Genomic DNA, 115,343 nt, shown 5'->3' with positions numbered 1-115,343 from the left:
AATATTATAGATAAAGAGGTAATTAAAATAATATCCTCAGCTCTTACTTTTGAAGGTAAACTATAAAGAAAATAAATAGCTGCCTCGAAAATTTTAGTACCGGTTATACGCTCCAAATAATTCTTGATAGTTTGAATATTATAAGAAAAGGTAACACCAAGGATTACACCTAGTGTTGTGCCAAGTAATCCTATAAACATTCCATTATAGATAAAAATAAGCATTATTTGCTTAGTGCTTGCTCCCATAGTTCTAAGAATTGCAATGTCTGAAGTTTTATCTTTAACAAGCATAAATAAGCTTGAAATAATATTAAATGCGGCAACCGTAATAATTAAAGATAGAATAGTAAACATAGCCGTACGCTCAACAGCAAGAGCACTTAAAAATTGTGAATTTAAGGTTTGCCAATTAAATACATATAGGGTTGGACCTAAGAGTGATTGTATTTTATGTGAATATGTGAGAGCTTTATCGGGATCTAGACTATTAATTTCGATTAAATTAATATCGTTGCCGAGAGATAAGAAATTTTGTGCTGCGGTAAGCGGCATTAATATCGTTGTCAAATCATAATCATACATACCGCTATTGAAAATTGCTATAACTTTAAATTCTTTTGATCTTGGCATACTGCCAAAGGTGGTAGAAACTGAATTCGGTGAAATTAATCTAATCTTATCCCCAACGGTTACGCCTAAATTGCTTGCTAATTGTTCTCCGAGTGCTATTACGTTTTTGCCGTGAAAATTATCAAAACTACCAAAATTTACATTTTTAAAAATTTCATTTCTTACACTTAGATCCTTTAATTTCATACCTTTAACAAGCACACCGCTATTATTACTTTTACCAAGAGCCAAAGCTTGACCGTGCGCAATGAATGTTACATGTTTTATATAATCTTGTTTTAGGAGTTTGGCTTTAATCTCTTCATAGTTATCAATACTACCACCTTGCCGATTTATCACTATATCCCCATTTAAGCCGATAATATTTTTAGTAAGCTCTATATGAAAACCGTTCATAACGGACATGACTACTATCAATGCTGCAACGCCGATCATGACGCCCACTAAAGAAAAGGCAGAAATAATAGAAACAAACTTTTCGTTTTTCTTAGCTCTAAAATATCTGAAAGCTATCTTGAAGATAAAATTGTTATTGATCATTTGTTTATTTTTTCTTACATCCGTTTCTAGGTTATTCCTGTGTGAATTAGCTTTTTTGTCATTGTGAACAGCCGTAGGCTGTGTGGCAATCTTATGAAATAATAACAAATGCCTGAGATTGTTTCGTCAACACTTACAGTTTTTCCTCGCAATGACGACACAATTGATGACATAAAGACATCTACACGTTACTAGAAATCTCAAAGACTTTAGCATACTTAAATAATTTAGGTAATGTTACTAACCCAAATAGTGTAACACTGGATATAGTAATGCCAAGAGGAGTAAAAGTACCGTTATATAAAAATCCTACTAATTGCAGCCCAAATGCCGTTAAAATCAATCTAGCCACAGTGAAAATAGCCGTCATACGAGCTTCACCGTCCGGAATAGCTTCTAAAAGCAATGGCCATAATATGTTAATCGGATATATCACGCCAAGAGATAATAATAAAGTAACTATTGTTATGGTTAAAGGATTATTAATATTATATACAACTAATATGCTATTGCCTAGTAGGAATAGTATTATAAATATAACTCCAAAATATAAGCAATTTTTAATACCGAATTTTTTAAAGCAATAACTGCTTGAAAAGCTCATAATTGAGAATAGAGCTGCCATTGCTCCTTGATAAAATCCGAAATATTCTAAAGTTACACCTAAATCTTGCATATATAAAATAGGAGCAATCCCAATAAATATCCAATATCCTTGTGCAAGAAATATCATTGTAAGTATATAATATATAGCTTTTGGCGATTTGAAGATAGGTATATATTCTTTTAAAGAAGTACGTATTTTTTTATTAACTTCTCTTTTTGGCATAAATAATATACCAAGAATTAGGCTGATCAAACCTACTATAAGCAACAAAACAAAATTGCCACGCCAGCCCCAAAATAAATTGACATAGCTACCTACAACTGGTGCTATTGCCATAGAAAGGGCAATAGTGCCGTTTAAAATGCCCATGAATCTTTGCTGTTCTTGTACCGAATAAATATCGGCAAGAACAATATATACTAGTACTGCAACCGATGATATCCCGCATCCTTGCAAAAATCTTCCAAATAATATCGCTGCACAATTATTTGCAAATATACAAAATAAAATACCAAGATTAAAAATCAGTAAACCGAGTATAATAATCGGTCTGCGTCCGTACCTATCTCCTAAATTACCGACTATAAGCGAAGTAATACAATAAGCAGTTAGATTAACACCAAGTAGTAACTCTGTCATAAAAGTTGAAAGGTTGAATGTATCTTGTATTTCAGGAAGACTTGGAATTAATAAATCTATTTCCGCTCCAGCGAGTATTCCATGATGATTACGGTAATAATTAATTGTTAGTTTGAGGTTATTTTAGCAAAGTATTATTGAAGCCGAAAGCCTTGCGCGATGTCATCCCTGCGAGGCATTGTTGCATAGATACCAAGTCGTCATTGCGAGCGAACGTTAGTGAGCATGGCAATCTCAGGAATTCTTCCCATTGTAAATTTTCTCGCAATGATGGAAAAACCGATCCACGCAACAACATTTTTGCGGGAATGACATAAATAAGGACGCAGGAATGGCAGCAAAGCCACACAACAAGTTAGCTTTCTATATTCTTATAGCTTACAATAATTAGTGTATTGTTTTACTAAAGAAAGAATAAATGAATAATTATGCTCGTCTAGCAATTTTTATTTATCAGGAGTATATACATGATACGATAACAGGAAGACTGAAAGGAAGTGCAAGCAGAAACTTTTAGTAATATATGTTAATAATAATGATTTCTAAGATGTGGGACTATTAACAAAATAAATTTTAAAGCTAATTAAATTTATTTTTACTGCAAATTATAAGGCTTTTTTAAAATAAGATTAACTATTCCTTCAAAACTCTTATTAATTTTCGCTAAAAATTCTTTTTAATTATCAATTAAAATTATTTTGTTCCCAGTCCCCTATCAATTTTAAAAATTAATTAAAATATTACTGATTAATTCCTAAAGCTTGTTTTTGAGTATCGGTAGTATTCTCCATTACCCACTTTTGAACATCAGGACTTAACATATTATACTGATCTGCTGTTAAACTAGCAACCCAAGCTTGTTGATCGTCAGTACTCATAGCTTGTATTTGGGTTGTTGTAACTGAAGTTGGGGCAGGCATTTGCATTGATGAAGCAAATACTGAGCTCGCGAAAGTTAGAATTAATAAAATCTTTAATAAATTTTTCATTTTGTAAACCTTTTTTGTTTTGTAATTACGATTATAACAAAGCTACGGCAGCTTTCAAGCTAAATTATATTAAACATTTAAATTTTTTATACTAAGGAACTTTTATTGTAATAAATATATCAATTATATACTTTATTGTCATTCCCGCGAAAGCGGGAATCTAGTAAAAAGCGTTCAGTCTCATATCGTGGCTTGACCATGGGAGCTTGTGTCACAGATTATGCCCTAAGATACCACGCTCAAGTCGTGGTATGACATTAAGGTTGACTGGATTCCTGCTTTCGCAGGAATGACATACCCCTTTATATTGTTAACTGCTCTCTGCAAATATTTCGATAAATTTCTGAGTTTTTAGATAAATCATTATGTGATCCTTCAGCGACTACTTCTCCTTTATCTATGACTAAAATATAATCAGCTGATTCTATACTACTAATGCGATGGGCAATTGATATAATAATGTTCCCTCTCATTATTTTTTTTATAGACTCTAGTAATTTCTGTTCACTCATCGTATCTAAAGCACTCATTGCCTCATCAAGAAGCAAAATTTGCGGCATGCGTAGTAATGCTCTAGCAATAGCTATTCTTTGTTTCTGTCCTCCTGATAATCTAACCCCTCTTTCACCGATTTTAGCATTTATACCGTCATGAAGTTTAGCAGCAAATTCTTCTATTCCTGTAATTTTTATTATCTCATTTATTTCGTCGTCGCTTGCTTCATTATTACCAAATATAATATTTGATTTTATAGTGCCGGAAAAAATGCTAGCCTCTTGAGGAACATAGGCAATTAACTTACGAATTTCAGCAGGATTTAAAAGAGTGATATCTTGATTGTTAATAAGGATAGTGCCGTTTTCTTGCCGGTAAAAACGCAGCAGTAACTGCATCACAGTACTTTTGCCTGAACCTGATCTACCTACAATACCAAGAAACTTATTGGCATTTATCTTCAAAGACATATTATTAATAATCCTTAAATTAGGTCTTGAATGATAGGTAAAATCAACATTTTTGAATTCTATCGAGATTGGATCGGAATTATTTAATTCTAAATAATTATTATATGCTATAGGTGTCTTATCTATAATTGTAATTATTCTCTCAAGGGCTGTAACAGGTAAATGCATTTCGCTTAGTAGCTCAAAAATACCGCCACAGCTAACTCCGGCGATAATCGCATAATAAATAAACGAGATAATTTGTCCCGCAGATAAATGACCTTTCACTATATCTGAAGCTCCGATCCAAACGACTAAAGTAATCGCAAGAAATATAACGGCTATTGAAATCGCAAAGAATAAAGCACGAATTTTTAAACGGGTTTTGCAGTATATTAAATAGTTTTGTAATTTAGTGTCAAAATCGGCAATTTTGTTTATTTGATGGTTAAAAGCATAAATAGCTCTAATATTATTAAAAGTTTCATCAATATCCGATGCTAAAAGTGACTTAGATTCTAGAGCTTTTTTAGATAAAACCTTAACATGCTTGCCGAATTTAATTAAAGGAATTAATAAGATAGGAATGGTAATAATTACTATAGAAGCGAGTTTAAAGCTTTCAAAAAACATTAATGTAATGCCGCCAATTAGCATCACCGAATTGCGAATAAAAAAAGATAAGAAATTAACGATGAGAGTAGATATTTGATCTATATCATTTGTTAGGCGTGAAATTATATCGCCGATTTTTAGTTCTTCAAACTCTTCAATTTCATAATTAATTAAATTACTATAAGCTTCTTTTCTTATTTGATTAACTGCCTTTTCAGCAACATTATTGATAAAATATGAACGAAAAAAACTAGCAATACTTAAGATGATAATTAATAAACAAATATATAATATAGATTTATCAACCGATAAAATATGGTCTTTGCTCAAGCCTTTATCAACTAAATTTCTAAAAACACTACCGATTAGTAATAATGAAGCTGATACGCTAAGTAAAGAGATCATAACGATGATCAAATCTTTTTTATAGAACCTTAGATATTTAGCTAGTCTATATAAAAGTTTGATATCCATAAGAAAAAAATGTCATTGCGAGCGACTGTAGGCGTTGTTGCATGGATGTCAAATCGTCATTGCAAGGAGCGAAGCGACATGGCAATCCAGAAAAATAACAAAAAAGTACTAATTTTAGCATTTTTTACTGGATTGCGTCGTCAATTACTTTGTAATTTTCTTTGCAATGATGATTTGGTAACCACACAACAATTCCACAATATGGGGCGAGTGACGGGATTCGAACCCGCGACCCTCAGAACCACAACCTGATGCTCTAACCAACTGAGCTACACCCGCCATAAATTAACAACATAAATTTAGATTATCAGAAGGAGTTAGTCAAGAATATTTATTGTATTAACATATATTATTTGACTTATATATTATAACTATATATAGTTACAACATGAATGAGTATATAAAACAAAGAAAGCTAAACAAAATCCTAAAGGATTCAGTTTCTCTGATTCATACTTTAATGACTAAGTGCGGTTGGGTTAAAGATAGGCAAAAAGGTAGCCATCAGATTTGGTACTTGCCCAAAGGAAATAGGTTATCTATTCACACTTTTGGAAATATGGAAAAAGAATATCAAGTTTGACCATTTTTAAACTTTGCAAAAGGAAATGAAGATGAAAACAAATGATACATTTGATGGGTTTACTATAGAACTTTTTAAAGATACGGATGGAGATTGGCTAGCAAGGTTTGAAGAGCTACCGAATGTATCAGCTTTTGGTAATTCGCCTGAAAAAGCACTGCAAGAATTACAACAAGCTTGGACTTTAATGAAAGAAAGTTATATAAGTCATAATCAATCTATCCCCTTAGCTCCGTCTAGGAAAGAGTATAGCGGACAGTTTAATGTTAGAGTAGATAAACGTGTGCATCGAGCTTTAGTACTTGAAGCACTTAGAGCAAAAATTAGTTTAAATGCTTTAGTATCTCAAAAATTAACTTTATCGGTAAAACAATGAAAAAAAAAGCAGTGATTTTATTAAGCGGTGGACCTGATTCTACTACGGTTCTTGAGATAGTTAGCAAAACGGATTATGAAATTTATGCTCTAAGTTTTAATTATCATAGACGCAATAGTCTGGAAGTCCAAAAAATCCAAGGATTAATTAAAGATTATAATGTAAAACAACATAGGGTTATTAATATTGATTTGCAGTCATTTATCGGTTCTGCATTAACTGATGATAATATAGATGTACCAAAATTTAAAAACACAGATCAATTACCAAGTGACATACCGGTTACTTATGTACCGGCACGTAATACAATATTTTTAAGCTACGCACTAGGAGTTGCTGAGGTTATAGGAGCTAGAGATATTTTTATTGGGGTACACACTAATGATTATACTAACTATCCTGATTGTCGTCCTGAATATATAAAATCTTTTGAAGCAATGGCAAATTTAGCAACTAGGGTAGGAGTAAATGGAGAAAAAATTACTATCCATGCTCCTTTAATAAATATGACCAAAGAGCAAATAATTAAAAAAGGGCTTGAGCTTGGAGTAGATTATAGTAAAACAATATCATGTTATGATCCAACAGAAGACGGTTTATCTTGTGGTCAATGTCTATCATGCATTGTACGACTTGATGCTTTTAAAAAGAATAATGTACAAGACCCGATTCAGTATGTATAATTATAGATATATACTCATAAATAAAATTAATAATAAAATAATATGAAGTAAATTTGTATACAAGGTGGAAACCGTTGTTCACCTTGTATACTCATTATTTAAAAATCTTCTGTATAATATAAATATTGCATATTCATATTATACAGAAAAATAGTGAGTATATATGATAAATAGAGGACATTTATATGCCCCTTTTCCTGTGCTTGATTTAAACGATATAGTTTTACGAGAGTTAGTCGCGGAGGATGCACAAGATTATTTTAATTATATGAGTAAGCCGGAAATGGCTATTTATATAACTGATAGCAATAGGCCTAAAGATGTAGAAGAAGCCGTAGAGGAAATACGTTATTGGTCTAGTTTATATAAAAATCATAGAAGTTTTTATTGGGGAATTGCCATTAAAGACGATAATAAATTAATAGGTACTGCCGGTTTTAATATAATAAATCTAGAGCATCATAGAGCAGAAATAAGTTATGATCTAGATCCTAATTTTTGGGGTCAAGGTATGATGTTAAAATCTATAAAGAATATTTTAAAATTTGCTGATTATATTGGTATTATAAGAGTACAAGCAACAGTAATTACTGATAATTTTCGTTCAATTAATCTTCTTGAGAGATGCGGTTTTGCTAGGGAAGGAATTCTTAAAAAATACGAAATAGTTGCAAATGAGCATAAAGATTATTATATATACGCAAGAGTACTATAGTAAGAATTGTTAAAATAAACATAAAAAAGAAAGTTAATGGTAGTAGAAGCTGATAAAAAAGCATTGATTTGTTCGTTTTGTAGTAAAAAACAACATGAAGTAAAAAAACTGATCGCAGGTCCTGCAGTATTTATTTGTGATGAATGTATAGATTTATGTACAGATATTATGAAAGAAGAAAATAAAGTTGCTTTAAAGCAAATTACTTCTTCAATTCCAACGCCGCAAAAAATATGTGGCATTCTAAATGATTATGTAGTTGGGCAAGATCAAGCGAAAAAGATTTTAGCAGTAGCGGTTTATAACCATTATAAGAGGCTTGAATATATACAATCCGGCAATAATGACGTTGAGCTTAATAAGTCGAATATCTTACTGATCGGTCCTACCGGTTCAGGAAAAACTGTACTTGCTCAAACGCTTGCTAAAATTTTAGACGTACCTTTTACTATGGCGGATGCTACTTCCTTAACGGAAGCCGGGTATGTCGGTGAAGATGTTGAGAATATATTACTACGTTTATTGATAGCATCTGAGTTTAATATAGCAAAAGCACAAAAAGGTATAATTTATATTGACGAGGTTGATAAAATTGCCCGTAAATCGGAGAATCCTTCTATTACACGGGATGTATCGGGTGAAGGAGTACAGCAGGCATTACTTAAAATTATGGAAGGAACAGTTGCTTCCGTGCCTCCTCAAGGCGGTAGGAAACACCCACAACAAGATTTCGTACAGTTAGATACTTCAAATATCTTATTTATTTGTGGTGGTGCTTTTATGGGGATTGATAGCATTATAACCTCAAGAACTAATCATAGTTCTATAGGCTTTGCAGCTAACGTAAATATAGATAAAGAGAAAAATAATAGTGAGATTCTTAAATCCCTAGAGATTGAGGATTTAACTAAATTCGGTTTAATTCCTGAATTTATCGGTAGATTACCTATCGTTACTACTTTAGATGAGTTAGACAAAGAAGCTTTAATTACAATTTTAACTAAGCCTAAGAATGCCATAGTAAAGCAATATCAGAAACAATTTGAGCTTGATGATGCTGAGCTTGTAATTGATGATTCAGCCTTAGAAACTATTGCCGAAAAAGCTCTAGCTAAAAAGACGGGAGCAAGAGGACTGCGTTCAATACTTGAGCATCTTTTGCTTGATAGTATGTATAAAGTTGCCGAGCTCAAAAAACAGCGTGTTACTATTACAAAAGAGGTAGTTAACGGCTTAGTCGAACCGATAATGACCTCTCTCATTTCTACAAAATCAAACAAAAAACAACCGATTATTGCAGATATACCGGCGTAAATATTATTTCTGCTCTATGTCATTCGCGCGTAGGCGGGAATCCAGAAAAATAACTTCAATATTGATGTAAGAAGTGACACATGTGATAAAGTAAACCTATACAACACAAGTTTTTTATATGTTTTACTGGATTCCCGCCTATGCGGGAATTACATAAACAAGCCTGCAACAAGACCTACGACTGCTCACAATGATGGGTGGGTATCCCCACACAACAACGCTGGCTTGACCACAGGACAATACTAATTTAGTATAAAATTTATCCTAAACTAGTATTATAGCGGTTTAAATACCATTAAGAAAAAAATAATACTCAAACTGATAAATACCGGCCAGCCTAGGTAGAATCATAATTTAAATAATTTATAATATTTTTCCGGTAGGGGAATTCACGGTTTTAATGCTTCAAGTGCCATATTGCGTAGTGGAATTTGAATCCATACCACCAGAAGCCAACAACTACCGGCGATTATGTATCCGCTATAAGTTAAGGTAAGTCATAAATCAAAATAATTATAGCCAAGCATATTTACTAATATTATGCCGCTAACCGGTTGAATTATCACAGTTGGAGTAGTAAAAAGAAGATCAGCTATTGTAGTGCGAGTTGCATATGCCGTTGCATTCAAATCACCGGTTTTATTTGCCACCACATAAAAACGGCAGTACCAATTCCAGTACCAAATAAAGTGGTAGAGCTAATAATATGAATAGTTTTTATAAAAAGATAATCCATTATTTATCTCGTTCTATTGCCATGAATACTAAAGTAAGTAATATTACTGGAATATTTTTAAATATCGGCCAAGCGGATCTAGCCACAATATTGGCTTAAGATATGTTAATAGTAGAGTATAAGCTAGTATTAATAAAATTTGTAAACTACATATCCTATTTATTTTATTTTTGATAATTAATAGAATGCTAAGAATAATATCTGTAAAGCAGCTTCCATATAATATGTAAGGTGCTATTTGTTTATCAAATCCTAGTGATATTATAATTTGCATACTAGCATCATAAACAAAAATGCTTGAAATAATTCCTGTCATTATCCAAAATAGTCCTAAGACAATTTTTATTATAGGTTTTAAAAAATAAAGCCTAGCGTGTCATATGGATTGTACGGTTAAAGTTTCGGTTGCAAAACCTTGTTGCAAGTTTCTAGGGATTATAGAAGTAAAATCGATAAAATCTTTTTTATCAGCAATATTAGGTTGAAGTAACATATTATACGCAGTAGAATTAATGGGTCCTATTTTTAGACAATCCCCTAATTTAGCTGCTATTTTAATGAATATTAAAGAAATTTTTATTAGTCTTCCATGACTCAAAGCCATCTTCTGCATCCAAGCAAGATATCCTTCATGTTCATTATGTCTGGTCCAACTATTTTTAATAATGTGTGGATTTTTCCTTCCCTTTCTATACAGTGAATAATTACTTTCGTTAAATCATCAATATGAATAGGTTGAAATTGTTGTAAATCATCACCTATTAAAGGAATAAAATACGGTAATGTTGCAAGAGCCCTAAATAGCGAGGTACCACCATAACAACCGCTTACAAGAGACGGTTGTAAAATTATCCAGTCTATATTTCTAATTTTTGTACATATTCTTCAGCTGCTTTTTTAGTTAAAGCATAAGCAGTGTTTTTTTCATCATCTATTCCAAGAGCTGAAATATGAATAATTCTTTGTACGTTAGTAAGGGTGCAAGCCTTAAATAGAGCCTTTTGATCATTGACATGAACATTGCCAATATTATTGCATGACTAGACGTTAACACACCTGATACATTAATAACTATATCTATGTTATTTAATCTATTTATCCAGCTTTGTGGTGTTAGGTCTATATTAAAATCACAGTATATCACTTCTGCAGTAGGGAATTTTTCCTGGTCGATTCAACATCTCTAACACAGCATATTACTTTATAATTATTCTTTAATCATTCAGTTGTAATATATGATCCAATCAAGCCGTTAGCTCCTGTTACTAGTATTCTCATTATATATATAAACGATTCAGGTACTGACATTTTTTATATCATTAATCAGATCCTATTGCCAATAGAAGATAAAAAAGGATATGTTATGTCCACAACTATTGTTTTTTTTGTTAAAAACTTTTATAACCCAATCCTCTTCTCTCTTATCATACACTGGGGTTGCTCATGTGTGACTTTAATGTTAAAATAATTAAAGATTATAAATGATTATATATAAAAGATTTGCATAAATATTAAGAGATGTTTATATTCTTAATATTTATTTAATTGAAATTATGAGTAATAAACTAGAAGTAATAATACAATATTATAATGATATAAAATTTAGGCGTAAGATTATGGAAAACTACTACAGCACTTGCTAGTTTTAATTTAGGTGAGTAGAAAACAAGAATATCATTGATGCTATGCTAGATGATATAGGGGATATAAATTCATTAGATTTTAGTACCCTAGTTACTAAAGTCCAAGTGTTTTTAAAAAATAATTTAGATCAATCTGAACACTTGATTAAAGCAGCCAAAGAAATCGATGCTATGGCATATCCTCTGACGAGAGAATATTTTTCGCTATATAGCTAAAGCAATATTACTTACAAATACTTTAAATGCGCCTTCCTCGTATGAAAACAAGTTTAATATAGTAAAAAAAGCTCATTTAAATTTTGCAAATTATCTTAATTCATTAGAGCAAAGTCTTACTAGAATAGAAAAAGCTAGTGATAAGTATAATGAAGATCACAAAATTGCTTCTTGGTTAACCGAAAAATCAGCTTTAGTTAGTAATCATTCAGGCAAAATAGCAATTACTTATGTTTCTCTTATAGTGGGTGTAATTGCTTTACGTTCATATGTAATTGACGAAAAGGATCCTTGGTATGAATTATGTGCTTTACCGACCACTAACCTTGCGATGCTACAAATTTTATTATCTTTCCCGGTACGGTCTTATCAAATAGACAAACTAAAGAGATGAATAATAATATGTTTCAAGCATTAGAAAATAACAATGACAATGCTGAAGATGTTAAATTTTTATTTGATCATACTCCAAGCTTTGCTAATGATGCTGTAAATACAACTGCGATTTGTTTTAGATATGCTGCTAATTTAGGGTTATTGATTTATTAAATAATTATACTATTAATCGTATAATTGTATATAGGGTTTTACGATGGTATACAGTTGCAGGAGTAGTAGAAGAACAAAGTAAAGTTACAAATTTTATGCAAAATAAATTAATTAAATTTTTGCATGATAAAATTGTACCGGCTTTAATTGAGCATAAGCAATTTACAGCTGAAGAAATTAAACCATATTTTCAGTTACTATATAAACATTCCAAAACAGATAAGAATACGCAAATAAAACTTCAGGCAATATATAATAAACTTACCAATCAAGATATAGATTTTAACAATATTGAATCAGACATTAGTATCTATCATGGATGGAAGAGTACTGCTATATGTTCGGCAATAGCCACACTGATTTTGGATTATATCTGTTTTTATTTTCGTAATCCAGCCAACATATTACGGCAATAAAGTTATAGAAAATATCACCAACAAAACATTAACTAATGATGTGTTTTTGCAAAAGTTTTACTATAATGATGCGGCAAGATTGACCGTAGCGATAGTACCTTTAATAATGTTTGAGTCTATTAAAGATTTAAAATTCTTAAGTCTTGCAACTTTAATAGATGTTTTAACAACTGTTATATCGGATTTCAATGTCGGCAAGGCAATTAGTAGTGCAGGCAAGAATATTGCCGAGAAAACCGCTACTACCCTTACTTGGCTTAATAAGGTTACCTCAGGCACAAACGATGATACAGTTATTGATATTGATATTACAGAAGAAGTACCATGCTTAGAGGTTTTGTGGACACTGCTAATTGATTTGCTATTGTGCAGCAAAAAATAGCCAAAATTAAATCTTTTTAGAAATGTCCACAAAACCTCGATTAAGGTTGTAAAATTTACGTTATTTAATGTGCTCTTCCCATTTCAAATATAATTGAATCTTCAGAATTAAGTGTTGCATATATTAAAAAAGGCGAGGTGACATAGGACTGCACTGCGCTATGCATAAAAGCTTGGTACATTATCAATCTCTAAAGTAAAGTTTTTGCTATATTCAAGAAGTTTTTGAGCAGCTTTTAAGTGTATCAAATAACCTGTAGTTGTATTAAAGTAACCACCATGACCTATCTTCTTTAAATACGGATTATTGTAAATATTATAAAATATTTTGTTTTTAGAATGAAAAATTTATTACGGAAATCGTCATTTAGTATAGCATCATCTTCTATTATTAGGGCATAAGGTATATTGTCTTTAACCATTTTAAGTCAAATTTCTCTATGGTTACAATAACAACCGAGTTCACCTGCCGTTAAAGTATGATTTAATATTTTGCTATCGGAATAATAATTTATATTTTCCGAAGGACAAAGTACAGTATAACCGTTATTAAGGGATAAAAGAGTAGGGTTATTTTTTACATCTAATCCGGTAAATCTTTTTCCCCCTGAATCTGTTATAGATAAATTATAACCGTCTACTGCACTAAACCTTTCATAGAATAAATTATTATTGTCGAATTGTTGACTAATATTGTTATATCTATCAGTGCTGCGTAGGTTTACTATAAAAATTTTAATATCTTTTTCTTCAAGTGGAGCAAGAACCTATTTGATAAGTTTTTAATAAAAAGTAATGATAAACAAATAATTATAATTGATATTATAAAAATAGTTTTTAATTTGTATTTAATAAAGGTAATTTTTTCTTAATTATTAAATACAAATTAAAAACTTTTCTTTTACTGCGATGTAATTATTTTCTGAAGCCGGTATATATATCTTATAATATTTTTCATCATCTTTATCAACAGAAATAATATAATTATATAAATCTTCTTCTGAATAATCTTTAGCAAATATTACTGAATTAGGGTTTACATCCCGCTTACTACTTTTTTATACAGCGACAATTTATGAAAAAATCGATTTTTCTTGCTATGCAGCCGTCGTTCTCAGGATCTTCTATACCGTTAGAGACTAAGAAACAAGCAAAATACGTTTTGTTCGGATTGTATTGTGAGCGTTTATTCAAGTACTGATGTCATTAGTACAATACATATAATATAAAGGTATTCTTATATAATTTGGATGATCTATATAATCAAAACCTATAGATATATAATAATTTTCTAGCTTTGGTCTAACCGATTCACCGGTAAAAAATATCTTTATTACTATCTTTATTACTAATAGTTCTTTGAGCAAAAACACTATCAATAATAAGGTCATAATTGTTATGATCTATAACAATTGTTCGTCCGTTTTCTTCAATGATTTCTTTTATCATCGGTAGCTCGTCTATTGTAAAGCCCGGCCACATATTAATAAAACGCACCCTTATAGCATGTTTGTTTTCTTTTTTAGGAGCTTTAATCTTATATGCTTACACATAGTAACAATATGGTTATACACATTATGGAAAGTTTTTTTAACATTTAAATTACCTATTACGAGAAAAATTTATTTATAATTTTTCTGCTATTTTTGGTGGATTTTCTGCTTCCACTTCAATAATCTCAGATTTAGAGGAAACGATTTGATAACGCTCTAAGGTAGCCGGCATGGCTTTATTCCCTGAATCAATACCGAGTTTTTGAATATTCTTTACTCTTGACATAAAATTACGATTAAACGAGGCAGCAAATTTATCGTAATTAGTAACCATGTTATGCAGGTTATTACCGATCTTTTGAGAATAATCTGCCATAGTACCGATGGAGCTTAATAGCTTTCTCACTTCTTCAATGATTACCTTATAATTTTCTGAGCGGCGATGATCGGTAATTTGAAATTTTGCAAATGATAGCATATTCATAAGTCCGCTAGGTCCTACCGGAAAGATATTACAGCCCCAAGCTTTTTGTAAAAATTCAGGGTCGGCTGCAATAACTTTCTCAACCGCTTGTTCAGTCGGCAAAAACATTAAAGTAATAACATTGTTAAAGCTCTGATCCTTTTTGTTTAGATTAGTTAAAATATTTGCGGCATATTCTTTATTCGCCAAAGATTTTAAATGGTAATTCATAGTTTTATTAAGACTCATGTTATTATCTTGCTCGTCTACAAGAAACTTTGAAGCTTTAGAATCAATAACCATTAAATTACCGGAAGGAAGAAAAATGAGCGCATCAGGTCTTAGCTTTCCGCTATCTAATGTAGTTAGACCGTATTGCATAATGAAATCTAAATTAGGACGTAAGCCCGAAGATTTTAAGATATTCTCAAGGGTAATCTCAGCAAGTAGCCCCGCCCCGATCGGAGAAAGTAGAGACTGTTTTATCAAATCAACCGTACCTTTTGATTGCTCTATATCTTTATTTAATGCTCCCACCATCGTAATTAACCGTTCAAACTCACTATTAAATTTTCCTGAAGCAGTAGCGATATTTTTCTCGGCTAGCTCTCTTGCAGCCGTGTTTTCCATTTTATGTATCGCTATTAATTGTTTAGACAAATCTTGACCTAAATCAAATAACGCAGCTTTAGCCGATGAAAATGACTCTTCTCGTATTTTTTCTGAATCCTTAATAGTCTGTGCTTGATATTCTATTTTACACTGCAATTGCTCAATTTTCTGTAAATATCCTATCTTTTCTTGATTTAATAATTGGTTGTTATTGCTAATTTCTAGATTCTGCTCTGATAAAAATTGTAGCTGTGTCCTTAAGGTTTGAGTTTTTACATAAAACCAAATTATTAGTGCTAATAAAATAAGTAGCGTAGTTATAATAGTGGGTAATAAATAAGGCATAGAATGAAGCAAAGTTTAATGTTAAATAATACTAAAGTACCGCATAATTTGTACTAATTATTTTGGCATTGCCTAGAAAAGGTTGATATAGTCATTGTGAGTTACTGCAGGTGTTGTTGCATTGCTCGTTTTATGTCATGCCTGCGTAGGTCTTGTTGTGTGGACCGAAAAACCCGTTCGGTGTTATACCGTGGCTTGACCACGATATCCAAAAACACAACTTAAAATACTAAAATTTTAATGTTTTAAACTGGATCCCGTGATCAAGTCGCGGGATGACAACTAGGAAACTGGTCCACGCAACAAAGCATTCCCGCTTTCGTGGGAATGACATCGGAAGGCTAAACTATAAAACAACTTTTTCTAGGCAATGCTCAATTTCAATACTACAAGTAAGACTATTTCGATATTAGCCTATAATATTTTTATAAACTTATAGAGATATTATAATGGATAGGTTATATAAAAAGCAAGTTGAAGAATATCTAACAAATTATGGTAAGCTTGTATTTATAAGCGGAGCAAGGTACGTAGGAAAAACTATATCAAAACAAGTGATTAAGCCTAATCCTAATTCAATTTACCTAAATTGGGATTATCTAGAAGATAGAAATAAAATCTTAAACAAACACACCGAACTTTTTAAAAATCTACTTTCTACTATATCCGATAAGAAACCGTGCTTAATATTAGATGAAATTCATAAATATAAAGATTGGAAAAATCTTGTAAAAGGATTTTATGATAAATTCGGAGAAAATATTGAATTTATTATAACAGGTAGTGCCAAATTAAATATATATAAAAAAGGCGGTGATAGCCTAATGGGACGTTATATAAGTTTAACCGTGCATCCGTTATCGGTATCTGAAATAGCTAAAAATTTTGATAATGACATTGATTATATAAAAAGCCCCAAAAATATCACTATAGATGAATTTGAAGCTTTAATAAATTTTGGAGGATTTGCAGAAAGTTATTTAAAAGCAACTGCTAAGTTTCATAGAATATGGAGTAATCAAAGATTCGAGCAATTATTTAGAGAAGATGTAAGAAATACTGAAGATATCAACAATATTTGTGCGTTAGAATTACTTGCTAGCATTATAAATGAGCAAGCCGGCTCATTTTAATAAGCTATACAAACCTTGCTAACAAAGTTAGAGTTTCAGACCAAACAATAAGAAGATGGCTCTCTTTGCTAGAAAAGCATTATTATTGTTTTGCTATCAAACCTTGGTCTAAAAATGTTGTAAAAAGTTTGATAAAAGAGCCCCAAATTTACCTTTGGGATTGATCGCAAATAAAAGATATAGGAACGAGATTTGAAAATCTTGTAGCTTCTCACCTTTTAAAAGCCGTATATTTTTGGAACGAAACAGGGCTTGGTGATTTTGGTTTATACTATCTGCGTGATAAACAAAAACGTACAGTCGATTTAGTAATAACAAAAGATAACCAACCGTGGATTTTAGTGGAAGCAAAAGTAAGTGACTCAACCGTTTCTTCAAGCTTAAAATATTTTCATGCATTACTTAACCCTGAGTTTAGTTTTCAAGTAATTCAAAATAAACAAGCTATTTCAGACTCTTGCTTTGATACACCGGGTTTATGGATAGTACCGGCTATTACTTTCTTATCTCAACTTGTTTGATATGAATTTTTGCAAAAAAGGTAATCTAGGCAAATGTAAATCATATGACTATTGCGTTGCTTATATCGAAATAGTCATTACCAATTCGACATTTAATGATAAGCTGTATCCTCGCACATACCACTAAATGTAGCTGAATTGACTATATGCACTTTATCTTCTAGCGGTCCGAGTGGCTGAGCCGGTTTTAACAATTCCGGTGTTAATATAAATTTAGTTTTTTTCTCGATATTCGATAAAAAAGGTAAATGTAAGCTATGAGGGCTGTATATTATTGCATATTTATCCCATTCTGGATATTGCCTATTCAAATTCTCTTTATATTCAGATGGCCCATATACTTCTATACTACCAAATTTATATTTTTTTAAAGGATATAGCTCATAATCATAAAAAAAATCATTTGGATATTTATTACGCATACTTTGATTAAAATGAACAAATTTATCATTTTCTTTATGAAATACGAAAATATCTAAGCATCTTTCTCCGCAAATTACATAAATTTTATTATGTTTAACACGATATCCTAATTGTTCAAATTGTGGTAATATTTGTTGCAAACGTATTTCGTCTTCATGCATAATGCCGATATCTAAATCATCGTCAAAAGGAATGATGCCTTGATGTCTAACGGCTCCAAGCAGAGTGCCGCCGTCTATCCAATAATTAATATTATTCTTACCAAGTAGCTCATGAGTGTCTTTCATTAACTGATAAAGGGCAATAGCTTTTTTCTCGCTAATCCTGTATTTTTTTACTTGTTCATCACTTAAGGTTACATATCGCCAATTATGTTCTAGTAGATAAGCATAACACAATATACCGACGAAAATAGTAAGGATTGAGCGTAAAATATTTTTAAAGGATAATATTGACTTTAATTTTATCACCTTGAATCTTAAATTACATTAATCTATATAAAACAACCGGTTATGACTTTTTTATCTCAATTTGTTTAAAAGTTTATTCTATCCTCTAAAGGACTAAAAGGCTGAGCCGGTTTTAACAATTCCGGCGTTAATATAAATTTAGTTTTTTTCTCGATATTCGATAAAAAAGGTAAATGTAAGCTATGAGGGCTGTATATTATTGCATATTTATCCCATTCTGGATATTGCCTATTTAGATTTCCTATAGGATCAGCGGGACCGTAAACCTCTATACTACCGAATTTATATTTTTTTAAAGGATATAATTCATTATCATAAAATACACTCTTCGGATACTTATTTCGCACCGCTAAATTAGTATATATAAATTTGTTTTGTTCTTTATGAAAAATGAAAATATCTAAACAAGCCTTTTTGCATATATTATAAGCTCTCTTATAGGAAACAGTATAACCAAGTTGTTCAAATTGCGGTAATATTTGTTGCAAACGTATTTCGTCTTCATACATAATGCCGATATCTAAATCATCGTCAAAAGGAATTATGCCTTGATGTCTAACGGCTCCAAGCAGAGTGCCGCTGTCTATCCAATAATTAATATTATTCTTACCAAGTAGCTCATGAGTGTCTTTCATTAACTGATAAAGGGCAATAGCTTTTTTCTCGCTAATCCTGTATTTTTTTACTTGTTCATCACTTAAGGTTACATATCGCCAGTCATGTTCTAATATATAAACATAAAAAAATATCCCGGCAAATATAATTAATATTAAACCTATAATATTTTTAAAGGATAATATTGACTTTAATTTTATCATCTTTCATCTCAAATTGTATTTCGTCTGCCGATGTGACGTTTTTTAAATCTTCTGCTAATTCTGCAGATAATACTATACCGCTAACTTCAAGCAATTTTATTGGAGCTTTTATAGATAGATTCTTCTCAGCTTTGAATTTTCTGACGATATCTAGTATTTCAAGCAGCCCTTCTGCTCCTTTTGCATTGATTTCATAATTTAAGTCACTGTAATTAACCCAGCTACCTTTAACATGAATAGAATTTTCACTATATAATATTTGGTATAATTCTTCGGTAATATGCGGCATGAAAGGTGCAAATAGTTTCAGTAACGTTTGCATAACATGATATAAAGTTAATATGCTACTATATTGTCCTTGTGGATTTTTGTGTTCCTCATCATAGCTTCTTGTTTTGCTTATTTCTAAATAATTATCACAAAATACCACCCAAAAGAATTTTTCCGTCAGATGCATAGCATTTGCATATTCGTAGTTTTGTAACTCATTTGTAGCTAGCTTAACTAATTCCACTAGCTTATTAACCATCCATTTATCAAACTCGTTAGTGATTTTTTCTTTAATATCGAGTAAACTCGCTTTTTTATCTTCACCTTTCAGTTTATCAAAATGTATAAAAACAAATTTAGCGGCACTCCATAGCTTGTTAACAAGCCTTTTGCCGTTTTTCATAACGTCTTCAGAATAGGCGGTATCAGCACCTAGCTTTGAATTTGCCGACCAATAACGTATCACGTCGGAACCATATTGTTCTAACAGTTTTTCAGGAACTAAAACATTGCCCTTAGATTTTGACATTTTACTTCGATCTTCAGCTAAACACCAACCGCTTATCATGATGTTTTTCCACGGCAAAGTATTTTGGTGTAAATGAGCTTTTAAAATAGTATAGAACGCCCAAGTTCTGATAATTTCATGTGCTTGAGGTCTTAAATCCATCGGAAATAATTTATCGTGCCTATCTTTATTAACAGCGAAATCGTCAGAAATTCCATGAGTAGAAAGTTGAGGCGAAACGGAACTTGTTGCCCAAGTATCCATTACGTCATAATCAGGTTCCACTTCTTCTTTACTATAACCCATAGGTAAATCTTTTAACGGATCGATAGGTAGTTGCGTAATATCGGCATATAAGATTTTTCCTTCCTCACCTACTCTTTTAGAGTACCAAACAGGGAAAGGCACACCAAAATAACGCTGCCTACTTATACACCAATCCCAACTAATGGCATTAATCCAATTCTCTAAACGAATCTTCATATTTTTAGGATGCCAATTTAACTCATTCGCTCTTTTAAGCAATTCTTCTTTATGTGATATAGTTTTAACGAACCATTGCGGTACAGTTAGTATCTCAAGAGGAGCACCTGACCTCTCGGCACATTTAACGGTATGAGTGATGTCTTCTTGTTTAATAAGCAACTCTTGTTCTTTTAAAATAGCTATTATTTTTGTTCGAGCTTCTTTAATTTTCAACCCATCTATAGAAGTTTCATGTTGGCAGTCTATTGTACCTTTTTTAGTGATAATAGTTTTTAAAGGTAGATTATGCGTCTTCCACCAAGTAATATCCGTTTGATCACCAAACGTACAGCACATTACCAGTCCCGTACCTTTATCTTGTCGTACTAAAGGGTCAGCAAGTAGTGGAACTTGCTCATTAAAAAGTGGGGTTATAGCTGATTTACCGGCTAGATGCTTATAACGTCCATCGTCAGGGTGATAAAATACGGCTACGCAAGCCGGTAATAACTCAGGTCTGGTAGTGGCTATAGTAAGCGGGTCTCCTTGCTCGGTTTTAAACGTAATATAATTCATGAAAGAGGTTTGTTCCTTATCCTCAATATCGGCTTGGGCAAGAGCTGTACCATCTACTGGATCCCATAAAATTGGTTGATTAGTACGATAAATTTCTTCTTTTTGTACTAAATCAAGAAAAGACATTTGTGATATTTTTCGTGATAACGGACTAATAGTTTGGTACTCTAAACTCCAATCAACCGATAAAGCTATTTGGTTAAATAGACTTCTAAACTTTTCTTCTTCACTTTCTACTACCTCTTCGCAAATTTTTATAAATTCAGATCGCTCCATATTATAAGCTTTGATCTGTTTCTGCTTTTCAACAAGTCTCTCGGTCGGTAACCCGTTATCGTCAAAACCCATAGGATAAAAGATATTTTTACCCATCATACGCTGAAAACGTACAATAAAGTCGGTTTGCGTATAGCTATAAACATGACCAATATGTAACTGCCCTGAAACTGTCGGAGGCGGAGTATCGATTACATAGGTTTCTTCTTTTGCAACGTTTGGATTATAAGCATAAATTTGTTTCTCTTGCCAAATTTGCTGCCACTTTTTTTCATTTTCGGTAAAATTATAATTTTTTGGAAATTCTTTCATAGATTTTGTAGTTGATTCAAGAATATTATTATAAAGGTTATATGTGATTATGACAATAGATGCTTTTCTTTGGGAGGATATGGATATTTAGGATTTGTGCAAGTGGTGTTTGCATGATTAATTACTTATTTACAATTGAGCGAACGAAAGTTTCTTGAAGACCTGTAATTTTGGTAATAACAGGAATTTTACAGTCCTGACTGAACATTTCCTTCGCTATAATTACTGCCTTATTATGTTCGCCCTCAGCTTTGCCTATCGCAATACCCTGCACCTTTCCTTCATCTCGATATGTATCAGCGATAGTTTTCATAATAGTATCCTTATCTTGCGGTAATAGATGTATATCTAATACTTCTACTAATTCCGGTTGTTTTTGTTTTGATAATTTTGCGTTAGTATACCATAAGAACGATCTTAGGTAAATATAACCTTTTGCTTTATCCAATATTATAATATGCTTAAACTCTGTTAAAAACTGCTCCAATAGTTTTATCATATCCTGCATATTGGATATGCTGCATCATATATTCTAGCATACCTAAATGTTTTTTCTTGACGATTTCATCATCTGTCATAGCTTGCAAATCTACTAATTGATAATCTTCCCCCATTAATTTCTTTGCCATCACACTATACGTAAATAAACTCCACAGATTTCTTGGAGCATTATAAATTTCTTTACCGTTGTAAATAACTAAATTATAGACTAGCGGTAATTGGTAATTTATCCTTGCCTTGCTTATGTCTTTCACATAATAATAGTGTATATTTCCATAACCGCAAAGCCGTCCAATAATCAATTGTTGATTGGGCCTCTACTAATACATAAACCAATGCTTCTTCTTTATTATTGGTGCTAATTTTATATGTTATATTACTATATTTCTTATTTAAAGATTCCTCAATGTAGCTTTCTTGTTCTACCGTTATTTTTGATAAATCTACTATTAAAATCATCGGGTAAATAATATTCCAAAAATTCTTGTGCTGCTACTGGGTCGTTCATTATTATTTTTACTAATGAATCATGTTTTAATTTTTTAGCCATAAAAATCTAGTAGCTTTATTGCGTGGCGTATTTTATCTTAAATTATCTATAAATATTTATTTAAATTTAAAGTTTAATATGCTAATTCTAGACAAACTTTTGCTTACCTTAAAATTAATGCGTGCAGATAAGCTGGTAGCTTATTGGTTGGTTTTTTTTCCTGCTTTATTTGGGTTACTGCTTGCAAACCCCTCAAGAACGGAGTTAATACATTTATTACCGTTATTTATTTTAGGTAGTATAACAGCTAGAAGTAGCGGGTGTATTATTAACGATATATTTGATAGAAAATTTGATAAGCATGTCGCAAGGACTAAAGAGAGACCTTTAGCTAGCAAGGCTTTATCTGTTTCTTATGCTATTTTGATACTCTTTATTCTTAGCATTATCTCACTTTGTATTTTGCTACTTTTAAACAAAACAGCTATATATATAGGTTTTTTGGCGGTAATAATGATTAGCCTATACCCGTTAATGAAACGTATTACTTATTTCCCGCAAATCTTTTTGGGATTTACATTTAAGCTAGGGGCTTTAATAGCTTATGCGGCAGTTCAGGATACACTTGATATAGCAGCGATTATTATGTATTTAGCATGTTGTTTTTGGGCCATCGGTTATGATACGATTTACGGATATATGGATATAAAAGATGATAAGAAAATAGGAGTGAAATCGTTAAGTATATATTTAGAGAACAAGCATTCTAAGCTTTGGCTTTATATATGTTATATAGGTTTTATATTGTTATTTATTCTAGCAACAAAAATGGCTAACCATAATATCGACTATTTACCTATTTTAGCTGCTTTAATTTTACTGATATTACAAGTAGCAACTCTTGATATTGAAAATCCTGCCAATTGTATGACAAGATTCAGAGCTAATAATTATATCGGATTAGTTTTGAGTATGGTGTTTTATTAAATTCTTTTCCTAATAACAGTCTTGTTAGGGATTAGATAATGTTCTTGATGTCATTCCTGCGAAAGCAGGAATCCATAAAAATAACATTAATATTGCTGTAAGTATTACATTTCTAGTAAAAAACATATAAGAATTTAATTTTTATATGTTTTACTGGATTCCTGCTTTCGCAGGAATGACATTGACTCGTGCAACAACTCCTCTAACAGCCCATAAAGTGACAATCGATATTGCGGTTATATAAACCGCAATTGATAAAGAGTTGCCGGTTACATACCATAGCATTAGGGAGATTGACGGAGTAAGACGTCCTATTAATGAAGCACCTATACTACTGCCAATACCGACTAACATATATTTATCGGCAGTTTTAAATAAATCATTTAGCCAGCAGTTCAAAGGTGCCAAGAACCCGACACCGAGTATTATAATCCAAATACGTACAAAATTAACATACCATATAGATGCATTATTCAAGCAGAGCCATAAAGGAATTATGCTTAAACTCATTAAAATAAGAGTACCGTTTAGTATTTTAAGGTAATGTAGCTTTTTTGTTAGATGCCCTATTATCGGAATCATAATCATATCAAAAATCAGAAACTCAGTATTAAATTTCATCATTATTTCGAGTGATATATCAGTGATAAGCGGAATAAAACTATTCAAAAAGACGAAAGGTACTATATAAGTCATATATGAGAAACCTGTGGCAAAACTAATGCGTAAGATACTTAGTTTACAGTTCCAAATTGTAGTTAAGTCTTGTAATAGTGATGATACTACGTCATTGCGAGGAGAGGACCCAGGTGTCATCCCGTGGCTTGACCACAGTATCCAAAAATTACGTAAAGTAATTTTATCTTTTTTATTGGATCCCGTGGTCAAGCCGCGGGATGAAAATGAGGGCTTGACTACAATATCCTCGAGCTTTCTTAAGAAATAACCTATCAGTGCTGTAAGTCCGCCAAATATGAAACATAAACGCCAATATGTATTATACTCTACATTTAAAACTATAGTACTGATAAATGAAGCAAGAATAATACCGACCATAGTAGATGTTTGATAAAGGTAAGAAGCTTTAAACGCTTTTTTTTCTTCTTTATTCTCTAAAATAAATAATTTAGCAATGGTACATTCACCCTCGGAATATATTCCTTGCAACGTTCTAAGCAACACTAATAATAGCGGTGCAAGCCAGCCTATTTGAGCATGTGAAGGTATTAAACCGATTAGGCTAGTTGTTAAAGCAACGCCGCTTAAAGAGTAAGATAAAGCAAAAACACCGCCGTATTTTTTAGCAATTACGCCAAAAAAATAGGAGCCTATGGGACGTGTAAATAAAGACGTAGCAAGAACACTATAGGTAAGTATTAAAGCAACGACTTTATCATGATTCGGAAAAAAAATACCAGCAAGTAGCGGAGCAAGAAACCCATAAAGTGCAGTATCGAAATGATCCATCGCATTACCGATTAGGATCGAAAAATCCCTTTTACTTAATGCATTATTCATATATTAATAATTTAAAATTTATAATGGATTATACTCGATGAATTTGGAACATTGGTGACAATGTCTTTGTAAGTCCTCGGATGCTGAACGTTTAATATACGCTCTGCTCCTCGGCTTACAGAACGATTACTCTTTCCCAAGTTGATCTTTGTATAACAGCGCTTCGTTTTGTAGGAGTATATAAGTATGTAATCTTCCTTGTAAATATTTTTTTAAGAGATATGATTATAAAGTTATAGCTTAAAATAATTGTAATGAATGAATAATTTGAAACAAGGAAAGTTTATTACATTTGAGGGAGGGGAAGGGATAGGCAAATCTACTCAATCTCAAATGCTCTATGAATATTTACAATCTCAAAATACTCCAGTTATTTTAACTCGTGAAGTCGGTGGTACTATTGTAGCCGAAAAAATGCGTGAAATTCTAGTACATGAAGAATTACTACCCATGTCCGAGCTATTCCAAGCTATGGCAGCACGTTATGATCATATGGCACGGAAAATTATACCAGCTCTACAAGAGGGACATATTGTAATATGTGATAGGTTTATTGACTCAACTGTATGTTATCAAGGATTAGAGCTAGAAAACGGCATAGATTTAGTTTATAATCTGCACAAAACTTTAATGCCTTCTCTTATGCCGGATATTACGTTTTTTATTGACGTAGAGCCGGATACTGCTATTAAGAGAGTCAATTCACGAAATATGAACAATAAATTTGACATAAGAGGTATAGATTTTTATAAAAAAATCTATTATTGTTTTAAAGAATTAAGTAATAGATTTCCTGAGAGAATAAAAACAATTAAAGCTTCAGATTTAAGTCCACTTGAAGTACATGAGTTAATAAAAAAGCATTTATGAACAATACTTACTACATTACTACCCCTATATATTACGTTAATGATATTCCCCATATCGGTCATGCTTATACTAGCGTTGCAAGTGACGTAATCGCTCGTTTCATGCGACTTCGAGGTTTCGATGTAATGTTTTTAACAGGTACTGACGAACATGGGCAGAAAGTAGAAAAAGCAGCTATTAATAAAAATATTGACCCACAAAAATTTACCGATCAAACATCCGAGAGTTTTCGTCATCTGATGACTGCTATGCATATTTCCAATGATGATTTTATCAGAACAACGGAACACAGACATAAAGAAGCTGTAGCTGTTTTTTGGCAGAAATTACTAGATAACGGCACCATTTATGAAGGTTTTTATGAAGGGTGGTATGCAGTGCGAGATGAGGCTTTTTTTGATGAGTCGGAACTTACGAGGGACGGTTTAGCACCGACGGGTGCTCCAGTTGAATGGGTTAAAGAGCCTAGCTATTTCTTTAATCTTTCAAAGTGGCAGGATAAATTGCTTGAGTTTTATGAAGCAAACCCTGATTTTATCAGACCTATATCAAGGCGTAACGAAGTAATTAGCTTTGTTAAATCGGGTTTAAAAGATTTATCGGTATCGCGTACTACTTTTAACTGGGGAATAAAAGTGCCAAATAATGAAAAACATGTAATTTATGTTTGGCTTGATGCACTGGCTAATTATATTTCAGCACTCGGTTATCTTGACGAACAAAGTAATTACGGTAAGTTTTGGCCGGCTGATTTACATGTAGTCGGTAAAGATATCTTGCGTTTTCATGCCGTCTATTGGCCTGCTTTCTTAATGGCTGCAGAAGTTCCGCTGCCGAAAACAATTATGGCTCATGGCTGGTGGACGAATGATGGGCAGAAAATTTCTAAATCTCTTGGTAATACCATTGATCCGATTAAGTTAATTGATGAATTCGGTGTTGATCAAGTTAGGTATTTTCTGATGCGTGAAGTAACTTTTGGTGCGGACGGCAATTTTGCTCGTAGTAATTTAATTACCCGTATTAATAGCGAGTTGTCAAACAAAATAGGTAATTTATTACAGCGTACTACATCTTTTGTTTATAAGAATAATGACGCCAAAGTGCCTTTGCTTACGCAAGGTGTTATAGATAAAATATATGAGCTACCGATTTTAAAAACTGCAAGTAAATGTGTCGAGCAGAATATTTTATTGATGGACAAAACAGAGATTAATAAAATTCTTGAAAATATTATTAATTTGGCCGAAGAGGCAAATATCTATATTGATAGCGAAGCACCCTGGAATTTGAAAAAAACCGATCCAGATAAAACGTTAGAAGTGTTATATGCTTTACTAGAAGTTTTACGCTATATTGCGATAATGCTTCTGCCTTTTATACCGAGTTCAGCAAATAAAATGCTTGATCAGTTAGGGGTAAATAAAGAAGAACGTCTATTTAAGCATTTAATACGTGATTATACTTTAACAGCGGGTAGCAATATTTTAGAACCTACCATAATATTTCCAAAATTTGAATAGTGTGTCATACCGTGGCGAGACCGCAGTATGACACACCTACTAAGAGTATAATATGTTAATAGATTCACATTGTCATCTTAATTTACGTAGTAACTTTTCATCCCGCGATGCGATCGCGGGATCTAGTGAGGGTATTAAAACAACTAATATTAGTTGTTTTCTAGATACCGTAGTCAAACCATGGTATGACGCAGTGCTTTTAGATTCTGTCATTCAAAGAGCATTAGAAAATAATGTGCAGTATATGCAAACTATCTGCACTAAAATTGAAGATTTACCTATTATTTTAGAGATAGCTGAAAAATATGCAAATGTTTTTGCGAGTGTTGGGGTGCATCCGTGTGAAGTGAATTCTTTTATTAGTCATTGCGAAGCACTGCAAGTGCTGTGGCAATCTCAGGAAGCTTGGACAAGATGGCTACGTCAAGACTACGTCTTCCCGAACTCAGATGCTGAGGTAATTATTATGCTAACCCAGCATCCGAAAATTATCGGAATCGGTGAAACGGGGCTTGATTATTATCATCAGCCTTACGATCAAAAATTACAAAAAGATTTGTTTGTAGCACATATACATGCGGCGTCTAGTACACGCCTGCCTGTTATTGTTCATACAAGAGAAGCAGACGAAGATACTATTGACATTTTAACCTCAGAAATGCGTAACAGCACATTTCCAGGTTTAATACATTGCTTTACCTCTTCAAAAAATCTAGCGGCAAAAATGCTAGATATCGGTTTATATATTTCAATTTCAGGGATTATAACTTTCAAGAATGCTACTGATTTACAAGAAATAGTCAAATATATACCGCTTGATAGGTTATTAATAGAAACCGACACTCCTTATTTAGCTCCTACGCCTATGCGAGGCAAACAAAACGAACCGGCATTTGTTAGGTATGTCGCTGAAAAAGTTGCCGAACTCAAAAATATAACATCAAAAGAAGTAGCAAATGTTACTACTCGTAACTTCAAAACATTATTTTCTAAATTTGAAAAATATATAAATAATACTTTAAAAAATAGCAAGTTTGATAATTTAAAGTTGCAATTTTTAAAATAATATGTATATTTTATAGTATTTCAATTATTAGTATATTTGATATGGAATTTAATCGCAAAAATACCATCATTGGTTTTTTAAAAGCACATGAAGATCAGAAATTTACCTCTTATGGTATAGCTGAATGGTTTGTAGAAAATCACATTGACGAAGCAAGACTCAAGAAGAAAAAGATAAGGAGATTATAGGAATTGATGCAGGTGAAATTAGCAGTAGTAAGCTTTCTGCTGAACGAAGACAAGAACCTAATATTAGAATAGAGCTAAAACCTAAGCTAAAGTTTTATTATTCGCAAGACCCTAATTACTATGTCAATAATGAACAAGCCACAGAACCTAAAATAAATGCAAATAAAGAAGATAAAATAACCGCAGTGCAAGTATGTGATGCACTGGCATTATATCTTCAAAACAAATTGAAGATTCATAATATGCCTATTAAGCATAATTTTTCTTCAAATAAACAAGGCACTAAAGGTAATAATAAATGGTTACCCCAGATTGGGTAGGTATGGAAGTTCTTAATGAAAAGTGGAGTTTACTAATTAAAGATTGTGCTAAATATTATGCATGAAAACAAACAAGGCTTTGGTCTTTTGAAGCAAAAAAAATTATCAATCGTAGTAATTTGCGAGAATCGTTTTTTCAGGCTTTATCAAATTCCTCATGTGCACATTATGGTTATGTAGTTGCTGCTGATTTAATTGAAAGTAGATAAAATGATACTAGGCATGGTATAGGATTTATTTTAGTAGATATAGAAAATCCTGAAGATAGTAACATATCAATTCCTGCTAGAGAAAGATCAGAAATAGATTGGAATATGGCTAATAGGTTAGCAGAAGAGAATAAAGATTTTGAAAATTATATAAATAATATTGATACAGTCTATAAAAAACAGAAAGTAAATGATAGTACTTGGTTTAATATTAATGACCACGTAAATAAAATTCCTAAGCAAAATAAGAAGAAAAAATAAACATATTTATATATAGACCATTATTATCATGCATTTATAAAAATTTAAGCAGTGAGTCCTAAAATTAATGTACTGAGAATTTTTAGTGTTAAACTAAATTTATATTCATTATTTTTAAATTTGTGAATAAATTATGATTAACTGTGATTTAAGTACTAATTATACATATTATATGTTAGAGGGGCTTAGAGCACAAATTGCTCCAATGCATTTAGGTATAAAAATTCTAAAAGAAGCATATTAACATGAGATAACGGTTTTGCAAGAATTATGCATGCTTATTTAACGCTTTGTGAACGCATGACTAGAAAATATGAAAAACCCGCATTTAATAATCATTGAAACAATTATTGATGATAAAACCTATAACATTAATGAAAAAGTTATACTAAAAAAGTCTTTTTGTGAACTAAGGCATTTTCAGAAAATAGGTTTTAAAAAAGAATTACCTCAATTATTAATAGTAGCACCCATGGCCATGGCGGGACATCACGCTACTTTACTTAGAACAACAGTACAAGAATTATTACTGTATACCGGTATTTATATTACAGATTGGACGGAAGCCAGTTATGTGCCACTTGAAGCAGGGCATTTTGATATGGATGATTATATTGATTACGTAATGGAGTTTATCAATTTTATAGGACCGAATGTTCATACTATGGCAGTTTGCCAACCTACTGTTCCATTGCTTGCCGCCATTAGCTTAATGTCGGAGAGTAATAGTCCACATGTGCCGAGTTCGATGATTTTGATGGGCGGCCCTATAGATGCTAGAAAAAATCCCACGGCAGTTAATGAATTCGCTCAAAGTAAACGTTTAGAATGGTTCTGCCAAATGGTTACAATGCAGGTGCCGCCAAACTATCCCGGACATGGTAGAAAAGTATATCCCGGTTTCCTCCCACTTGCAGTCTTTATGGGTTTAAACTTATTGCGTCATATAGATTCACATTTAGAATTATGGCAAAGTTTATTAAATTCTGACTATAAAAAAGCCGATCATACTATTAAATTTTATGATGAGTATTTAGCAGGTATGGATATGCCGGCAGAGTGTTACTTACAAACTATAGATGAAGTATTCTAACAATTTTCGTTAGCAACAGGTAAATTAGTTTCTGAGAAGCGTCCGATCGATTTAAAACATATTACTAAATGTGCTTTATTCGGTATTGAAGGGGAATTAGATGATATTGCAGCGGTAGGGCAAAACAAAAGGTGCTTTAAAACTTTGTTCAAATATACCTGAATCAATGCAAAGATACCATTGACAAAAAGGGGCAGGGCATTACGGGGTATTTAGCGGAAGTAAATTTAAACAGTTTATAGTGCCTATTATCAAAGATTTTATCTATGATTTTGATAAAACTAATTTCAAGCAATCTAAACTTAAAGCAGCATAAAAATAGTCATTACGAGCGGGCATTGCCTACGTGGATTGTTTTTTCCGTCATTGCGAGGAAATTGCATAGCAATTGACGTAGCAATTCAGTAAAAAATGCTGATTTACAGCATTTTTTTGTTATTTTTTCTGGATTGTCACGCTTCTTTCAGTCGCTCGCAATGACGGGGTGGTATCCACGCAACAATACCTTGCTGGAATTATAGTGCAGCCATACAACAAGATCATAATTAAAGGAGAAGGGTGGTAATCTAATATTCAACTCTTATTAGTCTTTTGAATTTCTTGTTGTTGCTGTTGTCTGTATTCTTCCGCTTTTTCTTCGATGTAATTAAAAAAGAAATAAGTAAAAGTTAAAAAACCGCTCAAAATAATACCAAATGTTATTAGTATTGCTTTAAGTTGCTTTCGTGAATCTTCTGCTTTTAACCTTTTCTCTTCTTCATCTATGTCTTCATCATTTTTGACTTCAGATATTATTGTGTGTTCTTCTGTAGTATTTTCCATGTTGTAACTCAACTAAAATGAACCGCTTTATTACTAAGTTGTTCCTATAACTTACAGATTTTTGAAGTTTATAAGATTAGCTATATTTGAATGATGAGGTTTAAACTCATAAAAATAGGATATATAAGCAATAACTCTATGTCAATAGCCTTGAATATTAGCGGTGTTCAACTAAGGTTATACATATTATGATAATTTGAGTCTCCTAACATTGAAGTATTTAAAGTATCGGAGTAAGCAGCTGATAATATAGCATCATCAAAAGTGATATTAAGCTGTCCTATATAGTCTTGAATAAAATTGTTAACAGTAGATTCAAAGTTTGTATATTTTTAGGATATGAATAAACAAGCTGTGTACATTCTGTATTTCCTAATTTACTTCCAATCAATGTTAATAACATAGAGTTATATTCATCTTGGGGGTGTTACGATTAATTATTTCGTAAGTTTTAGCAAGAATATAACAAGCTTAGTTATTTCCCTTCATAGTTTCTAATTTTATTTCTTCAGAAGATAAAATATTATTTAGAAAAGCTTTTTCATATATTTCATAATTCGGTGATGAATAAGATTTTCCGTTAAAAAGAGCAGTAAATAGGATGTTAGCTTTCTCTAGATCATTCATTTTTGATTTATCGGCAACCAAAAGGCCGTTTTCATAGTATCGATAATTATGCAATTGTCAAGACCTTAATTTATTATTAGAACTAATGAAAGAGTTTGTAGTATTGCTTGTTACTACGTTTCCCTAGCAATAATTATCGTTTATATTCCGGTGTTTTACCGGTAATAAAGAATGCCAAGTACCAAGATCGTTCCAAGCAAAATCGGCTTTTATCATGACCATTCCCGAAATATATTCCATTATGGTATTGTCTATAGAAATTGCTGCGATTTCATTATAAGCCTCATTGTCTATGGCCAAACTATTCTCATTTTTTACGGCAGTATTAAATGCTTTTTTTGCAATACAGAATAAATCAGGTTGAAGGTTCATTGCTAAGTTTAAGAAGAAGTTAACATCGTATACACAAATTCCTGAATTCCAAAAATATTCATTACATTGAAAATGTTTGCTTGCTCTAATACAGGTTGTTCAATTAAATGATCAACTAGATAAACATTTTCTGCAATTGATAATCCTGTGTTTATATAGCCATACTTGGCACTTATAACATTTATAGGAATATAGTGCAAATGCCGCATTCATTAACATAATGTAAAGCTTTATTTATAGTATTAAGATAATTTATATCATCTGCTATATGATGGTTTGAAGGTAGTAACACTACAATATCAAATCCTAGTGCTGTAGCCGATAATGTCGTAATAATGGCACAAACGGCAGTATTTTTTTGTAAAGGCTCCGTAATTAATGCTATTTCTACATCTATTTCTGCTGCTTGTTCTTTGGTGATTGATTCATATTTTTTGAAAGTAATAATAGTAGGTTGTCCTAAAAATTTATTTCGGTTTAATGTTTGCTGAAGTAAAGTGAGATCACTCAATATTTTTTTAAACTGTTTCGGTTTATCCTTAGATGACAAAGGCCATAGTCTTTTACCGTTACCTCCTGCCATAATCACCGGTTTTATTAGACTCCTTGCATAACCTCCTTCTAAAGGTAATTTGTATACCTTTGATACTTCAAGATTTGGTACGTTAAATTGCAGGATTTGTCTGTGCTCAGGTATTTTTATACGCTGTACAGGCTCACCACTTATTTGACTCCCAACTTCTGAAGTATCTGCGATATACGTCGATCCAATACTCGCATCCTCACTTACCTTTTTGTACGCTGTGGTGCTGCGTTTCATGTCTCCTTCAAATTCCTCTTTATAAGATAGGTTATGTAAGGAGTCTACTCCCATATATTTTACAACTATTAATTGCATTAAATAATAAAGCGCTTTATAAATAGTTTTAAAAAATATGTCAAGTGAATTAACTATATTGGCAAGTTTTACAATAAAAAGTACTTCTGCCTGAATGCTTTATCTTGATAATAGTGCTAGAGCAGCTTAAACAACTTTGTCCCTCTCTACCGTAAACCTTAAGTTGCTTAGTAAAATAACCAGGTTTGTTATCGCCGTTTACAAAATCTTTAAGAGTAGTACCGCCGGCAGTTATAGCTTTAGTTAACACATCTCTAATCGCTTTAATTAAATTTTCTATTTCATCATCCCTTAAATCGTTACCTGATTTATCCGGATGAATTCTAGCTAAATGCAGACTTTCGGAAGCATAGATATTACCGACTCCGACTATAACTCTATTATCCATAATCAAGTTTTTTATTGGTATTTTTTTAGTTTGTAGCTTATCTTTTAGATATTCTAACGTCAATAAATCAGAAAAAGGCTCTATGCCTAAATCATTAAAAAATTCTTTTTCTAAGAGATCAGTCTTAAAACTATAAATCATACCGAATCGTCTAGTATCGTTGAAAATTAACTTTTCGCCGTTACTTAAATCAAAAATCACATGATCGTGTTTTTGAGTTTTATAATTAGCAGATTGCAGAGTAAATCTGCCGCTCATGCCTAGATGAACTATTAAAGAATAATCATTATTAAAATCTATAATTAAGTATTTTGCACGACGCCTAACATCCAGTATATTAGTATTTAAGATTTCTGTAGCTAAAAGCGGGGATAGCTTATAACGTAAATTATCTCTTTTTAACTCTACATTTTCTATAATGAGCCCGATTAGCTTATCTTTTAGAGAGTTTTTAAGAGTTTCTACTTCAGGAAGTTCCGGCATGTGATACTAATATTTATAATAAAAAACTATGAACCAAACAAATTTTGGCTTTAAAAAAGTAGACTACACTAAAAAACAAGGTTTAGTAAATAACGTTTTTTCTAATGTCGCTGATAAGTATGATTTAATGAATGACTTAATGAGTTTGGGATTACATCGCTTATGGAAAGATGAATTTATTAGGCAAATTCCAAATCTTAACTCTCATATATTAGATGTTGCTAGCGGTAGCGGTGATATTGCTTTAAAACTTGCTAAAAAAGCAAGGGATAGAGTTAATAATATCTCTTTAACTTTAAGTGATATTAATGAAGAAATGTTAAAGCAAGCTAAGAAAAAAGCAATAGATCTGAATTTATTTCAAAATCTTAAATTTACTGTAGCAAGTGCTGAAGAACTACCGTTTCCGGATGATAGTTTTGATTATTATACTATAGCATTCGGTATTAGAAACGTACCTGATATAAATAAGGCTTTAAAGGAAGCATGTAGGGTTTTAAAGCCAATGGGTAAGTTTATATGTCTTGAGTTTTCAAAAGTAAAGGAAGGATACATAAAAGATTTCTATAAATTCTACTCATTTAATATTATACCGAGTATTGGTCAAATGATAGCGGGTAATAAAGAGGCATATGAATATTTGGTTGAAAGTATAGATTTATTCCCCTCACAAGACGAGTTTAGAATAATGATTAAAGACGCCGGTTTTGAGGAGGTCGGTTATAAAAATCTAAGTGGCGGAATAGTTGCTATCCACAGTGCGTATACTCGATGAACTTCAAAAATTGGCTACGTCGTTCTACAAGATCTGCGGTACTTACGTATTAAGTATACGCGCCGCTCCTCGACTTGTGAACTCCTTGCTCTTTTTGAAGTTGATCTTCGTATACTATTCTTTATTTTACTTCGGAGTATATAATAGATGATAAGTAATTTTTTTAATTTAATACGTATTTTTCGTATCATCAGTAAAAAGCAAATCTTAATTGATTCAAGAAGCCCTAAATATTGCAGGTTTATCGGTTATATATTAGCCTTATTTTTTGCTCCGGTCTCGTTAATAAAAAAATCACGGGAAGATTACGGCAAACGCTTAATAGATTGTTTAAGTGATCTTGGACCTATTTATATAAAATTTGGACAAACTCTTTCGACAAGAGCCGATTTAGTAGGAGCAGAGATAGCAGGTTATTTAAGGTTACTGCAAGATAAGCTACCTCCGTTTGATGGTGGGGTGGCGAGAAGGTTGATAACGTCATTGCGAGGAGACATGTATGTCGACGAAGCAATCTCAGCAAGCAAACAAAAGATTGCCACGCAGTCTATGACTGTGAGCCATGACGCTCTCCCTTTCTTACACCTCGACGATACCCCCATCGCTGCCGCATCCATTTCGCAGGTACATAAAGCACAACTTATAACCGGTGAATATGTTGCGGTAAAAATTTTGCGTCCGGGTATTCATAAAAAATATAACAGAGATATTAAGCTGCTATATTTTCTTGCAAAAATTATCTCAAAATTTTCTAAAGCAAAAAGGCTCAAACCGATTAAAGTAGTCGATAAATTTCATGAAACTATGAAATTTGAGCTTGATTTACGTTTAGAGGCGGCAGCAGCTTCTGAGCTTACGGATAATATGCGAAATGATATTAACGTGATAATCCCTAAAATATATTGGGATTTAACATCAGAAAATATACTAACCACCGAGTGGTTAGACGGCACTTCTATATATGATACTTTGCTACTAAAGGAAATGGGGTTAGAGCCTTCAAAAATATCTCAGGATTTTGCCGTAATGTTTTTCAATCAAGCCTATAGAGACGGATTTTTTCATGCTGATTTACATGCAGGGAATATTTTAGTGAATAAGCAAGGTAAAATAATTTTACTTGATTTCGGTATTATGGGCAGACTTAAAGAAAAAGATCGTTTAGCCGTTGCCGAAAGTCTATTTGGCTTTTTAAGGCGTGATTATAAATTAGTTGCTAAAGTACATTTAAGAGCCGGCTATATCCCATCAAATACCGATTTAGCTTTATTCGCTCAAAGTTGTAGAGCAGTTACCGAGCCTATAGTAGGGACGCCCATAAAAAATATTTCCATAGGTAAGCTGCTTGCACATTTATTTAAAATCACGGAAGATTTCGGCATGGAAGTACAACCGGAGTTGTTGCTATTGCAAAAGACTTTAATAATGGTGGAAGGGATAGGCAGACAGTTAGACGGTAATGTTAATATGTGGCAGCTCGCCGAACCTTGGATTAAAAAATGGGCCGTGAAAAATCTAAGCCCTGAAGCGAAGTTGTTACGATTGGTAAAGCATGACCTAGATAGTCTAGAGGATATTATTTGACATATAAAAAATTAGCCTTATATATTAAGAAATTTTTTATTATGAAACTAAAAGATTTATTTATTAAATATCCTATTACTACTCCTTTTGTGGTTGATTGTAAAAATGATAAATTAGTATTTCCTTCAGATAAAGAACAAAAATATAAAAGAGATCTAAAAGAAAAAATAGGAGAGGAAGAGTTTGAAAAATTAACGGCTTTAGATAAAATTGTTTAATACCCCGAAAACTTAGAAAATATAGCTTTAGTAAGTATAGAAAGACATCTCGATAAATCATTTATAGTAGCGAAATTGCTTAATGATGTATAACGTGAATATTATAAATCCATATAGATCCCGATAATAATATTAAATCGATTTTGCATTTCTCAGAAATATATTTTATCGGTGATGTAGGGTGAATGCCGGCTGAAGTTTTAAAACGCGAGTATAATGTCGGTACTATACAGCAAAAATCTTTACCGAAAATCATGGAATTATGGCCTGATCCTTACTATTACAACTGGATTCAGAAAAATAAAGAGTATAACAACCCGGATATAGATCCTCAGGTAATGGAGAATATTGTTTTATTCTGTGGAGAGGTTAGTATGGATTTACCGGTAAATGAAAAATTATAGTAAAAAACCATTGCAAGATAACCATGACTTTTAAAATTAACAAAAATTAAATTTTATAAATCTTTAAATTATATAAAGGTATTGAAATGTCTAAAAGCCAAGAGCAAGAGCAGGAATCCATTGATAATATAAGGCAACAGTTTGATAAAGAATATAAAAATCTTTCGTGGGTTCAAGTTGGATATTTAGCTCTTGGAGCTGACACAGGTAACAAAAAATATGATGAGTTAAATAAACGATATCTAGATCTTAATAAGGATAATTTAGGTATAATACAAAGTGTTATCCAAGCAGTCGGGAATGTTCCTAGTGCATTGCAGTTTACCTGTGAGGCTTCTCAAGTTTTACCTGATCTTGCATTGGAGCTTAATAACCTCAGAAAAGCGAGAAGTGCTAACACTAGTGTAGGTTCTATTGACGCTGGTTGCAAGATGATAGCAGATGCAGCATCGCTTATAAAAAAAATGTGCTTCTGTTTTACATTCCGAAACTATATCTAATAGTTCAAAAGAAACTCTTTTACAGTCTAAAGTTATCTCATATCTTCTCACGCCTATTTTAAATAAGAGGCTTAGCAAAATAACAAAACACTTTCAAACTTCCGAAACAGAAAAAATAAATGTATTAGACAAAATAAGTCCTAAATTTATCAGAGAATTATCTACACTAGGAGTAGATTGAATATCTAAAGCACTAGAAAGCGATTTAAACCCAAAAGTACAAGAAATATATAAGAATATTAAACAAAAAAACGCGTCATCTCAAGGTGCTATATTAAAAATATACATGACATTTAAAGCACAAAAAATCGCTAAACCTGAATTAATTGCAAATACAGTAGCACTACTTGTAAATTCTAGCAAAAAATTAATTGAAAGTACTCCTTCAGCTATAAAAGCTTATAGTCAGCTTAAAGCAAATCAGCGTTGGACTAAAATTAACCTAAATATGGAAGGGTGAGATACTGAAACTAAAAAAGAGTTATTAAAAGGCAAAAAACCTCAAATATTAGTTGAAAATGCCAAAAAAATTATTGATAATTTATCTCCTGTTTTAGAAAAAAATTACCGCGATATTTAGATAGTAATAAACAGGATATATTAGATATTTTAAAATATCCTAAAGTAACGGAAAGAATAGAATCACAAGGGAAAGATCCGGAGTTTATACATAAGGCATTAGATGCATCTACGTCTTTTTTAAAAGATGCTCTGCCGTCAATTACTAAACTTGCAAGTCTTGCTCTTCCCGATAGCGATAAAGTTGCTGATATAATACAAAAATTTCAGTTAATTAAGCCACTTCCAAAGGAAGAGAAATAAAAAGAAGAAAAGGTAAAAGAGGTAAAGGAATTGATGAGTCCTTTGATACAAGTTAAAAACCATAATCCGGAAATAAGAAAAATAATTGAAAAAGACCTTCCTGAACTATTAACAAAACATGCAAGTAGTTTAGGACCGGTTGTAGATGAGTTTTGAAATAAAACACCTAAGGGTCAAAAATTAAAATTAGACGGTGAAAAATTAGTAAAGATAGCCGGTAAGTAAACATGCACCTGAATTAATTCAAATTGCCGATAAATTTAGCAAACATGAATACGGTAAAATTATTATTGCTGGCGTTAAAATTATTATCAGATCCAAAAGTGCTAGGAGTAGTAGCAGAAACTATAGTTCATTTAGGAAAAAGTAAATTTAGTAAAGATAAGGAAGCGGTAGGACCGCATACAAGTAAGGTATTAGAAGAAAGACAAAGAGAGATAGGAAAATCCGGTAGAGGAGCCTAAGTCCTGTGCACTTTTAATAGAATAATCATAATTATGGCTCTTTTTAGTTGGAAATGATCAAATTTTTTTGAAATATGCATAACTATTCCTTCAAAAATCTTATTAATTTTCGCTTAAAAAGATCTAATAATTATAATCATTAATCAAAAGTGCACAGGACCTAGAAACATCTTGCTATTATTTGATTAAAATTATATTGTAAATTCAAAGTGTCATTATGAAATTACAAGGATGATAGACAGAAATTATTAGTTAACACATATCACAGGTGCCCTTGAGATATTCCCTATTTGTGTCATGCTCGGTCCAAGGCAATGTGGTAAAACTACTTTAGCTCACGCTTATATTAAACAGCTTAAAGAAGATGAAAAGAGCTACTTTTTTGACCTTGAGGATCCATCTCACTTAGATCAATTTAAGAATCTTAAAACAACTCTTGAGCCTTTAAACGGTTTAATAGTAATTGATGAAATTCAAAGACAACCTGAAATTTTTCCTTATTTAAGAGTTCTTGCTGACTATTCAAACAAAAAATTTTTAATATTAGGTAGTGCTTCTGGAGCATTATTACTTAATAAATTCATGATGAATATTATCTAGTAATATATCTAATTCAGCTTTTTCGGTGCTAATAACTAAACTGTTATTAATTAATTTTAAACTACACATACGGGTTTTTAGTTTTTACGTAAGTGAATCTAATAGGAACGCCCGGCATGTCAAAAGCCTCACGCATATTGTTTACTAAATACCTAGTATAGCTATCGGTAATTTTTTCCGGATTATTGGAGAATAGCTTGAAAGTAGGGGGGCGGGTTTTTGTTTGAGTCATATATTTTACACGCACTCTTCTGCCTCCTTTTTGTAAAGGCAGCAGATGTGCTTCCGTAGTAAAATTAAGCCATTCATTTAATTTGCTAGTAGTTATTTTCTTATTCCAAATTTTATAAATTTTAAGACACGCATCTAGCACTTGTTCAATATTTTGTTTATTTATTGCTGAAATGAATAGAACGGGGATACCTTTAACTTGAGGCAGATGAGTATTGATTTGATAATAAAATTCTTCCTGAAATGCTTCTTTTTCGGATTCTTTAACTAAATCCCATTTATTCACTACTATAACTATACTTCTTCCTTCATTGACCACATGGCTTGCAATATTTAAATCTTGCTGTTTTAAAGGAGCTAAAGCATCAATCATTAAGATTACGGTATTAGCCAATTTAATACTGTTAATAGTATCCGATGCCGATAATTTTTCTAAAGACTCTGTAATAGTAGATTTCTTGCGGAGTCCTGCCGTATCAATCAATTTAATATGATTATTTTTATATTGCCAATCAATTTCAATTGATTCACGAGTAATGCCGGCTTCAGGACCGGTTAATAATCTTTCATCATTAATGAGAGCGTTTATAAAAGTAGATTTTCCTGCGTTAGGTCTGCCACTAACTACTATCTGCAAACAATCTCCTTTAATTGGATCGGCTATATTTGTCTCGATTGATTCTTCTTCAGGTAACTTGGCAATAATTTCGTCATATAAATCAATTAAGCCTGTGCCATGTTCGGCAGAGATAGCTATCATACTATCAAACCCTAATTTATAGTACTCTTTATCAAAATCAAAAGCTTTCTCGCATTTATTAACTACCAATATAGCAGGCTTATTATATTTTCTAACAAAACTACTAAGTAGCTTATCATCAGGTAATATTCCGCTTCTAGCGTCAACCATAAAGCAAATTAAATCTGCCTCTAAAATTGCTTTAGTAGTCTGCTCAATTAACCTCTCTCCCATACTATTAGGATGCTCGTCAAGTCCTGGGGTATCAATTAACAAAAATTCAAAAGAGCCGATTTTGCCGTCTGTATATTTTCTATCTCTAGTGACGCCTGGCAAATCGTGAACGATAGCTTTTTTACGTATGCTTAATCTATTGAAAAGCGTTGATTTGCCTACATTCGGACGGCCAACTAAAGTAATGATTTGCTTAGTCATTATTTAATATATTATTATGGTTAAGAGAACTAATAATGCCCCGATAAAACCTACTATATTTGCTATTATAATAGGTGTATTTTTTATTAATATGCCGTATATAAGCCAACTACAAAGAGCAATAGCACTTATAGTAAAGGCGGGCATAGACACAGAAGCCGAAGATTGGCAGGTGAAAATCTTATGAGCCTGTACATAGAACATAAAATTGCCTATTGTACCGACAATCGTCATATATTTTTCGTAAAATGTCATGAATTTTGGAGACATATATTTATTTTTAAAAAGTGGTCTATGTCATTCCTGCGTAGGCGGGAATGACATACGGCACCCTAAGATAGCAACATTCCACATTGACTATCCCTTAAAACTCGCAATTACCGGTATATGATCTGAAGGTTTTTCTTGAGTCCTTAAATTATAATCCATATAGCAATTTTCTAAATAGTCAATAGTATTATTACAACCAAGAATCATATCAATCCTCATACCTTTATTTTGTTCAAAACATCTGGCTCTATAATCCCACCATGAAAATTCTTGTTTACTCGGATGCATTAATCTGTATAAATCCTCAAATCCGGAATTTAGAATAGTGCGTAATTTTTTTTGTTCAACCTCAGTAAAACACGTAGTTTCAGCCAGTAGCTTAGGTGAATATACGTCTATATCGAACGGTGCAATATTGAAATCACCGCCTATGATAGTTTTTTCGTCAAAAGATTTTTTAGTTGATAGATAATTGATAAAATTATCATAAAATGCTAGTTTTGCTACAAATTTATCGCTACCGACAAATGAACCGTTAGGAGCATAGAGCGAGATTATATTACAAAACCCTATAGGTAATGATAATTTTATTTCTAAGAATCTTGCTTGATCACTACAGTAATTATTCGGAAAATCCTTAATTATTTCATCGACAGGAAATTTTGAAATTATAGCAACGCCGTTATATGATTTTTGTCCGTGAACATAAGAATTATAAGGTAGATCGGATAATGCATCAAAAGGAAATTTTGCGGTTTCGCATTTTATTTCTTGCAATAATAAAATATCCGGATTTTCTTTAGATAAAAAATTACGCAATAAATTAAGTCTTGTTTTTATGGAATTAATATTCCAAGTAGCTATTTTCATGTTTGTTTTGCTATATCTTCTAATTTTGTATTACGGAATCGCCACTCAAGAAAACCAAAATGATAAACTAAGAGACTAGTAATAAATGCTCTGGCAATTACTATCCTCATTGAATATTTTATTGTATGATAATTTGGATTACTACTGTACATATCTAATAATATGCTAAAAGCTATAGCCCATAAATACAGTGATTGCAATACTCACTCCTCTTGGTGTCCTCTTAATTGAATTTTCTTTCATAATAAAATCTCGTAATATTGTATCGCAATTAGCTGTAATGAAAGCAAAAAACGGTCCCCAAAAACTTAGAGGCTCAATTTTGTGAATAATAACAATTGCAACTCCTCTCAGTAGTATCAGTAGCTCCTGCTGTCATTTCGGCATTGCCGCTTTGAATATCTAGCTATCTTGATTGTACTCAATATTGATACCTATTTTTGCAGCAATAGCGTTCATTAATTCTATATCCATACCGGAAACGGTAGTATGACCGTTTGAAGCAGCAATTAAGTATTGATAAGGCTCATTTACATACCATGCATTTATCAAAGTTTTTTTATCAGCTGTCCTTCGCATTCTAAAATTGCTTGTTGTTCGTTCGTGCCTATGCTTAAAGCATACAAATTTTTAGAAATGAGAAGTATAAAACCAAAGCCTTTAAGCACGCACTACTTTAATTTCACCGTCAGAAAATTTAATATTAAAAATTTTTTCATTCGCAGCAGTAATTTTAGAAGATAAAAAATTACCAGTTTCTCCTTTAACTATAGCAAAACCTCGTTTTAATACGTTGTGATAATCAAGGCTTGCAAGTAACGTACTATTTAATTCTAATTTATACTCAAAGTTTTTCAAAGTATTATTTGCCGATTTTGATAGATAAGCTGTTTGATGTGTTAATTCTAATGTTTTGTAATTGATTATTTTAGCAGGGTTAACTCTTTCTTTAGAAAAAGATTTTATCTTTGTTTCTTGTAGTTCAATAAAGCACGGTAAAGCATCTAGTAAATTAAAACCGGTTTCGTCCAGTAATTGCTGCCTATTATTTATATAGTGAGAGAGATATCTGTGTATTTTATTGTAATTTACTATATTTTGTTCGTGATATTTAATTAACCGGCTAGTATTATTCAATAATATTTTTTCATAAGATTGTAGCGTATTATTTAAAATAGAGCGTACCGGTACAGCAAATTCTGCGGCAGCAGTCGGTGTTGGAGCTCTTTTATCGGCTGCTAAATCTATTAAAGTATAATCCACTTCATGACCTACTGCGGAAATAATAGGAATTTTTGAGTTATAGGCAGCACGTACTAATATCTCATCGTTAAATGACCAAAGATCTTCTATAGAACCGCCACCTCTAGCAACGATTATAACACGTGGTTTATTTACCTCTTCTAAATTGTTAAATCCTTCAATTGCTTCAGCAATTTCATTGCCAGAATTTTCGCCTTGTACGCTAACCGGCCATATTATTATCCGAGTCGGAAAACGTTCGCGAATACGATGAATAATATCTTTAATAACAGCACCGGTTATTGAAGTGATAACGCCTATTTTATCAGGTAAAAAGGGTATAGGAATACGTATTTTATTAAATAAGCCTGCTTTCTCGAGCCTTGCTTTACGCTCATTTAGAATTTGCAGCATAGCTCCAAGTCCTGTGGGTTGCAAATTATCTACCGATAATTGATAACGTGAATTACCTGCATAACTTGAGAGTTTACCGCTAATTACTACTTCCATGCCGTCATTTAAAGGAAATTTGATTTTAGCAAGAATAGGACGCCAGCAAGTACAGGCTAAAATGGCGGTATTTTCTTTTAAGTTAAAATAAGCATGACCTGAGCTTGCTATTTTTAAGCCTGAAATTTCGCCTTTTACCTTAATATAGCCAAAATTATTTTCTAATAGCTCTTTGATTTTATTAGAAATCTCACTAACTGAAAACTCTTTGGTTGCTTGATGCGCAATGAAATTGTCTAGCATTTTATTAGTATTTGGTGTTTTGCGCTGAGGGTAACACATTATTCGTCATTACGAGGAGAAACTATAAGTTTTGACGAAGCAATCTCAGGAGTTTATCCTACTTTATGAGATGGCCACGTCGATGCTATGCATCTCCTCGCAATGATGATTATCATCTCCATAGAATAACCTTGTACTACAAAAGAGCAAGCAAAATTTTTTATTATTTGATATATTGCTAATAGCTTGCTATTATTTTTTACTATTAAAATATATTTATTACATATAAATGCTACTGCGAATAATATGTTTGCTTATTATCATAATATTTTCTTTGGTAAGTTTTAGCGCTCTTTCTAAGAATGGTCAAAATATTAAAATAAGCAATATTATAGCTGACTTCGTAGAGTATAATGAAAATCAGGATTTGATATATGCTAAAGGTAATATAAGAATTATCACGGATGAGTATTTATTAATGGCAGATAATTTACTTTATGATATAGAAAATGATATTTTATGGGCAGAAGGTAATATCCGAATTAAGGATAAACAAAATCGGATAATAGAGGGAGACAAAGCGGTTTTAAAAGATGAATTTAAGAAAGGTATCATATCGGAATTCATTTTGCTTTCCGGTGATAATAATCTTTTAATTGCTAAACTTGCCGAAAGAATAGATGAAAATAATCTTAAGCTGCACCATGCCGAGTTTACCCCTTGTGATGTTACTTGTAATAGAAACCCTATTTGGCAAATTGCTGCTAAGGATACTTATATTCGTTCCGCAGAGCATAGAGTAGTTTATAAAAACGTGTTTTTTGAAGTATACGGTGTACCGATTTGTTACTTACCGTATTTTTTCCATCCGACTCATACGGCCCCTGCAACTTCTGGATTATTGGTACCTGACGTCAAAAATAAAGGGTTTGGCATCCCCCTATATCTACGTGCAAAACCTAATATCGATTTTACGCTCACGCCAAGAATTTTGAGTAAATATCAAACTTATGAGCTAGAAGCACGTTATCGCCTGAATGATACCGATAATATGAATTTTCAAGTTAGTTACGGTAAATTACCGTATTTTCTAGAAAAAGATGGAAGTGTAGTGAAAAATAAAAAAGTTTCTTCTTATCATTATATAGCAAGCGGTAATTTTATTAGTACCGATAAAGTTTATGATTACGGTTTCAGGGTGGAGCGTACATCGGATAAAGCTTATTTAAAAAATTATTATAATAACTACGCTTCATATTTAACTTCTAAAATATTCTTAAATAAAATTCATGAGGTTGATTATTTTTCGGCGGAAGGATTAAGTTTTCAAGGCTTAGGTAGTAATGATCGTAAATATAACGATCCTCTAGTATTACCAAAAATCAATACAAAAAACGTGATAAATTTGAATGATAATGACAACAGCCATATCGTTGTTGAAAATAATACGTTAATGTACAAAGAAAGAATAGGAAAACAAGTTGCTAGAACCTCTTTGCAACTATCCTTTATGCATAATGTGCTGACTGCTTCAGGACAAATTTTTGATTTTGCTGCTAAAGATAGAGGCGATTTTTATCTTGCTAGGCGGGCTTATGTAGATAAGCCGAGAGAAAGTAAATCATTTCAAAGGAATATACCGGAATTGCAAACTTTATGGCGTTATCCGTTAGTAGGCAATATAACAAAAACGATAAATTTACTTATTGAGCCGGTAGTTTCTTTTACTATGGGACGTAAACTATCTAAGAAAGATAAAAATTTTGTTATAATTGATCCTGCTAAATATGAATTATCCGAAAAAAATATCTTTTTATCCAACCGTTATAGCGGTATTGATTGCCATGATTTCGGTAATAGATTAAGTTACGGCTTAAATACTAGTATTGCTAAAGAAGAAAATTATTTAAAATTATTTTTAGGACACTCCCGTAATACAAGATATAGTATAAATTTGCCAGCTGATGATAAGGAAAATGTAGGGCAGATACTAGGTAATCTTTCTAATAATTTAGAAGTGTTTTATAGCTTTCGGAAAGATAGATATTTCAGACCTATTAGGGATGAAGTGGGAGGCAATTTTAACTATGATAAGATTAACTGTCTAGGTAGTTTTATTCAGCTTACCAAGCTTAACAAATATTATTCCGTAGAAAGTATAAAGGTTTCAAATAATAGAGTACGACAATTTTATGGAGACATAAATTATCAGCTAGCGGAAAATTGGACTATAGGCTTTGGTGCACGCATTGATCTCTCTAGACAAGCTCCAAATTTGCTTACGCGAACTATTAGGATGACATATGCTAAAGATTGTGTTAGAATTACTGCAAAGATTTATTCCGATTATCTAGCCGATGGAAGTAGAGGAATCAAAAAGACTACCTCTTCGCCGACTATTTCTATCGGTTTAAAAGTTTTAAACATGTGAGTATACTCGTTTTATTTGAAAAATTGGCTCGTCTTATAAGTTCTGCGGTGCTCACGTACTAAATGTACGCTCTGCTCCTTGACTTATAGACTCCTTGCTCTTTTCCAAATAAAACTTCGTCTACTTACTGGTCACTTATTCAGAGTATCATATGAGAAAATTATTATTAATCATTACCGTTTTTTTTACTTTTAATGTAGCACAAGCATCATTACCGAATATAGTAGCATCCGTAAATGATGAACCTATTACTCTTAATGAGTTCCGTGCTAGAAAAAAAATGATTATGGCACTAAATAATGTTGCAAGTCTAACGCCTGCTCAAGATAAGCAGCTAAGTGACTTAGCACTTAAGAGCTTAATTGACGAATCTTTGCTTTTTCAATATGCAGGAGATAGAGAAATTCCGCAAGAAGAGATAGAGAACGCTATTAAGTCTATTGAAGATCGTAATAAAATGCCTCACGGTTCTCTTCTTCAGTATCTAAAAAGCAGATCGGTCAATCCTGATAGTTTTATTTCCCAAATTAAATCCGAGTTGATTAAAATGAATATTTTATCAAGTCTATCAAGATCGGTACAAGTAAGTAATAAAGAAATAGATGTTGCAATTTTATCTAGCGATCAAAAAGACGTAGAAATTTCAATGCAAGTATTTACATCTAAAGATGGTGGCAATAAAGCGTTTACGCAGATGAATAATTTGAAAAATCGACTAAAAAAATGTGCGGATGTTAAAAAATCGCTTTATGATAATTTTGCTACTATGCAAATTATTACCGATAAGCTTAGCAAGATAGAAGGCGTAAAACAAACTATTGTAAAGGACTTAACTCCTGATAAAGCAAGTAATGTTTTTGAAGTAAATAACAAATTTGAAATAACATTAGTGTGCAGCAAAAAAATCTTAAATGTTAATGAAGATGAAAATAATTATGTAGTAAATTTCCTAACCAATAAAAAGATTTCGCAAAAAGCACAAAAAATGTTTGAAAATATGCGTAAGAAAGCAGCTATAAAAATAATGCTGCCGTCTTAGTATGTGTGATTCTATGTCATTCCCGCGTAGGCGGGAATCCAGAAAATAACCTTGATTATTAATACAGAATTATATTTGATAAAAACAAACATATAAAAACAAGTTTTTATATGTTTTACTGGATTCCCGCTTTCACGGGAATGAAATACCCTATGCTCCCTTCAATTGCAAAACACGCAGCTTTACATCAAGTTAATCCTCTTAGAAAGCACGGACAAAATTTTATTTTTGACAGTAGTCTATGTGATAAAATCGTACGTGCAAGTAACCTGGCAGAAAATAGCCGAGTATTAGAAATAGGGCCCGGCACAGGAGGGTTAACTAGGTCAATATTGCAGAAAAATCCTGAATCCTTAACTGTTATAGAAACAGATGAGAGATGCCTCCCGCTCCTTAATGAGATTAAAGAATATTATCCTAATCTAAATATTATTAAACAAGATGCTCTTAAAATAAATTTAACCGATTTAAGCTGTGATATAGTCAATTCAGTTGGATTTGCATACAAGAAGCGAGAAGCGAAGCCTATAACTAATAGGAGAGCGAACGATATAGGCGAGTCTAAATTAATTGACTATAAAGTCACTATAATCTCTAATTTACCGTACCATATAGGTACTGAGTTAGTGATTAGATGGCTGAAAGAAGCACGGCTAATTACTAGTATGACGCTAATGTTGCAAAAGGAAGTAGTAGAACGTATTTGTGCTATACCCTCAACTAAAGCATATGGCAGGTTATCGGTAATATGTCAGTTAATAGCTAAAGTGGAAAAGTGCTTTGACGTAGCGCCAACTGCTTTCTATCCACCTCCTAAAGTATATTCTGCGATAGTTAAACTAATACCTTTAGAAAATCCGCTGTCTATTGCTCTGATAAATAAAGTTGAGCAAATAACAAAGCTTGCTTTTGCAGGACGACGGAAAATGATCAAATCATCACTGAAAAATCTTGTACCTAATATACATGAAGTATTAACTCAGTTGAACATCAATGATAATTATCGCGCTGAAAATCTTGCCCCTCAAGATTATTTGAGAATTGCTGAAATATTATAGCTTGCATCATTCAGCTTTATCTAACTTTTTTGCTTCTGCTTCTTGCTGTAGTTTCTATTCTGCTGCTTTTTCATCTATATAGTTAAAAAAGAAATAACAGAAAGTTAAAAAACTAGTCAAAACTATGCATTTTGAGCTTTTAATTTCTTTTCTTCCTCTTCATCAATATAAGACTCAGAGGTTAAAATTTCTTCTTTATATTTTAACTCTCTAAAATTAGCTTATATATTAATGATAGAGTTTAATTATCATGTGAGAGAAGTAATTTATAGGGGGGGGGGAATAAGTCAATAATTATATATTTAATAAATCTATCTTACTCAAAAATACAGCTTTTTCTATTTACTAGGTAAATACAATTTAGTTCTTGATTCTTATAATAAAGCAATTGAACTTGATCCTACAAATTCTAAAGCACAATATAATAAACAACATTTATTAAAGCGTATGTATTATTAAGTAAAAAACGCTGCAAAGCTTTTACTTATTGCCTTTTCAATCTATTCTGTTTGCTAGATTTCTTTAGTCTAAAATAAGCGAAGCAGTGATGCTATTCGTCTATTGTAATTTGCTTGATTTCGACAATTGTCTTATATACAAATGTTCAGCCAAAGTAAACATATTAAATAGCATTGGTTTGGTGGTTAGTTTTTTGTGGCAATCTCTAAATCAGTTTCACTCATTAATATCTAGTTGCGATGTGCATTAATACATTAGGGTCACAGCTACGCATTAATTTCGGTTATCGCTACAGGTTTCCTTGATATCAACAGTCTCAAGTGCCTATAAGATATTTAAGAAGTTCCAGCGTGAGTGAAAAAAGACGTTTAGTAAATTATTTGGGAACTTAATATTGAAACCTGAAAAGCTTGATTTTATGCTGTGTTCACTGTTTGATACATTGGTGAATTTGCCTAAAAATGGCGAATGGTACCCGCGGCCGGACTTGAACCGGCAAGAGCTTACGCTCCACGGATTTTAAGTCCGTTATGTCTACCATTCCATCACGCGGGCAGCTGTGGATATTAAGGTTGCATTTGCTAAGTGGACAGATTAATAAAAAAAATACGAAAAAGCAAGTACTTTTATCGTTAATATATTAGTCTGATATGAAAAAGTTATTAAACACATTTAAAATCGTTAGTTTACTCATTAATTTATTAGATAATTAACTTAAATAGTGACAAAATAGTAATAATATGATAGATTAGTTTCAGGAAGTAATACTTTCTCTTGCATGTTATTGACATGTTTATTGACAAATACCGCAAGGTAAGGTAGTTTTACATAATGAATTTTTATCGGCTCTTATATTTAAGTAAGGCTTAAAGTAAAATTTAAGTTTTAGTTATTATAAGCGTGTGTTAAGTTCAAATAAGTAATTTCTATCTAATAAAGGTTTTTATGGCTACAAATATAGTAGGTAAAGTTAAGTGGTATAATTCTACAAAGAATTTTGGATTTATTGAACAGGACAATGGCGGCAAAGATGTGTTTGTACACAAATCAGCCGTAGACGCAGCAGGTTTACATAGCCTTGAAGAAGGACAAGATGTAATTTTTGATCTTGAAGAAAAGCAAGGAAAAGCCTATGCTGTTAACCTCAGAATTAAATAAATTTATAATACCAAAAGCAGCTATCCACAATTGTTTATAATTTAGGGTAGCCTAGTCATCTTTATCAAAATAGTAAATATTTTGTTTTTGTCTTATAATAACCTATATAATTTTAAGTATAATAAATTATTTTTACTAAAAGGGCATGAAAATGCCCTAAATCTAATAATATTATTCTGGCTTGAATAAGATTCTAAAATAGTTTCATTATTCATTATCGTTTTATATATTTAGTAGGTGTTTTGTAATCTAGCTTAAGCATATTTTTTGATTCAGGATAATTATATAAGTCGTTATTTTAATTTACTATAACTTATTTTTTATACAATAGACCTATTGCATAACTTATCTTATAAAGGGAATAAGAACTGCTACTCTACGCAGCGTACATAGTTAAGTATGTAAGGATGAGAGAGCAGCATCGATGTCTCATATATCTTTAAGAAATAAGTTATGTTAAGAGGTCTAATCAATAATGTGCATATTTTGATTTAAAACTATATTGGATTATATAATGAAAAATTTTAATTTATCTGAAGAATTAATTATTGCTCTCGAGACAATGAATATAACTGAGCCGACTGAAATACAAAAGCAATCGATTCCGGTTGCAATGGCGGGATCGGACATACTCGCTTCTAGCCAAACAGGTTCAGGCAAAACTCTTGCTTATTTATTGCCGTTAATTGATTCATTTATTAAAAATAAAACTACTGCTTTAATTCTTGTTCCGACTAGAGAATTAGCAACGCAAATACACAGTACTTTAAATAAAGTAACTACATCCTATAAAATTAATAGTGCAGTTTTGATAGGCGGTGAACCGATGCCTAAACAATTTATGCAATTAAAAAAGAATCCAAAAGTGATTATCGGTACGCCGGGGCGTATTATCGATCACTTAAATAGGGGAAGTCTAAAAATTGATCGTATAGGCATAACCGTACTTGACGAAATGGATAGAATGCTTGATATGGGGATGAAAGAACAATTAGAAGAAATCAATAAATTTTTACCGGAAAAAAGACAAGTTTTAATGTTTTCTGCTACTATGCCAAAACATATTATTGCTGTTTCTCAAAAATATCTAAACAATCCGGTACGTATTACGGTAGGTGCTACTAATAAAGCAGCTGCAGAAATAAAACAGGAATCAATGCATGTTTCTGATAAAGAAAAATTTAGTGCATTAACTAAACAACTTGGTCATAGGGAAGGATCGGTCATTATTTTTGTGAAGACTAAACGCTCTGCCGATCAATTAGCTAAAATGTTAAAATATGAAAATCATACAGCAGAAGCTATACACGGTGATTTAAGTCAGCGTCAACGTGAAAGAGTAATTTTATCATTTCGTAAGTCAAACCATAGAATAATGGTAGCAACTGATGTAGCGGCTCGTGGGCTTGATATTCCTCATACACAGCATGTGATTAATTATGATTTACCTATGTGTCCTGAAGATTATTTACATAGGATAGGTAGAACGGGTAGAGCAGGGGCTACTGGACATGCGTTGTCTTTTATTTCTCCTGATGATGTTATTAGATGGCGTGCAATCGATCGTTTAGTAAATAAAGGAGAATCTACGCCACGTAGTGAGTTTAGAAGTGATAAAAATAATCGTAAAAGATCATTCGGTAAAAGAGCCGGCGGTGACGGTAAAAAGTTTAATGCTTTTGATAGTAGCCGTAAAAGAACCTTTGATGGTAACAGCTACGGTAATAAAAGAAAGAAAGTATCGTAATTTAGGTTTACGTTATTTATATCATTGCGAGGCAATTACATAAGTAATTGACGAAGCACAATCTCAAGAGTTTATTATTATTTCATTAGAGTGTCACGTAGCCTTATGGCTGCTCATGACGATTAGATATCCATGCGGGCGATGCCTTTGCAGGAATGACAACCGTATATTTATAAAGGAGGATAAATTCATAAGTTTAAATTTTTCACGATTTCAATATATATCTAATATTTTCTTTATATTAATAATTTCTTTTCCTGGAGGTTTAATTTATTTACTTACCGGTTCAACTCTTTCTTTTTGGCTTCGAGAATCCGGTTTTGATAAAATCACTATAGGGCTTTTTAGTTTAGTGAATTTTATTCATATATTTAAATTTTTATGGGGTCCTTTGCTTGAAAAAGTAAGTTTTGCTCCTTTAAGTAAGCGGGGATATAAATATTGTTTAATTATTGCTTTGGTGAGTTGTATTTTTTGTGTATATATTCTAACAAATTTTAACCCTAACACTCATTTTATACCATTTGCTTTATGCTTAGTAGCTGTGGCATTTTTTTCGTCCATTTATGATATGTTACTTCAATCATCACAGATGTTACTGATTACAAATAAAAATTGGGGCATAAGTGAGGCAGCTTGTACTACAGGCTTTAGAATAGGTATACTTATAGCAGGTTCAGGAGCGTTATATTTATCTACTATCATATCCTGGCAAGATGTTTATCGTGCTATGGCAATTTTATGTATACCATCATTACTATTAATTATAATCTATCCGCTTAAATTTAAAGATAAGATAATTATTAATGATTTTGATAGATTTTGGCATGCTTTTTATGATTTTGTCAAGAAACCTAAATGGCTAATAATTGTTAGTTTTATGCTTCTATATCGTCTTCAAGATAATTTTCTGTCAATTATGCCGAATATGTTTTATCTTGATATTGGGTATACGAAGAAAGATTTAGCTCTTGGATATAAAGCTTTCGGTATGTGTGCTACAATCCTTGGAGGTTTTATAGGTGGGTTTTTGTGCCGAAAATATGAATATTCTTATTTGCTTAAAAGAGCATTAATATATCATGCTTTATCTAGCCTATCTTTTTTATTTCTCTATTTTTATAATCGAGATATTACAAGTTTGTATATAGCGGTCTTCTTTCAAGAATTTACCAAGGGCTTAACTATGTCGCCGTTTTTTTCTTACCAATTAAGATGCTGTAGTTCTAAATATTGTATAACCCAAATTGCTTTAATTACTTCTATTGCTTATATTAGTACCATATTGTTTGGTAGTATTTCAGGCTATGCAGCTACTTATTTAGGCTGGACTTATTTCTTTATTGTAGCAGGACTTTGTTTTATACCGGCTTGTATATTAATTAGATATTTGCCGCCTTATGTTATTTCTAGCTAAAGCGGGAATCTAGCAAAATATTTATAATTGTCATTGCGAGGAGGCGTTGTTGTGTGGATCAATTGCACCTCTGTCATCCCGTGGCTTGACACCGAGTGCTTTACCGGTCCCTGCAACAATGCATTGCGAGGAGCGTAGCGACGTGGCAATCTCTCTTAAATTGCATGAGATTGCTTAGTCGGCATAAATGCCTTCTCGCAATGACGTGGATAGGTAGTATTGGATTCCTGCTGCCGCAGGAATGAAATACTTTTGAGCGCCATGTAAAAATGCCTAAATACAAATATATTGTAAAAGTAGTACTATCAATTTATAATAATCAACAAATTTATTAGTGTGCTTTAATTATGTTTATTCAAACTGCAGATACTCCAAATCCGGATGCAATAACATTTTTCCCAGGGCAGAAAATAAGTAGTGATCAGCCGGTATTTTTTAGTGAGCTTGCTGAAGTAAAAGGAAGAAGCAAACTTGCAGAATCATTATTTTATATTAATAATGTAAAATCGGTGTTTTTCGGTAGTGATTTTATAACAGTAACTAAACAAGCTGAAGGTAATTGGCAAGTTATAAAGCCTGAGATTTTAATGGTTATTATGGATCATTTTGTTTCAGGCTTGCCTGTATTTGAAGAAAACACCAAAGCAGATAATGTAAATCATAACCTTGATGGGCTTTCGGAAATAGAGAAACAAATCGTAGAGATTATTGAAACTAGGGTGCGTCCATCTGTTGCACAAGACGGTGGCGACATAATATATAAAGGCTTTGAAAACGGTGTAGTTAAATTAGCACTTCGTGGTGCATGCCTTGGATGTCCTAGTTCCACCATAACCTTAAGAAACGGCATTGAGTCCATGCTTAAACATTTTGTACCGGAAGTGCAAGAAGTTGAAGCTGTAGGGGAAGATTTTGAGTAATTTAGTATGCTAACTGTGTTAGTCTTCGTCATTGCAAGAAGAAACTGCAAGTTTTGACGAAGCAATCTAGTAAAAATTTCTGATTTACAGAATTTTGATTATTTTTTCTGGATTGCCAGGCAGTCTACGACTGCTCGCGATGACGTTAAATATCATATAGTATATTAAATGTTTTTGAAGAATAGTATGTCCTATTCTTCCTTTGCAGAATTGATTGTATCATTGTTATGCCAAATAACGTGGTGTAGTTCAACATCTTTTGGAGCACTACGATAGGTAGTTTGCTATTATAGCTTAAAAATGTTTCATCGCCTAAAAATACACTAACAGGTTGTATGGTTGCTTTTACGTTTGGGCATGCCATCATTGTACTAGCAGGGTGATCGCTAACTTGATCAATTATATAATAATTATATCCCCATCCTTCTAAAGTTTTTGTTTCCAGCTTACCACCAAACCCAACACGATTACAATCTTGCATTGCATTTTTTGTTGCTTGCAATTCTACTTTTAGCTTTTTTTCATTGGACTCTGTAGGTAAATGAATTACATAACACTTTTGATTTTCAAGTGGTGTAGGATAGGGTGCAATATCTTTTAACCGCTTATCGGTAATAAATCAGTATTTAAAAAACATGATGTAAGAAATAGTATAATTTTATTTGGCATATGATTATTTTGTTAATTAGAGTCCATTATCTCGCCTAGAGGAATTATATAAGAAGCATTTATTTTACCATTGGCTATAATATCAGTACTAAAGCCTTCACTATAGTCAACAGCACCATTTTCGTTTATTTTTGTACTTAAAAATAATATAGAATTTTCAAATTTATTTTCTTTTAATATAGGCTGATTATTTAAACTAAAAACTTTCATGGCAAGCCTTTCATTATTAGGTAATCTAAAATATATTTCTGATCCGTTATTGGATTCAAAAAAATTACATTTATTATAAGCACCTAATAATAATAAATTATTTAATATATCTATGGTAACTTGTTCTTCAAGGTTTATAATCTTAGGAAATAATATGTAATTATTGTGATTATTTTGTATATTTGAAATAAGAATACTTTGAGAGTTATATTGTTGTTTTTCCAAATATATTTTTGCAAAATTATTTTGTTTTAATTCTGTAAAGGTTAGTTCAGCCTTATATTTTTATTTGTCACTAGAAAAGTTAGGTAGCGTTTCTATTAAATGAAAATCAAGGGAGGTTGCGCTAAATCTTGTATTCAGCATATTATTTTGATTTAATTCGGTAAAATCTAATTCGGCATAGTATGTTGCTCAGTCAATGTCTAAACTATATACAGGCTTATCTTCCAATATCTCTTCAAATAAATCTTCCCATAGCTCGTGTAACTCTTGTAAAAAATTTTGAACATGTTCTTTAGTTTTACAAACATCAATTTGATTTGCAAAGCTTTTTGCTATAAAAAACTTTAAATTTTTTGGATCCGATAAAGATAAATCATGAATGTGACATTTAAATGTTTTATCTACATAATTTATTAGTGATGCAGTATCTGCAGGAAAATTTTTAGTTATTTCTAATAATTCTTGTTTTATGCTGTTCTGAAATTATAGTCATTTTCTAATCTAATCTCGTTGCTTTCTTAAAAAAGCCGGTATGTCATGAATATCAGACTCTTTATTATCTTGATCTAGAGTACTAACAACAACGTTTTTGCGTTCTAAAGTTTGATTATTTGAAGCACGCAGAGAACCCCATATTTTTCCTAAAAATGATGGTTTGGGTGAGTCATCTTCAGATTTGTTGAAAGTATTGGCATGTAACCCTAGCTCTTTTTCATTTCCGATCAAATTTTGATTTATTGGAGAGTCGGTAATTTCAATATTTTTGGTACTGTAGCTGTTAAAATCAGGCATTTCTTCTATTTGTGTAGGTTGTGCTATAGCTTTATTATAAGTTTCCTCAGGAACTATATTGGTAGTTTCAGCTATTGCGGGTTTATATGTCGGTACTTTATCGGCATCAATACCGGTAGCAACAACTGATACTCTGATCATTCCTTTTAATTCCGGATTAAATGTTGAACCGAAAATAATATTAGCATCAAGGTTGTCTACTTCTTCTCTAATTCTATTAGCAGCGTTGTCAACTTCAAATAAGGTCATGTCGGAACCGCCGGTAATATTGATTAATACACCTCTTGCACCGCACATTGAGCTATGATCTAGCAGTGGATTTGAAATTGCAGATTCTGCCGCTTTAATAGCTCTATCTTCGCCACTAGCTTCACCTGTACCCATCATTGCTTTACCCATTTCACTCATTACTGCTTTAATATCGGCAAAATCAAGATTAATAAGTCCCGGCATAATCATTAAATCCGTTACTCCTCTAACGCCTGCATGTAATACGTCATCTGCCATTTTGAAAGCATCGGCAAACGTCGTTTGTTCATTAGCAATACGGAATAGATTTTGGTTCGGTATTACAATTAAAGTATCAACGAATTGCTGTAATTCAATAAGTCCTTTATCGGCAGTTTTCATACGATGACCGCCTTCAAAATGGAAAGGTTTAGTTGCTACCCCAACCGTAAGGATGCCTAGTTCTTTAGCAATGCGTGCAATAACCGGTGCAGAACCGGTACCTGTACCACCGCCCATACCTGCCGTAATAAATACCATATTGCTATTTTCTAGGTAATTACGAATTTCGCTTTCTGATTCTTGAGCAGCAAGTGCTCCAACCTCAGGAGAAGCTCCTGCCCCAAGACCTCTAGTCGTAGAAACACCGAGTTGTATTTTGTTAGTGCATAAAGAATGTTCAAGCGATTGTGCATCAGTATTAGCTACTACAAAATTAGCACCTTGCAGATTAGCACTAATCATATTATTTACTGCATTACTACCTGCACCCCCAACGCCAAAAACTGTAATGGTCGGTTTTAATACTATATTTTCAGGAGCTTTGATATTTAAAACCATGATACTCTTTTATTTTATATATAATGTTTAAGTATAATAAAAGATTTAGAAATTTCCATAAACTTTTTATGAAAAATATGGATTATTGTATTTTATAGTGAATTAGCTTGAATTAGGGATGATTTATAAGAAATATTTTATTTTTTTAAGAACATATCTCATACCGTAAATGGATTAGTATTAACGGTATTCGCTATGCCCTTAAAAAAATAAAATATTTCTTATAAATCATCCCTAATTCAAGCTAATTCACTATAAAATAGTGGAATGCCGTTATTATGACATGCTTTGATTAATGCTTTATCGTTAGTGGCCATAGGAAGTACTTAATGCATTGCAGTTAATAAATAAGTTGTATCATATGTAGTAAGATTGTTGGCTCTTGCATTTTAATTTCATGTATGGAAAAATTTAAATTTGATATATTAAGGGGGAGAGAGTTTAAAAAATCTATAATTTTGATAACCTCTACTGATTTTATTCTAGCACGTTTTTCTGCTATTAATATTACATTAGTTACTTCAAGTCTCCAAAGAGGCGGTACTATCACTCTAAACTTATAACAATAATCTAATGTAAAATCTGAATATTTATCACGTTCATCATAAAAGAACCATGAGACAGTTATGGAGCAATCGGCTATAAACGGTTTAGAATTCACCATTTGCTACCTTCATCTCTAAGCTCTTTAATAATATAAGGAGCTCTAATGTTTTGCCTTTGTGGAATTCTCTTATTTGCTTTACTATATTATCCATTTTAGGTTTTTGAGTTATAATTTTTGCAACCGGCGTATTATGCTTACAAATGGTAATTTGTTCTCCGTCTTGTACACGTTGTATTAGATCAGAAAAATGAGTTTTTGCTTCGAGTAGGTTAATTTGATTAGATAAATTTTGTTTCACATAGGTAATATAATAATAGACTAATTTAATATTATCCTATTTATAAGATTTTATACAGTAACATTAATAGTTTAAATTAATATCTTTGTATCAAACCTAAGATTGACTAACCATTTTTTCAGGTACTACTATTTTATCAAATTTTGCTTCCGATAGAAGATTGAGTTTTTTAGCTGCTTCTTTTAAAGTGATCCCGTGCTTATGTGCTTCTTTAGCAATTTTTGCAGCATTATCATAGCCTATATGCGGATTAAGAGCTGTAACAAGCATTAGAGATTTATCACGTAAATCATTAATGCGTGCTATATTGGGTTCTAATCCTTTAACACAGTGAGTAACAAAGCTATTTACGCTATCGGATAACAGCTCTATAGATTGTAGGATATTGTATATTATTACGGGTTTAAATACGTTAAGTTCAAGATGTCCGTTTGAGCCGGCAATAGTAACCGTAACATGATTTCCCATCACCTGACTGCACACCATTGTTAAAGCTTCGACTTGTGTAGGGTTTACTTTACTGGGCATAATAGAAGAACCAGGTTCATTTTCAGGTAAATGTAGCTCACCAAGACCGCATCTTGGACCGGAGCCGAGCAGTCTTATATCATTTGCTATTTTCATTAAGCTAACTGCTATAGTATTAAGAGTTCCTGAAAATTCTACTAGTGCGTCGTGAGCAGCTAGACTTTCAAATTTATTAGGAGCCGTCTTAAAGGGTTGTTTAGTAAACTCTGCCACTTTCTCGGCAAATTTTATATCAAAGCCTATTTTTGAGTTAATACCTGTACCGACTGCTGTACCTCCTTGGGCAAGTAGATAAACTTTTTGTAGTGCATTTTCTATGCGTTCTAAAGCATACTCTATTTGTGTAATATATCCGGAGAATTCCTGTTTAAGAGTTAAAGGAGTTGCATCCTGCAAGTGGGTACGTCCTATTTTTATGATTTTGTCCCAATCTTTTGACTTATCCTGCAAAGAGGTCAGTATATTATTCAAAGCTGGTATCAGTTGCTGTTTAGTTGCAAGTACGGTTGCTATATGCATAGCGGTTGGAAAAGAGTCGTTGGATGATTGTCCTTTATTAACATGATCGTTAGGATGTACCGGAGATTTGCCGCCTTTCTTGCCTGTTAATTCTTCGTTGGCAATAGAGGCAATAACCTCGTTCATATTCATGTTTGTTTGTGTTCCTGAACCTGTTTGCCAAACTACTAAAGGAAAATTATCCTCAAATTCGCCTTCTAAGATTCTATCCGTGGCTTTATCTATACTTATAGCGATTTTAGCTTCTAAAGCACCAAACTCATGATTAACCTGTGCTGCACATTTTTTTAAAATAGCAAGAGCACGAATTAAAATTTCAGGCATTTTTTGCTTGCCTATTTTAAAATTTTCTAAAGATCTTTGAGTTTGAGCCCCCCAATAAAATTTTTCTTCTATTTGAATTTCTCCAAAAGAATCACTTTCGGTTCTGTAATTTTTCATAAATTGTTAAATGTTATATAATTATCTATTTTTTTCATAAAATGATCACTTACTGCATTCAAGTCTAATTGCTGGGCTAATTTAGCAAAGCTATAATATAATTTGTTTGTTAAAGAAGCTTTTTTTAGATTCTTAGCAATAAATATTAATGTGCTTTCTATCATAAGATTACGATTAAAACTATAAAATTTTTGCCAATGTTCGTTATATTTAGGTTCAGAGGATTCTATATAATCGGAATATATAGGTTTAGTAATTACTGTTTTACCTTGATATATATCAAATATAATATCATTAATTAATCTTTCATTCTTGAGGTTATTGATCACTTTATCAAAAAAATTGTTTAATATAGCTGTTGTTATCTCTTTTTCTGTAAGTGCATTTATAAATATGTCTAATTGTTTTTCAAAACTCTCGATAATTTGTTCATTTGGTTCCCTTTTCATGACTTGTCTCTCAAGTTAATTGATATAATCAAAGTTTATGACTTTAATTTTAGTAGACTAAATATTTATATCGAAGTAAATAAAAAACAATATGTGATTTATTAAAAATATTATTTATGTAATGAATGAAAAAGTATAGAAGCGGCATTTGATACATTAAGACTTTCTACTCTCTGAGAAATAGGGATTTTGGCTAAATAATCACATGTTTCTGCAACTAATCTTCGTATGCCTTTATCTTCTGAGCCAAATACCAATACTATTTTGTCGGAAATTAATTTATCGGTAAAGTAGTCATTTGCAGAACCTGTTAGACCTATAATCCAAAAGCCGTGTTTTTTAAGATAATTCATACATGAGCGTAAGTTAGTAACTTTAATTATAGGTATTAATTCTAAAGTACCGCAAGCCGCTTTAGCAATGCTGCCGTTTTCATTTGGAGAATTATCTTGAGGTAATATTATAGCATTTATATCAAAAGCAGCGGCACTACGAATAATTGCGCCAATATTTTGTGTGTCTGTTATTTGATCAAGAATCGCAATTTTACATTTTGGATTTGTTATATCTATGTCCTCTAAATTGTAAGAAAAAATTGGTCTAATTTTTGCAGCTATTCCTTGATGTGTTTGGTTTTCCAGTAATTTAGATAAAATATCGTTATTAACAATTTCGTAAGCTCTAGTACCTATTAATTTTTTATGTGTCTCAAAAATTTCCCTAGTGCATAAAATATTGTCAATTTGACGTTTTGGATTATTTAGAGCAGAAAAGACAGGATGTTTCCCATACATATAATAACAATGTTTAGAATCAAGTTTTTTATTTTGCATCTTATTGAAAACCGTCAGTAATTTATTCTTGACAGAAACTACTATTTATTATAGAAAGTTACAACTAAATAAATGTGCAAGCTGCTATTTGTTTATTTGATGATTCGGCAAGAAGTTTTATTAAGTCCTAATACTAATTATATATTGTATTTTACAGTGAATTAGTCTATTTAATACAGTAGAGTTCTTTAGGAGGGGTGGCCGAGTGGTCAATGGCAGCAGACTGTAAATCTGCCCGCGTAAGCGTTCGAAGGTTCAAATCCTTCTCCCTCCACCACTTAAATGGTTCAGGGAAGCATATCATTTTATTTAAAAATAAAACATAATTGTGTATATTTATAAATCTGAATAAAATTGATATAGCACTGTTAACAAAATAACTTTGAAATTATTTTATTAATAGTGCCACAATGCGGGTGTAGCTCAATGGTAGAGTTCCAGCCTTCCAAGCTGGCTGTGTGGGTTCGATTCCCATCACCCGCTCCAGAGATAGTGGTAACAAATAAATTTAGCAAGAAAATGCACTTATAAAAAAACTTGTATTAAACCTAAAAAATTGTAGAGAGTAATAATATGGCAAAAGCAAAATTTGAACGCACTAAACCGCACGTTAATATAGGTACGATCGGTCACGTAGATCACGGTAAAACTTCCTTAACGGCAGCAATAACTATAGTACTTGCTAAGACAGGTGGAGCACAAGCTACAGCGTATGATCAAATTGATGCTGCTCCTGAAGAAAAAGAAAGAGGTATAACTATTTCTACTGCACATGTAGAATATGAGACTAAAAATAGACACTATGCACACGTAGATTGTCCGGGACACGCTGACTATGTAAAGAACATGATAACCGGTGCCGCTCAGATGGACGGTGCAATATTAGTAGTTTCTGCTGCTGATGGTCCTATGCCGCAAACTAGAGAGCATATATTACTAGCAAAACAGGTAGGTGTGCCTGCTATGGTAGTATTTTTAAATAAAATAGATATGGTGGATGATCCTGATCTATTAGAACTAGTAGAGATGGAAGTAAGGGAATTATTATCAAAATATGGTTTCCCGGGTGATGAAATACCTATTATTAAAGGTTCTGCACTTCAAGCTTTAGAAGGAAAGCCTGAAGGTGAAAAAGCTATTAATGAGCTAATGGATGCAGTAGATAGCTATATACCGCAGCCTGTAAGAGCTACGGATAAACCTTTCTTAATGCCAATAGAAGATGTATTCTCTATTTCAGGAAGAGGTACTGTTGTAACTGGTAGAGTAGAGTCAGGAATAATTAAGGTAGGTGAGGAAATTGAAATAGTCGGTCTAAAAGATACGCAAAAAACTACCTGTACCGGTGTAGAAATGTTCAGAAAATTACTTGATGAAGGACAAGCCGGAGATAATGTTGGCATATTACTACGCGGTACAAAAAGAGAAGAAGTTGAAAGAGGACAAGTTCTCGCAAAACCTGGTAGCATAAAACCGCATGATAAGTTTGAAGCTGAAGTATATGTGCTTAGTAAAGAAGAAGGTGGGCGTCATACCCCATTTACTAATGATTATCGTCCGCAGTTCTATTTTAGAACAACAGATGTTACCGGTACAATAAAATTGCCTGCTGATAAGCAGATGGTTATGCCTGGAGATAATGCTACTTTTACAGTGGAATTAATTAAACCGATTGCGATGCAGGAAGGGTTGAAATTCTCTATACGTGAAGGTGGTAGAACAGTGGGTGCCGGCGTAGTAACTAAAATAAATAATTAATTGATTTTATAAATACCTATTATTTTTTAATAATAGGTATTTATATTTTAAGGTGTAATAGACATTTTTCCGAACCGGCTTATAGAGAAGAATTTGAAGGAGGTACGGAATGCAGGACCACAGCGTATATAACGGACGTGAGGATTCGAGTGCCGGATCGACGTACAAATTACCTCTAGAAGTACAGTTTAGAAAGATGTCTAAAAAAACATCTTGCTGTTTAAATATTAGGTTTACTGAATGAAAAATAAAATCAAAATTCGTTTAAAATCATTTGATCATCGTAGTCTTGATCAAGCTACAAAAGAGATAGTTAGTGCTGTTAAAAGAACGTTTGCTAAAATTAATGGTCCTATTCCTTTACCTAAAAAAATTGGAAGATTTACCGTAAATAGGTCTCCTCATGTACATAAGAAGTCAAGAGAGCAATTTGAAATTAGAAAGCATAAAAGATTATTAGTTATAGGTGATCCGAATCCGGCGGTTGTCGATGCTTTAAGTAAAGTCGATTTAGCAGCAGGTGTTGATGTAGTGATTGAATTAGAGAGTGGGGAATAAATGAGAACTGGTATAATTGCTCAAAAAATTGGGATGACTAGTGTTTTTAATGATAAAGGCGAGAGAATTTCTTTAACATTGGTAAAAGTTGATGATTGTCAAGTAGTAGGGCATAAAACTCTAGAAAAACATGGATATAATGCTTTGGTTATAGGTGTAAAAGATAAAAAAATATCTAGAGTAACCAAACCTATGAGACAAGTTTTTGCTAATGCTAAAATATCTCCTAAAACTAAATTAAAAGAATTTAGAATTTCTGAAGAGAATTTTATTGATATAGCAGCAAGTTTAGAAGTAGACCATTTTACGGCAGGACAATTTGTGGATATAACGGCAACTACTATAGGTAAAGGATTTGCCGGTAGTATGAAAAGACATAATTTTAGAGGTCTTGAAGCTTCTCACGGTGTTTCGATATCCCATCGTTCGCATGGTTCTACAGGACAAAGACAAGATCCAGGAAAGGTTTTCAAAGGCAAAAAAATGGCCGGTCATATGGGATGTAACCAAGTTACTATTCAAAATTTGAAAATATTTGCCGTTGATAAAGAGCGTAAGCTTATTATGATTCAGGGTAGTATACCCGGTCACAAAAATTCGTATCTTTCAGTAAAAGATGCAATAAAAAAGATTTCAATAACTGTATAATAGATATTTAGACATGTTTGTTGAGGTTAAAGATTATCACATTAACAAAACGCCATGCAATATTATTTATATAAAAGTTTTATATAAGACTGTATAAGGTTAAAATAAAGATGAAAACTAAAATATTAAGTCTTGCTAATGAAGAAGTTGGTGAGATTAGCTTAAATGAAGATATATTTGCTGTTGAATTTATCAGAGATGATATAATAAAGCAGGTTATTGATTGGCAGAGAGCTAAGGCAATGTCCGGTAACCACAAAACTAAAACAGTATCAGAAGTATTAGGAACCACAAAAAAACCGTTTAAGCAAAAAGGTACAGGTAATGCAAGACAAGGCTCCCTTAGATCGGTACAGATGCGTGGTGGTGGTGTAGCTCATGGACCTAGAGTACGTAGTCATGCAACGAAATTACCTAAAAAAGTACGAAAACTGGGTTTAATTCATGCTTTATCCGAGAAATGCGCTGAAGGAAAATTATTAGTAATAGATTCTTTAAAGCTAGATAAGCCTAAAACTTCTGCTCTTGTAAATATATTAAACAAATTTCAAGGGAAAAGTTTCTTTGTAATAGACGGAAATGAAGTAGATATTAATTTTTCTTTAGCTGCAAAAAATATTTATAATACTGTGGTTGTTCCACAAATAGGAGCCAATGTTTATGATATAATACGACATGAATATGTCCTATTATCACAAGAAGCAGTGAGTGTTTTAGAAGAGAGGTTAAGATGAGTGCTTATAAATACTACGATTTAATTAGAAAACCTATTATTACAGAAAAAACTACAACCCTTTCGGAACAAAATAAATACGCTTTTTATGTAGATAAATTTGCTGAAAAACTTACCCTTAAAAAGGCTATAGAAGAAATATTTAAAGTAAAAGTAAAAAAAGTGAATATTTTAAACGTTAAAGGTAAGAAGAAAAGATTTAAAGGAATTATAGGGACTCAAATCAATAGAAAGAAAGCTATTGTTACATTAGAAAAAGACCATAATATCGATTTTGCCGGAGGAATTAAATAAATGGCTTTAAAAAACTTTAATCCAATTACTCCTTCTCTTAGAGAGTTAGTTCAAGTTGATAAAACTAGTTTATGGAAAGGCAGACCTTTAAAATCTTTGACCAAAGGTATATCTAAAACCGGTGGACGAAATAATCAAGGTAGAATTACTTCTTGGCACAGAGGTGGAGGGCACAAAAAATTATATCGTATTATTGATTTTAAAAGAAATAAAATTGATGTTTCTGCTATTGTTGAAAGAATAGAGTATGACCCTAATAGAACTGCTTTTATTGCTTTAATAAAATATGAAGATGGGGAATATTCTTATATTCTAGCACCACAAAAATTATCTGTAGGTGATAGAGTAATATCAAGTCAAGATGCTGATATAAAAATAGGAAATTGTTTACCTTTAAAATGCATTCCTATCGGTACTACTTTACATAATGTTGAAATGAAAGTCGGTAAGGGCGGTCAAATTGCAAGGTCTGCAGGTACTTCAGTAGATCTAGTGGGTAAAGATTCAGGATATGCTCAGATTAAATTAAGATCAGGTGAATTTAGGTTAGTACCTTTAGATTGTAAAGCTACTATAGGTAGTATATCTAACCCGGATCAAAAAAATATTAATTTAGGCAAAGCCGGTAGAAATAGATGGTTAGGTTGGAGACCGCATGTTAGAGGTGTAGCAATGAATCCTGTAGATCACCCTCATGGCGGTGGTGAAGGTAAAACTTCAGGAGGTCGCCATCCTGTTACTCCTTGGGGATTCCCAACAAAGGGTAAGAAGACACGTAAAAATAAACGTACTTCAAAATTTATCGTAAAGAAAAGAAAATAGATTTTAAATTAATTAGGTATTAGTATGGCACGTTCAATATGGAAAGGGCCTTTTGTAGACGGTTATTTAATAAAGAAAGTTCAAAAATTAATGGAATCAGGTAAATCTGAAATGATTAAAACTTGGTCTAGAAGGTCAACGATTTTACCTATTTTTGTAGGGTTTACCTTTTCTGTGCATAATGGAAATAAATTTATTCCGGTTTCTGTAAATGAAGAAATGGTTGGAAGAAAATTAGGTGAGTTTGCTCCTACTAGAACATTTCACGGTCATGGAGCAGATAAAAAAATCAAAAGAAAATAAAGATTTATATGGTACAGGAAAATAAAAATTTTGCTACGGCACAAGCTAAATCTATTAGAGTAAGTTCAAGGAAGCTCAATTTAGTTGCAGCCTTTATTAGAAATATGAAAGTATCTGAAGCATTGGTACAATTAACTTTTTCTCCTAAAAGAATTGCAAAAGTTGTAAAAGATTGTTTACAATCTGCTGTTGCAAATGCTGAAAATAATTTAGGTCTAGATATAGATAGATTGGTTATTACTAAAGCGACTGTAGGTAAGGCTTTAGTAATGAAAAGAGTTATGCCAAGAGCAAAAGGAAGAGCAACTAGAATAAATAAGTTTTTTAGTAATCTTTATATAACTGTTACAGAAAAAGAGGATAATTAAAATGGGGCAGAAAGTTTGTGCACATGGTTTTAGAGTTGGACCGACTTTAATTAAAGGTTGGGATTCCATATTATATGCAGAAAAACATTATAAAACTCTTTTTATACAAGATTTAAAAATTAGGGATTTAATAAATAAGGGTTTTAATCAAGCCCAAATTAGTAGAGTTTTAATTGAACGCCCGTCTAATAAAAGTATTATAATTAATATTAATGCCAAAAAACCAAATATCATTATCGGTAGAAACGGTAGTGAAATTGATAAGCTAAAAAAAGCTATCGAGAAAATGACTTCTTTAAAAGAAGTTTATATAAATATTCACGAAGTTCGAAAATTTAATATAGATGCTGCTATAGTAGCTCAAACTATAGCACTACAGCTTGAAAAAAGAGTTTCTTTTAGAAAAGCCATGAAAACAGCAATTCAGGCGTCATTTAAACAAGGTGGACAAGGTATCAGGGTTAGTTGTTCAGGACGACTTGGAGGTGCTGAAATTGCTAGAACCGAATGGTATATAGAAGGAAGAATGCCGTTACATACTTTAAGAGCTGATATTGATTATTCAACAGCTGAGGCTATAACTACTTATGGAGTTATAGGGGTTAAAGTGTGGATTTATAAAGGTGAATATACAGAAAATAAAAGATATAATTAATTTTAAGTATTAAAATGTTAGCTCCGAAAAAACAAAAATTTAGAAAAGCTCATAAGGGTAGGGTTGCTTCAACAGCAAAAGCAGGTACGACGCTTGCTTTTGGATCATTTGGTCTAAAATCTATAGATGGTTGGCGTGTTACTGCAAGACAAATAGAAGCAGGAAGAAAAGCTGCTACTAGATGTATGAAAAGGCAAGGAAGATTATGGATTCGCATTTTTCCGGATGTTCCCGTTTCTCAAAAGCCTGCCGAAGTAAGAATGGGTAAAGGTAAAGGTTCTCCTGAATTTTTTGCAGTTAGAGTTTCGCCTGGAAGAATTATGTTTGAAATTGAAGGGGTAGAAGAAAATGTTGCACTTAGAGCTTTGGAGCTTGCAAGTGCAAAATTACCTGTTAGAACAAGGATAGTGAGACGTTATGAATGATTTAAAATTATTAAGAAGTAAGTTATCTACTGAAACAATAGAAGAGCTTTATAAAAACCTTAATCTTTTAAAAAAAGAATTGTTTAATTTAAGATTTCAACAAGCTTTAGGTGATTTAAAAAATACTAGTAGGTTTTCGTTAGTCAAAAAGTCTATAGCACGTATTAAAACTGAATTAACAAAAAGAGCTAATAGTGAGGAATATTAAAATGCCGAAAAGATTGTTACAAGGTGTGGTTATAAGTTCAAAAGCTGATAAGACGGTTACAGTAAAAGTAGAAAGAAAGTTTAAGCATCCTATTTATAAAAAATTTGTGAAAGTATCTAAAAAATATGCTGCTCATGATTCAGAAAATAAATATCAAGAAGGAGATAAAGTTAGTATAATTGAAAGTCGGCCTATCTCAAAAACCAAAACATGGGTAGTGGTAAATGGGGAATAAAGTTTTTTAATCTTTGACTTTATAAGGTAGATTGTTTATTTTATTTCTCGTGTATAAAAAATTGGAAGTAGTTTATGATTCAAATGCAGAGCATCTTGGAAGTTGCAGATAATTCCGGTGCTAAAAAAGTTATGTGTATTAAAGTTTTAGGTGGCTCTCACCATATGGTGGCAAAGCTGGGTGATGTTATAGTTGTATCTGTTAAAGACGCTATACCCGGCGGTAAGGTTAAAAAGGGTGATGTTTATAAAGGCCTGATTGTTCGTACCAAGACTGGAGTAGTAAGACCTGATGGTAGTACAATAAAATTTGATCAAAACGCATTAGTGCTTTTGAATAAACAAGATGAACCTATCGGTACTAGAGTTTTTGGTCCTGTTACAAGAGAACTTAGAGCGAAAAAATATGTTAGAATAATGTCGCTTGCAGAGGAAGTGTTATAAATGATTAAATTAAAAGTAAAAAAAGGTGATGAAGTTGTTGTTATTACCGGAAAGCACAAAGGAAAAAAAGGTAAAATATTAAAAGTTTTCCCGGAGGACAGTAAAGTAATTGTTTCTGGAGTAAATGTAGTAAAAAAGCATACTAAACCTAATCAAATGAGTGAAGGCGGGATAATAACTAAAGAATTACCTATACATATCTCAAATATTGCACACATCGATCCAAAAACCGGTAACCCTACCAAGGTAGCTTTTAAATTCTTAGAAGACGGTTCTAAGGTTAGAGTAGCAAAGAAATCAGGGGAAATTATTGGTAAGGAAGGTAAATAATGTTAAGATTTAAAGAATTATATCAGCAAAAAATTATTGAAAACTTACAAAAAAAATTTTCTTATAAAAATAAACACGAAATACCGCAAATTAAGAAAATTGTTATAAATATGGGAGTAGGGGAAGCAACAGCCAATTCCAAAGTAATTAATAATGCAGTAAATGATCTTACTTTGATTTCCGGTCAGAAGCCGGTTGTAACGTTAGCAAGAAAATCTATTGCAACTTTTAAGTTACGCGAAAATATGAAAATAGGTTGCAAGGTTACATTACGTAAAGATAGAATGTATGATTTTTTAGAGAGGTTAGTAATTGTTGCATTACCCCGTGTTAAGGAATTTCGCGGTTTTTCTTATAAAAGTTTTGATGGTAAAGGGAATTTTACTTTTGGGTTAAAAGAGCAGATCGTTTTTCCTGAAATTAATTACGATAAAATCGATACAATAAGAGGTATGGATATTACAATCGTTACATCTGCTAAAACAGATCAAGAAAGTAAATTTTTGTTATCAGGGTTTAATTTACCTTTTTATAATTAATTTTTAGGATATATATAATGGCAAAAGTAAGTTCTATAAAAAAGAACGAAAGTAGGAAAAAAAAATCACAAAGTTTACATAATAAACGTTTAGCACTAAAAAGTAAAATTTATGATAAAAATATTTCATTAGAAGAGCGTTTTTCTTTGGTAATGTCACTTGCACAATTACCTAGAAATTCATCATCTACTAGAATAAGAAATAGATGTGAGCTTACAGGTAGACCAAGAGGTGTTACAAGAAAGTTTGGTATATCGAGGAATAAGCTTAGAGAATTAATAGGCAGAGGCTTAGTTCCCGGTGTAGTTAAGTCAAGTTGGTAAAAGTCGATAGGTAAATCATATGTCAATGACGGATAATGTAGCAGATATGTTAACTAGAATTAGAAATGCTTATAAAAGCAAATTGATAAATGTTTCTTTTCCTAGTTCTAAAATTAAAACTTCAATTTTAGATGTGTTGCAAAAAGAAGGTTATATAAAAGATTATATAACTACTCAAAAAAATAATATTAGTTATACTGAGGTAGCTTTAAAATACTCTGTTAATGGCGATGCTTCTATATGCGAAATTCATAGAGTATCAAAGCCTGGAAAAAGAGTATATTCTGCTATTAAAGATTTGAAAGGATATTATAATAATATGGGTATATATATTCTTTCTACTCCTTACGGTGTTATGTCTGATAGAGAAGCTCATATTAAAAATGTCGGCGGCGAAGTAATTTGTAAAGTATTTTAAGGTAAAAAATGTCACGTGTTGGAAAATTGCCAATTACTATACCTGAAGGTGTAAAAATTGGTTTAAATGATTTAGAAGTAAAAATATCCGGACCTAAAGGCGAATTATCAAAAACTTTTAAAGGTAATATAGCAATTTCATTGGCAGAAAATAAGCTTTTAGTAAAACCTTTAGCCGCAAAGAAAAATGCACGTGCTATGTGGGGGACTGCAAGAAGCATAATATCAAATATGGTTACCGGCGTTAAAGAAGGTTTTAAGCTTAAACTCGAAATTAACGGAGTCGGTTACAGGGCGATGGTAAAAGGTAAATATTTAAATTTAATGCTTGCTAAAAGCCATAATACAAAAATTGAAATACCTTCAGATATTAAAATAGAGATGCCTAAGCAAAATATTATTATTCTTGAGGGAACAGATAAAGAAAAATTAGGACAATTTGCTTCAATTATTATAAAACAGAGACCACCTGAGCCTTATAAAGGAAAAGGAATTAAATTTGAAAATCAATTTATACCGCGTAAAGAAGGTAAGAAAAATTAAATTTAAGAGTTAAATATGCGTAGTGCTAAGCTAAAATTTGAAAAAAGAAGAAGTAGAATAAGACATAAAATATCTAAAACATCTAATAGAGTTAGATTATCAATATTTAAGTCAGGTAGACATATATATGCACAAATTATTGATGATTCTAAGTCTATAACGATTGCTGCTGCTTCAACTTTAGATGAGAAAAGAAAAAAATCTCATTGTAATATTGAACATGCTATCAAAGTAGGCGAAGAAATAGCAAAAAAAGCTTATGCTGCAGGGATAAAAGACGTAGTGTTTGATAGAGGCGGATATAAGTATCACGGTGTTGTAAAAGCGCTAGCTGATGCAGCTAGAGAGAAAATAAAATTTTAGGTTATAAGGTTGTAGTAATGTCTAAAGTTAAAAAAAATGACGAGACTTTAAGTGAAGTTTTAGTTGATGTAAATAGAGTTACAAAAGTAGTAAAAGGCGGTAGAAGCTTTGCTTTTTCTGCTTATGTAGTGGTCGGTGATAAAGCTGGCAGAGTCGGAGCGGGACACGGAAAAGCTAAAGAAGTAAATGAAGCTCGAGGAAAGGCAAAACAAGCCGCTAAAAAGAGAATGATGAAAGTACCGTTATATCAAAATAGGACTATTCACCATGACGTTGTCGGTAAAAGTGGAGCTGCTAAAGTGATTTTAAGAAGAGCTAAAGCAGGTACAGGCGTTATAGCCGGAGGATCTATGAGAGCAATTTTTGACTCTTTAGGCATTCATGATGTTGTTGCTAAATCAATAGGTTCAACGAATGTTTACGCAATGATTTCTGCAACATTTGATGCATTAAATAAACTTGCATCACCAAAATCTATTGCTATGAGAAGAGATAAAAAAGTAAATGAAATATCTGTAAAATCTGCTGACATTCAAGTTAATGAATAATGTTGCATAAGTAAGGTGAAGTTATGAATAATAAGATCAATAATATAAAAATTACTCAAGTTCACAGTGCTATAGGTCGTAAGTATGATCAAAGGTTGATATTAGTTGGGCTTGGTTTAAACAAAATTAATAAGAGCGTTATTCTTGCAAATACTAATTCAATCAAAGGGATGGTTAAAAAAGTAAAGCATTTGTTAAAAATAGAAAATATGTAATTAGAGTTTTTAAATGAAATTAAATGAATTATATAATAATATAGGTGCTAAAAAAAATAAGAAAAGAATAGCACGCGGTATTGGTAGTGGTAAAGGAAAAACCGGCGGTAGAGGAATTAAAGGTCAAAAATCTAGATCCGGCGTTGCAATAAAAGGTTTTGAAGGTGGTCAAACACCTATGATCAAAAGACTACCTAAAAGAGGGTTTAATTGTATTTCAACTAAAAAATACAATATAATAAATATTTATAATATTGAAGAAGCATTAGCCGATGGGCGTTTAAGTGCTGATGATAATATTACGAAAGAAAAATTGGTAGAAGCCAGAGTAGTTAATAATAAAAATAATAAGAAATTAGTGAAATTATTATCTATTTGTAGTGATGATTTCGCTGCTCCTCTATCATTAAAATTAGATGCTTATTCTGCTAAAGCTAAGGATTTAATCGAGAAAGCAGGTGGAAAATTATTATAGTATATGGGGCAGAATTTTTCTAAAAAATCCGGTAATGATTTAGTTAGTCGCATTGTTTTTACTATGCTCATTCTTATAGTATGTAGATTTGGGTCTTTTATACCTATACCTGGTATAGATTCAATTGCTTTAAGTAGTGTGGCTGCAAAGAATCAATCCGGAATACTCGGAATGTTTAATATGCTATCCGGAGGATCGCTAGGTAGAATGTCCATTTTTGCTTTAGCAATTATGCCGTATATTACTGCCTCAATTATTATCCAATTAATGTCAGTTGCATATAAACCTTTGGAAAATTTAAAAAAAGAAGGGGAAGTCGGCAAAAGAAAAGTAAATCAGCTATCGAGATATTTAACGGTTCTACTTGCTTCTTTTCAGGCTTATGGAGTTGCTATAAGTTTAGAGTCGATTGTAACAAATACTGGTCCTGTAGTAATCTTAGCAGGTTTTTTCTTTAGAGTTACAACCGTAATTACTTTAGTTGTAGGCACGATGCTATTAATGTGGTTAGGAGAACAAATTACACAGCGCGGAATAGGTAATGGTACGTCTTTAATTATATTTATAGGTATAATTTCAGGAGTACCTAGTGCTATTATTAGTATGTTTGAATTATCAAGAAAAGGAGCATTATCGCCTTTAATAGCGATAGCTGTTTGTATTGGAGTAGTTGTATTAATAGCTATAATTATATTTTTTGAAAGAGCCCAAAGAAAATTATTGGTGCAGTATCCTAAAAGACAAGTAGGAAATAAAATTTATGGAGGCGAAGCAACCCATATGCCTCTCAAGTTAAATACTGCTGGTGTAATACCTCCAATATTTGCTAGTTCAATTTTACTATTTCCTGCTACGCTTGCTAATTTTTCTAATAGTAATTCAGAAACTATGGGCATGCTTACTTATTACTTAGGGCATGGAAAACCTGTATATATTTTATTATATGTAGCATTAATTATGTTTTTTAGTTTTTTTTATACTGCAATAGTATTTAATTCTGAAGAAACTGCTAATAATTTAAGAAAATACGGTGCTTATATTCCAGGTAAAAGACCAGGAAAAAATACGTCTGATTATTTTGATTATATACTTACAAGGCTTACGGTTATAGGTGGGATATATTTAAGTGTAATATGTGTAATTCCGGAGCTATTAATGAATAAATATGTAATCTCTCTTTCTTTAGGAGGTACGAGTTTTTTAATTGTAGTGAATGTGGTACTTGATACTATGACTCAGATTCAAACTTACTTATTTAGTAGTAAGTATGAAGGTTTAATGAAGAAAATAAAATTAAAAAATTAAAAATGAGTTTAAATAGTGATAGTAATTTTTTTAGGTCCTCCAGGAGCGGGAAAGGGCACACAAGGAAAAAAGATAGCTAAAAAAATTGATTTACCACATATAGCAATCGGTGATATATTTAGAACGATTATTAAAACATCAACTAGTGAAGCAGAGTTAATTAATAATTATGTTAGGCAAGGGGAGCTTATCCCTAATGAAATAGTTAATCAAGTAATCAAAAATTTTTTATTATCCTTTGAATATAAAAACGGCTACATATTAGATGGATATCCGCGTAATTTAGAGCAAGCGCAATTTTTTGAATCATTTATTAAAGAAAAAATTAAAATAATATATTTTGATGTTTCAGGTGAATTATTAATTAAAAGAATTTTAGGAAGATATAGTTGTAAAAATTGCGGTAAAATATATAATAGGTACTTCTTGCAGCCTAAAACTGATAATGTATGTGATGTTTGCGGTTCAAGTACATTTGATTATAGAAAAGACGATAATGAAGAAGTAATAAAAAAAAGAATTGAAGTATATAAAACAGAAACATATCCGTTAATAGATTATTATAAAAATAGTGGTAATTTTTATATAGTTAATGGCAGTAAAAATGAACAAGAAATAGCAATGGATATACAGAAAATACTAAAAATAAATTGACTTTATCAAAGATTTTTATATTATCTTTTAGTTACCAGTAAAATGTTGGAGATTATTTGTGGCAAGAATTGCAAGTGTTAATATTCCTGATAATAAACGTGTAGTTGTGAGTTTAACTTACATTTACGGTCTTGGGCCTACTATGGCAGCAGAGATCTGTAATAAAGCAAAAATATCGAAAGATAAAAAAGTGAAAGAACTGACAGATCAAGAGTTAATAGGCTTACGTAATATTATTGAAAGTGAGTATAAAGTTGAGGGTGATTTAAGACGAGAAGTTACGCTTAATATTAAGAAAAAGAAAGATATAAGATGTTATCAAGGACTTAGACATATACGTAAGTTGCCGGTGAGAGGACAGAACACGCATTCTAATGCTCGAACTAGAAAAGGTAAAGCTATTGCGATAGCCGGAAAGAAAAAAGCTGTAAAATAATAGTTTAAGTATAGAGTATAAATAATGAATCAGACGGTTAAAGTTAAGAAAAAGAAAAAAACTATCACTCTTGGTGTTGTGCATATCCGAGCATCATTTAATAATACTATAGTAACATTTACTGATATCCAAGGTAATACCATTTCTTCTGCATCGGCAGGAGGTAATGGGTTTAAAGGGGCAAGAAAAGCAACACCTTATGCAGCTCAAGTAACAGTTGATAGAGCATCGGAAAAAGCAAAAGAATATGGTCTAAAAACTATTTCTATTAGGATTGGAGGACCGGGGGCTCAGCGTGAATCAGCAATGAGAGCTTTATTCGGACAAAATTTTGTGGTTACATCAATTTTAGATGTATCGTCAATTGCTCATAATGGAGTAAGACCGCCAAAAAGAAGAAGAGTATAAGAGAATCATAGGTATTAAATGTTATCGTTAAGTAAAAATTGGAATACTTTAATAAAGCCGAATAAAGTTGCTTATGAAAATTTTCCAGAAACCAATAATAAAGCTAAAATTGTAGTTGAACCTTTAGAAAGAGGTTTTGGTTTAACACTCGGTAATGCTATGAGAAGAGTATTACTTTCTTCTTTACAAGGAGCAGCTATCACGTCTATAAAGATCCCTGCTATAGAACATGAATTTTCTTCTATACCCGGTGTAAAAGAAGATGTATCAGAAGTGATTTTAAACATTAAAGGTATTGAAGTAAAAATGCATGTTGCAGAAAAACGTATCATGAAATTAAAAGCAACAGGACCTTGTGTTGTAACGGCCGGTATGATTGAGACAGGTCATGATGTAGAAATACTGAATCCGGATCATGTAATTTGTGATCTAGCTAAGGACAAGCAGCTTGAAATGGAATTAACTTGCAAGGTTGGTAAAGGATATGTACTTAGCACAAATAATTATGAGGATAATTTACCTATTGGTGAAATAGCTATAGATGCTTTATTTAATCCGGTAAAAAGTGTTACTTATAAGGTAGAAAATACTAGGGTAGGTCAGGTTACCGATTATGATAAATTAATTATGTTTGTAGAAACTAACGGTGCTGTATTACCTGAAATGGCTGTAGGTTTAGCTGCACGTATTTTACAGGAGCAATTACAATTATTTATTTCTTTTGAAGAACAGGAAGAAGATAAGCAAGTTAAAACTGATGCTTTACCATTTTCACCTTATTTACTTAAGAGAGTTGATGAATTGGAATTATCGGTTAGATCGGCAAATTGTTTGAAAAATGATAATATAATATATATAGGGGATCTAGTAAAAAGAACGGAAGCCGATATGCTAAGAACTCCAAATTTTGGTAGAAAATCTTTAAATGAGATTAAAGAAATATTGGCAAAATTTAATTTAAGATTCGGTATGGATGTACCGGATTGGCCACCGGAAAATATGCAGGAATTATCTAAACGTTATGAAGATTCTTATAATTAAGGACTAAAAAATGCGACATAAAATTAAAGGCAGAAAGTTAAATGTAACAAGTAGTCATCGGCAAGCAATGCTCGCTAATATGGCTGTAGCACTTGTAACCCATGAACAAATTAAAACTACTTTACCAAAAGCTAAGGAATTAAGACCTTATATTGAAACTCTAATTACTAAAGCTAAAAAAGCTGATTTAATGGTAAGAAGAAGCGTTTTATCAAAAATAAAAGATAAAACAGCAGTAGAAAAGCTTATAAATATTTTAGGTACCAGATATAAAGATAGACCTGGCGGTTATACTAGAATAATAAAAGCCGGATTCCGTTATGGTGATTTAGCACCGATAGCATATATTGAATTTGTAGATAGAGATATTAATGCTAAAGGAAATATACAGCAAGATGCTAATGAAGAAATTAAAAATTAAAATATAAGGGACTCGGTGATGGCTAATCATTCTTCAGCAAAAAAAGCTGCTAGACAAACAGTAAAAAGAACTCTAATCAATAAAAAACGATCTAGTGCAATAAAAACTTTTATAAAGAAAGTTGTACATGAAATCAGTCTTGGTAATAAAGAAAATGCTAACATAGCTTTATCTGTTGCTCAGTCTAAGATAATGCAAGGTGTGAAAAAAAATATAATTAAATTAAATACCGCCTCAAGAAAAATCAGCAGATTATCAAGGCAAATAAAAAGTTTGAAAGTAAATAACACTTTATAGTAATTTAAAAGCAAAAACTAATAAAATTTTGCTAAATTATTTATATACTTCTTATTGATTATAAATGATGTTATTTTACTAATTAATAAAAAATATGGGCGATTAGCTCAGCTGGTAGAGTATCTCGTTTACACCGAGAGTGTCGGCGGTTCGAGTCCGTCATCGCCCACCAATCAAAAGTTTTTAGTATTTCAACGATCAAACAATGAATGAAGCTTAAACTCAAGTTTTTCAGTTTTAAATGTTGCAATAGTTAAACCTATCAAGAAAAACAATATCTTTGTGAAATGGCATTTCTCACTAAGTATATATTAGTTAATAATTTAATGCCATTGCTAGAAAATTACAAAGTAATTGACGAAATAATCCAGTATAAAAATACTAAATTTTAGCATTTTTTAGTACTTTTTCTAAATTCCCGGGTTCTTTATAGTTATAGTTTTTTATTGTGTAAATCAGGAAATACGTTCAGTTTCATACAATAGACCTCTTCAGACATTCTACTTCTAGAGGTAATTTGTACGTCGATCCTTACCACTCATCCTCACATACTAGTATGTATGCTTCGGTTCAAAGTGAAGTGTCTCTTTCAAATTCCTCTCTAAATCCTTATTTCTGAAGAAGTCTAATAAAGTTTACGTTAATTCGTTGACAAGAAGAAAACGAGAAGAGATTGATATCGCTAGGGTTAAATAAAAATGGTATGCTATTAATTTGTCATCCCGTGGCTTGACCACGGCATCCAAAACTTTTTAAGGTTTTCTGGATACCGGGAACAAGTCCCGGTATGACAGTTTATATCTTTTTTATCTTGCTTTAGCCATAGTTACGTATTAATATTATACGTTACTTGGCTGATTGTTTTTGGAACCTGCGGTCAAGCGAACTAGAATGATATGGGTGGAATCGATCTGCGTAATAATGCTATATCGTGGTCAACAAGCCATGGTATGACACTGAATAAATTTCCTGATCCATACGAGTTTTTAGAATCTTTCATATACAGCATAATTCATAAAGCTTGATACAAGCGAATTTTGTACTATCGCCTTTGCTCACATATTAATATATGCCTAGCTCGCTCGCCTTGAAATTTATCTTGTCGGAACCTTTCTGAATTCTACTGTAATTCTTTTCTGCATTATTTATTACTTTTGCCTTTATTTTTACTAGATTTTCAAAAAAAAATAGCAAAGTATAAATTGTACGAGGAAGTGGAAGTTAAAGCAGCTAATAAAGTAAAATGATAGTTGTTTAAATACAATAATGCTACAAGCTGCGTTACTTCATGATACTATTGAGGATACAGAATTAACTGAAGAAATGATTAACGGCATTTTTGGAGCAGGAGGTAGCAAAACATGTAGAAGACCTAACTCGCATTAAAACCTTAAGGGAAAATTACTGCTGAAGAAAGCTTAAATCTATTAATTAAACAGCAAAGATATAATACGGCACTTATAAAATTTTTTGATAGAGTCCATAATATACAGACTTTAGGAGCTAAATCACCTGAGAAAAGAAAATATGCATTAAGGATTGTGATAAAGCAAATAACCACAATATTAATAACTTAAATTTTATAAGAATTAATGGATATATTTTATAGCATAGATAAGTTAATATTATATATGAACCTAAATTTACTATTGAGACAATAAAATTATTATGTATGATCTGTTCACTGGTGTAACCAAAGGTATTTTTTAATATATTACTACAATGTGAGTAGGTAAAATAAAATGATACCAGGCCATGCAACATTCAATTAAAAAATAAGCCAAACAGGTTTTTTTATTGACCTTTTCTTGTAGCAGAAAATGGTTTTTTAATTTTTTAATATTTATATCTCCTTTTTCAATAGCATCAGCTAAGCTTCCTTGAAGTTGGTGTTTTGCATCTGCAAATACAGGAGTTTCCTATAAAGTAGTTCGTGCAGTTAGTCCAATCACGGCAATAACTGCTCACATCCAAAAGGCTATACGCCAACTAAAACTATAGCTGGTAACTATAGATACTATACCGAGTGCTGCAACGCCTCCTACAGTAGATGCTGTGACAATCATAGCCACGCTTGAATATTGAGTAGGAGGTTTTGTGATTTCGGTTAAGTAAATTTGAGCCCCCATAATCTCGCCCATTGATTAGATCCCTTGAGCAACTCTACATAATGTTATAACTATAGGTAGCAGCTATACCTATTTCTGAGTAAGGAGCAAGAGTCGCTGTAATAGTAATTGCCATAATAGCTTTGGTGATAATAACAGTTACTTTTCTGCCTATATTGTCACTAATCCAACCAAATATTATAAGCCCCTACCGGTCTCAAAACGAAAGTAGAACAAAACGCAAAAGCATTAAGTAAGTGAATTAACAAAAGGATCATACTTAGGCAAAAATAAATCATTTAAAAGTATTACCATATGCACGTAAAGCATTAGGTCACAATACTCAAGAAATATACCAATAGATAAATAGTCCTATTGCTTCTTTTTGCTTATGTGTTAAGCTTCTTTGTTCTTTCTCATAGCCGAGTATAATTTCTTTACAAAAGTTAAATTGTAAAGAAATTATACTGTTTTATATAAAAGTCAATAGAAAATTTTGCTAAGAAGTCTATTGATGATTTCCTATTTTACCTTATTAACCCTAAATCTTTTTTTTCAATTCTTTTTATATCATTATTTGGCGTACCTGTATTTTTATTAGAAATAGTATTATTAATTAATTGTTTCCCAATTCTATTTACTATATTTTCTGTGCCGCTTAGTTCTAATTTCTTTTTTTACTGTATCGTTTTGTATTCCTTATGATCGTTAGTATTTGTATTTTCAACTGTTTTTGTTAACAGGCTTTTATGAGTAGTGATTTGTTTCGGTTGTTTATAAAAAGGACTATGTGCCCTATCTATATCTTTTAGTATATCTACTATTATATTTTGTGATGTTATTTCTGCACTAAGCTGATTAAATCGCTGTTGTTTTTCTTGATCGGTAAATCTAAAGTAATTCTTATCTTGTAGTAATGAGTTTAATGCTACAGTTTGAATAGTGTGTTTATATCCTATCTCTGCTAATGCTTGTATATTTTTATAATTACCTATATCTGCTTTTTGTGTTTCTTGATTAATATTATGGTTTAGCTCCTTAATTAACTTTATCCTATCTTGGATCTGATTGACCGAATCTTTAGAACCGTTTAATGATTGTAATCCTATATTTATTGATGAAATTATTTGTGCTACATTATTACCGACTATAGATGCTTATATCCCCGCCACGTTTACTATATTATTTATTACATTTGTTATAACCGATGCTATAAATAATGATTTAGTACCTTTATTACTTTTGTCTTTCGTTTGTTGCTGCTCATTATGTATATATAAATCATCTTTTAAAATATCTTTTAACTTTGGATCAATTTTTAGAAGAGCTTGTTGTTTACTCAAATCATCACGATGTTTTTCTAATAATTTATTTTCTTGTGTAAGAAGACGTATCTTGCGAGTATTTACTACATCTATTATGGCTTTACCTACTATAGATGTTGCCATGGCAGCAGCTGATACAAACATAAATGGAGCTGTGGCAGGTGCTATAGTTGCCAGCATAATACTACTTGCTATTAATCCAAGTACGCTAGCTGTGGTTTTATTAAAAAGAATCTTTCCTGTTACGTTGCTTATTTTCTTTATATTACCCCATTTTGAGGTCTTAATACTATTTATAATACTGGATGTTCTTGAGTTATTTTGTGCTTTATACTCACTTTTATAAATTAGTATTGCGGTGTTGTTCATGGGTTGTTAAGGCGTGTGTGCCTCTACTCATTAATTGCTGTATTCGTTCTTGCTCTATTATATATAAATCATCTTTACTTTTTACTGTTTCTTGAGAAATTATACGCTCCAAGTTACGCCTTTGTATAACTTCTATATCATCCATACTTCTAAATATTGGAGGCTGCTTTTTAGTTACTGTGTCTATATTATTGGATGATGCCTTTACAATCTCTAAATCCTTTTCTAGTGAGTGTGGCATATTTCTTTTCTTTTTTATAGGTCTTGCCATTCTATTCGCTCCATTTGTATGCCTTTAATCTGTTTTAGGGTGCATTATAGATAATTATTAACAAATTTTAATAATTATCTATAATTAAATTACTTAAAATGCAAATTTAAGGTAAATCTTTATCATGAATTAGTGTTAATAGAGCAAAGAGAGATAAATAATAACATAAACTAACTAAAAGTGATTGTATTATTAAAAAATTCATATATTAATTAAAATACAAAGTTATTTATTAATCATTATGTCAAATACACCTAAGTTAGAAAATCACTATAATAAATTGTTACAAGATATTATGCTTAAAACATTAGAGCAGAATCAAATTGTAGAAACCTATTTAATACAAGAAGATTTTAGTAGTACTTTAGATGAGCTGCAAACAATAAACGCAAAGCTTGAAGAATATTGTAAGGTTTTTGCTCTGCTTGAAAGAATTAAAACTGAATTAGCTGAAGAAGATAAAGTATATAACTAATTTAATTTATATAAAAGCTGCAAGCGTGCAAGCCGCATTTCGCCTTTTATATTCAATAATAATTTCCTGCTTCAACTTCTAGCTTTTTAAAAGGTGATATACCGAGGCTATACCCTATAATAATAGGAATTACTATCATCAACAATCCTAAATTATTAAAACGTTCTGTTAAATAAACAAGCCCAAAAGAACTAATTACATACATAGCTCTTGAATAAGCATATATAAAGCTAGCATAGGTAAATCGTTTTACAACCGGAAAACTTTTGTAAAATATTGGCATTGCCGGGGATTCACTTGGAGAAAAAGTCACTACAATTAGTGGAATTAAGAGACTTTGCTAACCTTGCGTTATATTATCTAATATTAATGGACTAGATAGAAGAAAAGTTAAAAATATTACTAATTGCATTTATAGCATAAACACGTAAGTGCTAGTGCTACAAAAAATTCTACTATAGAAATTTGTATTAAAAAATAATAAATTGCAGTCTTCTTATTAACTTTGTCCTGCCATACAGGATTATTTGTTATCTTTGCTACATCAATTATATTACTATCTTTTATCGTTTCTTGTATTCTACACTTAGCATCAACAAAATCCGGTGTTTCTCGCAAAGTAGTCCTAGCAGCACTACCTATTAATGCAATTCCTGTACCTACCCAAAATGCGATACGCTAATTAAAGTTATAGGATGTAACTCAGGTTTCTAAGCCAAGGGCCCACAGTTAATCCTAAGCTAGCACACACCCCTACAAATGTTAAGGCAGGAAAGCGTTTAAGAACTCCAACAGATTCCGTTAAATATAATTCTGCTCCTACTCTTGCTCCCATGGATGACATACCTTGCACTATACGGCATATTGTTACTATGCAGGCGGCACTAGCACCTACTTATGCCTAAGTAGGAAGATTAACCATAACGATTCAAGAAAATGACATTAAAATAGTGGTAATAATGATTGTGGATTTCCGACCTATATTATCAGCCCAATAATAAAGCTCCTAAGGGTCTAAAAATAAAAGTAGAACAAAAAGAAAAAACTGCAAGAAGTCGATTAACGTGAGTATCATATTGCGGAAAGAAAAGCTCATCAATTAGTACTGCCATATGAACATATAGCATAAGATCAAAATATTCTCAAAAAGTACCTATAGATAGTAAGCCTATGCCTATAGCCCGTTTTTGTTCTCTGTTTAAACTTTTTTGTTTTTTTTCGTATCCCAACACAATTTTTTCTAAAAAGTTAATTTATAGAAAGGTTATATTGAGACGATTTCAAGTCTATAAATTCAAGGCAAAAGTTACAATGTTTTATGATTATACTTATTTAAAACTTCTTTGACTAATGAAGTTGTTATTTTTCTTTTGGAAATTAAAGCAAAATAGTTAATATTGTCTAATATTTCTATAATTTTCGAATATTCCCTAGGCAAATTTACTAAAAGAAAATCTATTATTTGTCGGGATATTGTTACCGAAGCAATAGCAAAATGCTTAAATATTAGAATTTTGATTAATTCATCGTCAGGTGAGTTTAATAGAATACTAAGTACTGACTTAATACGTGAAGATAAATCGGGTAAAGTAAAATTTCTGCTTTTATCAGATGCGGTAAGTAAAAGATATTTTTGTTTTTCGTTAATAATATTAAATATATGAAGTAATGTCGGCTCTTGCCAGTTTTCAATATCGTCAATGATGAAAGCATTATATTTTTCTGAAATTTCTTCATTAAAAAAAATATCTTTAATAATATAGGCATTGCTTAAATTTTGCCATATTTTGGTTAAATAAGTTTTGCCTGATGAAGAAGGGCCTTTAATTAATAAAGTAAATTTATAAGGGTTAATGCCAAAGCCGCACTGCCAATTTTTTATAATATTATAAGCTTGATCGTTAGAACTAGAAACAATAAATTCATCAGGATGATATTTACTAGAAGTAGTAAAACGAAATATATATTGCTGCACTGTTATAAAAATTTTTTAGTCGTCTATTCGATAGAATTGGCTAGATTTATAAAATTTAATTAGATTCAAAAGTAAAATTTTTGTAATCCCTGCAATTGGTATAGCAAAAAATATTCCAATAATTCCAAATAAACTGCCGCAGGCAAAAATTGAGAATATAATCCAAAGAGGATGCAACCCTATTTTATCACCGATAATTTTAGGGGTGAAAATATAAGACTCGCAAATATTTCCAACTAGATAAATTATCATTATATATAGTAATTTAGTAGTTACACCAAAAGTTAAATAGCCGATAATTAGAGTTAAAAGAAATGATATAAAAGTACCAAGGAAAGGAATAATAACTAAAAATCCTGTTAAAATACCAAGTAAAAGAGCGAGATCAATACCTATTACGGTAAATGCAATACTATAATAAGTAGATAATAATAAGCAAATATTTAGCTGTCCTCTTATGTAAGCAGATAACAGATTATTAATTGCCGATAATATTGCAAGGATTTTCGGTCGGGTTTTTATAGGTAATAATGATTTCATGTTTGCAATAATTTTAGCCCAATCACGTAGGAAATAGAATAATATTATAGGTATAAGTAAAAATAAAACAAATATGTTAATAGTTATAATAGTATAACGCCAAAAATTATTAGCAATACTGCCAAGTATAGTAAATATACTATTTATAAAATTGCTTAAAGAATTCTTGATTTTATCGGCAATATCAGGTTCTATCGAATAAATTTTTACCATTATAGGCGGTAATATTTCTGCCTGTAAATAATTGTTATATTTTGGAATATTATTTATAAAAGTAAAAATTTGTCCATAAATTATCGGCACTAAAATAGTTAAGCTTAAGAAAAATATGCTCAAAAATATCAGATAAATTATGCTTGATGCAAATTTATTTGATATTTTAAATTTTGATGCGATAAAACCTATAGCAGGTTGTAGTAAGTAAGATATTATAAATGCGATAAAAAATGGTTTTATTGCGTCTGAAATTAGCATAAAACCGCTGATAAAAAGCCCTAAAAAAACTAGCCAAAATATAACGGTTCTATTCATTATTATTTTCCTCATTTTCTATACGAAGATCAACTGCAAAAAGAGCTAGGAGTTCACAAGGCGAAGATCACAGCGTATACTTAATACGTGTCTTGTAAAACGACGACGCCAATTTTTGAAGTTGATCGAGCATTAAGGTTTTTTAACTACTTGTACGGTAGCAGGACGCAGTAGTCTATCTCTAATTTTATATCCTGATTGCATTAAAGTAATAATACTATTCGGTGCATGATCAGGATGTTCTATCTGTGCAATTGCATTATGTAAATTATAGTCGAACATTGATCCTATTTCCGGCTTTATTTCTTCAATATGATGTTTATGAAAGACTTTGTCTAGCTCGTCTTTAGTCATCTGAACGCCTGCAATAATATTTGTGACTTCTACATCAGAATTTGCCGGTTTATGTGCTAATGCTCTTGAAAGATTATCACTAACATTTAGTAGTTCTTTAGCAAATGTAGCAATTGCATAATCTTTTGCTTCGTCACGTGCTTTTTCTAAACGCTTTCTTGTATTGTCTATTTCAGCAGTAGTTCTTATTAGCTTATCTTTTAGCTCTTCAATCTCGGCTTTTAACGCTGTTACCTCCGGATTTGCTGTTTCAACTATCTCTTCAGCAATATCATTTATTGTTTGTTCATTATTTTCTATATTATCGTCTATCATATTATTTACTTTATATTTATTTCTTTTTTGAGGTATATATAGATATAATAAAAATTTTTTCAATGGTATACTCGTTTAATTTGAAAAATTGGTGTCGTTGTTTCGTATTTTTTTATCCTCACGTACTAGTATTTATGCTGCGGTCAAAAAATATGAAACTCCTTACTCTTTTCCAAATTAAACTTTACTATTTATTTTTACTTATGGAGTGCAAATTGTATTATGAGACAGTCAGGAAGAAAAAGTAACCAATTACGTCCTATTTCATTAGAATTATCCCCGCTTATTAATGCGGAAGGTTCATGTCTTATTAAAATCGGTAATACACATGTCATGTGTAGTGCTACTTGTGAAACTACCGTACCGCCATTCTTGAGGGGACAAAATCAAGGCTGGATTACTGCCGAGTACGGTATGCTTCCCGGTTCTACATCACAGCGTATTAAAAGAGAAGCGGCACTTGGGCAACAAGGCGGCAGAACGCAAGAGATACAGCGTTTAATAGGTAGGGCGATGCGATGTGTAATTGATGTGAGGAAACTAGGCGAGAGGCAAATTATCATAGATTGTGATGTTATTAATGCTGACGGCGGTACTAGAACTGCAGCAATAACAGGGAGCTACGTAGCATTGCACCTAGCTATTAGGTCCTTGATGAAAAAGAGAGTTTTAAAGGTGAACCCGTTAATTAGTCAAATTGCAGCTATTTCTTGCGGTATATATAAAGGTGAGGTGATACTAGATTTGGATTATTTAGAAGATAGTGATGCGGACGTGGATAGTAATTTTGTGTTTGCAGGTAACGGTAATTTAATCGAAGTACAAGGCACGGCAGAGAAAAATCCTTTTTCCGAAGAGCAGTTTTTAGCAATGTTAAAACTTGCTAAAGGCGGAGCTGCGGAATTATTTAAACTACAAAATCAGGTACTGCTTGGGTCTTAGAAAGTTGCTAAGTGGATCAGTGTTCCAGTCATTGCAAAAAATGCTAATTTATAGTATTTTTTTATTATTGCTCTGGATTGCCGCATCGCTTTGCTCCTCGCAATGACGGTGCATGTATCCACGCAACCAATCTTCCACGAGAAGAACGTATTTATTAAGCGTATGGATTATCATGAAAAGCAATATGTTCACCTGATAATATAATTATCTTATCTCGATTGGTATTATTTATAAATACCTTATGATTAAGATCTGTTACTTTAACACTACTATGTAGTCCTAAGATTAATTCCGCAACATTGCCTAGGCTGTCAAACGTAACACGCTGATTAGCGCCAATTGTTATTTTATTGGGGGGATATGTTAATATTTGCTGTTCTACTTTCTTCGGTAAAAGTAATAGTTCTATATTTTGGATCTTTCATATTTTCCTCTTTGAATGAATTTTAAGTTATAAAATCATTACTACAATATGCCATATACTACTTCAATTAAAAATTTTTTAAACTAGCTCTTACTCAATTTATAATTGCTATTATAGTGTATTTTTTAAATTTAAGCGGCTATGGTATTAAGATTATATTATTGTCTATTATGCCTTATTAGTAGAATTATCCTCTGATCAATATGAGCAATTTGTAAGTAGTACTGTAGAATACGGTATTACCGATAATCAAAATATTGGAGTACATTTTTTGTACAAAGAAGATAAATTTTTGAATGAAAAAAACATAAGCACGGATGCTTCTATTTACTATAAATTGCAGCTATTTGAAGATAAAGATTTTGTTATTGCGGCTCAGCCTAAAATTTTAATGAGTAAGAGTAAAAAACTTAAAGAAGATTTTTTAGGCGAGATATCTTTACTAATGGGAATGTCTAAAAATATCCGCCCTGTTATTATTTTTAATCAAAATATATTTAGCTTTGGACATTCAATTAATATTGGTTCTAAGAAGATGTAATTTTTCTATTTGTGAAGGGATTAAATTTAAAAACGGCATAATGCTTACAAGTTTTACAAAATACCATACTCGGCAAAATTACGGTTATGTATATGATAGTTCAGTTTATAAGCAGTTAGGAATTGTAAAGATAATTAATTTTGGTAAAGAGAATAGAAACTTGTTAACTGCTCAAATCGGTCATTTTTGTGATCACAGTCTTTCAAATTAAGAAATATAAAATATCAGGTATAAATTTTCAGCATGGTTAGATGTATAAATGAAGGTATATACAGATAATCAGAGATAAAAATTTATTAGGTAAAAAACAAGCTAATAGTTTAAAAGCTATGATCGAAGAAGCAATTATCGATAATGAGATAATGATTGATATATTATATGAAAATAGAATATTGCTGCTAATAAGCAATATTTCTTATATTAAAATTTATAATTATTCTTATATACAAGCCTATGTAGTGAATGGTTATTGTATATATGACGATGTTCATAGTAATACAATAACTGCTATAAATAGATCTAAAAATATTGTTTAGTAATAGTAATATTTTTAGATCTATAATGCTGATCAAGAAATATTATTTTTATAAATTATTAGAAAAAAATTTCGCCTATTTAACTAGTATCAAAGCAAAATATGCTCTTGAATTTAAAGTCGAGCCGATTATTGCTAAGAATATTAATTATACCAATAAAATAATAATATTTTTCGTCGTGTTTATAGCCACATTGATTTATCTGCCGGTTTTATTTTATGTTGTTAATAATATAAGCTATTGTTTGCAAAAGATTTTAAAATCTCTGTTATGTATAAGGGTAGTAAGAGAATCGCCTTCGGTAAGGGTTGCATGGATTGAAAAGCGTATTCGGTGTCATACCGTGGTTTGACCACGGTATCCAGAAAATAATTAAAAATACTAATATTAGTATTTTTAACTGGATCCCGCGATCAAGTCGCGTGATGATAGAGGTGGAATCGTTTCACAAAACAAGTAGTACTAAAAATCATTCGGTGGAATCACAAATTTTTCAAAATGAGGAGAAAGCTTTACCGGTTTATACAGTTTTAGTACCGTTATAGAATTAAGTAAGTTAAGGTCAATAATTAAAAATATTTCATTAATTAATTATCCAAAAGATAAGCTAGGCGTTAAAATGATTATCGAAGATGACGATTATCTAATGATTAAAGAAATAGTGTTATATAATTTACCGTCTTATTTTCATGTTATATCTGTTCTGAAAAGTCTACCAAGAACTAAAAGCCGCAAGCCCTTAATTATGCTCTAGAATATTCACGTGGTGAGTATCTAGTAGTATATGATGCTGAAGATAAACCTGAACAGCTAATTAAAGCTCTAGCAATGTTTAAAAACTTACCTCTAGAATATTCTTGTCTTCAAGTTAAGCTTAATTTTTATAATAAAAATGAGAATATTTTAACCTATTCTCAAAAATGTTTAATATAGAATATAGTTTATGGTTTGAATATATCTTGAAAGGATTAAGTTTACTAAAACTTCCTACACCTCTTGGGGGTACTAGTAATTATTTTAAAACGGATATATTAAATAAGCTTGGCGGATGGGATTCTTATAATGTAACAGAAGATGCCGAGCTTGGTATAAGAATTTACTCACAGAACTATAAAGTAGCTATTCGTGATTCCTATACTCTAGAAGAGGTTCCGAATAGTTTAGGTAATTGGCTAAATCAAAGATCAAATTAGATTCAAGGCTTTGTGAAACATTTTTGGTATTTAAAGCACAAAAAGATAAATGCCAAAAGTTTACTTTATTGCAAGTAATAACAATGTATGTGTTCCTTATCTACTTATAATTTTGGAGTTTACCCTTTATAATATTTTCTATTGTTATAAATAAAAATTCTATAATTAATTATTTATGGCTTATTAATAGTATTTTTTCGCTTTTATATCTATATGGTACAGCTCTGTATATATTAAAAAATTCTTTAAAAAGCGGAAAAGTAAAATTTCAGGATATAGTAGCTTTGAGCTTATGGGCTAGTTATTTTATATTACATACTGTAGCTTCATATAAAGCAGTATTTGAAATAATTTTCTGTCCTGTGAATTTGAAATGGAGTAAAACTAAACACGGCACTAGTTTAGAGGATTTTGAGAAAGAATAGACCTCTAATAAAAAAAATTTATTCTTGCCCCTTGAACTAACAAAAATAAAATATATATAGTATGTACATTTAAAGATTTAATAATTGGAGGTTAAAATGTCTTTTAAACCATTACATGATAGAATTGCAATAAAGCCTATCGAACAAGAAGAAAAAACTAAAGGTGGAATTATTATTCCGGATACTGTAAAAGAAAAGCCGATGCAAGGTGAAGTAGTAGCCGTAGGTAATGGTATTCGTAATCAAAAAGGCGAAATTCATCCTTTAGAGCTAAAAGTAGGCGATAAAGTTTTATACGGTAAATGGGCAGGTACCGAAATTGAAATTAAAGGCACAAAACTGATCGTTATGAAAGAAAGCGATGTATTTGGTATTATTAATTAATTATTTGTTTTTAAGGAGAAATTAAATATGGCAACAAAACTTATTAAACACGGCTCAAAAGCTCGTGAGCAAATGTTAGAAGGCATTGATATACTTGCAGATGCAGTAAAAGTTACTTTAGGTCCAAAAGGCAGAAATGTACTTATAGAGCAATCATTCGGTTCACCGAAAATTACAAAAGATGGTGTGACGGTTGCAAAATCGATCGAGTTAAAAGATAAAATTAGAAATGCGGGAGCTCAGCTATTAAAATCAGCTGCTACAAAAGCTGCAGAAGTAGCCGGTGATGGTACTACTACAGCTACGGTACTTGCTAGAGCTTTGGCTCGTGAGGGTAATAAGCTAGTAGCTGCCGGTTATAATCCTATGGATTTAAAGCGTGGTATGGATTTAGCGGTAAACGCAGTAGTAGAAGAAATTAAAAAATCCAGTAAAAAAATCAATAGCCAAGAGGAAATAGCACAAGTCGGTACTATCTCTTCAAACGGTGATAAGGAAATCGGTGAGAAAATTGCTAAGGCAATGGAGGAAGTCGGTAAAGAAGGCGTGATAACCGTTGAAGAAGCAAAGAATTTTAGCTTCGATGTTGAAGTAGTTAAAGGTATGATGTTTGATAGAGGTTATCTATCACCGTATTTTGTAACGAATTCCGAGAAAATGGTTGCTGAGCTTGAAAATCCTTTCATCTTACTATTTGAGAAAAAATTATCAAATTTACAACCGATGTTACCTATACTTGAGGCTGTAGTACAATCACAACGTCCGCTATTAATTATTGCTGAGGATGTTGAGGGCGAAGCTCTTGCAACGCTTGTAGTCAATAGATTACGTGGTGGTTTAAAAGTTGCGGCAGTAAAAGCTCCCGGTTTTGGCGATAGAAGAAAAGCAATGATGGAAGATATTGCTATCCTAACTAAAGGTGAGCTTATTACTGAAGATTTAGGTATGAAGCTTGAAAATGTGAGTATTAAGAGTCTAGGGACAGCAAAAAGAGTAACAATTTCTAAAGAAAATACCGTAATTGTTGACGGTAACGGTGATAAGAAAAATATTGAAGATAGAGTATTACAAATTAAATCTCAAATAGCTGAAACTACTTCTGATTATGATAAAGAAAAACTGCAAGAGCGTTTAGCTAAACTTTCCGGCGGTGTTGCCGTATTAAAGGTTGGCGGTGCTACGGAAGTTGAAGTGAAAGAGCGTAAAGATCGTGTTGAAGATGCACTTGCTGCTACAAGAGCGGCAGTTGAGGAAGGTGTTGTTGCCGGTGGCGGTGTAACATTACTTCATGCATCACAACCTTTAACAAAGCTTAAAGTAGAGAATAAGGATCAACAAGCTGGTATTGAAATAGTAATAGAAGCTTTAAAGGATCCGTTAAAACAGATTGTTGAAAATGCCGGTGAAAACGGTGGCGTAGTAGTTGGTAAATTACTAGAACATAAGGATAAAAATTATGGCTTTAATGCTCAAGATATGCAATATGTCGATATGATTAAAGCAGGAATTATTGATCCGGCTAAAGTAGTGCGTACTGCACTTCAAGATGCTGCTTCCGTTGCTTCGTTAATTATTACCACGGAAACTTTAATTGTTGACGAACCTTCTGATAAGGCAGAGCCAATGCCAATGCGTGGCGGTATGGGAGGCATGGGCGGTATGGATTTCTAAGTCTATATCTCTATAAGATAGGTTATGCAATAGATCTAATAAACCCGTTTTGTTGTATTGCTTGTTCCCCTCATTGTAAGGAGGCATTGTTGCGTGGGCCGCAAAACCTGTTCAATTTCATATCATGGCTTAACCATGGTATCCAGAAAAAATACTAATAATATTAGCATTTTAAACTGGATATCGCTACAAGCTCGCAGGATGACAATTGAGAAACTAGTCCACGCAGGCAATGCCCTGCTCCGCAATGACGATTTTAACAACGTGCTGTACAACACATTATTAAAAGTCGCAGTAGGACACAACTGATTTATGCAACAAATGGGTTTTAAAGCGATTCTTTGCTTAATGTGAAAATAAACTCTTTAATAAAACTCTTCCTAAAAAAATAAAATATAGAATTTCTTGTAATTATTTCAATAAATGACTGCAAATACTTTGGTATTTATCCTATGAGACTGTTAACAAAATAATTTTAAAGCTCATTAAATTCTTTTTAACTACAAATTATAAGATTTTTTTGAAATAGGGATATTTATTACTGTAAAAATCTCTTTAATTATCAATTAAAGTTATTTTGTTAACACTTATATAGGATGATCAAAAGGTTTTAAGCGGTTTTACGCTTTAATTATTAAGAATAGATTTCTTGTTGTAGTTATAGGCAAGGTTAATCTATATTCGTTTAATTTAAAAAATTAGTAATAACAGTTTCTAGCTTTTGGTTGGTTAAACTATGCTAACTAAAATTAGTAAGGTTTTAGAAAATTACTATTCTTATTTTAAAAAAATCTTATAATTTATACAGTTAAGAAAGACTAAAATAAGATAATTTAAATTTTATATATAAAACTTAAAAAATTAGGTTCTAAAAGCAATCTAAAGGATAAAAGATAAAATAATAGGGTAGGGGGTAGTGCGAAGCTCGCCACAAGCTTAATTTTTCCTATTAATATCAACTAAAGCTGGGTTTTATTAATATTTACTAAAAATAGCAAATTAATTAGAAATATTAATAGAACTTCATTAAGTTTATTGCTTTAATTGGTGTTTAGTTATTCGTAAGTATAACTATTAGCTGAATTAGTATAAATTAAAGAGGGACATCTTCTTAGCGTTTGAAAAGAAGATGAGAGAGATTCTGTTAATTATACTAATGCAGAAATGTGACAATTTTCATCTGACAAAACATTTGATTGGAGAGATAGAAGCAAGCACCATCATGTTCATAAAGTAAAAGTCGGTGACAAGTTTGATATACATTGGGGTTATACCATGGCACATAAAACACGTGGTTATTATACATATGCGATCACTGATTATCCTAATGATTTTTCTCAAAGACTAACTTTTAATGAGCTTAAGACATTTTTTGAAAATATAAGCCAAGAAAAGCCATTTTGGAGCCATCCATTACCTGCTTATACTGATCACTCAATAATTCTTCTGGAAAGAGAAGCGCGGTTTCGCGTTCTTTTAGAGAGATGGATAGTCGCCGACCGGCATGGCATTTCATCAATCATGGGTTCTTGAATATGAAGCAAGTTTAGGCGGTGAAGGGCCTGGACATGGACACCATCATCACGATGCTTAATTAAGCTTTAAAGCAACTTAGTAGTGAGTGGTTATGCGCTAAGCGACTCAAAGCTTTGTTGTGCGGATACCCAAGTCGTCATTGCAAGGAAAAATTAAAAATTTTGACAAAGCAATCTCGGACCAAAATCTTGAGATTGCCACGCTCCTTTCAGTTGCTCGCAGCAACAATGCTTAAATTCTTGCGTTACTATCTACTTAAAGCTTTTAGGCCTTCCTTTAAGCCGTCTTTTATAAATGAAATTTTAGCTTGTTTGCCGTCTGCGGTAATTAGTTCTATATAATTATCGTTTGATAAAATCATGTCTAGATCGTCTTGTGTAATAATAGCTAAAGCCTGACAGCCGTTTACTGTACAATTTACGTATTTTCCGGCTGCTATTCGTTTGTCACCGCTATTAATAACTGTACCTGCCGGAATTTGAACATTTGACGGGACTATTTCTATTATTTTTAATTCCTGTTTTTCTTGTTCCCCATTGAAATAACCTATGTGATAAATGGCTAATATTTCCTTTTCTTTATCTCTCTCTAGATTATTAATTTGTTGTGATAAGAAGCAAAGTTGTTTTTTCTCATTATTAAGAGTACAACTTAAAGTCCAAGCTCCGTACTTTTTTGGTGCTGTTGATGCGTTGACGTTTTCTATGCTATACAAAACAAAAGTGCCGGTTATTATAAATAATCCACTAAAAATAAAAGCAATTTTTTTTATACAATCTTTCATATAATTTTTAACCTTTTTAAAATATTTTCTTTTCCTAAAATTTCTGCAATCTCAAATACGCTAGGTGATGCAGTCATACCTGTTATTAAAGCTCTTACCGGTTTCATAATGTCATTCAGCTTTAAGTCGTTTGCTGCTGCTATTTCTTTAAATTTATTCTGTACGGATTCCTTATCAAACTGCTCAAGTTCGCTTAAGTTTTCTATAATTTGTTTGATTAAATTCTTATCGCAATTTTCTATAATTTCTTTTGAATCTTGGCTGTAGATGATAGGCGAGTCTACTAGATAAATTTGAGCAAGGCGTGTTAGTTCTAGTAATGTTTCACTTCTAACTAACAAGCTTGGCATTGCTTGTTTGATATAGCCTATTTCCTGCTCACTAACCTTAAACTTTTTCGGCAACTCTACTGCTAGGGGTAATTTGTACGTCAATCCGGTACTCGCATCCTCACGTATGTCTATATACGCTGCGGTGCTGCGTTCCGTGTTTCCTCCAAATTCCTCCCTATAAGCGAGCTTCTGAAGAAGTTTATTATAATTTTGTTCCAATATCTCTACAATCTTTGAAGTTAAGCTATCATTGTCAAGCATTCTTAAGTAATGAGAGTTAAGGCTATTCATCTTAGCAAAATCAAGCTTAGCAGGTGATTTACCGAGTGAATCAAGATTAAACCAGTCTATAGCCTGAGTCATTGAGATAATTTCATCATCGCCGTGACTCCATCCAAGACGCAGTAAATAATTGCACAAACTTTCCGGTAAATACCCCATATCCTTATAAGCTTCAATGCCTAATGCTCCATGCCTTTTGGATAATTTTGCTCCGTCTGCTCCATGAATTAACGGTATATGAGTCATGCTCGGTACTGCATATCCGAAAGCCTGATAAATAGCGAGTTGCCTTGCTGCATTGGTTAAATGATCGTTACCTCTAATAATATGAGTTATACCCATATCATGATCGTCTACTACAACGGCTAGCATGTAAGTAGCAGTGCCGTCTGCTCTTAATAGTACCATATCGTCTATATGAGAGTTTTCAATTACTACCTCACCTTGTAAAGTGTCATGAATTGTTATGCTACCCTCTCTTGGAGTTTTTAGACGTATTACCGGCTTAATATCAGTAGGATAGATAGATGGATCTTTGTCACGCCACTCGCTATTAAAAATAAAATGCTGTTTATTTTCTAAAGCTTGTTGTCGCTGTCTTTCTATTTCTTCTTGGCGAGTAAAACAATAATATGCTTTACCGTTTTGCAGTAATTTTAGTGCAGCTTCTTTGTAAAGATTATTACGTTTAGACTGGAATATAACCTCACCGTTCCAATCAAGCCCTAGCCATTTTAGACCTGAGAATATAGCTTCTACCGCTTCTTTAGTTGACCTTTCTTTATCAGTGTCTTCAATGCGAAGCAAGAACTTACCGTTATGATGCCTTGCGAACAAATAATTAAAAAGGGCGGTTCTTGCCGAACCTATATGTAAAAACCCTGTCGGTGACGGAGCAAATCTAGTAATTACGTTATTATTCATTTATTATCTTTTTTAAATATATACTAAGAACTGTGTCATACCGTGGCTTGCCACGGTATCCAGAAAACAACTAAACATACTAATATTATTAGTATGTTTAACTGGATCCCGCGATCAAGTTGGCTGTGTTGTATGGATCAGTTTTTGCGTCATTGCGAGGAAAGTGTATAGCAATTGACGAAGCAATCCAGTAAAAAATGCTAAAAGTTAGCATTTTTTTATTATTTTTCTGGATTGTCACGCTCCTTACAGTCGCTCGCAATGACGATTCGGTATTCATGTCACAAGGCTGATCAAGTTAGCTAGGATAACACATACTCTTGCTCCCCAAACACATAAAATAATTTACATCTATATCATCGCTTAATTTCCACTCATTTTTAGCCAGATCATATACCAAGCCTTTCAGCTCTTGAATTTCAATTTTGGTATCCGTAAGCATTTCGTAAATTTCCAACGGTTTTAGGAATTTGCTATAATCATGAGTGTTTTTTGGTACCCAACCTAAAATATATTCGGCAACTATTATTCCAAGTATATAAGCTTTTTTAGTACGGTTAATCGTAGAAATTATTGCCATACCGTTTGGCTTAATATGCTTCACCAAATTTAGTATAAATTGCTGTACGTTTGCTACGTGTTCAATAACCTCAAGACAAATTACCACATCATATAGCTTGTCACTTGCTAATTCTTCTATAGTAGATTGTAAATAATTTATCTTTACGCCGTTTGCCTTAGCATAAGCAGTTGCCGTTTCAATATTACTTTGCAGTGCATCAATGGCTGTAACGTTAAAACCTTGAGCCGCTAAAGGCGTTGCAATTAACCCTCCACCGCAACCGACGTCTAATATTTCTAATTTAGAAATATCGTTAGACATCTTTTCAAACTCTACTTCTAGAGGTAATTTGTGTATCAATCTGCTGCTTGCATCCTCACGTACCAAAGCGTACGCTGCAGTGCTGTGCTGCATGTTTCCTACAAATTCTTCTCTATAAGCGAGTTTGGAAAGGTGTCTATTGTAATGCGTAGTTATTTTCTCTATTATATATTCAAGGCGAATAGGGTTTATTCGGTGTAAGATGCCGAATTCTCCGTCCTTATTCCACCAATTATGAGAAATTTTCTCAAATTTTTCTAATTCTTTTTTATCGATTGAAGACATAGTCTATGATTCTTTCCAATGTTATCCCGTGGCTTGACCACGGGCTCCATAAGTACAGCCTAAGAACTTTAGTGGATCCCGTGGTCAAGCCACGGGATAACAAGAGGCCATACAACAAACATATATAATATACTCAGATGACTTTAATAATACTAGCCTTAATTTTAATTAGCTGCATATTTGCCCCGCTTGGCTGCATTGCCCTATGGAAGAGATATATTTATTTCGGTGACGGGCTTGCTCATAGTAGTTTTTTAGTGGCTAGTATAAGTATTATAGCACATGTTCCATTAATATATTCAGGCATAATAGTTGCAATTCTTTTTTCGTTTTTTGTGTTTATTTTTAAAAATAATTCTGAAAAAAACGCAGTTATTAATTTGATTTCTAGTTTTATGCTAGCTGTTGCTTTAGTTATTAATTATTTTACTTCTTTGCAGAATAATATAGTGAATTTGTTGTTTGGGGATATTTTATCCGTATCTTTTAATGATTTGATGATACTTGCAATAGTGCTCATAACTATTATAGGCTTTATAGTATATTTTTATAATCAAATTCTTCTTATCATTATCAATAGAGATATTGCCGTCATACAAGGCTTAAAGGTTAATATTATTGAGCTAATATTTTTACTTCTTCTCTCATTATCGGTATTTTCTGCTATAAAGATTGTCGGAGTACTTATGGTAACTGCTATTTTACTTATTCCTGCAATGATTGCACGGTTTGTAGCATATAGCCCCTCCCAGATGATTATAATATCAATTCTTATATCTTTATTTATTAATTTTTGTGCTGCATTTAGCTCTTTCTACTTTGATTTACCTTTAACTCCATTGTTTATTATATTAGGTACGTTTATTTATGGTTTGTTGTATTTAAAGCGATTATTATGAACCAAAATGCATTTACTGAATATGTCAAAGAATTGTTAGAACCAATATGGTTCAGTAGTCGTTCGTGTAATGTTTGGTGGATATGGGTGGTGTTATGATAGGAATTATTAAGAGCAATGAATTATATTTTAAGTTAGACCTAAGCACTTATGAATATTTTCAATCTTTTGGTTCTGAGTCATTTGTATATCAAAGTAAAGGTAAACTTGTAACTCTATAATATTGGAAAGTGTTACCTGGAATTATGGAGGATCAAGAGTTATTAGGTAAGTGGTTTAAATTAGTTTTGAATGTTGCTATTAAATAGTCAAAAGAAAAAATAAATGTCGTCCTGTGGTTTGACCAGCGTTGTTGTGTGTGGCATTTTTTTCCGTCATTGCGAGAAGACGCCATAGGTGTCGACAAAGAAATCTCAGGTACGACTCCTGAGATTGCCACGCTCCTTGCAGTCGTGCGCAATGACGTTAAAATCTATCCACGTTTTTCATAATCTCAAGATAATCAATTTTGCCGTTTGTAAGTAGAGGTATTTCTGAATCGGTAATAATTACTTTCGGTAAATGTAGTAAAGGAATTTGAGCTTTAGATACAGCATCTGCAAAGTTCTCTCTATTTATATTGGAACCGGTAGTAAGTAAAATAATCTTGTCTTCGTGCGTTTTATCGGGAATAGAAATAGCAGCGTGCAAGGAATCAGGATCAATTTCACTTGCAAGTTCTTCAATTTTTGTAAGAGATATCATTTCCCCTGCTATTTTAGCAAAGTGTTTTAAACGTCCTAGAGTTGTTATATATCCTTCAGAATCAATTTTGACTATATCGCCTGTGTCGTACCATTCTTTATAAGTACGGTGACCTTCTAAGTCCAAGTAACCAAGCATTATGTTAGGACCCTTAATGAATAAACGTCCCCCTTCATTTATTCCCTCTACTTTCTCAAGCTTATAATCAATTTTCGGTAATAATCTTCCTACCGTGCCTGCTTTATTATGCATAGGGGTATTGCAAGCTATAATAGGTGAGGCTTCTGTAATCCCATATCCTTCAAAAATACGTATGCCATACTTATTAAGCCAAAATTGTCGTGTAGATTCTTTTAATTTCTCGCTACCGGCAAATATATAGCGTAATGAGTAAAAATCATATGGGTGAGCGTAATTAGCATAACCGTTTAAAAAAGTATCGGTAGAAATTAATATAGTTGCTCCAATATCGTATATAACTTCAGGAATGCTACGATAATTTAGTGGAGAAGGATATAGAAACAGCTTAATACCGTTTAAAGTTGTAATAATTGCACCACTAAGACCAAAACAATGAAATAGCGGTAACGCATTAAATACTATATCTTCAGGGCTAAAAGGTACTTTAGCAGTTATTTGATATCTATTAGTTTGTAAATTTCTGTGAGATAATAATACGGCTTTAGGTTTACCTTCAGTACCCGAAGTAAAAATTATCACTGCCGGTTTTTCGTCATCACGATTACGACAAAAATAATTGTAATAAGTTTGGGCACAATAACTGCCTATTTTTGCTTTTAGTTTTAGGGCTGTACCAATCTGATTTTTAAAATCTTCTAAATATATTATTTTAATACCGAAATCTAATAAGTTAGTTATTAATTCATATAAATTTGCTTTCTCAATAAATTGTTTTGAAGTGTAAACTACTTTAATTTGTGCAAGTTTACAGGAGTTAATAACAGTACTTATGCCGCTGCTCCAGTTAATTATAGCAGGCACATAACCGCTAGATTGCATAGCGTAAAAAGTAATTAACGTATCCGTGGTATTAGGCAACATTAAGCCTAAATTTCTGCCAAAGATATTATTCTTTTTGATTAAATCACCTAGGATAAAAGATTTTAATATTAAATCTCGATAAGTAACCGCATTATTTTCAAAATCATCAACTATTTTTTTCTTAAATCCATGAATTTTAGCAGCTTCTATAAGAGATGAGAATACAGTATTTTGATAGTCTGAACTTTCAAACATCATGTCAGCCATGATATCATAAAGAGTCCTAGATATATAACTGCGTCGTTCTTGGTTGCTTGTAGCATCCATATTAGCGAATTTTACCGGCGGTAAAATGGTTATAGTAATTTTAGGAAATATTTTTCTTTTTAATATGTTTTTTAATTTTGATAAATGAGTAAATTGAGTACCGTCTATTCTAACCGGTAAGATGGTAGCACCGGCTTTATCGGCAATCATTCCCGGTCCTTCGTATATTTTCATTAAAGAGCCGGTAACGCTTATTCTACCTTCAGGGAAAATTGCTACTTTCTGATCCTTTTGTACTTCTTTTACTAAAGTCTTTATTGCCATTGGGTTACTTGGATCAACCGGCAAAGTTCTTGCCATACGTAAAAACGGTTTAATCCACCATATTTTTTGTATATCGGGACTAATTGCAAAAGTCATTTCTTCTCGTAAGTAAGTAGCAATTAGCGGCGGATCTAGATATGAAATATGGTTAGCGACCACTACTACTTTTTTACCTGCTTTTTGAAAATTTTCAAATCCTTTAACTTCAACCTTATACATAAGATCAAAACAGATTTGGAATATTCTTCGCAATAGCTTAAATGGAATAATTTTAACTTCAGGTATTAAACGGTAAATATGTATAGTAACGATTATATTAGCTAGGCTAATAAATAATATAATCCAGGGTATAGTGAAATTTAGGTAAAATAATAAAGATAGAATTATTGTGGATCCCACCATGAAAATGGAATTGATAAGATTGTTAACGGCAATAATTCGACTACGATGAGCAGGGTTTGCGTAATGCTGTAATATCGCAAAAAGCGGAACGATATATAATCCGCCTATTGCCGCTAAGAACAATAAATCTATAACTATGCGCCAATTATGTCTTTTCGATAAAAATACTAAAATACTTTTTAGCTGAGTAGGTTCGTAGTTAACTGAGCTAATTCTACTTGCAAAGAATAAATCAATACCGAAAATACTAATGCCTAGGGCTGAAATAAATAGATATTTAACGGTAATCTCATCTTCAAATATTTTGCTACATAAAAACGAACCGACCCCAACACCAAGCGAGAAAACCGCTAAAAATAAATTAGCAACATTCTCATCAGCTTTAAAAGTTATCTTAGCAAGTAAAGGTATTTGAGAAATTATAGCAGCTCCGATAAACCAAAACCATGAAATGCCAAGTATAGCTAAATATATCTGTTGTTTTGCTTTGGCATATTTAATCATATTTATGCTTTCATCTATAATATTAAAATTTATTTTAATATCACGATTTACGTTTTTCGATTTTGGGGAAAAAAGGCTTGTAATAAAGCCAAGAAAAGCTATGGTAATTAAGGAATAAATTATAAAATTATTGCTGATTGTATAATAGCTGCCGATTATAGTACCGATAAAAATACCGATAAAAGTTCCGGCTTCAACAAAGCCGTTAGCTCCAAGTAGTTCGTCTTTATTTAGGTGATCAGGTAATACGCTATATTTGATTGGACCGAAAAAAGTAGAATGCATACCCATTAAGCAAATAGAACAAAACAGGATTAACAGATTATTATTATGCAATCCGTAAATTGCAAAGGCAATTATACCGATTTCACAAATCTTAATAATTTTAATAAGATTTGCACGCTCGTATTTATCGGCAATTTGTCCTGCTATGCTTGCGAATATTATAAAAGGTAATACAAAAGTAGCATTAGCAATTAAAACAAGTAGATTATTATATTGACTTAAAGCTCCTGAAATACCATAAGTGATAAGGATTACCAGAGCATTTTTTAATATATTATCATTAAGACAACCGCATAACTGCACTATAAAATTCGGTAAAAATCGTCTATCTTTGAAAAGATATAATTTGTTTGTGTCCATGATATAAAATATTTTAAATGCCAATTTTATTGGGGGACTCTTATGTCATTCCTATGAAAACAGGAATCCAGTAAAAAATATAAATACAGTAAGTTTTTAAAACTAAAAACTCGATTTATCTCGCTTTACCATGGATTCCCGCCTATGCGGGAATGACATAAGCGAGCTATGCAACAAAACCTAAACTCCCCAAATATTAGCAATTTATATTAATATGTCAAATGTGGTGCTTATTTACTTTCTGTTTCTAAGCATCTTGATTTTATTAATTCATCTACAAGAGAAATGTTTTCGTCCGTAGAATCAGTGTAATTTTTGACTATTGTTTGTAATGCAGATAAAGCTTGGCTTGTAGTATCTTTCGTTTTAACTTTCTTTCTTCTTTGTAAATTCTTTTTTAAGGCAGTGGATAAATTATCAAATTTAGCCGGTGATTTGGCTTTTTTCGGTACTTCTTTGATATAGTTGGTAGATGACATAAATAATTATCTTTTCACATTAGCATTATTATATTATATTATAGATGTTTTGGAAAATAAAACTATAAATAATCTATGAATCAAAGTAATATAATCTCTCCTGAGTTACTGGATGAGAGAAGAAATATTGCAAGGCAAGGGGGCGGTGAAGCTAGGATCAACGCACAACATCAAAAAGGTAAGTTAACTGCACGAGAGCGCATAGAAGTATTATTAGATCCGAATAGCTTTACCGAAACAGGTATGTTTGTATCCCATAGATGCGATAATTTTGGGATGCAGGATAAAAAGTTTTTAGGTGACGGCGTTGTAACGGGACACGGTACGATAAACGGTAGGTTGGTATTTATTTATAGCCAAGATTTTACCGTACTCGGCGGTTCTCTCGGCGAATATCATGCTAAGAAAATCTGTGATATTATCGATCAAGCTATAGAAACCGGTGCTCCCGTAATCGGTATTAACGACTCAGGGGGAGCAAGAATTCAAGAAGGGGTTGATGCTCTGGCCGGATACGGTGAATTATTTCAGCGTAATGTTTTAGCGTCGGGTGTCATCCCTCAAATTACCCTAATTATGGGCCCTTGTGCAGGTGGTGCGGTATATTCTCCTGCCTTAACCGATTTTATATTTATGGTTAAGAATAGTTCTTATATGTTCGTAACTGGTCCCGATGTAGTAAAAACCGTTACGGGTGAAGAAGTAAGCCAAGAAAAGCTCGGCGGTGCTAGGATGCATACCACTAAAAGCGGCGTTGCCGATCTTGCATTTAACAATGATATAGAAGCATTGCTTGAAATTCGTAAATTCTTTAATTTCCTTCCGTCATCCAATCGTAGTCCTCTTCCTGTTCGTTCGACTGTTGATCCTGCCGATAGAGTTGATATGTCTCTTAGCACGTTAATACCTAACACTCCTAATAAGCCTTATGATATGAAAGAGCTTGTTGAGCGTATCGTTGATGAGGGAGAATTTTTTGAACTACAACCTGATTTTGCTAAGAATATAATTATTGGCTTTGGTTATATGGAAGGTTATCCGGTAGGATTTGTGGCTAATCAGCCTTTGCATTTAGCAGGATGTTTAGATATAAACGCGTCAAGAAAAGCAGCAAGATTTGTTAGATTTTGTGATGCTTTCAATATTCCTATAGTCAGTCTTGTTGATGTGCCTGGATTTCTGCCTGGTACATCCCAAGAGCATGACGGTATTATTAAACACGGGGCTAAACTGTTATACGCTTATGCGGAAGCTACAGTGCCGAAGATTACTGTAATTACCCGTAAGGCTTATGGAGGTGCTTATATAGTTATGAACTCCAAGCATCTTAGAGGCGATATAAACTATGCTTGGTTTAATTCGGAAATCGCTGTTATGGGGGCAGAGGGAGCAGCTGAGATAATATTTAAGGAAGAATGTAAAAATCCTGAAGCTAAAAAACAAAAAATCGATGAATATAGGAAAGTAGTAACTTCGCCTTTTGTTGCGGCATCTAGGGGATATTTGGATGATATTATAAGACCACAAAATACCAGATGGCGAATATGTAAGGCATTAAATTTCCTGCGTACTAAAAAAGTAGAACTGCCTTGGAAGAAGCATGATAATTTGCCGCTTTAGCTGTCATCCCGTGGCGTGACCATGGGATCTCAGAATACAGTCTGTGACACAAGACCCCGTGGTCAAGCCACGGGGTGACATTAGGATATAAAAAACTATGAATAAACCGTTATTTGATAAAATTTTAATTGCTAATCGTAGCGAGATCGCCGTTAGGATAATACGTACCTTAAAAAAGATGGGGATAAAGTCGGTTGCAGTATATTCTGAAGCAGATACAAACTCAATGTATGTGCAGCATGCAGATGAGGCTTATTATATAGGTGATTCCCCTGCAACGGAAAGTTATTTATCTATTAAAAATATTATTTCGGCGATTCGTGAAAGTGGCGCAAGTGCAGTACATCCAGGTTACGGTTTTTTATCAGAAAATCCAAATTTTGCCAATATTCTTAAAAGAGAAGGTGTTGTTTTAATAGGACCGAGTGCTGGAACTATTAAAAAAATGGGCGATAAAATCGAAGCAAAAAAGATAGCGATAGAAGCCGGAGTTAGCACCGTGCCAGGTTATATGGGCACTATAAACGATGTTAAACAAGCTATAGATATTGCTAAAGAGATTGGTTTTCCGGTAATAGTAAAAGCGGCTGCCGGCGGCGGTGGGCGTGGTATGAGAGTAGTGAATAATCCCGCTGAAATGGCCAATGCTTTTGAGTCGGCAAAGCTTGAAGCAGCCAATAGTTTTAGTGACGATAGATTATTTATTGAGAAGTTAATTCAAACTCCCCGTCATATCGAAATTCAGCTGATTGCCGATCAATACGGCAATAGTGTATGTCTCGGAGAGCGGGAATGTTCAATACAGCGTCACCATCAAAAAGTAATCGAAGAAGCACCAAGTTCTTTTATTACTGAAGATATAAGGCAAGAAATGTATCGGCAGGTAATATCCTTATCTCAAAAAGTGGGATATTATTCGGCCGGTACCGTTGAGTTTATAGTAGATAGCAATAAAAATTTCTATTTTTTAGAGATGAATACTAGGTTGCAAGTCGAGCATCCTGTTACTGAGCTAATTACCGGTATAGATATCGTTGAAGAGATGATACAAATCGCAGCCGGCGAGAAATTATCATTTACACAAGATGACGTAAAATTAAAAGGTTGGGCATTTGAATCACGAATTTGTGCCGAAAACCCAAGCCGAGGTTTCTTACCTTCTAGCGGTAGAATTATAGCTTATTCCGAACCTGCAAAGAGTCCTAATATCCGTATAGATACAGGGATTGGGCTTGGCGGCGAAGTAAGTATGTTTTATGACTCAATGATTGCAAAATTATGTACTTACGGTGAAACAAGAGAGCAGGCAATTGAGCTAATGCATTCTGCTTTGAGTTCTTATATAATTAACGGTATTGCTCATAATATCAGTTTCTTAGAAGCGGTAATGTTACATCCACGCTTTGTGAGCGGCGATATTTCTACTGCCTTTATTCAAGAAGAATATCCTGACGGTTTTTCCGGAGCTAGTCTAACTTCAGAAGTAACTACCGTATTTTTAGCAACGGCTATTTTTATTTATATATCGGAGCAAAGACGTGCTTCTTTAATTTCCGGCAATATTAACAATCAGGCTAACAAAATAGGTACAAGGTGGGTAGTAACTATCGATGATAAACTATTTCCCGTATTAATTACACCTGTTGAAAACGGCTATAATATACGTCACGAAAGCGATAGAATATATATTCGTAGTAACTGGAATTTAGGTAATGAACTTTTTACGGCTATAATTAACGGTAAAAAGACAAATGTGAAAATTGAGAATATCAGAACCGGTTATTTATTATCGCATGCCGGTATTAGCGTAAAAGCCTTTGTACGCTCTCCTCGTATCTCAGAACTTGAAGCGTTGATGGTTTCAAAAGTAGTGGTGGAAGAAAGCTCCGAACTACAAGCTCCTCTAAGCGGTCAGATTGCTGCAATAAAGGTGAAAGAAGGGCAGGAAGTGACGGCAGGACAAGAAATTATGATTTTAACTGCTATGAAAATGGAAAACCTGATTCTTGCCGAAAGGGATGGAAAAATAGCTAAAATTTTTGTTAATGAAAAGGATAATGTTATAAGAGGGCAGGTATTATTAGAATTTGCTTGATATATTAGATTCTGTAAAGGATAATTCCATTATTTATATTTTCAGATATTTTTTAGCGAAAATTAATAAGATGTTTGCAGTAATAGTTGTTCCTATTTCAAAACAATCTTATAATTTGCAGCAAAGAAGAGCAAAAATAGATTAATTTAATTTTCCTTCACAGAACCTAATATATTGTCTTTCGCTTATAATTCGCTACTATAGTAAACTCAGCTCCATTTTATGACAAGCGTAAGGGTAGAGCCTATATATTAATAGGCAAGATAACGAACAACGAAGTACAAAATGGAGACTATATTCATTTATTTAGAATTAATTAAGTCAAAATTTTTCTCAATAACTGAAATATTTGAGCTAGCAAATAGATAATGATTTTTGTTTACCTTATTATATGTCTCTACAGCTTCTGTAAATTCTTCTTGATTAAAGTAACGCTCTCCTAAATAATATTGTGCTTCTTGATAATAATTAGAGCTTTTGTGTATTTTACTATACATGTCTATAGCTTCTTTATAATTTCTCATTCCTAAAATAATTATTTCCTTCCGTAAGATTTGGATGAGCCATGGTTCCTCCGTATTTTAATTAGATTTTTTTATAAAAAAGTATATATTACCATGAAATATGATTCTCATGTTTCGTGGTAATATATATGTATCTAATAAATGTGTAAGAGGTTTTGTCGTCATTGTGAGGAAAATTATAAGTTTTGATTAAGCAATCTAGTTGAAAAATACTAATATTATTAGTATTTTTAACTAGACCCCATGGACAAGCCACAGGGTAATAATTAGGAAACTGGTCCACGCAACAACGTCTATGCAGGAATGACATAAGAGCAGGCAATGAAGCAATCTTATCGTAGGAATGACATTATTAAAGCTCAGAATCAAATATTTTTATATCACCGCCTAAAGACGTTTCTTCATCAAGTCCCTCAAGGGCAAAAGTGCGAAATATACCTGATTTAGAAGGAGTATGTGCTACCCTAGAGCCTGTGTTAGGTTTTTCAGTTTCAACCTTAAAATCAGAAACATAGCCCTAGTCTTCTACTACAGTATTTGTATTTGTTGGAATTTTCTTCTCGCTAGAATAATCTTCTAACAGTGCTTTAATTTCTGCGAAATTTTGTAAATCTTTAGATAGTTGTTTTTTGAATTTAGAAAATTGTTGCTTTATTTGTTCTGATGATAAATTCTTATATCCGTCATAATGTGATGATATACGTGTTTTTCATATCGTCTCTAATATGTATTGGTGGTTAGGATTATTAGCTTTTTCACACAATGTAGAAATCTCAGTGATTTGAGTGAGTTGACACGATACATCGCTATGTAAGTTATCTTTTTCCCATCCTTTAACATTATAGTTACCGTGTTTAAGTAAATATTTTACTATTGTGACCTGCCCATACTCTGATGCAAGCATTAAAGGTGATACATCTGTATTGCTGTTAATCGTTACCCCTGCATCTAATAATGTTTTTACCGCATTTAAATTACCGTATATTATTGCTACTTCTAGGGCTACATCTAGATTAGCATTTTTAGATAAAAGATACTTTGCAATTTCTTTTCTATTTGTTAAATTTGCGGTACTTAATGGTGTGTTAAACGATATTCAGTATTAATATCAAAACCGTATATTTCAACAAATTTTTTAATTACTTCAAGCTTATTTTCGTTTATTGCTTTAAAAAAGCTTTGCTTATGAAGATCGTTTACATTTTGACCACCTTGTGCTGCTTCTTCTAAGGTTGTATTTAAATAAGTTGCTCCTTTTATTAAAAGATCACATTTAATGTCTATTTTGTAAGGTGCTTCCAAACCGGCAGTAACATTTAGTGTATTAGAACCATAATGACTAAAATTTACATTCACTCCTTTTTCTTCTACAAAATACTTTACTAAAATTAAACTTTTATTGTGTATTGCTTGTATTAGGCTGGGATTAGGTTCAAACTTAAGATGATTAAGTAAATATTCAGCTTGTGCATTATTGTTTTTAAGTGCAAATTCTAATGCTTTGTATTTATTTTACACCTTGCGATATAAGGTCTTCCATGAGATTTTTATTTAAATTCGGATCACCTAAGCTAGCTATAATATTTAATGCTGTCCCGTCTTTAGGATGAAACGCATCAAAATATTGTTTTAAATACCCTAGAGTTATTACATTTTCTGTTTTAGTAGTTCTGGCTTAGTAGTTCTTTTAATTTGAGAACCCCCTGGAGCTGTGGAGGAGTTGTGCATGATAATTTACCTTAAATTAATTTATAGCGTGCGTACTATAGATTAATCTAAGTAAATTATCAACATCTTAATTGATAGTAAAATAATTTACGATTTCTTAACTTTAAGTTGTATTTGATGGTTCTCTAATTCTACTTTACTTATATAATCAGGCGTGAAATTTTTAGCAAACTCGCCTAAAGTTTGTTCTTTAATAAAGTCTCCATAATTATCAATTATCTTAGATAAATTAAACTCGCTTATTATCTCAATTAAAATCCTGTCAGTGATAGAGAAATCGGCATCTTTGCGAGCCTGTTGTATAAAGCGTACAATGTCTCTTGCGTATCCTTCTTCTATTAACTCAGGTGTTAGCTCTAAATCAAGTATTAACAAGCTACTATTATTCTCAAAACTTGCTGCTCCTTTGATATGTGAATACGGCTCTAAAACTAGCTTATATTCGTCACTATTTAAGGTTTCACCGCATATAGCTAAACCGCCTGTGATAGCTTCCCACTCACCTTTTTTAGAAGCGGCTATAATCTCCTTCATTTTATGCGGCAAACGTTTACCAAGCATTGGGAAATTAATCGATAGTTTTTTGCTTGCGTAATTCTCTAGATCGTCACGATAAATTACCGCCTTAACATTAATTTCATCTTTAATTAAATCTTCAAAATCTTTGAGGTTGTTATTATGTTTACTGATAATAGCTATGCTAGCAAGTGGCTGCCTTACCCTGATATTTTCAGTGCTTCGGATAAATAGGCTATTACTGCAAATATCAAGCACGTTATCCATAGTAGCAACCAGCTCGTGATTTATTTCAAAGTCTGAGAGAGTAGGGTAGTTGCAGAGATGTACGCTAATCGCGTCATTGCGAGGCACTGAAAGTGCCATGGCAATCTTATGAGATACTCTTGAAATTGCTTTGTCAAGACTTGTGTCTTTCCTCGCAATGACGTTTGATTTTCCTGAGAGTGCCGTGTCGTTACGCTCCTCACAATGACGTAATCCCTTATATATCGCTTCCGAAATAATAGGCACTAGTGCCGACATCGCAATAGCCATGGTGTCTAAACATGAATATAGAGTATTATAAGCATTTTGCTTATCTGTATCTTTTTCGCTTTTCCAAAATCTAGCTCGGCTTCGTCTTATATACCAGTTATTCAAAACTTTAAAAAATTCTGAAACTGCATGATAAGCTGTTTGCGTATCGAAATTATCTAAGCTCTCTTCAATTTTTTGTACGGCTATTTTAAGCTTAGATAATATATAAACATCAAGTACGTTTTTAGAGCTAAAATTAAGCTTGCCTTTAAGCGAATCGGCATTAGCATACATCGTAAAGAAATGGTAAGCATTCCATATAGGTTTGATAAATAGACGAAGCGTATCAAATACCATTTTGCCGTCTTTATCAATTAATAGTTCCTGACCTTTAACAACGTTTGAAGATAACATCGTAACTCTTAAAGCGTCAGAGCCGTATTTATCAAATAGCTCCAGCGGATCGGCGTAGTTATTAAGACGCTTTGAAAGTTTTTGACCTGTAGAGTCTAAAATTACGCCGTGGCATATACAATTTAAAAACGGTGGGCGATCAAATAAAGCGGTAGATAGCACCATTAAAGTATAAAACCATCCGCGTGTTTGAGCTGAATACTCAACTATAAAATCAGCCGGAAAATGATCCTCAAACCACTCTTTATTTTTAAAAGGGTAATGGGCTTGCCCATATGGCATTGAACCGCTTTCAAACCAGCAATCAAACACGTCTTCTATTCTACGCATTGTTGATTTACCGGTTGGATCGTCGGGATTTGGTCTTGTCAGTTCATCGATAAACGGACGATGTAAATCAGTAACTTTAACACCAAAATCTTTCTCTAATTCCTCTATAGAGCCGTAAACGTCTATGCGTGGATATTTTGGATCATCGGACTTCCATACAGGCAGCGGCGTTCCCCAGAATCTATTACGGCTTATCGACCAATCACGGGCATTTTCAAGCCACTTACCAAATAAATTATCTTTAACATGGAAAGGTATCCAGTTAATTTGCTGATTTAACTCTACCATTCTATCTTTAAATTGCGTAACCTTTACGTACCATGACGGAACAGCCTTATATATAAGAGGCGTATCTGTTCGCCAGCAATGAGGATAATTATGAATATACTGCTCGGTTTTTAGCCAATTTCCTTGCTCTTTCAGTTTGATTATTATTTTGTCATTTGCATCAAATACTTGTAAGCCCTCTAAATCAGGAATTGCTTTAGTGAATTTACCGCTATTATCAACAGGACAAACAAGCTCAATACCTTTCGATTCACAAAGTATTTGGTCATCTTCACCAAAGCCTGGAGCCATATGTACGACTCCTGTGCCGTCACCCTCAACCACGAAATCGCCTGCAAATATCTTGAAGCTGTTTGGATGATTCTCGAAATAGTCGAATAAAGATTTATAGTTCAATCCTTGAAGTTCTGAGCCTTTAATTATCTCAAAATTTTCTTCACCGCTAAGTCCTAATTCTTTAGCATATTTAGAGACGGAATAGGCAGCTATTATATAACAAACATCATTTTTAGGGACTAATGCATAATCTATATCACTACCGACTGCTAAGGCTAAATTTGACGGCAATGTCCAAGGTGTTGTCGTCCAAGCGAGTATACGGTATTCTTTAAAAGATCCTGTGGTCGTAGCCACGGGATGAGATAGTACAAAACTCACCGTTACAGCTTTATCGGCTCGCTCACGATAAGAATTATCAAGTCTTGTTTCAAAATTAGAAAGCGGTGTTTCGCATGCCCAAGAATAAGGCATTACCCGCATAGATTCATACAATAACCCCTTATTATATAACTCCTTAAATGCCCAAAGTACGGATTCCATAAAATTCTTATCCATCGTTTTATAAGAATTTTTAAAATCCACCCATCTTGCTTGACGAGTTACATATTCTTCCCAATCATTAGCATATTTCATTACCGAAGCTCTGCAATGTGCATTAAACTTCTCTATACCAAAATTAGCTATTGCAAGACGTCCTGAAATGCCAAGTTCTTTCTCTGATTGCATTTCAGCAGGAAGACCGTGACAGTCCCAACCAAAGCGACGCTCGACTTTCTTACCTTTTACGGTTTGGTATCTAGCATATACGTCTTTCATAAAGCCGGTAAGCAAATGACCGTAATGCGGCAAACCGTTTGCAAAAGGCGGGCCGTCATAAAAAATAAATTCTGACTCTCCGTTCCTATCATCAATAGATTTTTGGAATATATTATTGTCTTGCCAAAATTTTAGTATCTCTCGCTCTAAGCCTGCAAAATCAGCATTCGAGCTAACTTCAGGATAATATTTAGTATTTGTCATTATTTTAGAAATTATTTTTAAAAATATCTTCATTATATGCAAGAGAGGTCATAATACAAGAATTTTTAAGGTATTTAAGAAAGTAATAAGGTGTATTACAGATTAAAAGATGATATAGAAATTTTGTCTAACTCAATTCATTTCACTATTAGTTACTACCTATCGTTTCAGCTTCATAAGCCGGATAATATTTGTGCTTCGTATCCTAAATACTGCCACTCTTCATTTAAATATTTAAACATTACTTCAACTCTAGTATATTTTGTTAAATTGCTAAGGCACTGTGCTTTAGATCACTTTTCTACTTTATTACTTAAATTTAGTAGGAGCTTTTGTTTTTGCTCTAAATTAATAGTTTTCATAAGAGCTAGCAAATCACAGATTTTAAATATTAAATTCTTTATTGTTATCTTTATACTATTATATCTTCATTATATTTCACTTCGTTAAATTTTTTCACTTGCATCTCTTCCTCTATCAGTGCTTTTTTATAAATTGGCTCATAGCCCTTAATTTGCCTTATACATACGTTATAATTTATAGTTGGATATGTAAATTGGTTTTACTAAAGAAATATCATCATAAGTTTTTAATTTTTTCCTAGGTGGATAAGTATATATTGGCTTCGGCTCGATTTGTTTAGTTTCTTCCATAAGCTCTTTTTCTAAATATTGTTGTTCTGTGGTATAGGCGATTTCTTTTAAACCTACATATTTCTTTTCTGTTTTATAAGAATAATATTTGTCATCATTTATCTTCTCTTGAATCTCTAAATTATTCAGAGAACAGTATCTTTAGTGTTTTTGAATTTTCACCGAAATAACTTATAGGGATAACTTGATTATTAACTAATGTTCTATCATGTTCTTTATTAGAACATTCTTTTTTAAATTGAGTTTTCATATTATGTGAATTAGCGAAGCAAAACAATATTGCAACTTAATTGTAAACTAGCCCAAGCTTTGTCTGCTGTATATATCGGATAATTTTTTCTTGTCCTTTTTCTTCCGCAAGTAAAGCCATCAAGGAAGAAGAATCAAGAATTATTGTTATGAGAAGACATTATTGGGTTACAAGTTAAAATTTAGAATTTTCTTTATTCGCTTCTTGATATTTCTGTTTTAAAAATTCATCAACCAATGATGCTGATTTAGAACCATGTTGTTTAAACAATGCTTGAGCTTCTTTTACAGTCTTATGACAAGTGATTAAATGTAATTCATTATTAACTTTATTTATAAGTTTCAATAGCATTTTTATATTTGATATGGAGTTAATATTACCCATTAAGCATATCTACGTAAACATTCTAACTATGGGGATCTTTGAAGGGGCGAGTAATTTTTTCATCTGTAAGAAAGTTTTTACTATATTTTCTACGGCAGTCTCAATCAATTTATCGGTTTCAATATAATTTTCCGATTCGTCTTGGATATAAAAAAGAATAGATGAAACATAAACCGAGAGCAATAAGCTTCTTTTGGTATAATAGTTAAAATCAAAAGATTTATCACCGGCATAACGCCAAATAGCATCACAACTACGGAATGCAACTTCAGTTCCTTGTATTGGGTTTAATGCAAAATAAGCGGCATTCTTACTATGAATAATAGGAAGTACGGTTTTGACTCTAGTCTTTACGGCCAAAGATATTTTTTCTCTTATTTTTGATGGTTCTGCTATTATCTTTAAGCTTGCTAGCATAATTTTATCTAAATACTCTTCCACGAATCCTACTATTTCGGATAAACCTTCTGGAAAAACTATTAAGCTATAGCCTTTTGCAAAACCGCATTTTTCTTCTGCTTCTTCGAGTAGTTTATTATTCCATTCATTAAACGGTAATAATTCTAATAAAGATTGCACGAAGCTTATTTTTTTGATATGGTGTTCTTCTTGAATGCTCATATTTTTAACCTTGACATATAACTGAATTATAGGGTATAGTTCAATAAACCACAATATCTTTTAAGGAGAGTAATTTTAGTGATACTAGTAAATGTTCACGCCGGTAATTGTGATAATACGCTTAAGAATTTTAAGAAAAAGCTACAAAGAGAGCTTTATTTTCGTAAGATGAAAGAACAGCGTTATTATGAAACACCTTCAGCGAAGCGTGTGCGTAAAGCACAAGAAGCAGCAAGAAGACAGAGAAAATTTGCTCGTAAAAAAATGTTTGATGAATAAAATTGCAAACAATTTTCATACTAAATATAAAGCTAGAAATATTAATATTGCTAGCTTTTTTTATTGTCATCTAGTTGCTTGACCATGTGTGAACGTTCAAGATGTCATTCCTGCGAAAGCAGGAATCCAAAAAATAGCCATACAAAATTTTATGTATTTGATGAAATAAATATAATAAAAAAAACAAGTTTTTATATGTTTGACTGGATTCCCGCTTCCGCGGGAATGACATAAAAACAATCAATGCAACAACACCCCGCTTTTGCCGAAATGACAATAAGGCACTTAAAACTTGAAATATTTTCAATTAGCTTTTTTTTATGTTATAAAGAACTGTTATAGTCATATAAACAGTATCTATGCTTAGTTATCTTAAACAAAATTTACATTCTTATTTTTCTAGTAGAGTACTAATTTTTACTTTAGCAACAGCAGCTATTATTTTTGCTTGTGCTACTTTTTATGTGATATCTTTAGAATCAAAGAATTTTAGTACGATTATTGGATTTTTATTAGTTGATTTAGCAATTTTTTTAATTTTAGGTGTTTTACTAACTCAAAAATTTTTTACTAAAAATAATAATAACGATAGTTCTAAATTACAAAATCGTATTGTAATTGCCTTTAGTTTAGTTGCAGCTATTCCAACTATAATTGTTTCGGTATTTTCTGTTTATTTTTTTAATCTTAGTGTTCAAGCTTGGTTTGATAAGAAGATTTCTACGGTTCTTGATCAATCCGTGATAGTTGCAGAATCTTATATTGCCGAGCATAAATTACAGCTAAAAGAAACGGCTTTAGCCGTTGCTGAAGATTTAAGCGATATGTATTACGATTTAATTCACAATCCCGCTTTATTTACTAAAACACTTAATACTGAAGCAGAGATGCGTTCGCTTGATGAGGCTATAGTTTTAAACAAATCTACTAATACTATAGTAGCTAATAGTTATTTAAGTTTTTCATTATCATTTGCAACTATCCCTGCACATTTAATAAAAAAAGCGGATTTAGGTGAACTGGTGGAAGTAAAATCCGATCCAACCAAAATAAGAATGCTGATTAAATTAAAAGAGTATAATGATGTGTATTTATTAGTTGGTAGATTAGTAGATAATAAAATTATCGACCATGTAGATGCAACTAACGGAGCAGCTGCCGAGTATAATAGCCTTAAAAATGAAATAGATAATATACAGATTAAGTTCTCTATAATGTTTATCTTTATTGCCTTATTACTTCTTTTTGTAGCTATAAGTTTCGGGGTTATATTTACTGCTAAAATAGTAAAACCTATTAAAAAATTAGTTACTGCAACCGATAACGTTAAAGACGGCGATTTAACAGTACAAGTGCCTGAAAATGAAGTAGATAAAGACGAAATAGGCACGCTTTATGTGGCATTTAATAGAATGATTAAGCAGCTTTCTCGCCAGCAGCGTGATTTAGTTATAGCACAGAGGGCTATGGCTTGGTCGGATGTTGCAAAAAAAGTAGCCCATGAAATCAAGAATCCGTTAACTCCTATTTTACTTGCTTCTGAAAGATTGCTGAAGAAATTTAGCCCTGAAATTAAGGAAAGGGTAGAATTTGAAAATTATTTAAAAATGATTATTCGCCATACTAACGATATTAAAAATATAGTATCCGAATTTGTTCTTTTTGCACGTCTTCCTGCTCCTAAATTTACGAAGAGTGAATTAGTTTATTTAGTTAAACATATTGTTGAAGCACGTAAATTACTTAATGATAATATTTTGTATAAATTTGAGTCTAACGTAGAACAATTTGATTTTATGTGTGATGCTACCCAAATAAATCAAGTTATGATCAATTTATTGAAAAACGCAGAAGAGTCAATAGAAGGACGAGAATCCGGGAAAATAGAAGTTACTATAGATGTTAAAGACGATTTTATTAGCGTTATTGTAATGGATAACGGTAAAGGATTCCCGCCTGAGCTAATAGGCAAAGCTACCGAAAGCTATGTTACGACCAGCAGTAAAGGTATGGGAGTAGGGCTTGCTATAGTTAAAAGAATAGTCGAAGAACATTGCGGCATTCTAGATATAGCAAACAGAACAGCAGAGGGAGCAATAATCGATATAAAATTTGATTTAAAAGAATTGGATTTAAAGGCTAAGCGTTTGGAAATGTAGTATTTTACTAGAGGATGCAGTTCTTAAAGAAAATTTAGAATCAATTATTTATCACCTAATATGAACACAAATCATAAACAAAAAGCAAAGTTATGAATGTAGAAATCACAGAGTTTTTAGCA

127 protein-coding genes, 5 tRNA genes and 14 pseudogenes (2 of these 146 cut by a window edge) are annotated in these 115,343 nt (G+C 32.2%); 84 read left to right on the top strand and 62 right to left on the bottom strand.

Annotation, left to right across the window (positions count from 1 at the left end; genetic code table 11):
- The 5 genes and pseudogenes from BTU51_RS06165 to BTU51_RS06140 all read right to left on the bottom strand — a co-directional run.
- On the bottom strand, positions 1-1,172 hold the 5' portion of the coding sequence (locus BTU51_RS06165) for a lipoprotein-releasing ABC transporter permease subunit (RefSeq protein ID WP_014362405.1). It extends 76 nt beyond the left edge of the window; only the first 1,172 of its 1,248 coding nucleotides appear in the window; its start codon is at positions 1,170-1,172; the stop codon falls past the left edge of the window.
- Between the two features lie 181 nt (positions 1,173-1,353).
- Positions 1,354-2,501, bottom strand: a pseudogene (locus tag BTU51_RS06155) (multidrug effflux MFS transporter).
- Positions 2,502-3,158: 657 nt separating this feature from the next.
- Positions 3,159-3,407 carry a DUF2673 domain-containing protein gene (locus BTU51_RS06150; protein WP_012151209.1) on the bottom strand — a complete coding sequence of 83 codons (249 nt, stop codon included), beginning with the start codon at positions 3,405-3,407 and terminating at the stop codon, positions 3,159-3,161.
- A gap of 302 nt (positions 3,408-3,709) precedes the next feature.
- Positions 3,710-5,440, bottom strand: a complete 1,731-nt coding sequence (locus tag BTU51_RS06145; RefSeq protein ID WP_012262558.1) for an ABC transporter ATP-binding protein — start codon at positions 5,438-5,440, stop codon at positions 3,710-3,712.
- Positions 5,441-5,642: 202 nt separating this feature from the next.
- Positions 5,643-5,719, bottom strand: a tRNA-His gene (locus BTU51_RS06140).
- Positions 5,720-5,900: 181 nt separating this feature from the next.
- On the opposite strand from BTU51_RS06140, the pseudogene BTU51_RS10050 reads away from it, so the two are divergent.
- The 5 genes and pseudogenes from BTU51_RS10050 to clpX form a co-directional block, all read left to right on the top strand.
- Positions 5,901-6,020, top strand: a pseudogene (locus BTU51_RS10050) (type II toxin-antitoxin system HicA family toxin); the annotation flags it as partial.
- 34 nt (positions 6,021-6,054) lie between these two features.
- On the top strand, positions 6,055-6,399 hold the full coding sequence (locus tag BTU51_RS06130) for a type II toxin-antitoxin system HicB family antitoxin (RefSeq protein ID WP_012151206.1): 345 nt from the start codon (positions 6,055-6,057) through the stop codon (positions 6,397-6,399).
- Positions 6,396-7,082 (top strand): 7-cyano-7-deazaguanine synthase QueC, encoded by a 687-nt coding sequence (gene queC / locus BTU51_RS06125; RefSeq protein ID WP_012151205.1) that lies wholly within the window; start codon positions 6,396-6,398, stop codon positions 7,080-7,082. The genes BTU51_RS06130 and queC overlap by 4 nt, the downstream gene beginning before the upstream one ends.
- 163 nt (positions 7,083-7,245) lie before the next feature.
- Positions 7,246-7,797, top strand: a complete 552-nt coding sequence (locus BTU51_RS06120) for a GNAT family N-acetyltransferase (protein ID WP_012151204.1) — start codon at positions 7,246-7,248, stop codon at positions 7,795-7,797.
- Positions 7,798-7,833: 36 nt separating this feature from the next.
- Positions 7,834-9,111: an ATP-dependent Clp protease ATP-binding subunit ClpX gene (gene clpX, locus BTU51_RS06115; RefSeq protein WP_012151203.1), complete on the top strand. Its 1,278-nt coding sequence runs from the start codon at positions 7,834-7,836 to the stop codon at positions 9,109-9,111.
- Positions 9,112-9,608: 497 nt separating this feature from the next.
- Here clpX and BTU51_RS09485 read toward each other — a convergent pair.
- The 3 genes and pseudogenes from BTU51_RS09485 to BTU51_RS08885 all read right to left on the bottom strand — a co-directional run bounded on the left by BTU51_RS09485 (position 9,609) and on the right by BTU51_RS08885 (position 10,451).
- Positions 9,609-9,847 (bottom strand): annotated as a pseudogene (locus BTU51_RS09485) (DUF2269 family protein).
- 43 nt (positions 9,848-9,890) lie between these two features.
- Positions 9,891-10,121, bottom strand: coding sequence for a DoxX-like family protein (locus BTU51_RS06105; RefSeq protein ID WP_230453644.1), 231 nt, complete (start codon positions 10,119-10,121; stop codon positions 9,891-9,893).
- Positions 10,122-10,223: 102 nt separating this feature from the next.
- Positions 10,224-10,451, bottom strand: coding sequence for a hypothetical protein (locus BTU51_RS08885; RefSeq protein WP_014362494.1), 228 nt, complete (start codon positions 10,449-10,451; stop codon positions 10,224-10,226).
- A gap of 1,081 nt (positions 10,452-11,532) precedes the next feature.
- On the opposite strand from BTU51_RS08885, the gene BTU51_RS09480 reads away from it, so the two are divergent.
- From BTU51_RS09480 to BTU51_RS06085, 4 genes are all read left to right on the top strand, one after another.
- Positions 11,533-11,706 (top strand): hypothetical protein, encoded by a 174-nt coding sequence (locus BTU51_RS09480; RefSeq protein ID WP_228368839.1) that lies wholly within the window; start codon positions 11,533-11,535, stop codon positions 11,704-11,706.
- A 390-nt stretch (positions 11,707-12,096) separates the two neighbouring features.
- Positions 12,097-12,255: a hypothetical protein gene (locus BTU51_RS08685; protein ID WP_162180548.1), complete on the top strand. Its 159-nt coding sequence runs from the start codon at positions 12,097-12,099 to the stop codon at positions 12,253-12,255.
- Between the two features lie 95 nt (positions 12,256-12,350).
- Positions 12,351-12,671, top strand: a complete 321-nt coding sequence (locus tag BTU51_RS06090; RefSeq protein ID WP_042442129.1) for a hypothetical protein — start codon at positions 12,351-12,353, stop codon at positions 12,669-12,671.
- Between the two features lie 40 nt (positions 12,672-12,711).
- A complete protein-coding gene (locus BTU51_RS06085; protein ID WP_012262553.1) occupies positions 12,712-13,053 on the top strand; it encodes a hypothetical protein in 342 nt (113 codons plus the stop codon).
- A 158-nt stretch (positions 13,054-13,211) separates the two neighbouring features.
- Here BTU51_RS06085 and BTU51_RS09475 read toward each other — a convergent pair whose 3' ends face one another.
- The 5 genes and pseudogenes from BTU51_RS09475 to BTU51_RS06065 form a co-directional block, all read right to left on the bottom strand.
- A complete protein-coding gene (locus BTU51_RS09475) occupies positions 13,212-13,301 on the bottom strand; it encodes a hypothetical protein (RefSeq protein ID WP_230453546.1) in 90 nt (29 codons plus the stop codon).
- 44 nt (positions 13,302-13,345) lie between these two features.
- A pseudogene (locus BTU51_RS07930) lies at positions 13,346-13,744 on the bottom strand (glycosyltransferase family 25 protein).
- 498 nt (positions 13,745-14,242) lie between these two features.
- Positions 14,243-14,443, bottom strand: a complete 201-nt coding sequence (locus BTU51_RS06070) for a hypothetical protein (protein ID WP_012262551.1) — start codon at positions 14,441-14,443, stop codon at positions 14,243-14,245.
- Entirely contained in the window at positions 14,364-14,534 is a 171-nt protein-coding gene (locus BTU51_RS09470; protein WP_230453765.1) for a hypothetical protein, read from the bottom strand. Before BTU51_RS09470 ends, BTU51_RS06070 begins: the two co-directional genes overlap by 80 nt.
- A gap of 144 nt (positions 14,535-14,678) precedes the next feature.
- Positions 14,679-15,965 (bottom strand): DNA recombination protein RmuC, encoded by a 1,287-nt coding sequence (locus BTU51_RS06065; RefSeq protein ID WP_012151197.1) that lies wholly within the window; start codon positions 15,963-15,965, stop codon positions 14,679-14,681.
- 449 nt (positions 15,966-16,414) lie between these two features.
- Between BTU51_RS06065 and BTU51_RS09465 the strand changes: the two genes are divergently transcribed.
- The 3 genes and pseudogenes from BTU51_RS09465 (at position 16,415) to BTU51_RS09455 (ending at position 17,619) form a co-directional block, all read left to right on the top strand.
- A complete protein-coding gene (locus BTU51_RS09465; RefSeq protein ID WP_230453744.1) occupies positions 16,415-17,098 on the top strand; it encodes an ATP-binding protein in 684 nt (227 codons plus the stop codon).
- Positions 17,092-17,394: pseudogene (locus tag BTU51_RS10210) on the top strand (DUF4143 domain-containing protein); the annotation flags it as partial. The gene BTU51_RS09465 and the pseudogene BTU51_RS10210, both read left to right, overlap by 7 nt.
- Before the next feature lie 45 nt (positions 17,395-17,439).
- Positions 17,440-17,619: a hypothetical protein gene (locus BTU51_RS09455; RefSeq protein WP_041472358.1), complete on the top strand. Its 180-nt coding sequence runs from the start codon at positions 17,440-17,442 to the stop codon at positions 17,617-17,619.
- Positions 17,620-17,711: 92 nt separating this feature from the next.
- Here the strand turns inward: BTU51_RS09455 and BTU51_RS06050 are convergent, their stop codons facing one another.
- The 4 genes and pseudogenes from BTU51_RS06050 to BTU51_RS09735 all read right to left on the bottom strand — a co-directional run bounded on the left by BTU51_RS06050 (position 17,712) and on the right by BTU51_RS09735 (position 22,788).
- Entirely contained in the window at positions 17,712-18,512 is an 801-nt protein-coding gene (locus BTU51_RS06050) for a LicD family protein (protein WP_012151195.1), read from the bottom strand.
- A 65-nt stretch (positions 18,513-18,577) separates the two neighbouring features.
- Positions 18,578-19,330 (bottom strand): LicD family protein, encoded by a 753-nt coding sequence (locus tag BTU51_RS06045; RefSeq protein ID WP_014362493.1) that lies wholly within the window; start codon positions 19,328-19,330, stop codon positions 18,578-18,580.
- Positions 19,299-21,737 carry a valine--tRNA ligase gene (locus tag BTU51_RS06040; protein ID WP_012151193.1) on the bottom strand — a complete coding sequence of 813 codons (2,439 nt, stop codon included), beginning with the start codon at positions 21,735-21,737 and terminating at the stop codon, positions 19,299-19,301. The genes BTU51_RS06045 and BTU51_RS06040 overlap by 32 nt, the downstream gene beginning before the upstream one ends.
- Before the next feature lie 121 nt (positions 21,738-21,858).
- Positions 21,859-22,788 (bottom strand): annotated as a pseudogene (locus BTU51_RS09735) (Rpn family recombination-promoting nuclease/putative transposase).
- Positions 22,789-22,866: 78 nt separating this feature from the next.
- Between BTU51_RS09735 and ubiA the strand changes: the two are divergent.
- Positions 22,867-23,715 carry a 4-hydroxybenzoate octaprenyltransferase gene (gene ubiA / locus BTU51_RS06030; protein WP_041472461.1) on the top strand — a complete coding sequence of 283 codons (849 nt, stop codon included), beginning with the start codon at positions 22,867-22,869 and terminating at the stop codon, positions 23,713-23,715.
- A 150-nt stretch (positions 23,716-23,865) separates the two neighbouring features.
- Here the strand turns inward: ubiA and BTU51_RS06025 are convergent, their stop codons facing one another.
- Positions 23,866-25,233 carry an MFS transporter gene (locus tag BTU51_RS06025; RefSeq protein ID WP_012262548.1) on the bottom strand — a complete coding sequence of 456 codons (1,368 nt, stop codon included), beginning with the start codon at positions 25,231-25,233 and terminating at the stop codon, positions 23,866-23,868.
- 258 nt (positions 25,234-25,491) lie between these two features.
- On the opposite strand from BTU51_RS06025, the gene tmk reads away from it, so the two are divergent.
- From tmk to phaZ, 6 genes and pseudogenes are all read left to right on the top strand, one after another.
- The gene (gene tmk / locus BTU51_RS06015) at positions 25,492-26,103 is read left to right on the top strand and encodes a dTMP kinase (protein WP_012151189.1); all 612 of its coding nucleotides are present in this window, start codon (positions 25,492-25,494) and stop codon (positions 26,101-26,103) included.
- A complete protein-coding gene (gene metG, locus BTU51_RS06010) occupies positions 26,100-27,626 on the top strand; it encodes a methionine--tRNA ligase (protein ID WP_012151188.1) in 1,527 nt (508 codons plus the stop codon). Before tmk ends, metG begins: the two co-directional genes overlap by 4 nt.
- Positions 27,627-27,678: 52 nt before the next feature.
- Complete coding sequence (locus BTU51_RS06005; RefSeq protein ID WP_012151187.1) at positions 27,679-28,692, top strand: TatD family hydrolase; 1,014 nt, start codon at positions 27,679-27,681, stop codon at positions 28,690-28,692.
- A gap of 41 nt (positions 28,693-28,733) precedes the next feature.
- Positions 28,734-28,880, top strand: coding sequence for a hypothetical protein (locus tag BTU51_RS08670; RefSeq protein WP_012151186.1), 147 nt, complete (start codon positions 28,734-28,736; stop codon positions 28,878-28,880).
- Between the two features lie 634 nt (positions 28,881-29,514).
- The gene (locus BTU51_RS08665) at positions 29,515-29,670 is read left to right on the top strand and encodes a hypothetical protein (protein WP_004997723.1); all 156 of its coding nucleotides are present in this window, start codon (positions 29,515-29,517) and stop codon (positions 29,668-29,670) included.
- A gap of 133 nt (positions 29,671-29,803) precedes the next feature.
- Positions 29,804-31,079, top strand: a pseudogene (phaZ, locus tag BTU51_RS05995) (polyhydroxyalkanoate depolymerase).
- Positions 31,080-31,336: 257 nt separating this feature from the next.
- On the opposite strand, the gene BTU51_RS05990 reads toward phaZ, so the two are convergent.
- From BTU51_RS05990 to mutM, 5 genes are all read right to left on the bottom strand, one after another.
- Positions 31,337-31,585 carry an RP671a family tick cell line-upregulated protein gene (locus tag BTU51_RS05990; protein WP_012151183.1) on the bottom strand — a complete coding sequence of 83 codons (249 nt, stop codon included), beginning with the start codon at positions 31,583-31,585 and terminating at the stop codon, positions 31,337-31,339.
- 471 nt (positions 31,586-32,056) lie between these two features.
- Entirely contained in the window at positions 32,057-32,212 is a 156-nt protein-coding gene (locus BTU51_RS08660; protein ID WP_014362577.1) for a hypothetical protein, read from the bottom strand.
- A 123-nt stretch (positions 32,213-32,335) separates the two neighbouring features.
- Positions 32,336-32,584: a glycosyltransferase family protein gene (locus tag BTU51_RS09730; RefSeq protein ID WP_041472441.1), complete on the bottom strand. Its 249-nt coding sequence runs from the start codon at positions 32,582-32,584 to the stop codon at positions 32,336-32,338.
- A 181-nt stretch (positions 32,585-32,765) separates the two neighbouring features.
- Positions 32,766-33,458 (bottom strand): sugar phosphate nucleotidyltransferase, encoded by a 693-nt coding sequence (locus tag BTU51_RS09725; RefSeq protein WP_014362578.1) that lies wholly within the window; start codon positions 33,456-33,458, stop codon positions 32,766-32,768.
- Positions 33,459-33,531: 73 nt separating this feature from the next.
- On the bottom strand, positions 33,532-34,353 hold the full coding sequence (gene mutM, locus BTU51_RS05970) for a bifunctional DNA-formamidopyrimidine glycosylase/DNA-(apurinic or apyrimidinic site) lyase (protein WP_012151180.1): 822 nt from the start codon (positions 34,351-34,353) through the stop codon (positions 33,532-33,534).
- Positions 34,354-34,381: 28 nt separating this feature from the next.
- Here mutM and ubiE point away from each other — a divergent pair, with 28 nt between their 5' ends.
- From ubiE to BTU51_RS05925, 8 genes are all read left to right on the top strand, one after another.
- Positions 34,382-35,128, top strand: coding sequence for a bifunctional demethylmenaquinone methyltransferase/2-methoxy-6-polyprenyl-1,4-benzoquinol methylase UbiE (ubiE, locus tag BTU51_RS05965; protein ID WP_012151179.1), 747 nt, complete (start codon positions 34,382-34,384; stop codon positions 35,126-35,128).
- 147 nt (positions 35,129-35,275) lie between these two features.
- Complete coding sequence (ubiB, locus tag BTU51_RS05955; RefSeq protein ID WP_012151177.1) at positions 35,276-36,712, top strand: 2-polyprenylphenol 6-hydroxylase; 1,437 nt, start codon at positions 35,276-35,278, stop codon at positions 36,710-36,712.
- The gene (locus BTU51_RS05950; protein ID WP_012151176.1) at positions 36,709-36,930 is read left to right on the top strand and encodes a hypothetical protein; all 222 of its coding nucleotides are present in this window, start codon (positions 36,709-36,711) and stop codon (positions 36,928-36,930) included. The genes ubiB and BTU51_RS05950 overlap by 4 nt, the downstream gene beginning before the upstream one ends.
- A 185-nt stretch (positions 36,931-37,115) precedes the next feature.
- Entirely contained in the window at positions 37,116-37,334 is a 219-nt protein-coding gene (locus tag BTU51_RS05945) for a hypothetical protein (protein WP_012151175.1), read from the top strand.
- 86 nt (positions 37,335-37,420) lie between these two features.
- Positions 37,421-37,834: a hypothetical protein gene (locus BTU51_RS05940; protein WP_230453543.1), complete on the top strand. Its 414-nt coding sequence runs from the start codon at positions 37,421-37,423 to the stop codon at positions 37,832-37,834.
- Between the two features lie 286 nt (positions 37,835-38,120).
- Positions 38,121-38,294: a hypothetical protein gene (locus tag BTU51_RS08650; RefSeq protein ID WP_162839890.1), complete on the top strand. Its 174-nt coding sequence runs from the start codon at positions 38,121-38,123 to the stop codon at positions 38,292-38,294.
- A gap of 631 nt (positions 38,295-38,925) precedes the next feature.
- Positions 38,926-39,120: a hypothetical protein gene (locus BTU51_RS05930; RefSeq protein WP_041472460.1), complete on the top strand. Its 195-nt coding sequence runs from the start codon at positions 38,926-38,928 to the stop codon at positions 39,118-39,120.
- Between the two features lie 297 nt (positions 39,121-39,417).
- Positions 39,418-39,720, top strand: a complete 303-nt coding sequence (locus BTU51_RS05925) for an ATP-binding protein (RefSeq protein ID WP_012151174.1) — start codon at positions 39,418-39,420, stop codon at positions 39,718-39,720.
- 61 nt (positions 39,721-39,781) lie between these two features.
- Here BTU51_RS05925 and der read toward each other — a convergent pair whose 3' ends face one another.
- From der to BTU51_RS10045, 6 genes and pseudogenes are all read right to left on the bottom strand, one after another.
- Entirely contained in the window at positions 39,782-41,125 is a 1,344-nt protein-coding gene (der, locus tag BTU51_RS05920) for a ribosome biogenesis GTPase Der (RefSeq protein ID WP_012262543.1), read from the bottom strand.
- Between the two features lie 3 nt (positions 41,126-41,128).
- Positions 41,129-41,395 (bottom strand): SemiSWEET family sugar transporter, encoded by a 267-nt coding sequence (locus BTU51_RS05915; protein WP_010977607.1) that lies wholly within the window; start codon positions 41,393-41,395, stop codon positions 41,129-41,131.
- Between the two features lie 87 nt (positions 41,396-41,482).
- On the bottom strand, positions 41,483-42,265 hold the full coding sequence (gene xth / locus BTU51_RS05910; protein WP_012151171.1) for an exodeoxyribonuclease III: 783 nt from the start codon (positions 42,263-42,265) through the stop codon (positions 41,483-41,485).
- A 402-nt stretch (positions 42,266-42,667) separates the two neighbouring features.
- Positions 42,668-42,844, bottom strand: coding sequence for a hypothetical protein (locus tag BTU51_RS05900; RefSeq protein WP_014362490.1), 177 nt, complete (start codon positions 42,842-42,844; stop codon positions 42,668-42,670).
- 81 nt (positions 42,845-42,925) lie between these two features.
- Positions 42,926-44,260 (bottom strand): exodeoxyribonuclease VII large subunit, encoded by a 1,335-nt coding sequence (gene xseA / locus BTU51_RS05895; RefSeq protein WP_014362489.1) that lies wholly within the window; start codon positions 44,258-44,260, stop codon positions 42,926-42,928.
- 92 nt (positions 44,261-44,352) lie between these two features.
- Positions 44,353-44,563, bottom strand: a pseudogene (locus BTU51_RS10045) (hypothetical protein).
- Here BTU51_RS10045 and BTU51_RS05885 point away from each other — a divergent pair.
- The 4 genes from BTU51_RS05885 (at position 44,529) to BTU51_RS08320 (ending at position 49,226) form a co-directional block, all read left to right on the top strand.
- The gene (locus BTU51_RS05885; protein ID WP_012262541.1) at positions 44,529-46,670 is read left to right on the top strand and encodes an LPS-assembly protein LptD; all 2,142 of its coding nucleotides are present in this window, start codon (positions 44,529-44,531) and stop codon (positions 46,668-46,670) included. The pseudogene BTU51_RS10045 and the gene BTU51_RS05885 sit on opposite strands and share 35 nt — an antisense overlap.
- 151 nt (positions 46,671-46,821) lie before the next feature.
- The gene (locus tag BTU51_RS05880; protein WP_012151167.1) at positions 46,822-47,709 is read left to right on the top strand and encodes a SurA N-terminal domain-containing protein; all 888 of its coding nucleotides are present in this window, start codon (positions 46,822-46,824) and stop codon (positions 47,707-47,709) included.
- Positions 47,710-47,861: 152 nt separating this feature from the next.
- On the top strand, positions 47,862-48,767 hold the full coding sequence (gene rsmA / locus BTU51_RS05875; protein WP_012151166.1) for a 16S rRNA (adenine(1518)-N(6)/adenine(1519)-N(6))-dimethyltransferase RsmA: 906 nt from the start codon (positions 47,862-47,864) through the stop codon (positions 48,765-48,767).
- Positions 48,768-49,076: 309 nt separating this feature from the next.
- Complete coding sequence (locus tag BTU51_RS08320; RefSeq protein ID WP_155105221.1) at positions 49,077-49,226, top strand: tetratricopeptide repeat protein; 150 nt, start codon at positions 49,077-49,079, stop codon at positions 49,224-49,226.
- A 469-nt stretch (positions 49,227-49,695) separates the two neighbouring features.
- Here the strand turns inward: BTU51_RS08320 and BTU51_RS05865 are convergent.
- Positions 49,696-49,781 (bottom strand) — tRNA-Leu (locus tag BTU51_RS05865).
- A 390-nt stretch (positions 49,782-50,171) separates the two neighbouring features.
- On the opposite strand from BTU51_RS05865, the gene BTU51_RS05855 reads away from it, so the two are divergent.
- From BTU51_RS05855 to BTU51_RS05840, 4 genes are all read left to right on the top strand, one after another.
- On the top strand, positions 50,172-50,384 hold the full coding sequence (locus BTU51_RS05855) for a cold-shock protein (protein ID WP_004997759.1): 213 nt from the start codon (positions 50,172-50,174) through the stop codon (positions 50,382-50,384).
- Between the two features lie 514 nt (positions 50,385-50,898).
- Positions 50,899-52,131 carry a DEAD/DEAH box helicase gene (locus BTU51_RS05850; protein ID WP_012151165.1) on the top strand — a complete coding sequence of 411 codons (1,233 nt, stop codon included), beginning with the start codon at positions 50,899-50,901 and terminating at the stop codon, positions 52,129-52,131.
- Positions 52,132-52,246: 115 nt separating this feature from the next.
- Complete coding sequence (locus tag BTU51_RS05845; protein ID WP_012262537.1) at positions 52,247-53,548, top strand: AmpG family muropeptide MFS transporter; 1,302 nt, start codon at positions 52,247-52,249, stop codon at positions 53,546-53,548.
- A 347-nt stretch (positions 53,549-53,895) separates the two neighbouring features.
- Entirely contained in the window at positions 53,896-54,468 is a 573-nt protein-coding gene (locus BTU51_RS05840) for a NifU family protein (protein ID WP_012262536.1), read from the top strand.
- A gap of 145 nt (positions 54,469-54,613) precedes the next feature.
- Here BTU51_RS05840 and BTU51_RS05835 read toward each other — a convergent pair whose 3' ends face one another.
- The 8 genes and pseudogenes from BTU51_RS05835 to rlmB form a co-directional block, all read right to left on the bottom strand.
- A complete protein-coding gene (locus tag BTU51_RS05835) occupies positions 54,614-55,015 on the bottom strand; it encodes an ecotin family protein (RefSeq protein WP_230453759.1) in 402 nt (133 codons plus the stop codon).
- Positions 55,016-55,149: 134 nt separating this feature from the next.
- Positions 55,150-55,572: a hypothetical protein gene (locus BTU51_RS05830; protein WP_012151161.1), complete on the bottom strand. Its 423-nt coding sequence runs from the start codon at positions 55,570-55,572 to the stop codon at positions 55,150-55,152.
- A 501-nt stretch (positions 55,573-56,073) separates the two neighbouring features.
- Positions 56,074-57,432, bottom strand: a complete 1,359-nt coding sequence (gene ftsZ / locus BTU51_RS05820) for a cell division protein FtsZ (RefSeq protein WP_012262534.1) — start codon at positions 57,430-57,432, stop codon at positions 56,074-56,076.
- Positions 57,433-57,772: 340 nt separating this feature from the next.
- Positions 57,773-58,096: a type II toxin-antitoxin system VapC family toxin gene (locus BTU51_RS05810; RefSeq protein ID WP_012262533.1), complete on the bottom strand. Its 324-nt coding sequence runs from the start codon at positions 58,094-58,096 to the stop codon at positions 57,773-57,775.
- Positions 58,090-58,337 (bottom strand): annotated as a pseudogene (locus tag BTU51_RS05805) (type II toxin-antitoxin system Phd/YefM family antitoxin). Before BTU51_RS05805 ends, BTU51_RS05810 begins: the two are co-directional and overlap by 7 nt.
- A gap of 96 nt (positions 58,338-58,433) precedes the next feature.
- Positions 58,434-59,825 carry a class II fumarate hydratase gene (gene fumC / locus BTU51_RS05800; RefSeq protein ID WP_012151157.1) on the bottom strand — a complete coding sequence of 464 codons (1,392 nt, stop codon included), beginning with the start codon at positions 59,823-59,825 and terminating at the stop codon, positions 58,434-58,436.
- Positions 59,822-60,274: a hypothetical protein gene (locus BTU51_RS05795; protein ID WP_012151156.1), complete on the bottom strand. Its 453-nt coding sequence runs from the start codon at positions 60,272-60,274 to the stop codon at positions 59,822-59,824. The genes fumC and BTU51_RS05795 overlap by 4 nt, the downstream gene beginning before the upstream one ends.
- 110 nt (positions 60,275-60,384) lie before the next feature.
- Positions 60,385-61,107 (bottom strand): 23S rRNA (guanosine(2251)-2'-O)-methyltransferase RlmB, encoded by a 723-nt coding sequence (rlmB, locus tag BTU51_RS05790; protein WP_012262532.1) that lies wholly within the window; start codon positions 61,105-61,107, stop codon positions 60,385-60,387.
- 191 nt (positions 61,108-61,298) lie between these two features.
- On the opposite strand from rlmB, the gene BTU51_RS05785 reads away from it, so the two are divergent.
- From BTU51_RS05785 to BTU51_RS09430, 34 genes and pseudogenes are all read left to right on the top strand, one after another.
- Positions 61,299-61,384, top strand: a tRNA-Tyr gene (locus BTU51_RS05785).
- A 135-nt stretch (positions 61,385-61,519) separates the two neighbouring features.
- Positions 61,520-61,593: transfer RNA gene (locus BTU51_RS05780), tRNA-Gly, on the top strand.
- Positions 61,594-61,680: 87 nt separating this feature from the next.
- Positions 61,681-62,865, top strand: a complete 1,185-nt coding sequence (gene tuf / locus BTU51_RS05775; protein WP_004997779.1) for an elongation factor Tu — start codon at positions 61,681-61,683, stop codon at positions 62,863-62,865.
- Positions 62,866-62,974: 109 nt separating this feature from the next.
- Complete coding sequence (locus BTU51_RS05765; RefSeq protein ID WP_014362396.1) at positions 62,975-63,109, top strand: palindromic element RPE1 domain-containing protein; 135 nt, start codon at positions 62,975-62,977, stop codon at positions 63,107-63,109.
- Positions 63,106-63,423 carry a 30S ribosomal protein S10 gene (gene rpsJ, locus BTU51_RS05760; protein ID WP_012151153.1) on the top strand — a complete coding sequence of 106 codons (318 nt, stop codon included), beginning with the start codon at positions 63,106-63,108 and terminating at the stop codon, positions 63,421-63,423. The genes BTU51_RS05765 and rpsJ overlap by 4 nt, the downstream gene beginning before the upstream one ends.
- Positions 63,424-64,071: a 50S ribosomal protein L3 gene (gene rplC, locus BTU51_RS05755; RefSeq protein ID WP_012151152.1), complete on the top strand. Its 648-nt coding sequence runs from the start codon at positions 63,424-63,426 to the stop codon at positions 64,069-64,071.
- A 110-nt stretch (positions 64,072-64,181) separates the two neighbouring features.
- Positions 64,182-64,805, top strand: a complete 624-nt coding sequence (rplD, locus tag BTU51_RS05750) for a 50S ribosomal protein L4 (protein WP_012151151.1) — start codon at positions 64,182-64,184, stop codon at positions 64,803-64,805.
- Entirely contained in the window at positions 64,802-65,098 is a 297-nt protein-coding gene (rplW, locus tag BTU51_RS05745) for a 50S ribosomal protein L23 (protein WP_012151150.1), read from the top strand. Before rplD ends, rplW begins: the two co-directional genes overlap by 4 nt.
- Complete coding sequence (gene rplB / locus BTU51_RS05740; protein WP_012151149.1) at positions 65,099-65,920, top strand: 50S ribosomal protein L2; 822 nt, start codon at positions 65,099-65,101, stop codon at positions 65,918-65,920. It abuts the gene before it with no gap.
- Between the two features lie 24 nt (positions 65,921-65,944).
- On the top strand, positions 65,945-66,223 hold the full coding sequence (gene rpsS / locus BTU51_RS05735; protein WP_004997794.1) for a 30S ribosomal protein S19: 279 nt from the start codon (positions 65,945-65,947) through the stop codon (positions 66,221-66,223).
- Positions 66,224-66,231: 8 nt separating this feature from the next.
- Positions 66,232-66,591 (top strand): 50S ribosomal protein L22, encoded by a 360-nt coding sequence (gene rplV, locus BTU51_RS05730; protein WP_004997796.1) that lies wholly within the window; start codon positions 66,232-66,234, stop codon positions 66,589-66,591.
- A gap of 1 nt (position 66,592) precedes the next feature.
- Positions 66,593-67,246, top strand: a complete 654-nt coding sequence (gene rpsC / locus BTU51_RS05725) for a 30S ribosomal protein S3 (protein ID WP_010977584.1) — start codon at positions 66,593-66,595, stop codon at positions 67,244-67,246.
- 14 nt (positions 67,247-67,260) lie between these two features.
- Complete coding sequence (gene rplP / locus BTU51_RS05720) at positions 67,261-67,671, top strand: 50S ribosomal protein L16 (protein ID WP_012151148.1); 411 nt, start codon at positions 67,261-67,263, stop codon at positions 67,669-67,671.
- Entirely contained in the window at positions 67,664-67,879 is a 216-nt protein-coding gene (gene rpmC, locus BTU51_RS05715; RefSeq protein ID WP_004997809.1) for a 50S ribosomal protein L29, read from the top strand. Before rplP ends, rpmC begins: the two co-directional genes overlap by 8 nt.
- 1 nt (position 67,880) lies before the next feature.
- Positions 67,881-68,114, top strand: coding sequence for a 30S ribosomal protein S17 (gene rpsQ / locus BTU51_RS05710; protein WP_012151147.1), 234 nt, complete (start codon positions 67,881-67,883; stop codon positions 68,112-68,114).
- A gap of 74 nt (positions 68,115-68,188) precedes the next feature.
- A complete protein-coding gene (rplN, locus tag BTU51_RS05705) occupies positions 68,189-68,557 on the top strand; it encodes a 50S ribosomal protein L14 (protein ID WP_012151146.1) in 369 nt (122 codons plus the stop codon).
- Positions 68,558-68,887 carry a 50S ribosomal protein L24 gene (rplX, locus tag BTU51_RS05700; protein ID WP_012151145.1) on the top strand — a complete coding sequence of 110 codons (330 nt, stop codon included), beginning with the start codon at positions 68,558-68,560 and terminating at the stop codon, positions 68,885-68,887.
- A complete protein-coding gene (gene rplE, locus BTU51_RS05695) occupies positions 68,887-69,426 on the top strand; it encodes a 50S ribosomal protein L5 (RefSeq protein ID WP_012151144.1) in 540 nt (179 codons plus the stop codon). The genes rplX and rplE overlap by 1 nt, the downstream gene beginning before the upstream one ends.
- Before the next feature lie 17 nt (positions 69,427-69,443).
- Positions 69,444-69,749 (top strand): 30S ribosomal protein S14, encoded by a 306-nt coding sequence (gene rpsN / locus BTU51_RS05690; RefSeq protein ID WP_008580947.1) that lies wholly within the window; start codon positions 69,444-69,446, stop codon positions 69,747-69,749.
- A gap of 19 nt (positions 69,750-69,768) precedes the next feature.
- On the top strand, positions 69,769-70,167 hold the full coding sequence (rpsH, locus tag BTU51_RS05685) for a 30S ribosomal protein S8 (protein WP_010977581.1): 399 nt from the start codon (positions 69,769-69,771) through the stop codon (positions 70,165-70,167).
- A gap of 8 nt (positions 70,168-70,175) precedes the next feature.
- Positions 70,176-70,709 (top strand): 50S ribosomal protein L6, encoded by a 534-nt coding sequence (gene rplF / locus BTU51_RS05680; protein ID WP_012151142.1) that lies wholly within the window; start codon positions 70,176-70,178, stop codon positions 70,707-70,709.
- Positions 70,710-70,724: 15 nt separating this feature from the next.
- Positions 70,725-71,072 carry a 50S ribosomal protein L18 gene (gene rplR / locus BTU51_RS05675; protein ID WP_012151141.1) on the top strand — a complete coding sequence of 116 codons (348 nt, stop codon included), beginning with the start codon at positions 70,725-70,727 and terminating at the stop codon, positions 71,070-71,072.
- A gap of 17 nt (positions 71,073-71,089) precedes the next feature.
- Positions 71,090-71,620, top strand: a complete 531-nt coding sequence (rpsE, locus tag BTU51_RS05670; RefSeq protein WP_012151140.1) for a 30S ribosomal protein S5 — start codon at positions 71,090-71,092, stop codon at positions 71,618-71,620.
- 23 nt (positions 71,621-71,643) lie between these two features.
- The gene (gene rpmD, locus BTU51_RS05665; RefSeq protein ID WP_012151139.1) at positions 71,644-71,835 is read left to right on the top strand and encodes a 50S ribosomal protein L30; all 192 of its coding nucleotides are present in this window, start codon (positions 71,644-71,646) and stop codon (positions 71,833-71,835) included.
- Positions 71,836-71,848: 13 nt separating this feature from the next.
- The gene (gene rplO, locus BTU51_RS05660; protein WP_012151138.1) at positions 71,849-72,310 is read left to right on the top strand and encodes a 50S ribosomal protein L15; all 462 of its coding nucleotides are present in this window, start codon (positions 71,849-71,851) and stop codon (positions 72,308-72,310) included.
- A 3-nt stretch (positions 72,311-72,313) separates the two neighbouring features.
- Positions 72,314-73,615, top strand: a complete 1,302-nt coding sequence (gene secY, locus BTU51_RS05655; protein ID WP_012151137.1) for a preprotein translocase subunit SecY — start codon at positions 72,314-72,316, stop codon at positions 73,613-73,615.
- Positions 73,616-73,630: 15 nt separating this feature from the next.
- Complete coding sequence (locus tag BTU51_RS05650; RefSeq protein ID WP_012151136.1) at positions 73,631-74,269, top strand: adenylate kinase; 639 nt, start codon at positions 73,631-73,633, stop codon at positions 74,267-74,269.
- Between the two features lie 58 nt (positions 74,270-74,327).
- Entirely contained in the window at positions 74,328-74,705 is a 378-nt protein-coding gene (gene rpsM, locus BTU51_RS05645) for a 30S ribosomal protein S13 (RefSeq protein ID WP_012151135.1), read from the top strand.
- Between the two features lie 24 nt (positions 74,706-74,729).
- Positions 74,730-75,113 (top strand): 30S ribosomal protein S11, encoded by a 384-nt coding sequence (gene rpsK, locus BTU51_RS05640; RefSeq protein ID WP_012151134.1) that lies wholly within the window; start codon positions 74,730-74,732, stop codon positions 75,111-75,113.
- An 18-nt stretch (positions 75,114-75,131) separates the two neighbouring features.
- Entirely contained in the window at positions 75,132-76,154 is a 1,023-nt protein-coding gene (locus tag BTU51_RS05635; protein ID WP_012151133.1) for a DNA-directed RNA polymerase subunit alpha, read from the top strand.
- 10 nt (positions 76,155-76,164) lie between these two features.
- Positions 76,165-76,575: a 50S ribosomal protein L17 gene (gene rplQ / locus BTU51_RS05630; protein ID WP_004997844.1), complete on the top strand. Its 411-nt coding sequence runs from the start codon at positions 76,165-76,167 to the stop codon at positions 76,573-76,575.
- Between the two features lie 18 nt (positions 76,576-76,593).
- Complete coding sequence (gene rpsT / locus BTU51_RS05625; RefSeq protein ID WP_004997845.1) at positions 76,594-76,872, top strand: 30S ribosomal protein S20; 279 nt, start codon at positions 76,594-76,596, stop codon at positions 76,870-76,872.
- A gap of 96 nt (positions 76,873-76,968) precedes the next feature.
- A tRNA-Val gene (locus BTU51_RS05620) sits at positions 76,969-77,044 on the top strand.
- A 1,085-nt stretch (positions 77,045-78,129) separates the two neighbouring features.
- Positions 78,130-78,425: pseudogene (locus BTU51_RS09430) on the top strand (HD domain-containing protein); the annotation flags it as partial.
- 411 nt (positions 78,426-78,836) lie between these two features.
- Here BTU51_RS09430 and BTU51_RS05605 read toward each other — a convergent pair.
- The 4 genes and pseudogenes from BTU51_RS05605 to BTU51_RS05580 form a co-directional block, all read right to left on the bottom strand.
- Positions 78,837-79,013 (bottom strand): hypothetical protein, encoded by a 177-nt coding sequence (locus BTU51_RS05605; RefSeq protein ID WP_012151131.1) that lies wholly within the window; start codon positions 79,011-79,013, stop codon positions 78,837-78,839.
- A 149-nt stretch (positions 79,014-79,162) separates the two neighbouring features.
- Positions 79,163-79,410 (bottom strand): annotated as a pseudogene (locus tag BTU51_RS10035) (hypothetical protein).
- A 727-nt stretch (positions 79,411-80,137) separates the two neighbouring features.
- Positions 80,138-80,674 (bottom strand): hypothetical protein, encoded by a 537-nt coding sequence (locus BTU51_RS08880; protein WP_012151130.1) that lies wholly within the window; start codon positions 80,672-80,674, stop codon positions 80,138-80,140.
- Positions 80,646-80,945 (bottom strand): hypothetical protein, encoded by a 300-nt coding sequence (locus tag BTU51_RS05580; RefSeq protein ID WP_012151129.1) that lies wholly within the window; start codon positions 80,943-80,945, stop codon positions 80,646-80,648. Before BTU51_RS05580 ends, BTU51_RS08880 begins: the two co-directional genes overlap by 29 nt.
- 241 nt (positions 80,946-81,186) lie before the next feature.
- Here BTU51_RS05580 and BTU51_RS05575 point away from each other — a divergent pair, with 241 nt between their 5' ends.
- Positions 81,187-81,420 (top strand): hypothetical protein, encoded by a 234-nt coding sequence (locus BTU51_RS05575; protein WP_012151128.1) that lies wholly within the window; start codon positions 81,187-81,189, stop codon positions 81,418-81,420.
- A 52-nt stretch (positions 81,421-81,472) separates the two neighbouring features.
- On the opposite strand, the gene BTU51_RS05570 is transcribed toward BTU51_RS05575, so the two are convergent.
- The 6 genes from BTU51_RS05570 to grpE all read right to left on the bottom strand — a co-directional run bounded on the left by BTU51_RS05570 (position 81,473) and on the right by grpE (position 85,135).
- Positions 81,473-81,703: a hypothetical protein gene (locus BTU51_RS05570; protein ID WP_155105207.1), complete on the bottom strand. Its 231-nt coding sequence runs from the start codon at positions 81,701-81,703 to the stop codon at positions 81,473-81,475.
- 119 nt (positions 81,704-81,822) lie between these two features.
- Positions 81,823-82,038, bottom strand: a complete 216-nt coding sequence (locus BTU51_RS05565; RefSeq protein WP_042442119.1) for a hypothetical protein — start codon at positions 82,036-82,038, stop codon at positions 81,823-81,825.
- Between the two features lie 70 nt (positions 82,039-82,108).
- Positions 82,109-82,264: a proline/betaine transporter gene (locus tag BTU51_RS09425; protein WP_230453638.1), complete on the bottom strand. Its 156-nt coding sequence runs from the start codon at positions 82,262-82,264 to the stop codon at positions 82,109-82,111.
- Positions 82,265-82,726: 462 nt separating this feature from the next.
- Positions 82,727-83,395 carry an HdaA/DnaA family protein gene (locus BTU51_RS05550; RefSeq protein WP_012151126.1) on the bottom strand — a complete coding sequence of 223 codons (669 nt, stop codon included), beginning with the start codon at positions 83,393-83,395 and terminating at the stop codon, positions 82,727-82,729.
- Between the two features lie 15 nt (positions 83,396-83,410).
- Positions 83,411-84,466 (bottom strand): AI-2E family transporter, encoded by a 1,056-nt coding sequence (locus tag BTU51_RS05545; protein WP_012151125.1) that lies wholly within the window; start codon positions 84,464-84,466, stop codon positions 83,411-83,413.
- A gap of 132 nt (positions 84,467-84,598) precedes the next feature.
- On the bottom strand, positions 84,599-85,135 hold the full coding sequence (grpE, locus tag BTU51_RS05540) for a nucleotide exchange factor GrpE (RefSeq protein ID WP_010977570.1): 537 nt from the start codon (positions 85,133-85,135) through the stop codon (positions 84,599-84,601).
- Positions 85,136-85,357: 222 nt separating this feature from the next.
- Between grpE and rph the strand changes: the two genes are divergently transcribed.
- The 8 genes and pseudogenes from rph (at position 85,358) to BTU51_RS09410 (ending at position 92,784) form a co-directional block, all read left to right on the top strand.
- A complete protein-coding gene (gene rph, locus BTU51_RS05535; RefSeq protein ID WP_012151123.1) occupies positions 85,358-86,077 on the top strand; it encodes a ribonuclease PH in 720 nt (239 codons plus the stop codon).
- A gap of 695 nt (positions 86,078-86,772) precedes the next feature.
- A pseudogene (locus tag BTU51_RS05525) lies at positions 86,773-87,253 on the top strand (hypothetical protein).
- Between the two features lie 118 nt (positions 87,254-87,371).
- Positions 87,372-87,578: a hypothetical protein gene (locus tag BTU51_RS08875; RefSeq protein ID WP_193385854.1), complete on the top strand. Its 207-nt coding sequence runs from the start codon at positions 87,372-87,374 to the stop codon at positions 87,576-87,578.
- 308 nt (positions 87,579-87,886) lie between these two features.
- On the top strand, positions 87,887-88,123 hold the full coding sequence (locus BTU51_RS09420; protein WP_155114767.1) for a hypothetical protein: 237 nt from the start codon (positions 87,887-87,889) through the stop codon (positions 88,121-88,123).
- 375 nt (positions 88,124-88,498) lie between these two features.
- Positions 88,499-88,771, top strand: coding sequence for a glycosyltransferase family 2 protein (locus BTU51_RS09415; RefSeq protein ID WP_041472476.1), 273 nt, complete (start codon positions 88,499-88,501; stop codon positions 88,769-88,771).
- Positions 88,772-89,292: 521 nt separating this feature from the next.
- Positions 89,293-89,580, top strand: coding sequence for a co-chaperone GroES (locus tag BTU51_RS05505; RefSeq protein WP_012151121.1), 288 nt, complete (start codon positions 89,293-89,295; stop codon positions 89,578-89,580).
- Positions 89,581-89,607: 27 nt separating this feature from the next.
- On the top strand, positions 89,608-91,251 hold the full coding sequence (gene groL / locus BTU51_RS05500; protein WP_012151120.1) for a chaperonin GroEL: 1,644 nt from the start codon (positions 89,608-89,610) through the stop codon (positions 91,249-91,251).
- A 1,257-nt stretch (positions 91,252-92,508) separates the two neighbouring features.
- Positions 92,509-92,784, top strand: a complete 276-nt coding sequence (locus BTU51_RS09410; protein WP_230453758.1) for a lytic polysaccharide monooxygenase — start codon at positions 92,509-92,511, stop codon at positions 92,782-92,784.
- A gap of 250 nt (positions 92,785-93,034) precedes the next feature.
- Here the strand turns inward: BTU51_RS09410 and BTU51_RS05490 are convergent, their stop codons facing one another.
- The 3 genes from BTU51_RS05490 to ubiG form a co-directional block, all read right to left on the bottom strand.
- Positions 93,035-93,571 carry an invasion associated locus B family protein gene (locus BTU51_RS05490; protein WP_012151118.1) on the bottom strand — a complete coding sequence of 179 codons (537 nt, stop codon included), beginning with the start codon at positions 93,569-93,571 and terminating at the stop codon, positions 93,035-93,037.
- The gene (gltX, locus tag BTU51_RS05485; protein WP_012151117.1) at positions 93,568-95,109 is read right to left on the bottom strand and encodes a glutamate--tRNA ligase; all 1,542 of its coding nucleotides are present in this window, start codon (positions 95,107-95,109) and stop codon (positions 93,568-93,570) included. The genes BTU51_RS05490 and gltX overlap by 4 nt, the downstream gene beginning before the upstream one ends.
- Before the next feature lie 298 nt (positions 95,110-95,407).
- Positions 95,408-96,277 (bottom strand): bifunctional 2-polyprenyl-6-hydroxyphenol methylase/3-demethylubiquinol 3-O-methyltransferase UbiG, encoded by an 870-nt coding sequence (ubiG, locus tag BTU51_RS05480; RefSeq protein ID WP_012151116.1) that lies wholly within the window; start codon positions 96,275-96,277, stop codon positions 95,408-95,410.
- 137 nt (positions 96,278-96,414) lie between these two features.
- On the opposite strand from ubiG, the gene BTU51_RS05475 reads away from it, so the two are divergent.
- Positions 96,415-97,176, top strand: a complete 762-nt coding sequence (locus BTU51_RS05475) for a metal ABC transporter permease (protein ID WP_012262521.1) — start codon at positions 96,415-96,417, stop codon at positions 97,174-97,176.
- A 464-nt stretch (positions 97,177-97,640) separates the two neighbouring features.
- On the opposite strand, the gene BTU51_RS05465 is transcribed toward BTU51_RS05475, so the two are convergent.
- Positions 97,641-101,063 (bottom strand): acyl-[ACP]--phospholipid O-acyltransferase, encoded by a 3,423-nt coding sequence (locus BTU51_RS05465; protein ID WP_012151114.1) that lies wholly within the window; start codon positions 101,061-101,063, stop codon positions 97,641-97,643.
- 230 nt (positions 101,064-101,293) lie between these two features.
- Positions 101,294-101,542, bottom strand: a complete 249-nt coding sequence (locus BTU51_RS05460) for a hypothetical protein (RefSeq protein ID WP_012151113.1) — start codon at positions 101,540-101,542, stop codon at positions 101,294-101,296.
- A gap of 75 nt (positions 101,543-101,617) precedes the next feature.
- Between BTU51_RS05460 and BTU51_RS05455 the strand changes: the two genes are divergently transcribed.
- Both BTU51_RS05455 and BTU51_RS05450 read left to right on the top strand, forming a co-directional pair.
- Complete coding sequence (locus BTU51_RS05455; RefSeq protein ID WP_004997890.1) at positions 101,618-103,162, top strand: acyl-CoA carboxylase subunit beta; 1,545 nt, start codon at positions 101,618-101,620, stop codon at positions 103,160-103,162.
- Positions 103,163-103,259: 97 nt separating this feature from the next.
- Entirely contained in the window at positions 103,260-105,257 is a 1,998-nt protein-coding gene (locus BTU51_RS05450; protein WP_012151112.1) for an acetyl-CoA carboxylase biotin carboxylase subunit, read from the top strand.
- A gap of 302 nt (positions 105,258-105,559) precedes the next feature.
- Here the strand turns inward: BTU51_RS05450 and BTU51_RS05445 are convergent, their stop codons facing one another.
- The 9 genes and pseudogenes from BTU51_RS05445 to BTU51_RS05410 form a co-directional block, all read right to left on the bottom strand.
- Positions 105,560-105,781, bottom strand: a complete 222-nt coding sequence (locus BTU51_RS05445; protein WP_012151110.1) for a tetratricopeptide repeat protein — start codon at positions 105,779-105,781, stop codon at positions 105,560-105,562.
- 709 nt (positions 105,782-106,490) lie between these two features.
- Entirely contained in the window at positions 106,491-106,766 is a 276-nt protein-coding gene (locus BTU51_RS05440) for an ankyrin repeat domain-containing protein (protein WP_080508227.1), read from the bottom strand.
- Positions 106,764-106,877 (bottom strand): annotated as a pseudogene (locus tag BTU51_RS10020) (ankyrin repeat domain-containing protein); the annotation flags it as partial. The gene BTU51_RS05440 and the pseudogene BTU51_RS10020, both read right to left, overlap by 3 nt.
- Positions 106,856-107,137 (bottom strand): hypothetical protein, encoded by a 282-nt coding sequence (locus BTU51_RS05435; RefSeq protein WP_012151108.1) that lies wholly within the window; start codon positions 107,135-107,137, stop codon positions 106,856-106,858. The gene BTU51_RS05435 and the pseudogene BTU51_RS10020, both read right to left, overlap by 22 nt.
- Positions 107,138-107,288: 151 nt before the next feature.
- Positions 107,289-107,509, bottom strand: a pseudogene (locus BTU51_RS10015) (hypothetical protein).
- 87 nt (positions 107,510-107,596) lie between these two features.
- On the bottom strand, positions 107,597-110,875 hold the full coding sequence (gene ileS / locus BTU51_RS05425) for an isoleucine--tRNA ligase (protein WP_014362394.1): 3,279 nt from the start codon (positions 110,873-110,875) through the stop codon (positions 107,597-107,599).
- Positions 110,876-111,649: 774 nt separating this feature from the next.
- Entirely contained in the window at positions 111,650-111,778 is a 129-nt protein-coding gene (locus BTU51_RS09805) for a hypothetical protein (RefSeq protein ID WP_014362393.1), read from the bottom strand.
- Positions 111,779-111,952: 174 nt separating this feature from the next.
- A complete protein-coding gene (locus BTU51_RS05415) occupies positions 111,953-112,162 on the bottom strand; it encodes a hypothetical protein (protein WP_012151105.1) in 210 nt (69 codons plus the stop codon).
- Positions 112,163-112,171: 9 nt separating this feature from the next.
- On the bottom strand, positions 112,172-112,783 hold the full coding sequence (locus tag BTU51_RS05410; protein ID WP_012151104.1) for a COQ9 family protein: 612 nt from the start codon (positions 112,781-112,783) through the stop codon (positions 112,172-112,174).
- Positions 112,784-112,861: 78 nt separating this feature from the next.
- Between BTU51_RS05410 and rpsU the strand changes: the two genes are divergently transcribed.
- From rpsU to BTU51_RS08645, 3 genes are all read left to right on the top strand, one after another.
- Positions 112,862-113,062: a 30S ribosomal protein S21 gene (gene rpsU / locus BTU51_RS05405; RefSeq protein ID WP_012148483.1), complete on the top strand. Its 201-nt coding sequence runs from the start codon at positions 112,862-112,864 to the stop codon at positions 113,060-113,062.
- 359 nt (positions 113,063-113,421) lie between these two features.
- Positions 113,422-115,221, top strand: coding sequence for a sensor histidine kinase NtrY-like (locus BTU51_RS05400; protein ID WP_012151102.1), 1,800 nt, complete (start codon positions 113,422-113,424; stop codon positions 115,219-115,221).
- A gap of 92 nt (positions 115,222-115,313) precedes the next feature.
- Positions 115,314-115,343, top strand: the 5' end (the start) of a protein-coding gene (locus BTU51_RS08645) for a hypothetical protein (RefSeq protein ID WP_012151101.1). Its footprint extends 117 nt past the window's final position; the window shows 30 of its 147 coding nt (coding positions 1-30); it begins with the start codon at positions 115,314-115,316; its stop codon lies beyond the right edge, outside the window.

The organism is Rickettsia rickettsii (genome assembly GCF_001951015.1).
Classification (GTDB): domain Bacteria; phylum Pseudomonadota; class Alphaproteobacteria; order Rickettsiales; family Rickettsiaceae; genus Rickettsia; species Rickettsia rickettsii.
This window is presented reverse-complemented; position numbering and strand designations above follow the sequence as displayed.

Bases quoted from the DNA above. Each gene is read 5' to 3' on its own strand.
- BTU51_RS06145 (WP_012262558.1), bottom strand. From the start codon at position 5,440: ATGGATATCAAACTTTTATATAGACTAGCTAAATATCTAAGGTTCTAT.
- BTU51_RS05925 (WP_012151174.1), top strand. From the start codon at position 39,418: ATGCTCGGTCCAAGGCAATGTGGTAAAACTACTTTAGCTCACGCTTAT.
- rplQ (WP_004997844.1), top strand. From the start codon at position 76,165: ATGCGACATAAAATTAAAGGCAGAAAGTTAAATGTAACAAGTAGTCAT.
- rplX (WP_012151145.1), top strand. From the start codon at position 68,558: ATGATTAAATTAAAAGTAAAAAAAGGTGATGAAGTTGTTGTTATTACC.
- BTU51_RS05445 (WP_012151110.1), bottom strand. From the start codon at position 105,781: ATGAGAAATTATAAAGAAGCTATAGACATGTATAGTAAAATACACAAA.
- BTU51_RS05940 (WP_230453543.1), top strand. From the start codon at position 37,421: ATGTCTAAAAGCCAAGAGCAAGAGCAGGAATCCATTGATAATATAAGG.
- BTU51_RS05915 (WP_010977607.1), bottom strand. From the start codon at position 41,395: ATGTCTCCAAAATTCATGACATTTTACGAAAAATATATGACGATTGTC.
- BTU51_RS05505 (WP_012151121.1), top strand. From the start codon at position 89,293: ATGTCTTTTAAACCATTACATGATAGAATTGCAATAAAGCCTATCGAA.
- BTU51_RS09470 (WP_230453765.1), bottom strand. From the start codon at position 14,534: ATGTGGCCGGGCTTTACAATAGACGAGCTACCGATGATAAAAGAAATC.
- rpsE (WP_012151140.1), top strand. From the start codon at position 71,090: ATGTCTAAAGTTAAAAAAAATGACGAGACTTTAAGTGAAGTTTTAGTT.
- BTU51_RS05810 (WP_012262533.1), bottom strand. From the start codon at position 58,096: ATGGTGAATTCTAAACCGTTTATAGCCGATTGCTCCATAACTGTCTCA.
- rplN (WP_012151146.1), top strand. From the start codon at position 68,189: ATGATTCAAATGCAGAGCATCTTGGAAGTTGCAGATAATTCCGGTGCT.
- rpsN (WP_008580947.1), top strand. From the start codon at position 69,444: ATGGCAAAAGTAAGTTCTATAAAAAAGAACGAAAGTAGGAAAAAAAAA.
- BTU51_RS08875 (WP_193385854.1), top strand. From the start codon at position 87,372: ATGATCGAAGAAGCAATTATCGATAATGAGATAATGATTGATATATTA.
- BTU51_RS05490 (WP_012151118.1), bottom strand. From the start codon at position 93,571: ATGAAAGATTGTATAAAAAAAATTGCTTTTATTTTTAGTGGATTATTT.
- BTU51_RS09465 (WP_230453744.1), top strand. From the start codon at position 16,415: ATGGATAGGTTATATAAAAAGCAAGTTGAAGAATATCTAACAAATTAT.
- ubiA (WP_041472461.1), top strand. From the start codon at position 22,867: ATGCTAATTCTAGACAAACTTTTGCTTACCTTAAAATTAATGCGTGCA.
- BTU51_RS05575 (WP_012151128.1), top strand. From the start codon at position 81,187: ATGTCAAATACACCTAAGTTAGAAAATCACTATAATAAATTGTTACAA.
- BTU51_RS05840 (WP_012262536.1), top strand. From the start codon at position 53,896: ATGTTTATTCAAACTGCAGATACTCCAAATCCGGATGCAATAACATTT.
- rplC (WP_012151152.1), top strand. From the start codon at position 63,424: ATGAGAACTGGTATAATTGCTCAAAAAATTGGGATGACTAGTGTTTTT.
- BTU51_RS05795 (WP_012151156.1), bottom strand. From the start codon at position 60,274: ATGAAAAGGGAACCAAATGAACAAATTATCGAGAGTTTTGAAAAACAA.
- BTU51_RS05845 (WP_012262537.1), top strand. From the start codon at position 52,247: ATGACGATTAGATATCCATGCGGGCGATGCCTTTGCAGGAATGACAAC.
- BTU51_RS08885 (WP_014362494.1), bottom strand. From the start codon at position 10,451: ATGGCTTTGAGTCATGGAAGACTAATAAAAATTTCTTTAATATTCATT.
- rplR (WP_012151141.1), top strand. From the start codon at position 70,725: ATGCGTAGTGCTAAGCTAAAATTTGAAAAAAGAAGAAGTAGAATAAGA.
- BTU51_RS05900 (WP_014362490.1), bottom strand. From the start codon at position 42,844: ATGCGAAGGACAGCTGATAAAAAAACTTTGATAAATGCATGGTATGTA.
- BTU51_RS06105 (WP_230453644.1), bottom strand. From the start codon at position 10,121: ATGCAAATTATAATATCACTAGGATTTGATAAACAAATAGCACCTTAC.
- BTU51_RS05455 (WP_004997890.1), top strand. From the start codon at position 101,618: ATGAATCAAAGTAATATAATCTCTCCTGAGTTACTGGATGAGAGAAGA.
- queC (WP_012151205.1), top strand. From the start codon at position 6,396: ATGAAAAAAAAAGCAGTGATTTTATTAAGCGGTGGACCTGATTCTACT.
- BTU51_RS09730 (WP_041472441.1), bottom strand. From the start codon at position 32,584: ATGAACCTTCAACCTGATTTATTCTGTATTGCAAAAAAAGCATTTAAT.
- groL (WP_012151120.1), top strand. From the start codon at position 89,608: ATGGCAACAAAACTTATTAAACACGGCTCAAAAGCTCGTGAGCAAATG.
- rpsQ (WP_012151147.1), top strand. From the start codon at position 67,881: ATGCCGAAAAGATTGTTACAAGGTGTGGTTATAAGTTCAAAAGCTGAT.
- BTU51_RS06065 (WP_012151197.1), bottom strand. From the start codon at position 15,965: ATGCCTTATTTATTACCCACTATTATAACTACGCTACTTATTTTATTA.
- rpsS (WP_004997794.1), top strand. From the start codon at position 65,945: ATGGCACGTTCAATATGGAAAGGGCCTTTTGTAGACGGTTATTTAATA.
- BTU51_RS05885 (WP_012262541.1), top strand. From the start codon at position 44,529: ATGCTACTGCGAATAATATGTTTGCTTATTATCATAATATTTTCTTTG.
- rplE (WP_012151144.1), top strand. From the start codon at position 68,887: ATGTTAAGATTTAAAGAATTATATCAGCAAAAAATTATTGAAAACTTA.
- gltX (WP_012151117.1), bottom strand. From the start codon at position 95,109: ATGAATAATAACGTAATTACTAGATTTGCTCCGTCACCGACAGGGTTT.
- BTU51_RS05945 (WP_012151175.1), top strand. From the start codon at position 37,116: ATGCCGGCTGAAGTTTTAAAACGCGAGTATAATGTCGGTACTATACAG.
- der (WP_012262543.1), bottom strand. From the start codon at position 41,125: ATGACTAAGCAAATCATTACTTTAGTTGGCCGTCCGAATGTAGGCAAA.
- rpsH (WP_010977581.1), top strand. From the start codon at position 69,769: ATGTCAATGACGGATAATGTAGCAGATATGTTAACTAGAATTAGAAAT.
- BTU51_RS08665 (WP_004997723.1), top strand. From the start codon at position 29,515: ATGGCTAATAGGTTAGCAGAAGAGAATAAAGATTTTGAAAATTATATA.
- BTU51_RS05410 (WP_012151104.1), bottom strand. From the start codon at position 112,783: ATGAGCATTCAAGAAGAACACCATATCAAAAAAATAAGCTTCGTGCAA.
- ubiG (WP_012151116.1), bottom strand. From the start codon at position 96,277: ATGTCTTCAATCGATAAAAAAGAATTAGAAAAATTTGAGAAAATTTCT.
- BTU51_RS08660 (WP_014362577.1), bottom strand. From the start codon at position 32,212: ATGAATGATCTAGAGAAAGCTAACATCCTATTTACTGCTCTTTTTAAC.
- rplV (WP_004997796.1), top strand. From the start codon at position 66,232: ATGGTACAGGAAAATAAAAATTTTGCTACGGCACAAGCTAAATCTATT.
- BTU51_RS05415 (WP_012151105.1), bottom strand. From the start codon at position 112,162: ATGGGTAATATTAACTCCATATCAAATATAAAAATGCTATTGAAACTT.
- fumC (WP_012151157.1), bottom strand. From the start codon at position 59,825: ATGAAAAATTACAGAACCGAAAGTGATTCTTTTGGAGAAATTCAAATA.
- rlmB (WP_012262532.1), bottom strand. From the start codon at position 61,107: ATGCAAAATAAAAAACTTGATTCTAAACATTGTTATTATATGTATGGG.
- BTU51_RS06120 (WP_012151204.1), top strand. From the start codon at position 7,246: ATGATAAATAGAGGACATTTATATGCCCCTTTTCCTGTGCTTGATTTA.
- rph (WP_012151123.1), top strand. From the start codon at position 85,358: ATGAGACAGTCAGGAAGAAAAAGTAACCAATTACGTCCTATTTCATTA.
- BTU51_RS05605 (WP_012151131.1), bottom strand. From the start codon at position 79,013: ATGGGCGAGATTATGGGGGCTCAAATTTACTTAACCGAAATCACAAAA.
- BTU51_RS06070 (WP_012262551.1), bottom strand. From the start codon at position 14,443: ATGACCTTATTATTGATAGTGTTTTTGCTCAAAGAACTATTAGTAATA.
- xseA (WP_014362489.1), bottom strand. From the start codon at position 44,260: ATGCTAGACAATTTCATTGCGCATCAAGCAACCAAAGAGTTTTCAGTT.
- BTU51_RS06150 (WP_012151209.1), bottom strand. From the start codon at position 3,407: ATGAAAAATTTATTAAAGATTTTATTAATTCTAACTTTCGCGAGCTCA.
- BTU51_RS05400 (WP_012151102.1), top strand. From the start codon at position 113,422: ATGCTTAGTTATCTTAAACAAAATTTACATTCTTATTTTTCTAGTAGA.
- ubiE (WP_012151179.1), top strand. From the start codon at position 34,382: ATGAACCAAACAAATTTTGGCTTTAAAAAAGTAGACTACACTAAAAAA.
- BTU51_RS08685 (WP_162180548.1), top strand. From the start codon at position 12,097: ATGAATAATAATATGTTTCAAGCATTAGAAAATAACAATGACAATGCT.
- BTU51_RS05930 (WP_041472460.1), top strand. From the start codon at position 38,926: ATGAATACGGTAAAATTATTATTGCTGGCGTTAAAATTATTATCAGAT.
- BTU51_RS06040 (WP_012151193.1), bottom strand. From the start codon at position 21,737: ATGAAAGAATTTCCAAAAAATTATAATTTTACCGAAAATGAAAAAAAG.
- BTU51_RS05850 (WP_012151165.1), top strand. From the start codon at position 50,899: ATGAAAAATTTTAATTTATCTGAAGAATTAATTATTGCTCTCGAGACA.
- BTU51_RS05580 (WP_012151129.1), bottom strand. From the start codon at position 80,945: ATGGCAAGACCTATAAAAAAGAAAAGAAATATGCCACACTCACTAGAA.
- rplF (WP_012151142.1), top strand. From the start codon at position 70,176: ATGTCACGTGTTGGAAAATTGCCAATTACTATACCTGAAGGTGTAAAA.
- BTU51_RS05880 (WP_012151167.1), top strand. From the start codon at position 46,822: ATGAGAAAATTATTATTAATCATTACCGTTTTTTTTACTTTTAATGTA.
- metG (WP_012151188.1), top strand. From the start codon at position 26,100: ATGAACAATACTTACTACATTACTACCCCTATATATTACGTTAATGAT.
- rpmD (WP_012151139.1), top strand. From the start codon at position 71,644: ATGAATAATAAGATCAATAATATAAAAATTACTCAAGTTCACAGTGCT.
- rplW (WP_012151150.1), top strand. From the start codon at position 64,802: ATGAGTGCTTATAAATACTACGATTTAATTAGAAAACCTATTATTACA.
- rplB (WP_012151149.1), top strand. From the start codon at position 65,099: ATGGCTTTAAAAAACTTTAATCCAATTACTCCTTCTCTTAGAGAGTTA.
- BTU51_RS08650 (WP_162839890.1), top strand. From the start codon at position 38,121: ATGACATTTAAAGCACAAAAAATCGCTAAACCTGAATTAATTGCAAAT.
- mutM (WP_012151180.1), bottom strand. From the start codon at position 34,353: ATGCCGGAACTTCCTGAAGTAGAAACTCTTAAAAACTCTCTAAAAGAT.
- rplO (WP_012151138.1), top strand. From the start codon at position 71,849: ATGAAATTAAATGAATTATATAATAATATAGGTGCTAAAAAAAATAAG.
- BTU51_RS09725 (WP_014362578.1), bottom strand. From the start codon at position 33,458: ATGGGAGTAGACTCCTTACATAACCTATCTTATAAAGAGGAATTTGAA.
- rpsJ (WP_012151153.1), top strand. From the start codon at position 63,106: ATGAAAAATAAAATCAAAATTCGTTTAAAATCATTTGATCATCGTAGT.
- BTU51_RS05450 (WP_012151112.1), top strand. From the start codon at position 103,260: ATGAATAAACCGTTATTTGATAAAATTTTAATTGCTAATCGTAGCGAG.
- BTU51_RS06130 (WP_012151206.1), top strand. From the start codon at position 6,055: ATGAAAACAAATGATACATTTGATGGGTTTACTATAGAACTTTTTAAA.
- BTU51_RS05570 (WP_155105207.1), bottom strand. From the start codon at position 81,703: ATGCCAATATTTTACAAAAGTTTTCCGGTTGTAAAACGATTTACCTAT.
- BTU51_RS06025 (WP_012262548.1), bottom strand. From the start codon at position 25,233: ATGAATAATGCATTAAGTAAAAGGGATTTTTCGATCCTAATCGGTAAT.
- BTU51_RS05855 (WP_004997759.1), top strand. From the start codon at position 50,172: ATGGCTACAAATATAGTAGGTAAAGTTAAGTGGTATAATTCTACAAAG.
- rpmC (WP_004997809.1), top strand. From the start codon at position 67,664: ATGAATGATTTAAAATTATTAAGAAGTAAGTTATCTACTGAAACAATA.
- BTU51_RS05475 (WP_012262521.1), top strand. From the start codon at position 96,415: ATGACTTTAATAATACTAGCCTTAATTTTAATTAGCTGCATATTTGCC.
- BTU51_RS05635 (WP_012151133.1), top strand. From the start codon at position 75,132: ATGTTATCGTTAAGTAAAAATTGGAATACTTTAATAAAGCCGAATAAA.
- BTU51_RS05460 (WP_012151113.1), bottom strand. From the start codon at position 101,542: ATGTCATCTACCAACTATATCAAAGAAGTACCGAAAAAAGCCAAATCA.
- rplP (WP_012151148.1), top strand. From the start codon at position 67,261: ATGTTAGCTCCGAAAAAACAAAAATTTAGAAAAGCTCATAAGGGTAGG.
- tmk (WP_012151189.1), top strand. From the start codon at position 25,492: ATGAATAATTTGAAACAAGGAAAGTTTATTACATTTGAGGGAGGGGAA.
- BTU51_RS05465 (WP_012151114.1), bottom strand. From the start codon at position 101,063: ATGGACACAAACAAATTATATCTTTTCAAAGATAGACGATTTTTACCG.
- BTU51_RS09805 (WP_014362393.1), bottom strand. From the start codon at position 111,778: ATGAAAACTCAATTTAAAAAAGAATGTTCTAATAAAGAACATGATAGA.
- rpsC (WP_010977584.1), top strand. From the start codon at position 66,593: ATGGGGCAGAAAGTTTGTGCACATGGTTTTAGAGTTGGACCGACTTTA.
- secY (WP_012151137.1), top strand. From the start codon at position 72,314: ATGGGGCAGAATTTTTCTAAAAAATCCGGTAATGATTTAGTTAGTCGC.
- ftsZ (WP_012262534.1), bottom strand. From the start codon at position 57,432: ATGGTTTTAAATATCAAAGCTCCTGAAAATATAGTATTAAAACCGACC.
- rpsK (WP_012151134.1), top strand. From the start codon at position 74,730: ATGAATCAGACGGTTAAAGTTAAGAAAAAGAAAAAAACTATCACTCTT.
- BTU51_RS08880 (WP_012151130.1), bottom strand. From the start codon at position 80,674: ATGAACAACACCGCAATACTAATTTATAAAAGTGAGTATAAAGCACAA.
- BTU51_RS05990 (WP_012151183.1), bottom strand. From the start codon at position 31,585: ATGGAAAATACTACAGAAGAACACACAATAATATCTGAAGTCAAAAAT.
- clpX (WP_012151203.1), top strand. From the start codon at position 7,834: ATGGTAGTAGAAGCTGATAAAAAAGCATTGATTTGTTCGTTTTGTAGT.
- tuf (WP_004997779.1), top strand. From the start codon at position 61,681: ATGGCAAAAGCAAAATTTGAACGCACTAAACCGCACGTTAATATAGGT.
- BTU51_RS09425 (WP_230453638.1), bottom strand. From the start codon at position 82,264: ATGTCATCCATGGGAGCAAGAGTAGGAGCAGAATTATATTTAACGGAA.
- BTU51_RS06005 (WP_012151187.1), top strand. From the start codon at position 27,679: ATGTTAATAGATTCACATTGTCATCTTAATTTACGTAGTAACTTTTCA.
- ubiB (WP_012151177.1), top strand. From the start codon at position 35,276: ATGATAAGTAATTTTTTTAATTTAATACGTATTTTTCGTATCATCAGT.
- xth (WP_012151171.1), bottom strand. From the start codon at position 42,265: ATGAAAATAGCTACTTGGAATATTAATTCCATAAAAACAAGACTTAAT.
- BTU51_RS09480 (WP_228368839.1), top strand. From the start codon at position 11,533: ATGCTAGATGATATAGGGGATATAAATTCATTAGATTTTAGTACCCTA.
- rsmA (WP_012151166.1), top strand. From the start codon at position 47,862: ATGCTCCCTTCAATTGCAAAACACGCAGCTTTACATCAAGTTAATCCT.
- BTU51_RS06045 (WP_014362493.1), bottom strand. From the start codon at position 19,330: ATGATAAAATTAAAGTCAATATTATCCTTTAAAAATATTATAGGTTTA.
- grpE (WP_010977570.1), bottom strand. From the start codon at position 85,135: ATGATAGACGATAATATAGAAAATAATGAACAAACAATAAATGATATT.
- BTU51_RS06090 (WP_042442129.1), top strand. From the start codon at position 12,351: ATGCAAAATAAATTAATTAAATTTTTGCATGATAAAATTGTACCGGCT.
- BTU51_RS05545 (WP_012151125.1), bottom strand. From the start codon at position 84,466: ATGAATAGAACCGTTATATTTTGGCTAGTTTTTTTAGGGCTTTTTATC.
- rplD (WP_012151151.1), top strand. From the start codon at position 64,182: ATGAAAACTAAAATATTAAGTCTTGCTAATGAAGAAGTTGGTGAGATT.
- BTU51_RS09415 (WP_041472476.1), top strand. From the start codon at position 88,499: ATGTTTAATATAGAATATAGTTTATGGTTTGAATATATCTTGAAAGGA.
- rpsT (WP_004997845.1), top strand. From the start codon at position 76,594: ATGGCTAATCATTCTTCAGCAAAAAAAGCTGCTAGACAAACAGTAAAA.
- ileS (WP_014362394.1), bottom strand. From the start codon at position 110,875: ATGACAAATACTAAATATTATCCTGAAGTTAGCTCGAATGCTGATTTT.
- BTU51_RS08670 (WP_012151186.1), top strand. From the start codon at position 28,734: ATGGAATTTAATCGCAAAAATACCATCATTGGTTTTTTAAAAGCACAT.
- BTU51_RS05765 (WP_014362396.1), top strand. From the start codon at position 62,975: ATGCAGGACCACAGCGTATATAACGGACGTGAGGATTCGAGTGCCGGA.